At 58.3% G+C, this 113,320-nt stretch carries 106 protein-coding genes, 1 tRNA gene, 1 other RNA gene and 3 pseudogenes (1 of these 111 cut by a window edge); 63 read left to right on the top strand and 48 right to left on the bottom strand.

From position 1 onward, the window contains the following. The 4 genes from folD to AB2L51_RS05955 form a co-directional block, all read right to left on the bottom strand. On the bottom strand, nt 1-288 hold the 5' end (the start) of the coding sequence (gene folD, locus AB2L51_RS05970) for a bifunctional methylenetetrahydrofolate dehydrogenase/methenyltetrahydrofolate cyclohydrolase FolD (RefSeq protein WP_395581704.1). Its footprint begins 624 nt before the window's first position; only the first 288 of its 912 coding nucleotides appear in the window; it begins with the start codon at nt 286-288; its stop codon lies off the left edge, out of view. 133 nt (nt 289-421) lie between these two features. Beyond that, nucleotides 422-1,582, bottom strand: a complete 1,161-nt coding sequence (locus AB2L51_RS05965; protein WP_395581703.1) for a GNAT family N-acetyltransferase — start codon at nt 1,580-1,582, stop codon at nt 422-424. Nucleotides 1,583-1,599: 17 nt separating this feature from the next. Next, complete coding sequence (locus AB2L51_RS05960; RefSeq protein WP_395581702.1) at nt 1,600-2,061, bottom strand: RidA family protein; 462 nt, start codon at nt 2,059-2,061, stop codon at nt 1,600-1,602. Nucleotides 2,062-2,096: 35 nt separating this feature from the next. Beyond that, nucleotides 2,097-3,644: a TSCPD domain-containing protein gene (locus tag AB2L51_RS05955; RefSeq protein WP_395581762.1), complete on the bottom strand. Its 1,548-nt coding sequence runs from the start codon at nt 3,642-3,644 to the stop codon at nt 2,097-2,099. 178 nt (nt 3,645-3,822) lie between these two features. Here AB2L51_RS05955 and AB2L51_RS05950 point away from each other — a divergent pair, with 178 nt between their 5' ends. The 7 genes from AB2L51_RS05950 (at nt 3,823) to AB2L51_RS05920 (ending at nt 8,404) form a co-directional block, all read left to right on the top strand. Next, on the top strand, nt 3,823-4,203 hold the full coding sequence (locus AB2L51_RS05950) for an NADH:ubiquinone oxidoreductase subunit NDUFA12 (RefSeq protein WP_166114527.1): 381 nt from the start codon (nt 3,823-3,825) through the stop codon (nt 4,201-4,203). Nucleotides 4,204-4,259: 56 nt separating this feature from the next. After that, the gene (mlaD, locus tag AB2L51_RS05945; RefSeq protein ID WP_166114524.1) at nt 4,260-4,796 is read left to right on the top strand and encodes an outer membrane lipid asymmetry maintenance protein MlaD; all 537 of its coding nucleotides are present in this window, start codon (nt 4,260-4,262) and stop codon (nt 4,794-4,796) included. 32 nt (nt 4,797-4,828) lie between these two features. Beyond that, a complete protein-coding gene (locus AB2L51_RS05940; protein WP_395581701.1) occupies nt 4,829-5,062 on the top strand; it encodes a hypothetical protein in 234 nt (77 codons plus the stop codon). Continuing rightward, a complete protein-coding gene (locus AB2L51_RS05935) occupies nt 5,059-5,718 on the top strand; it encodes a DUF2155 domain-containing protein (RefSeq protein WP_395581700.1) in 660 nt (219 codons plus the stop codon). The genes AB2L51_RS05940 and AB2L51_RS05935 overlap by 4 nt, the downstream gene beginning before the upstream one ends. Before the next feature lie 92 nt (nt 5,719-5,810). Further along, nucleotides 5,811-6,554, top strand: a complete 744-nt coding sequence (otsB, locus tag AB2L51_RS05930; RefSeq protein ID WP_395581699.1) for a trehalose-phosphatase — start codon at nt 5,811-5,813, stop codon at nt 6,552-6,554. 3 nt (nt 6,555-6,557) lie between these two features. Continuing rightward, complete coding sequence (locus AB2L51_RS05925; RefSeq protein ID WP_395581698.1) at nt 6,558-7,901, top strand: alpha,alpha-trehalose-phosphate synthase (UDP-forming); 1,344 nt, start codon at nt 6,558-6,560, stop codon at nt 7,899-7,901. Beyond that, a complete protein-coding gene (locus tag AB2L51_RS05920; RefSeq protein ID WP_395581697.1) occupies nt 7,898-8,404 on the top strand; it encodes a disulfide bond formation protein B in 507 nt (168 codons plus the stop codon). Before AB2L51_RS05925 ends, AB2L51_RS05920 begins: the two co-directional genes overlap by 4 nt. Nucleotides 8,405-8,527: 123 nt before the next feature. Here the strand turns inward: AB2L51_RS05920 and AB2L51_RS05915 are convergent, their stop codons facing one another. After that, nucleotides 8,528-9,007, bottom strand: a complete 480-nt coding sequence (locus AB2L51_RS05915; RefSeq protein WP_408874555.1) for an NUDIX hydrolase — start codon at nt 9,005-9,007, stop codon at nt 8,528-8,530. A gap of 125 nt (nt 9,008-9,132) precedes the next feature. On the opposite strand from AB2L51_RS05915, the gene AB2L51_RS05910 reads away from it, so the two are divergent. The 4 genes from AB2L51_RS05910 (at nt 9,133) to AB2L51_RS05895 (ending at nt 16,063) form a co-directional block, all read left to right on the top strand. After that, nucleotides 9,133-10,116 carry an aldo/keto reductase gene (locus AB2L51_RS05910; protein WP_395581696.1) on the top strand — a complete coding sequence of 328 codons (984 nt, stop codon included), beginning with the start codon at nt 9,133-9,135 and terminating at the stop codon, nt 10,114-10,116. Between the two features lie 166 nt (nt 10,117-10,282). Further along, entirely contained in the window at nt 10,283-12,541 is a 2,259-nt protein-coding gene (gene uvrB, locus AB2L51_RS05905; RefSeq protein ID WP_395581695.1) for an excinuclease ABC subunit UvrB, read from the top strand. Between the two features lie 78 nt (nt 12,542-12,619). After that, nucleotides 12,620-13,279 carry a 2OG-Fe(II) oxygenase family protein gene (locus tag AB2L51_RS05900; RefSeq protein ID WP_395581694.1) on the top strand — a complete coding sequence of 220 codons (660 nt, stop codon included), beginning with the start codon at nt 12,620-12,622 and terminating at the stop codon, nt 13,277-13,279. A 42-nt stretch (nt 13,280-13,321) separates the two neighbouring features. Beyond that, nucleotides 13,322-16,063, top strand: a complete 2,742-nt coding sequence (locus AB2L51_RS05895) for a M16 family metallopeptidase (RefSeq protein ID WP_395581693.1) — start codon at nt 13,322-13,324, stop codon at nt 16,061-16,063. 365 nt (nt 16,064-16,428) lie between these two features. Here AB2L51_RS05895 and AB2L51_RS05890 read toward each other — a convergent pair whose 3' ends face one another. From AB2L51_RS05890 to AB2L51_RS05880, 3 genes are all read right to left on the bottom strand, one after another. Then, nucleotides 16,429-17,388: a transporter gene (locus AB2L51_RS05890; protein WP_395581760.1), complete on the bottom strand. Its 960-nt coding sequence runs from the start codon at nt 17,386-17,388 to the stop codon at nt 16,429-16,431. Between the two features lie 521 nt (nt 17,389-17,909). After that, nucleotides 17,910-18,989: a DNA polymerase IV gene (dinB, locus tag AB2L51_RS05885; protein ID WP_395581692.1), complete on the bottom strand. Its 1,080-nt coding sequence runs from the start codon at nt 18,987-18,989 to the stop codon at nt 17,910-17,912. 105 nt (nt 18,990-19,094) lie between these two features. Next, nucleotides 19,095-19,694, bottom strand: a complete 600-nt coding sequence (locus AB2L51_RS05880) for a hypothetical protein (protein ID WP_395581691.1) — start codon at nt 19,692-19,694, stop codon at nt 19,095-19,097. 164 nt (nt 19,695-19,858) lie between these two features. Between AB2L51_RS05880 and AB2L51_RS05875 the strand changes: the two genes are divergently transcribed. The 3 genes from AB2L51_RS05875 to AB2L51_RS05865 are packed head-to-tail and all read left to right on the top strand — an operon-like array spanning nt 19,859 to nt 22,211. Then, the gene (locus AB2L51_RS05875) at nt 19,859-20,932 is read left to right on the top strand and encodes a quinone-dependent dihydroorotate dehydrogenase (RefSeq protein WP_395581690.1); all 1,074 of its coding nucleotides are present in this window, start codon (nt 19,859-19,861) and stop codon (nt 20,930-20,932) included. Nucleotides 20,933-20,937: 5 nt separating this feature from the next. Next, nucleotides 20,938-21,804: a TIGR01459 family HAD-type hydrolase gene (locus AB2L51_RS05870; protein ID WP_395581759.1), complete on the top strand. Its 867-nt coding sequence runs from the start codon at nt 20,938-20,940 to the stop codon at nt 21,802-21,804. A 5-nt stretch (nt 21,805-21,809) separates the two neighbouring features. Further along, nucleotides 21,810-22,211 carry an NUDIX hydrolase gene (locus AB2L51_RS05865; RefSeq protein ID WP_395581689.1) on the top strand — a complete coding sequence of 134 codons (402 nt, stop codon included), beginning with the start codon at nt 21,810-21,812 and terminating at the stop codon, nt 22,209-22,211. Between the two features lie 70 nt (nt 22,212-22,281). Here the strand turns inward: AB2L51_RS05865 and AB2L51_RS05860 are convergent, their stop codons facing one another. The 5 genes and pseudogenes from AB2L51_RS05860 to AB2L51_RS05840 all read right to left on the bottom strand — a co-directional run bounded on the left by AB2L51_RS05860 (nt 22,282) and on the right by AB2L51_RS05840 (nt 24,506). Further along, nucleotides 22,282-23,097, bottom strand: a complete 816-nt coding sequence (locus AB2L51_RS05860; protein ID WP_395581688.1) for a TIGR00282 family metallophosphoesterase — start codon at nt 23,095-23,097, stop codon at nt 22,282-22,284. Nucleotides 23,098-23,130: 33 nt separating this feature from the next. Next, nucleotides 23,131-23,715, bottom strand: a complete 585-nt coding sequence (locus tag AB2L51_RS05855; RefSeq protein ID WP_395581687.1) for a 5-formyltetrahydrofolate cyclo-ligase — start codon at nt 23,713-23,715, stop codon at nt 23,131-23,133. Beyond that, a non-coding RNA gene (ssrS, locus tag AB2L51_RS05850) (6S RNA) lies at nt 23,702-23,857 on the bottom strand. The genes AB2L51_RS05855 and ssrS overlap by 14 nt, the downstream gene beginning before the upstream one ends. A gap of 159 nt (nt 23,858-24,016) precedes the next feature. After that, nucleotides 24,017-24,205, bottom strand: a pseudogene (locus AB2L51_RS05845) (cell division protein ZapA); the annotation flags it as partial. Between the two features lie 4 nt (nt 24,206-24,209). Next, on the bottom strand, nt 24,210-24,506 hold the full coding sequence (locus AB2L51_RS05840; RefSeq protein WP_166114487.1) for a hypothetical protein: 297 nt from the start codon (nt 24,504-24,506) through the stop codon (nt 24,210-24,212). 55 nt (nt 24,507-24,561) lie between these two features. Here AB2L51_RS05840 and AB2L51_RS05835 point away from each other — a divergent pair, with 55 nt between their 5' ends. Genes AB2L51_RS05835 through AB2L51_RS05825 form a run of 3 tightly spaced genes read left to right on the top strand, consistent with a single transcriptional unit; the run spans nt 24,562 to nt 26,611 of the window. Beyond that, complete coding sequence (locus tag AB2L51_RS05835) at nt 24,562-25,077, top strand: hypothetical protein (RefSeq protein ID WP_395581686.1); 516 nt, start codon at nt 24,562-24,564, stop codon at nt 25,075-25,077. After that, nucleotides 25,074-25,988, top strand: a complete 915-nt coding sequence (locus tag AB2L51_RS05830) for a class I fructose-bisphosphate aldolase (protein ID WP_166114481.1) — start codon at nt 25,074-25,076, stop codon at nt 25,986-25,988. Before AB2L51_RS05835 ends, AB2L51_RS05830 begins: the two co-directional genes overlap by 4 nt. Before the next feature lie 38 nt (nt 25,989-26,026). Then, nucleotides 26,027-26,611 (top strand): thiamine phosphate synthase, encoded by a 585-nt coding sequence (locus AB2L51_RS05825; protein ID WP_395581685.1) that lies wholly within the window; start codon nt 26,027-26,029, stop codon nt 26,609-26,611. Between the two features lie 51 nt (nt 26,612-26,662). On the opposite strand, the gene AB2L51_RS05820 is transcribed toward AB2L51_RS05825, so the two are convergent. The 3 genes from AB2L51_RS05820 to epmA all read right to left on the bottom strand — a co-directional run bounded on the left by AB2L51_RS05820 (nt 26,663) and on the right by epmA (nt 29,047). After that, nucleotides 26,663-27,541 carry a fasciclin domain-containing protein gene (locus AB2L51_RS05820; RefSeq protein WP_395581684.1) on the bottom strand — a complete coding sequence of 293 codons (879 nt, stop codon included), beginning with the start codon at nt 27,539-27,541 and terminating at the stop codon, nt 26,663-26,665. Further along, nucleotides 27,514-27,927, bottom strand: coding sequence for a hypothetical protein (locus AB2L51_RS05815; protein WP_395581683.1), 414 nt, complete (start codon nt 27,925-27,927; stop codon nt 27,514-27,516). The genes AB2L51_RS05820 and AB2L51_RS05815 overlap by 28 nt, the downstream gene beginning before the upstream one ends. Nucleotides 27,928-28,021: 94 nt before the next feature. After that, nucleotides 28,022-29,047 (bottom strand): EF-P lysine aminoacylase EpmA, encoded by a 1,026-nt coding sequence (epmA, locus tag AB2L51_RS05810; RefSeq protein WP_395581682.1) that lies wholly within the window; start codon nt 29,045-29,047, stop codon nt 28,022-28,024. Between the two features lie 20 nt (nt 29,048-29,067). Here epmA and AB2L51_RS05805 point away from each other — a divergent pair, with 20 nt between their 5' ends. Further along, nucleotides 29,068-30,117 (top strand): lysine-2,3-aminomutase-like protein, encoded by a 1,050-nt coding sequence (locus AB2L51_RS05805; protein ID WP_395581681.1) that lies wholly within the window; start codon nt 29,068-29,070, stop codon nt 30,115-30,117. A gap of 20 nt (nt 30,118-30,137) precedes the next feature. On the opposite strand, the gene ggt is transcribed toward AB2L51_RS05805, so the two are convergent. The 3 genes from ggt to AB2L51_RS05790 form a co-directional block, all read right to left on the bottom strand. Then, nucleotides 30,138-31,937: a gamma-glutamyltransferase gene (gene ggt, locus AB2L51_RS05800; RefSeq protein WP_395581680.1), complete on the bottom strand. Its 1,800-nt coding sequence runs from the start codon at nt 31,935-31,937 to the stop codon at nt 30,138-30,140. Nucleotides 31,938-31,941: 4 nt separating this feature from the next. Continuing rightward, nucleotides 31,942-32,742, bottom strand: coding sequence for a type I methionyl aminopeptidase (gene map / locus AB2L51_RS05795; protein ID WP_395581679.1), 801 nt, complete (start codon nt 32,740-32,742; stop codon nt 31,942-31,944). 115 nt (nt 32,743-32,857) lie between these two features. Continuing rightward, nucleotides 32,858-33,991: a D-alanyl-D-alanine carboxypeptidase family protein gene (locus tag AB2L51_RS05790; protein ID WP_395581758.1), complete on the bottom strand. Its 1,134-nt coding sequence runs from the start codon at nt 33,989-33,991 to the stop codon at nt 32,858-32,860. 318 nt (nt 33,992-34,309) lie between these two features. Here AB2L51_RS05790 and clpS point away from each other — a divergent pair, with 318 nt between their 5' ends. Next, on the top strand, nt 34,310-34,687 hold the full coding sequence (clpS, locus tag AB2L51_RS05785) for an ATP-dependent Clp protease adapter ClpS (RefSeq protein ID WP_166114454.1): 378 nt from the start codon (nt 34,310-34,312) through the stop codon (nt 34,685-34,687). Between the two features lie 347 nt (nt 34,688-35,034). Then, complete coding sequence (gene clpA, locus AB2L51_RS05780; RefSeq protein ID WP_395581678.1) at nt 35,035-37,380, top strand: ATP-dependent Clp protease ATP-binding subunit ClpA; 2,346 nt, start codon at nt 35,035-35,037, stop codon at nt 37,378-37,380. 66 nt (nt 37,381-37,446) lie between these two features. Here the strand turns inward: clpA and AB2L51_RS05775 are convergent, their stop codons facing one another. Further along, complete coding sequence (locus tag AB2L51_RS05775) at nt 37,447-37,947, bottom strand: hypothetical protein (protein WP_395581677.1); 501 nt, start codon at nt 37,945-37,947, stop codon at nt 37,447-37,449. A 228-nt stretch (nt 37,948-38,175) separates the two neighbouring features. Between AB2L51_RS05775 and AB2L51_RS05770 the strand changes: the two genes are divergently transcribed. After that, nucleotides 38,176-39,189 carry a cache domain-containing protein gene (locus AB2L51_RS05770; protein WP_395581676.1) on the top strand — a complete coding sequence of 338 codons (1,014 nt, stop codon included), beginning with the start codon at nt 38,176-38,178 and terminating at the stop codon, nt 39,187-39,189. A 79-nt stretch (nt 39,190-39,268) separates the two neighbouring features. On the opposite strand, the gene AB2L51_RS05765 is transcribed toward AB2L51_RS05770, so the two are convergent. Next, nucleotides 39,269-40,165 carry a polyphosphate kinase 2 family protein gene (locus AB2L51_RS05765; RefSeq protein ID WP_395581675.1) on the bottom strand — a complete coding sequence of 299 codons (897 nt, stop codon included), beginning with the start codon at nt 40,163-40,165 and terminating at the stop codon, nt 39,269-39,271. Nucleotides 40,166-40,274: 109 nt separating this feature from the next. Here AB2L51_RS05765 and AB2L51_RS05760 point away from each other — a divergent pair, with 109 nt between their 5' ends. Next, the gene (locus AB2L51_RS05760) at nt 40,275-40,883 is read left to right on the top strand and encodes a YqgE/AlgH family protein (protein ID WP_395581674.1); all 609 of its coding nucleotides are present in this window, start codon (nt 40,275-40,277) and stop codon (nt 40,881-40,883) included. A gap of 59 nt (nt 40,884-40,942) precedes the next feature. Here the strand turns inward: AB2L51_RS05760 and rapZ are convergent, their stop codons facing one another. After that, the gene (gene rapZ, locus AB2L51_RS05755) at nt 40,943-41,914 is read right to left on the bottom strand and encodes an RNase adapter RapZ (RefSeq protein ID WP_395581673.1); all 972 of its coding nucleotides are present in this window, start codon (nt 41,912-41,914) and stop codon (nt 40,943-40,945) included. Nucleotides 41,915-42,157: 243 nt separating this feature from the next. Between rapZ and AB2L51_RS05750 the strand changes: the two genes are divergently transcribed. Further along, the gene (locus tag AB2L51_RS05750) at nt 42,158-42,556 is read left to right on the top strand and encodes a RidA family protein (protein ID WP_395581672.1); all 399 of its coding nucleotides are present in this window, start codon (nt 42,158-42,160) and stop codon (nt 42,554-42,556) included. 21 nt (nt 42,557-42,577) lie between these two features. On the opposite strand, the gene AB2L51_RS05745 is transcribed toward AB2L51_RS05750, so the two are convergent. Together AB2L51_RS05745 and AB2L51_RS05740 are read right to left on the bottom strand one after the other, a co-directional pair. Continuing rightward, nucleotides 42,578-44,359 carry an ATP-binding protein gene (locus AB2L51_RS05745; protein WP_395581671.1) on the bottom strand — a complete coding sequence of 594 codons (1,782 nt, stop codon included), beginning with the start codon at nt 44,357-44,359 and terminating at the stop codon, nt 42,578-42,580. Between the two features lie 9 nt (nt 44,360-44,368). Further along, a complete protein-coding gene (locus AB2L51_RS05740) occupies nt 44,369-45,085 on the bottom strand; it encodes a response regulator transcription factor (protein WP_086646319.1) in 717 nt (238 codons plus the stop codon). Nucleotides 45,086-45,278: 193 nt separating this feature from the next. On the opposite strand from AB2L51_RS05740, the gene AB2L51_RS05735 reads away from it, so the two are divergent. The 9 genes from AB2L51_RS05735 to AB2L51_RS05695 all read left to right on the top strand — a co-directional run bounded on the left by AB2L51_RS05735 (nt 45,279) and on the right by AB2L51_RS05695 (nt 55,016). Continuing rightward, nucleotides 45,279-45,860, top strand: a complete 582-nt coding sequence (locus tag AB2L51_RS05735; protein WP_395581670.1) for a nucleotide exchange factor GrpE — start codon at nt 45,279-45,281, stop codon at nt 45,858-45,860. 194 nt (nt 45,861-46,054) lie between these two features. Further along, nucleotides 46,055-47,962: a molecular chaperone DnaK gene (dnaK, locus tag AB2L51_RS05730; protein WP_395581669.1), complete on the top strand. Its 1,908-nt coding sequence runs from the start codon at nt 46,055-46,057 to the stop codon at nt 47,960-47,962. Between the two features lie 154 nt (nt 47,963-48,116). Further along, nucleotides 48,117-49,253: a molecular chaperone DnaJ gene (dnaJ, locus tag AB2L51_RS05725; RefSeq protein ID WP_395581668.1), complete on the top strand. Its 1,137-nt coding sequence runs from the start codon at nt 48,117-48,119 to the stop codon at nt 49,251-49,253. A 5-nt stretch (nt 49,254-49,258) separates the two neighbouring features. Next, entirely contained in the window at nt 49,259-50,038 is a 780-nt protein-coding gene (dapB, locus tag AB2L51_RS05720) for a 4-hydroxy-tetrahydrodipicolinate reductase (protein ID WP_395581667.1), read from the top strand. A 188-nt stretch (nt 50,039-50,226) separates the two neighbouring features. Continuing rightward, nucleotides 50,227-51,414, top strand: a complete 1,188-nt coding sequence (gene metK / locus AB2L51_RS05715) for a methionine adenosyltransferase (RefSeq protein WP_395581666.1) — start codon at nt 50,227-50,229, stop codon at nt 51,412-51,414. A gap of 18 nt (nt 51,415-51,432) precedes the next feature. Continuing rightward, the gene (gene trmB / locus AB2L51_RS05710) at nt 51,433-52,170 is read left to right on the top strand and encodes a tRNA (guanine(46)-N(7))-methyltransferase TrmB (protein WP_395581665.1); all 738 of its coding nucleotides are present in this window, start codon (nt 51,433-51,435) and stop codon (nt 52,168-52,170) included. Nucleotides 52,171-52,265: 95 nt separating this feature from the next. Next, a complete protein-coding gene (gene purH, locus AB2L51_RS05705; protein ID WP_395581664.1) occupies nt 52,266-53,843 on the top strand; it encodes a bifunctional phosphoribosylaminoimidazolecarboxamide formyltransferase/IMP cyclohydrolase in 1,578 nt (525 codons plus the stop codon). A 136-nt stretch (nt 53,844-53,979) separates the two neighbouring features. Beyond that, on the top strand, nt 53,980-54,717 hold the full coding sequence (locus AB2L51_RS05700; protein ID WP_395581663.1) for a hypothetical protein: 738 nt from the start codon (nt 53,980-53,982) through the stop codon (nt 54,715-54,717). Between the two features lie 122 nt (nt 54,718-54,839). Then, nucleotides 54,840-55,016: a DUF1328 domain-containing protein gene (locus tag AB2L51_RS05695; protein ID WP_166114410.1), complete on the top strand. Its 177-nt coding sequence runs from the start codon at nt 54,840-54,842 to the stop codon at nt 55,014-55,016. 102 nt (nt 55,017-55,118) lie between these two features. Here AB2L51_RS05695 and glyS read toward each other — a convergent pair whose 3' ends face one another. Continuing rightward, a complete protein-coding gene (gene glyS, locus AB2L51_RS05690) occupies nt 55,119-57,179 on the bottom strand; it encodes a glycine--tRNA ligase subunit beta (RefSeq protein ID WP_395581662.1) in 2,061 nt (686 codons plus the stop codon). Nucleotides 57,180-57,183: 4 nt separating this feature from the next. Then, nucleotides 57,184-58,068, bottom strand: coding sequence for a glycine--tRNA ligase subunit alpha (locus AB2L51_RS05685; protein WP_395581757.1), 885 nt, complete (start codon nt 58,066-58,068; stop codon nt 57,184-57,186). A gap of 233 nt (nt 58,069-58,301) precedes the next feature. Between AB2L51_RS05685 and AB2L51_RS05680 the strand changes: the two genes are divergently transcribed. Beyond that, nucleotides 58,302-59,075 carry a DUF2076 domain-containing protein gene (locus AB2L51_RS05680; RefSeq protein WP_395581661.1) on the top strand — a complete coding sequence of 258 codons (774 nt, stop codon included), beginning with the start codon at nt 58,302-58,304 and terminating at the stop codon, nt 59,073-59,075. A gap of 99 nt (nt 59,076-59,174) precedes the next feature. Here the strand turns inward: AB2L51_RS05680 and AB2L51_RS05675 are convergent, their stop codons facing one another. From AB2L51_RS05675 to AB2L51_RS05660, 4 genes are all read right to left on the bottom strand, one after another. Further along, nucleotides 59,175-59,684, bottom strand: coding sequence for a helix-turn-helix domain-containing protein (locus tag AB2L51_RS05675; protein WP_395581660.1), 510 nt, complete (start codon nt 59,682-59,684; stop codon nt 59,175-59,177). 135 nt (nt 59,685-59,819) lie between these two features. Further along, the gene (gene lnt, locus AB2L51_RS05670) at nt 59,820-61,499 is read right to left on the bottom strand and encodes an apolipoprotein N-acyltransferase (protein ID WP_395581659.1); all 1,680 of its coding nucleotides are present in this window, start codon (nt 61,497-61,499) and stop codon (nt 59,820-59,822) included. A gap of 86 nt (nt 61,500-61,585) precedes the next feature. Then, nucleotides 61,586-62,431, bottom strand: coding sequence for a GNAT family N-acetyltransferase (locus tag AB2L51_RS05665; protein ID WP_395581658.1), 846 nt, complete (start codon nt 62,429-62,431; stop codon nt 61,586-61,588). Then, complete coding sequence (locus AB2L51_RS05660; protein ID WP_395581657.1) at nt 62,428-62,922, bottom strand: Fur family transcriptional regulator; 495 nt, start codon at nt 62,920-62,922, stop codon at nt 62,428-62,430. Before AB2L51_RS05660 ends, AB2L51_RS05665 begins: the two co-directional genes overlap by 4 nt. A gap of 160 nt (nt 62,923-63,082) precedes the next feature. On the opposite strand from AB2L51_RS05660, the gene AB2L51_RS05655 reads away from it, so the two are divergent. After that, nucleotides 63,083-63,367, top strand: coding sequence for a sulfurtransferase TusA family protein (locus AB2L51_RS05655; RefSeq protein ID WP_395581656.1), 285 nt, complete (start codon nt 63,083-63,085; stop codon nt 63,365-63,367). 61 nt (nt 63,368-63,428) lie between these two features. On the opposite strand, the gene rho is transcribed toward AB2L51_RS05655, so the two are convergent. After that, nucleotides 63,429-64,730, bottom strand: a complete 1,302-nt coding sequence (gene rho, locus AB2L51_RS05650) for a transcription termination factor Rho (protein WP_166114389.1) — start codon at nt 64,728-64,730, stop codon at nt 63,429-63,431. A gap of 96 nt (nt 64,731-64,826) precedes the next feature. On the opposite strand from rho, the gene AB2L51_RS05645 reads away from it, so the two are divergent. Next, nucleotides 64,827-64,985, top strand: coding sequence for a hypothetical protein (locus AB2L51_RS05645; protein ID WP_395581655.1), 159 nt, complete (start codon nt 64,827-64,829; stop codon nt 64,983-64,985). On the opposite strand, the gene AB2L51_RS05640 is transcribed toward AB2L51_RS05645, so the two are convergent. Continuing rightward, complete coding sequence (locus AB2L51_RS05640; RefSeq protein WP_395581756.1) at nt 64,978-66,126, bottom strand: magnesium transporter CorA family protein; 1,149 nt, start codon at nt 66,124-66,126, stop codon at nt 64,978-64,980. The genes AB2L51_RS05645 and AB2L51_RS05640 overlap by 8 nt on opposite strands. 268 nt (nt 66,127-66,394) lie before the next feature. Between AB2L51_RS05640 and trpB the strand changes: the two genes are divergently transcribed. The 10 genes from trpB (at nt 66,395) to AB2L51_RS05590 (ending at nt 79,091) form a co-directional block, all read left to right on the top strand. Further along, complete coding sequence (trpB, locus tag AB2L51_RS05635) at nt 66,395-67,639, top strand: tryptophan synthase subunit beta (protein WP_395581654.1); 1,245 nt, start codon at nt 66,395-66,397, stop codon at nt 67,637-67,639. After that, complete coding sequence (gene trpA / locus AB2L51_RS05630) at nt 67,636-68,469, top strand: tryptophan synthase subunit alpha (RefSeq protein WP_395581653.1); 834 nt, start codon at nt 67,636-67,638, stop codon at nt 68,467-68,469. Before trpB ends, trpA begins: the two co-directional genes overlap by 4 nt. Nucleotides 68,470-68,488: 19 nt before the next feature. Then, nucleotides 68,489-69,748, top strand: coding sequence for a TIGR03862 family flavoprotein (locus tag AB2L51_RS05625; RefSeq protein ID WP_395581652.1), 1,260 nt, complete (start codon nt 68,489-68,491; stop codon nt 69,746-69,748). Next, nucleotides 69,745-71,226: a helicase HerA domain-containing protein gene (locus AB2L51_RS05620; protein ID WP_395581755.1), complete on the top strand. Its 1,482-nt coding sequence runs from the start codon at nt 69,745-69,747 to the stop codon at nt 71,224-71,226. The genes AB2L51_RS05625 and AB2L51_RS05620 overlap by 4 nt, the downstream gene beginning before the upstream one ends. Nucleotides 71,227-71,278: 52 nt before the next feature. Continuing rightward, nucleotides 71,279-72,463, top strand: a complete 1,185-nt coding sequence (locus tag AB2L51_RS05615) for an ATP phosphoribosyltransferase regulatory subunit (protein ID WP_395581651.1) — start codon at nt 71,279-71,281, stop codon at nt 72,461-72,463. Between the two features lie 69 nt (nt 72,464-72,532). Further along, on the top strand, nt 72,533-73,822 hold the full coding sequence (locus AB2L51_RS05610; RefSeq protein ID WP_395581650.1) for an adenylosuccinate synthase: 1,290 nt from the start codon (nt 72,533-72,535) through the stop codon (nt 73,820-73,822). 252 nt (nt 73,823-74,074) lie between these two features. Further along, nucleotides 74,075-74,770, top strand: a complete 696-nt coding sequence (gene phoB / locus AB2L51_RS05605) for a phosphate regulon transcriptional regulator PhoB (protein ID WP_395581649.1) — start codon at nt 74,075-74,077, stop codon at nt 74,768-74,770. A 29-nt stretch (nt 74,771-74,799) separates the two neighbouring features. Then, nucleotides 74,800-76,059: a sensor histidine kinase gene (locus tag AB2L51_RS05600; RefSeq protein ID WP_395581648.1), complete on the top strand. Its 1,260-nt coding sequence runs from the start codon at nt 74,800-74,802 to the stop codon at nt 76,057-76,059. A gap of 177 nt (nt 76,060-76,236) precedes the next feature. After that, complete coding sequence (gene pstS, locus AB2L51_RS05595) at nt 76,237-77,223, top strand: phosphate ABC transporter substrate-binding protein PstS (protein ID WP_395581647.1); 987 nt, start codon at nt 76,237-76,239, stop codon at nt 77,221-77,223. Nucleotides 77,224-77,381: 158 nt separating this feature from the next. After that, complete coding sequence (locus AB2L51_RS05590; RefSeq protein ID WP_395581754.1) at nt 77,382-79,091, top strand: OprO/OprP family phosphate-selective porin; 1,710 nt, start codon at nt 77,382-77,384, stop codon at nt 79,089-79,091. A 246-nt stretch (nt 79,092-79,337) separates the two neighbouring features. Here the strand turns inward: AB2L51_RS05590 and AB2L51_RS05585 are convergent, their stop codons facing one another. Together AB2L51_RS05585 and AB2L51_RS05580 are read right to left on the bottom strand one after the other, a co-directional pair. After that, complete coding sequence (locus AB2L51_RS05585) at nt 79,338-79,787, bottom strand: glycine zipper family protein (protein ID WP_395581646.1); 450 nt, start codon at nt 79,785-79,787, stop codon at nt 79,338-79,340. 143 nt (nt 79,788-79,930) lie between these two features. Further along, the gene (locus AB2L51_RS05580; protein ID WP_395581645.1) at nt 79,931-81,253 is read right to left on the bottom strand and encodes a hemolysin family protein; all 1,323 of its coding nucleotides are present in this window, start codon (nt 81,251-81,253) and stop codon (nt 79,931-79,933) included. 202 nt (nt 81,254-81,455) lie between these two features. Between AB2L51_RS05580 and acuI the strand changes: the two genes are divergently transcribed. The 6 genes from acuI (at nt 81,456) to AB2L51_RS05550 (ending at nt 89,250) form a co-directional block, all read left to right on the top strand. After that, nucleotides 81,456-82,430 (top strand): acrylyl-CoA reductase (NADPH), encoded by a 975-nt coding sequence (acuI, locus tag AB2L51_RS05575; protein WP_395581644.1) that lies wholly within the window; start codon nt 81,456-81,458, stop codon nt 82,428-82,430. A 444-nt stretch (nt 82,431-82,874) separates the two neighbouring features. Further along, nucleotides 82,875-84,536: a thiol reductant ABC exporter subunit CydD gene (cydD, locus tag AB2L51_RS05570; RefSeq protein WP_395581643.1), complete on the top strand. Its 1,662-nt coding sequence runs from the start codon at nt 82,875-82,877 to the stop codon at nt 84,534-84,536. Continuing rightward, nucleotides 84,533-86,254, top strand: coding sequence for a thiol reductant ABC exporter subunit CydC (gene cydC / locus AB2L51_RS05565; protein ID WP_395581642.1), 1,722 nt, complete (start codon nt 84,533-84,535; stop codon nt 86,252-86,254). Before cydD ends, cydC begins: the two co-directional genes overlap by 4 nt. A 39-nt stretch (nt 86,255-86,293) precedes the next feature. Next, entirely contained in the window at nt 86,294-87,886 is a 1,593-nt protein-coding gene (locus tag AB2L51_RS05560) for a cytochrome ubiquinol oxidase subunit I (RefSeq protein ID WP_166114352.1), read from the top strand. A gap of 15 nt (nt 87,887-87,901) precedes the next feature. After that, complete coding sequence (gene cydB, locus AB2L51_RS05555; RefSeq protein WP_395581641.1) at nt 87,902-89,038, top strand: cytochrome d ubiquinol oxidase subunit II; 1,137 nt, start codon at nt 87,902-87,904, stop codon at nt 89,036-89,038. Nucleotides 89,039-89,052: 14 nt separating this feature from the next. Then, nucleotides 89,053-89,250, top strand: coding sequence for a hypothetical protein (locus tag AB2L51_RS05550; protein ID WP_395581640.1), 198 nt, complete (start codon nt 89,053-89,055; stop codon nt 89,248-89,250). A 270-nt stretch (nt 89,251-89,520) separates the two neighbouring features. Here AB2L51_RS05550 and AB2L51_RS05545 read toward each other — a convergent pair whose 3' ends face one another. Further along, nucleotides 89,521-90,252 carry an SDR family NAD(P)-dependent oxidoreductase gene (locus AB2L51_RS05545; protein ID WP_395581639.1) on the bottom strand — a complete coding sequence of 244 codons (732 nt, stop codon included), beginning with the start codon at nt 90,250-90,252 and terminating at the stop codon, nt 89,521-89,523. 34 nt (nt 90,253-90,286) lie between these two features. Next, on the bottom strand, nt 90,287-91,207 hold the full coding sequence (argC, locus tag AB2L51_RS05540) for an N-acetyl-gamma-glutamyl-phosphate reductase (protein WP_395581638.1): 921 nt from the start codon (nt 91,205-91,207) through the stop codon (nt 90,287-90,289). Nucleotides 91,208-91,346: 139 nt separating this feature from the next. Here argC and mazG point away from each other — a divergent pair, with 139 nt between their 5' ends. After that, entirely contained in the window at nt 91,347-92,258 is a 912-nt protein-coding gene (mazG, locus tag AB2L51_RS05535; protein ID WP_395581637.1) for a nucleoside triphosphate pyrophosphohydrolase, read from the top strand. Between the two features lie 87 nt (nt 92,259-92,345). On the opposite strand, the gene htpG is transcribed toward mazG, so the two are convergent. Beyond that, complete coding sequence (gene htpG / locus AB2L51_RS05530) at nt 92,346-94,226, bottom strand: molecular chaperone HtpG (protein ID WP_395581636.1); 1,881 nt, start codon at nt 94,224-94,226, stop codon at nt 92,346-92,348. A gap of 137 nt (nt 94,227-94,363) precedes the next feature. Further along, nucleotides 94,364-95,308, bottom strand: a complete 945-nt coding sequence (locus AB2L51_RS05525) for an N-formylglutamate amidohydrolase (protein ID WP_395581635.1) — start codon at nt 95,306-95,308, stop codon at nt 94,364-94,366. 66 nt (nt 95,309-95,374) lie between these two features. Here AB2L51_RS05525 and AB2L51_RS05520 point away from each other — a divergent pair. Beyond that, nucleotides 95,375-95,449 (top strand) — tRNA-Val (locus AB2L51_RS05520). 129 nt (nt 95,450-95,578) lie between these two features. Here AB2L51_RS05520 and AB2L51_RS05515 read toward each other — a convergent pair. The 3 genes and pseudogenes from AB2L51_RS05515 to AB2L51_RS05505 all read right to left on the bottom strand — a co-directional run bounded on the left by AB2L51_RS05515 (nt 95,579) and on the right by AB2L51_RS05505 (nt 97,234). Continuing rightward, complete coding sequence (locus AB2L51_RS05515) at nt 95,579-96,181, bottom strand: tyrosine-type recombinase/integrase (protein ID WP_395581634.1); 603 nt, start codon at nt 96,179-96,181, stop codon at nt 95,579-95,581. Nucleotides 96,182-96,298: 117 nt separating this feature from the next. Then, nucleotides 96,299-96,424: pseudogene (locus AB2L51_RS05510) on the bottom strand (IS5/IS1182 family transposase); the annotation flags it as partial. Nucleotides 96,425-96,697: 273 nt separating this feature from the next. Continuing rightward, nucleotides 96,698-97,234 (bottom strand): DUF4274 domain-containing protein, encoded by a 537-nt coding sequence (locus tag AB2L51_RS05505; RefSeq protein WP_395581633.1) that lies wholly within the window; start codon nt 97,232-97,234, stop codon nt 96,698-96,700. Between the two features lie 59 nt (nt 97,235-97,293). Here AB2L51_RS05505 and AB2L51_RS15375 point away from each other — a divergent pair, with 59 nt between their 5' ends. Then, nucleotides 97,294-97,572, top strand: a complete 279-nt coding sequence (locus tag AB2L51_RS15375) for a helix-turn-helix domain-containing protein (protein ID WP_475557838.1) — start codon at nt 97,294-97,296, stop codon at nt 97,570-97,572. Here AB2L51_RS15375 and AB2L51_RS05495 read toward each other — a convergent pair. The 3 genes from AB2L51_RS05495 to AB2L51_RS05485 all read right to left on the bottom strand — a co-directional run bounded on the left by AB2L51_RS05495 (nt 97,569) and on the right by AB2L51_RS05485 (nt 101,273). Beyond that, complete coding sequence (locus AB2L51_RS05495; RefSeq protein ID WP_400921043.1) at nt 97,569-97,697, bottom strand: hypothetical protein; 129 nt, start codon at nt 97,695-97,697, stop codon at nt 97,569-97,571. The genes AB2L51_RS15375 and AB2L51_RS05495 overlap by 4 nt on opposite strands. 253 nt (nt 97,698-97,950) lie before the next feature. After that, nucleotides 97,951-100,101 (bottom strand): TonB-dependent siderophore receptor, encoded by a 2,151-nt coding sequence (locus AB2L51_RS05490; RefSeq protein ID WP_395581632.1) that lies wholly within the window; start codon nt 100,099-100,101, stop codon nt 97,951-97,953. Nucleotides 100,102-100,145: 44 nt separating this feature from the next. Further along, nucleotides 100,146-101,273 (bottom strand): LLM class flavin-dependent oxidoreductase, encoded by a 1,128-nt coding sequence (locus tag AB2L51_RS05485; protein WP_395581631.1) that lies wholly within the window; start codon nt 101,271-101,273, stop codon nt 100,146-100,148. Between the two features lie 360 nt (nt 101,274-101,633). Here AB2L51_RS05485 and AB2L51_RS05480 point away from each other — a divergent pair, with 360 nt between their 5' ends. Both AB2L51_RS05480 and AB2L51_RS05475 read left to right on the top strand, forming a co-directional pair. Next, complete coding sequence (locus AB2L51_RS05480; RefSeq protein ID WP_395581630.1) at nt 101,634-102,965, top strand: LLM class flavin-dependent oxidoreductase; 1,332 nt, start codon at nt 101,634-101,636, stop codon at nt 102,963-102,965. Between the two features lie 82 nt (nt 102,966-103,047). After that, nucleotides 103,048-103,647, top strand: a complete 600-nt coding sequence (locus tag AB2L51_RS05475; RefSeq protein ID WP_395581629.1) for a nitroreductase family protein — start codon at nt 103,048-103,050, stop codon at nt 103,645-103,647. 41 nt (nt 103,648-103,688) lie between these two features. On the opposite strand, the gene AB2L51_RS05470 is transcribed toward AB2L51_RS05475, so the two are convergent. Then, nucleotides 103,689-104,639, bottom strand: a complete 951-nt coding sequence (locus AB2L51_RS05470) for an ABC transporter substrate-binding protein (protein WP_395581628.1) — start codon at nt 104,637-104,639, stop codon at nt 103,689-103,691. A gap of 139 nt (nt 104,640-104,778) precedes the next feature. Between AB2L51_RS05470 and AB2L51_RS05465 the strand changes: the two genes are divergently transcribed. Both AB2L51_RS05465 and AB2L51_RS05460 read left to right on the top strand, forming a co-directional pair. Next, the gene (locus AB2L51_RS05465) at nt 104,779-105,675 is read left to right on the top strand and encodes an ABC transporter permease (protein WP_395581627.1); all 897 of its coding nucleotides are present in this window, start codon (nt 104,779-104,781) and stop codon (nt 105,673-105,675) included. Further along, nucleotides 105,672-106,412, top strand: a complete 741-nt coding sequence (locus AB2L51_RS05460) for an ABC transporter ATP-binding protein (protein WP_395581626.1) — start codon at nt 105,672-105,674, stop codon at nt 106,410-106,412. The genes AB2L51_RS05465 and AB2L51_RS05460 overlap by 4 nt, the downstream gene beginning before the upstream one ends. Before the next feature lie 83 nt (nt 106,413-106,495). On the opposite strand, the gene AB2L51_RS05455 is transcribed toward AB2L51_RS05460, so the two are convergent. The 3 genes from AB2L51_RS05455 to AB2L51_RS05445 form a co-directional block, all read right to left on the bottom strand. Next, nucleotides 106,496-108,109 (bottom strand): rhodanese-like domain-containing protein, encoded by a 1,614-nt coding sequence (locus tag AB2L51_RS05455; protein ID WP_395581625.1) that lies wholly within the window; start codon nt 108,107-108,109, stop codon nt 106,496-106,498. Continuing rightward, nucleotides 108,106-108,705, bottom strand: coding sequence for a cysteine dioxygenase family protein (locus tag AB2L51_RS05450; protein WP_395581624.1), 600 nt, complete (start codon nt 108,703-108,705; stop codon nt 108,106-108,108). Before AB2L51_RS05450 ends, AB2L51_RS05455 begins: the two co-directional genes overlap by 4 nt. A 62-nt stretch (nt 108,706-108,767) precedes the next feature. Beyond that, nucleotides 108,768-109,859, bottom strand: a complete 1,092-nt coding sequence (locus AB2L51_RS05445; protein WP_395581623.1) for an LLM class flavin-dependent oxidoreductase — start codon at nt 109,857-109,859, stop codon at nt 108,768-108,770. Nucleotides 109,860-110,015: 156 nt separating this feature from the next. Between AB2L51_RS05445 and AB2L51_RS05440 the strand changes: the two genes are divergently transcribed. The 5 genes and pseudogenes from AB2L51_RS05440 to AB2L51_RS05420 form a co-directional block, all read left to right on the top strand. After that, complete coding sequence (locus AB2L51_RS05440; protein WP_395581622.1) at nt 110,016-110,900, top strand: LysR substrate-binding domain-containing protein; 885 nt, start codon at nt 110,016-110,018, stop codon at nt 110,898-110,900. Between the two features lie 96 nt (nt 110,901-110,996). Further along, nucleotides 110,997-111,668, top strand: coding sequence for a peroxiredoxin-like family protein (locus AB2L51_RS05435; RefSeq protein WP_395581621.1), 672 nt, complete (start codon nt 110,997-110,999; stop codon nt 111,666-111,668). A 74-nt stretch (nt 111,669-111,742) separates the two neighbouring features. Next, complete coding sequence (locus AB2L51_RS05430) at nt 111,743-112,390, top strand: peroxiredoxin (RefSeq protein WP_395581620.1); 648 nt, start codon at nt 111,743-111,745, stop codon at nt 112,388-112,390. A gap of 56 nt (nt 112,391-112,446) precedes the next feature. Then, nucleotides 112,447-113,049: an RBBP9/YdeN family alpha/beta hydrolase gene (locus tag AB2L51_RS05425; RefSeq protein ID WP_395581619.1), complete on the top strand. Its 603-nt coding sequence runs from the start codon at nt 112,447-112,449 to the stop codon at nt 113,047-113,049. Next, nucleotides 113,046-113,320 (top strand): annotated as a pseudogene (locus AB2L51_RS05420) (hypothetical protein); the annotation flags it as partial. The gene AB2L51_RS05425 and the pseudogene AB2L51_RS05420, both read left to right, overlap by 4 nt.

Genomic DNA, 113,320 nt, shown 5'->3' with positions numbered 1-113,320 from the left:
CCGCCCGATCAGGGTAAGCAGCTCGGTCTCGGACGTGGTTTCGGGCAGCATGTGCATAAAGGAGCGCATGCCGGCATGGTGTGTCTGGATCGCCTTGTTTTTAACATACACCTCGCTCGCCGGGTCGTTGCCAACCAGAATAACGGCCAGTCCGGGGGTTACACCGTGCTGGTCATGGAAGGCCAGAACATCCTCACGGATCTGCTGGCGCACGGTTGCGGCAAACGCCTTGCCATCAATCAGGCTGGCCTGATGTTCGGGGGGGAGGGTGTGGGATGTGCTGCTCATCAGTTCTGTGCCGGTCCGGTCGCGTAAACAGGTGGGAAAAGAGTCAGGCGGGCATACGCAAAAAAACGCCTGCCGACAATGTCTGCAACCCTTGCCCACCCGCTTTGCCAAGGGGCCGGGAAGGGCCAGAGTGCTAGGGGTTCTGGGGCGGGAGGTCCTGCCTGTAGGGGGTTAACGTGCTCAGGGCTTGTGCTTCGGCCAGCATGGCGGGGCGCTCGGCCTGCAAAAAACGGTCCACCGCATTGCGCAGGCCGGGGCTTTGCAGCCAATGGGCGGAGTGGGTGAGGGTTGGCTCGTAGCCACGCTGGATTTTGTGCTCCCCCTGCGCACCTGCCTCCACCCGTTGCAGGCCGTGGGCAATGGCAAAATCTATGGCGCGGTAATAGCAGAGTTCAAAATGCAGGAAGGGCCAGTTGCCTTCGCACCCCCAGTTGCGGCCATAGAGCGTGTGGGTGCCCATCAGGTTCAGGGCCGCGGCCACGGGGGTTGAGCCATTGCGCGCCAGCATAAGCACGACCCGCTCGCCCAGCCGTTGCGCCATAAGCGGGAAGAACTCGGCACTCAGGTAAGCGCTGCCCCATTTGCGGTCGATCGTATTGCGGTAGAACTGGTAAAACGCCTGCCAGTCCGCCTGCGTTATGCTGGTTCCTTGCAGGGTTTCAAATGTCAGTCCCGCAGCGTTGGCATCCCGCCGTTCGCGTTTGATGCTCTTGCGCTTGCGGGCGGAGAGGGTGGCCAGAAAATCATCAAACGTTGCATAGCCCCTGTTGTGCCAGTGGTATTGCAGGCCAAGGCGGGATAGCCAGCCCTGCTGGTGCAGAGCCGTACTTTCCGCTTCGGTGCAGAAGGTCACATGGGCGGAGGACAGGCCCGTATCCGCACAGATCTGGCGCAGGGCATCAGCCATAACGGCGGTGGTCTGCGGTGGGGCACCGGGGTGGAGGAGCACTCGGGGGCCGGGTACGGGGGTAAAGGGGATGGCAATCTGGAGCTTGGGGTAGTAGCGGCCCCCTGCGGCTTCAAACGCACGGGCCCAGCCCTGGTCAAAGACGTATTCGCCCCATGAATGGCCTTTAAGGTAGGCGGGGCAGACAGCGGCCAGTTGCCCATCGGGGCCATGCAGGCACACATGCCGTGGCACCCACCCACTTTGTTGGCCGGTGGAGCCGCTGTCTTCCAGTGCGCTTAAAAACGCATGACTGACAAAAGGGTTGTCCGGCCCTGCGCATTGCGCCCATTCCGCAGCGGGAATGTCGTGAATGCTGTTGTGCAGGGTAACGGACCAGTCAGCCATGAGTTTTTTCCGCTTGGTCAGGCGATCTCGAACAGGCCTTCCACTTCCACCGGAGCATCCAGCGGCAGGGAGGGTACGCCAACGGTGGAGCGGGCGTGGCGTCCGGCCTCTCCAAAGACGGCAACAGCCAGATCAGACGCCCCGTTCATGACGGAAGCATGGGCTGTAAAATCTGGTGTGCAGGCAATAAAGCCGCCCAGACGCACCACGCGCTTGACGCGGGAGAGGTCACCCACCGCGGCTTTAACCTGTGCGATCACGTTGATCATGCTGTAACGGGCGGCTTCCACCGCTGTTTCCACACTCACGGCGTCCCCCAGCTTGCCGGTGGCGAACAGCTTGCCATTGTGCAACGGCAACTGGCCTGAAACCACAAGGAGCGAGCCTGTCTGCACACAGGCGACGTAATTGGCCACGGGGGCTGCGGGTGTGGGCAGGTCAATACCCAGTTCGGCCAGACGGGATTGGGGAGTGCTCATGGCGTTGTGTTCCGTTCCTTGTAAAAAACCGGGACCTAGCAGACCAGACGCAGGTTGCGCCGTGGGCGTGTGGGTTGCGTATCATCTCCATCCGGCAGGTCCAGCGGGAGCAGCGGGTCCGGTTCGGACGTGCTGTCCTGATGGGGGCCGTCGGGCAGGCGTCTGTCCAGATAGGTGTCGGATAGGGCCCTGAATGCATAGTCCAGCATGGAAGTGGCGTAGGAGGCAACCGGGTCGCCCTCTACCGTGCCAGCCGGGCCAAAGCAGGAATAGGCAAAGTTTTCCACATAGGCTTCCAGCGGAGCGCCGTATTGCAGGCCAATGCTTACGGCATCCCCAAAGCTTTCCATCAGCCCGCGCACCATACCACTTTCACGCGTGGGGGTCAGGGACAGTTCACCCAGCGTGCCGTCTTCATACTCCCCTGTGCGCATGAACAGGCGGTGCCCGCCAATGGTGGTTTTTTGTGTAAAACCACCATGCCGTGCGGGCAGAATCCGCCGCATGCCCCGTTCGAGCCGGAGCTTGACAGGGGTGGGCAGGGTTTCGGGGCGGGCGGGCATGCGGTCCGCAAAGCCGGTAAGCGCGCGGTACATGGCCAGATGCGCCTTGGGGCCGGGCTGGGGCAGTACAGTCTCGCCCGCAAGGGCCGCGGCCAGCGCAGTTTCCACTGTAAAGCCACGTGCATCCAGCCGTTGCCGGGTGCTGCTGGCCAGCCGTCCATCAGGCCGGAGCATGGAAAAAACAGGGGCCAGACCGCACGCTTCCACACCAAGCAGGCCATCTACGGGGTTGGGGGTGGAAAACCCTGTTTCGATCGGGGCCAGAGGGGCATCGGTTTCCACTGCGGCTTCGTTCCAGACCGCGCGCAGGGTCTCGCCCAGTCCGGGCAGGACGGTGCGTACGGGGGGCAGGGGCAGGGACTCCGGGCCACGGCCCGCATGGGCGGTCAGCGTGGCCAGTGCGGTAATGGCGCAGGCGGCGGCTCGGCCATCTTCGCTATCATAATCCAGACCAACACCGGCAAGGCAGGCATCCATGTTGGTCAGCAGGATGTCCCCCGCTGTTGCGGCCTGCATGGGTGGGGTATCCGTGCCAGCGGAGGGGGTGGGTACAAACAGGTCGGGCAGCAGCAGGTCGCCATTGCGCTGGTCGGCCATGTTGCGTGCCGTCTGGCGCAGTACCGCGCAGATCAGCTTGAGTGCGGCAACAAAGGTGCGCGCGGCAAACCCTTCTCCGGGGGAGACAAAGGCCGCCAGATTGACCACAAAGCCCGCAGGGCGGTCGAACGCGCAGTGCCACACGGCTTCCACCGGGGCGGCCTGACGTGTCAGGAGCAGCCATACCAGCGAACGGGCAGAAGCCTCGTCCAGCGCAAGGGCCGTAATCCAGCGTGATGCAAGAGTAGGCAGGTCAAGCGGGCCGTCGCCCGGCATAAGCTGGGCAAGTGCGGACGCGGCATCCACATCCCACTCTGCGGGCAGCGTTACGGAGCGGAGTGGTGCGTCCGGGTCTGCTGCGGCGTCCAGTGTGCTCATCAGCACACCGTTCCAATGGCGTCTGGCTGTTGTCATGAGGGGCATGTTACCGCTGCGCATACACGCTGCGTAACCCGACAAAACACGTCCGGCACGCCGTTATCACCCTGCAAAGTGAGGATATGGGGGATAACTTTTGTCTCTCCCCGCTCGCGCGCGGTTGATCGGAGAATTTGCGATAAAACATGGACCGCGGGGTGCGCGGAGTCCTATCATCATTCCCATGGCAAATTTCGGAACATGGCTGCATACGCGCCGGAAGGGTCGGCTGTTTGGCAAGGATGCCGATGGCCGCTGTTATTACGAATCCACCGGCCCGGCCCGCAAGGGTGGGGGCACGGAGCGCCCTGAGCGCTGGGTCATCTACCTGAAAGGCGAAGATGCTTCTGCCGTGCCGCCGGAATGGTGGGGCTGGCTGCATCATACACTTGACGCCCCGATTGCCGAGGCGGAGCGCAAGCCCTGGCAGCTGCCCCATCAGGCCAACATGACGGGTACCGCACAGGCCTATCACCCGCAGGGCAGCCTGTATGCAACGGGCCAGCACCCGCCCGCAACCGGTGATTATGAGGCATGGACACCCGAGGGTGTTCCCAAGGCGTGATTTACGGCACATTCCCTGCTAGAGTGGTTTGTCTTATCAGGGAGTGTACGTAGTTCATGGCATCGGCAATGGCGGAAAGATCACGGCGCAGTCTGGCGGAGCTTCTGACTGGCGCAGCCGTGCTGGTGGCTCTGGCAGGCATGCTGGCAGCAGCGGTGGTCGGCGAAGGCCGCAAGACAGATACGGTGGGCTACCAGCTTGGGGCCGACTTCTCGCATGTGGACGGGTTGAGTGTTGGCTCGGATGTGCGGCTGGCCGGGGTAACGATTGGCACCGTGCAGAGCGAGAGCGTAAACCCGCAGACTTTCAGGGCGCATGTGGTTTTTACCGTCCGCCCGGATATTCATCTCTCGGCGGATACGGCGGCGATCATTACCAGCGACAGCCTGCTTGGTGGCAAATACATTGCCCTTTCCCCCGGTGGGGATGACAAAACCCTGCCCGCAGGTGGCACCATCAGCCAGACACAGGGTTCGATCAGTCTGGAACAGCTTCTGAGTAAATTCATTTTCTCTGTAACGGATACCCTGACCCGCGCCAACAAGAGTGCCGTAGCCGGGCAGAATGAGGGTAATGGCGCAAATCTGCCCTGAAACAGACATAAAACCGGTTTAGCAAGACGAATATGATTGAGGCGGACACAATGACGGCGCTGCGCATATGGCCGCAAGAAGACGGGCAACCCGTTACGTGCCAGGAAAAACTGCGCATGCTGGAAGAAAACTGGCAGGAAGTGCAGCAGGTTCTGGCCGACGCGTTTGAGGATGCGGTGCTCATGGGGGTCAGTGAGCAGGTTATGCGTGAGCGTCTGGCAGAGCTTGTTACCTCTCTTTCCTCTCCCAAGGTGATGGGAGCATGATGTTGCTACTCCGGGGGCGGTGTGCCCGTATGCTGGCCGCGGGTCTGCTTGGGCTGGCTGGTTATGGCGGTGTGGCCTGTGCCACAGGTACGCCATTGGCTCCCCCAGCCGTATACCCGGCTGGTACATGGCAGGGGAAGGGCACAGCCGTTGTGCGCGTTCTGGACCGGCTGGACGCCCATGTGGAGGTCTTGTCCGTGCCGGTTGGGGGCGAGGCGATACATTACAAAAATCTGGATATTCTGGCCCGCCGCTGCCTCCAGCGCCCGCCAACCCGGGCACCCGATGCCGCCGCATGGCTGGAAATACAGGACACACATCCCGGCGGGGCCTCTTTTAAAGGCTGGATGCTGGCCGCCGAACCGGGGATCGGGGTGCTGGAAAGTTCGGTGTATGATGTGCGGATGGTCAAATGTGCAGGGGATGACATGGCGCCGTTCCTTCCTGCCCTGCCCAAGCCTATTGTCCCCTCTCCTTTGCCAGAGGCGGCTCCGGTTGATGGTGGCGCAGGTACGGGCCAGAATACGCAGACCCTGCCTGCCCAGCCAGTTCCGCCGGGTCTTGTAGCACCTCCTGTGGCACCCCCTGTTGCTCCGCGTCCGGCTACGCCGAATAACGCCAATCCGTTCCAGCCGGATAGTGATGGAGCATATTAAGGCGGCGGACAAAAACCATATTCATTGCGTAGCGCAACACACGGCATGCGGGTTTTGCCCAGCGCTGCGAACAGACAATAAAGAGGTGCGTTGTGTTTGGTTCCTCCTTTGCGCAGGATAGCCGTTTTAAAATTCCCCCTTTGAGCCAGACCGCTTTTTTGCTGGATTTTGATGGTACACTGGTGGACATAGCCCCAACGCCCGAATCTGTGGTGGTGCCTCCCGATCTGCTGGAAACCTTAACCCGCCTGCGGGCGGCCTGTGGGGATGCGCTGGCCGTTATTTCTGGCCGTCCGATTGACCAGATCGACCAGTTTCTGGGCGATGTTCCGTTTGCGGTCGCGGGCGAACATGGTGTGACCATCCGCCACCGCCCCGGTGGTCCTGTTGAACGCGCTGTACTGCCAGGCATGCCGCAGCGCTGGCTTGTACAGGCCTCCGATCTGCTGGCGACCCTGCCGGGCACACGGCTGGAGCATAAGCAGGGTGGCTTTGTGCTGCATTACCGCGCCGCCCCCGAAAAAGCCGAAGTATTGCGCCAGACAGCCGAGCGCTGGGTCAGGGAATCTGATGGAGCCTTTACGCTTCAACCCGCAAAAATGGCATGGGAAATCCGCCCGACCGGGGTGGATAAAGGCTATGCTGTCTCGCTGCTGATGGAAACTGCACCCTTTGCCGGGCGTAAACCTGTTTTTGTGGGGGACGACGTAACGGATGAGGACGGTATGGCCGCAGTCCACCGTATGGGCGGGACCTTCTTCCGTATTCCTGCGGATTTTCCAACACCGGCGGTACTCAGGGCCTGGCTGGCGTCCCTTGTCGCGGGACGGGGGTGAGGCATGCAGAGGCTGGTCATTGTTTCCAACAGGGTACCAGCAGTACGTGACCGCAAACAGCCAGCGGGTGGTCTGGCTGTGGCACTCAGGGCTGCTGTTCAGGACCATCCCTGCCTGTGGTTTGGGTGGTCCGGCCAGCAGATAGGCGGAGACGGTGCGGACAGGGCACTTGGCGTGGATACGGTGGGCCACGTAACCTATGCCACCATAGGGTTGACCCATAAGGAATATAACGGGTTTTATCAGGGATATTCCAACGCTGTCCTGTGGCCTTTGTGCCATTACCGGGCCGGGTTTATGAACTATAATCGGCATGACCAGCAGGTTTATGCCAGTGTGAACACCCTGTTCGCCAGCAGACTGGCCCCCATGCTTAAATCCGACGACATGGTCTGGGTGCATGATTACCACCTGTTCCCGCTTGGCAAGGCCCTGCGTGATGTAAAAGTCAAAGCGCGGATCGGCTTTTTTCTGCATATTCCCTTCCCGCCGTGGAGCCTGATGCGCGCCCTGCCGGAAGCCCCGGCCCTTATGCGCGACTTACGGGCTTATGATGTGATTGGCGTGCAGACCGAGGATGATGCACGGAATATGAATGAGGCTTTCGCGGTTCTGGGGATTCCCGCCAAAGCCCGCGTTTTTCCCATAGGTATTGATCCGGACAGTTTTTCCGCCTGTGCGTGTGAAGGGCAGAATCTGCCACAGGTGCAGCGCCTGCGTCAGGACCTGCGTGGTCTGCCGCTGATTGTTGGCGTGGACCGCATGGACTACTCCAAAGGTCTGCTGGAGCGGCTGCGCGGGTATGATACGTTTCTCAAGCGCTATCCTGAATACAGGGGCAAAGTCACGTATCTTCAGATCACGCCGGTTTCACGCGGGAGTGTGCCTGAATACCAGAGCCTGCGGACCGCACTGGACCAGATTGTGGGGCATATTAACGGCACCTATGGTGCATACGACTGGACCCCCGTGCGCTATTTGACCCACCCGCTCCCGCGTGAACTGCTGGCCGCCTTTTTCCAGCTCTCCAGTGCAGCACTTGTAACCCCTCTGCGCGACGGGATGAACCTTGTGGCCAAGGAATATGTGGCTGCCCAGACCCCGGATGATCCCGGCACGCTCATTTTGTCCTGTTTTGCCGGGGCTGCGGCGGATATGGAGGATGCCCTGCTGGTCAACCCGCATGATTCGGATGAAATCGCGGCCGCCCTGCACAAGGCGTTAAGTCTCTCCGCTTCCGAGCGGCGGGTGCGCTGGGAGCGTCTGCGGGCGGAAGTATGGCGGGTGACGGCGGCAGGCTGGGCACGGTCGTTTATTGCGGCGATGTCAGAGGTAAGAACGACATGAAAAAAAACATGCGGCTGAGTACGGTTGCGTTTTTTGTGATTCTGGCTGGTTTCGCCGCACTTGGCGTGGCCTGGTGGACGCAGCACAGGCTTGGAATCATGCCGTGTGAGCTGTGTCAGTGGGAACGCTGGCCCTGGCGGGTGCTGATTGTGCTGGGGGTTGTGGCCCCGTTGCTGCCAACCCGCATGGGGCGTGGTGCCTTGTGGTTATGTGCGCCAGTCCTGCTTGTGGCGGAAGGGCTTGCAATCTGTCATGCGGGAGTTGAGTGGCGGTGGTGGCCAAGTCCATTCCCTGCCTGCCATGCAGCTCATGTTGTGGGGCATACACTGGCTGAACGCTGGGCCTCCATGCCGCTGGTGCCATCCAAACCGTGCGATGCTCCTACATATCTGATCCCCGGCCTGCCTGTTTCCATGGCGGTTATGGGGGCTGTGTTTGCACTGCTTGTGCTTGCCGGGTTGTGTGTGGGCATGGGACGCATTAAAAAAAGCAACTGGATTTAAGGTTTTTTCAGGTTTTTCCTGAATATTTTCCGCATGATCCATGCGTTATTGAAAAGCCCTGCATTCAAAAGTGGATGTCTGGTTCTGGCGTATGCAGCGCGCGTTGTTCTGGATTCCGGTTTTTCAGGAAGGTGTCTGTGCCTGCATGATGGTTTGGGCAAGTGTGTGCAGGCGCGCGCTGGCTTTTGGTCCAAGCCGGGCGATTTCCTCATAACTGAACCACCGCACCTCCCGCGCATCATCCCCCGCAATGGGGGTAGCCAGGGCAGGTTGTGGCTCGGTGCAGAGCACGGCAAGAATAAGGTAGTGAAAGACAAGCGCGCCATCGGGCGCGTAATGCATGCTATCAAAGACATCCACCAAAGATGTTGCATGTGCCTGTAAGGACGTTTCTTCCAGAAGTTCCCGTTCCGCAGCGTGGAAAAAGGTTTCTCCCCCCTCTACCTTGCCACCGGGAAAGCCCCATAAGCCCGCATCGGGAGCATTGGCGCGCCGGACAAGCAGAAAATTGCAGCCACGGCGTACAATGGCCAGCACACCAGCACGGGGAAACACAGGGACGGGGGCAGCATTCATGGCTCTGTAGTCTATGAGGGTGTGCATGCAGGTCAACCCATCTTTGCTGTAAAACACTGCATCTCTATTCCGATAGGGTGTTTAATGGGGAAAGTGTGGCAATGGTGCCGTAACTGGCCTGTTGGTGCAGAACATAGTCAAGGAGAGTAAACGTGACGGCGGAATTTATAAAAATTGAAGGTATTCCCAAACCGGCCTCGCGTATTGCCCTGGGTACATGGGCCATGGGTGGCTTCATGTGGGGTGGCCCTGATGATGCCAATGCCGCAAAAACAATAGATAAGGCACTCGATGTTGGCATAAACCTGATTGATACGGCACCGGTCTACGGGTTTGGTCATTCGGAGGAAATTCTGGGCAAGGCGCTGGAAGGGCGGCGTGACCGGGTGGTGCTGGCGACCAAGGTGGGCTTGGACTGGCAGGATGGCCACGTATTCCGTGATAGCAGAAAAGCACGGATTGAAGTGGAACTGGACGCATCGCTCAAGCGGTTGCGCACGGACCATATCGACCTTTATCAGGTGCATTGGCCAGACCCTAGAACCCCGTTTGAGGAAACCGCGCGCGCACTGGAAAAAAGCGTGCAGAGCGGTAAGGTTCGCGCCCTCGGGTTAAGTAATTTCTCCCCCGAACAGATGGATGAATTTCGGAAGTTCGCACCGGTTGCGGCCATTCAGCCCCCCTATAATCTGTTTGAGAGGGAGATTGAAAAAGACATTCTTCCTTATGCCGTAAGCAATAATCTGGTTGTTCTGGCCTATGGTCCGCTCTGCCGGGGACTTTTGTCTGGTAAAATGACAGCAGACCACGTGTTTACGGGGGATGATCTGCGCAAGGTGGACCCCAAGTTCCAGCAGCCCCGCTTTGCCCAGTATCTGAAGGCGGTGGAAGGGCTTAAAACCATTGCCGAGCAGCATGGCAAAAGTCTGCTCGCTCTGGCTATTCGCTGGGTTCTGGACCGGGGCCCAACCATTGCCCTGTGGGGAGCCAGAAAGCCCGAGCAGATTACCGGCGTGCAGGACGCCTTTGGCTGGACACTCAGTAAAGATGATATGGCCGCCATTGATGCCATTCTGGACAACGCCATTACCGACCCTGTGGGGCCGGAATTTATGGCGCCACCTGCCCGGGCATAAAACCGGGCCTGTGTCCCTGCCTATGGTGGGGGCACAGGTGCTGCTCTGGCGCAAATGCCGGGAAGGACATCCTCCATACCCTTCCTGCATGCGGGATTGTGTAATTGTGCCGTATCGTCACCGCTGCTCTCTTGCATAGGGGAGCGGAGTTGCCCATCTTGTGGGCATGGGTGCTTCATCTTCTTCCGCCGCGCCGCCCGCGCGTGGCAAAAAACGGGCTTCTCTGAGCGAGCGGGCAGCAAGCCTGCCGCCTGTTACTTTTGTGCCGGAGCAGCAGGCAGCCCGCCCGCGTTTGCGCCGGATGGAGGTTGTCTCCGAATACGAACCGGCAGGGGACCAGCCGCAGGCGATCAAGGAGCTGGTCGCGGGGGTGGAAGGGCAGGAGCGCGATCAGGTTCTGCTCGGGGTTACCGGTTCGGGCAAAACCTTCAGCATGGCCAAGGTGATCGAGGCCACCCAGAAGCCCACCCTCATTCTTGCACCCAACAAAACACTGGCCGCGCAGCTTTATGGGGAAATGAAGCAGTTCTTTCCCAATAATGCCGTGGAGTATTTTGTCAGCTATTACGATTACTATCAGCCCGAAGCCTACGTGCCGCGTTCTGATACGTACATTGAAAAAGACAGCCAGATTAACGAACAGATTGATCGCATGCGGCATGCCGCCACACAGGCGCTGCTTGAGCGGAATGATGTGATTATTGTTGCCTCTGTCTCGTGCATTTACGGTATTGGCTCGGTCGAGACTTACTCCCGCATGGTGGTCAAGCTGGAACTGGGGGGCGAGATTGACCGCGACAAGCTGATCAAAAGTCTGGTGGAACTGCAGTACCGCCGGAATGATGCAGCCTTTGCACGCGGGGCGTTCCGTGTGCGGGGGGAAAGTGTGGATATTTTCCCTGTCCAGAATGAAGACAGGGCTTGGCGCGTCTCTCTTTTTGGCGATGAGGTGGACGGCATCATCGAGTTTGATCCGCTTACAGGTGATAAAACGGCTGATTTGCAGGAAATCACCATTTACGCCAACAGCCATTATGTTACGCCCCGCCCCACGCTTAACCAGGCCATAAAAGGCATAAAGCACGAACTGCGTACCCGGCTGGATGAGTTTACCCATGCAGGTAAACTGCTGGAGGCCGAAAGACTGGACCAGCGCACCACGTTTGATCTGGAAATGCTGGAAACAACAGGTGTGTGCAAGGGGATTGAGAATTACTCACGCTACCTCTCCGGGCGCAAACCGGGTGATCCCCCGCCAACCCTGTTTGAATACCTGCCAGAAGATGCGTTGCTGATTGTGGATGAAAGCCACGTGACCGTGCCCCAGATTGGCGGCATGGAGCGGGGGGACTTTGCCCGTAAATCCATTCTGTCGGAGTTCGGGTTTCGGCTTCCGTCCTGTCTGGATAACCGGCCGCTTAATTTCGCGGAGTGGGACAGGTTTCGCCCCCAGACCATTTTTGTCAGCGCCACACCCGGCCCGTGGGAAATGGAGCGTACGGGCGGTGTATTTGTAGAGCAGGTTATTCGCCCCACGGGCCTGATCGATCCTGTAACGGTCATCCGCCCGGTGGAACATCAGGTGGATGATCTGCTGGCTGAATGTCGCGAGACCATAGCCAAGGGTAGCCGCGTGCTGGTAACCACCCTGACCAAACGCATGGCCGAAGACCTGACTGATTACATGAACGAAGCCGGTATTCGGGTCCGTTACCTCCATTCCGATGTGGATACGCTGGAGCGGATCGAAATTATCCGTGACCTGCGTATGGGTGCGTTTGATGTGCTGATCGGCATTAACCTGCTGCGCGAAGGGCTGGATATTCCCGAATGTGCGCTCGTGGCCATTCTGGATGCGGATAAGGAAGGCTTTTTGCGCTCGCGCACATCGCTCATCCAGACCATAGGCCGCGCTGCGCGTAACGTGGACGGACGCGTGCTGCTATATGCCGATAAAATGACCGACTCCCTGACGTATGCGGTGGAGGAAACCGCGCGCCGCAGGGAAAAGCAGATGGCCTGGAACACAGAGCACGGCATTACACCCCAGAGTGTGCGCAAGCATATTGGTGATATTGTAGGCTCCGTGTTCGAGCAGGATTACGTGACCATCGCTCCTGATAAAGAAACCGGGGTGGCCGAGTTTGTGGGGCAGGACCTGAGTGCGACCATTGCCGGGCTGGAAAAGCGGATGCGCGATGCCGCGGCCGAACTGGAGTTTGAAACGGCAGGCCGCCTGCGTGATGAAATCAAAAGGCTGGAAGCCCTGCAACTCGGGCTGGACGTGCCTCCTGCCTCCCCGGCTGCCAAAGCCGGGATGGGGCGCAAGGGGGCAGGTAAAGAGCCGGTCCCGCGTCCCCTGGGGCCGGGTGGCGGGGGGTATGAGCCAAAACCCGGAAAGGGCCGCAGTAAACGACGCTCGTAACCGCTGGCTCTTGTTTATGCCGCGCAACCCTTCTACCGTTTCGGCGGTTAACAGGTTCACTTTTGCGGACAACAGGGTATGACCACGTCAGAATCCACCATCCGGCCCGATTATGCGGCATTAACGCAGGCTCCTGTCTGCGCAGAGCCGTTTACGCATATTATGGTGCCACACTTTATTCGTCAGGATGACTTGCCCAGACTGTTTGCCAGTCTGCCTGCCATTCATTCGGGCGGGTCTTTTCCTCCGCAATCGCTCGGGCTTACCCCGCTGATGCAGGCGCTGGTGCGGGAGATGGAAGGCCCGGAGATGCGGCAGATCATTGCCCGCAAGCTGAACCTTGATCTGGATACAGCCCCTTCCATGCTGACCATTCGTGGCCGCACGCGTGAGAAGGATGGCCGCATCCATACGGACTCTCTGGCCAAGCGTGTGACCATTCTGCTCTACCTGAATCCCGCAGGTCCCCATTGGGAAAAGCAGGAAGGCTGCCTGCGCCTGCTGCGTGGCCCGCATGATATCGAGGACTATGCAAAGGAAGTGCAGCCTGTAGATGGCACACTGCTCATATTCCCCAACGGGCCAACCACATGGCACGGGCACAAGCAGTTTGTGGGACAACGTTATACCGTGCAGCTCAATTACATGACCGAGGATGCCAAGGCCCGTTCCGAACTGCGGCGGCACAAGCTGTCGGCCTTTGCCAAAAAGCTGCACTTGCCTGCCATGGGGTATTAGGCATTTTTCCTTTGCCGTTTTCCACAGGACACAGGATTTTTCATGACTTTCCGTAAAACGACCATCTCCCGTGCGCGTGGTGTCGCTTTGGTTGCCGGGCTGGCTCTGTGTGGCAGTGCGCTCTCGCCCGTTGGTGCGTTTGCACAGGCGGCACCTCCGTCCATGCCATCGGAACTGGTGCCACCATCGCTCAGCAGTGCTCAGGTCGTGCGGGCGACCCTGCCCAATGGCTTGCGGGTTGTGATCGTGCCCAACAAGCTCGCACCGGTGGTTACGACGGAAATCAACTATCTGGTTGGGTCAGCCGAGGTGCCAAAGGGTTTTCCCGGCACGGCGCATGCGCTGGAACATATGATGTTCCGTGGCAGCAAGGGGCTGGACAAGGACCAGCTCGCTGCCGTGGGCACACGCCTTGGCGGCAGCTATAATGCGGATACGACCGAGGATGTTACCCAGTATTTTTACACCGCTCAGGCGCGTGATCTGCCTGTGCTGCTCAAGATTGAAGCCCTGCGCATGAACGGGCTGACCCTGTCAGATGCAGACTGGAGCAAGGAGCGGGGTGCCATTGAGCAGGAAGTCTCGCGCGATCTGTCCAGCCCTGCCTACCGTTATCTTGAGCAGTTGCAGGCCATTTTGTTCGCGGGCACACCGTACGAGCATGATGCGCTGGGCACGCGCCCGTCGTTTGATAAAACAAAAGCCGCTGACCTGCGTGCATTTTACGAAAAATGGTACGCGCCCAACAACGCCATTCTGGTTATTGTAGGGGATGTAAACCCGGTTACCGCCTTACAACAGGTGGAAGATGCTTTTGACGATGTTCCACGTAAAACATTGCCTGCACGGCACAAGGTTTCTCCGGTGCCGCCGCCAGCCAAAACGCTTGCGCTGGCAACGGACTACCCCGTAGGGTTTGCAACCCTTGCCTTTCCCATGCCCGGCTCTTCCGCCGCGGATTACGCCACGGTGGATATTCTGTCCGATGTGCTGGCCAGCCAGCGTGGGGCATTGTACGACCTTGTGCCACAGGGCAAGGCGCTGTTTGCCGGGTTTGAATACGCCCCCAAAAAGGAAGCAGGGTTTGGGCTGGCTCTGGCGGCGTTCCCCAAGGGAGGGGATGCGACAAAGGCCATGGCAGATATAAGGGGAGTGCTGGAGGCTATTCGCAAGAATGGTGTTCCGGCTGATCTGGTGGAAGCGGCCAAACGGCGCGAGATTGCACAAATGCAGTTTGCCGCCAATTCGGTCAGCGGGCTGGCCTCTACCTGGTCCACGGCACTGGCTTTTCAGGGGCTGGATGCACCGGGGGATCTGGTTGCTGCGTATCAGGCCGTAACACCAGAAGCGGTGAACAAACTGGCAGCGACCCTGCTTAACCCGACCCATGCGGTTTCTGCCGTGCTCACACCGGAAAGTTCGGGTAATCCTGTGTCGGGCAAAGGGTTTGGCGGGGCTGAGTCTTTTGCGTCCTCCCCCGATAAACCGGTCAAACTGCCGGACTGGGCAGAAAAAGCCCTGCTCACGCTGGACAAGCCTGAACCCACTCCCCAGCCTTATGTGAGCACTCTGACTAACGGGATCAGGCTGATCGTCTGGCCTGCCCATGTCAGCCATACCATTCAGTTAAGCGGGCAGGTCCGGCAGACACCTTCCCTCCAGCAGCCCGCAGGGCAGGACGGGGTGAATGATATCACCGAAGCCCTGTTCTCCTACGGGACCACGCAGTATGACCGGCTGGCCTTCCAGAAAGCGCTGGACGATATTCCTGCATGGGAAAGTGCGGGGAGCAGCTTCTCCCTTCAGGTTCTGACACCCGATTTTGCAAAAGGTGTTGCCCTGCTGGCCGATAACGAGCTGCACCCGGCTTTTGCGGACAGGGATTTTCAGGTTGTACGCCAGCAGACGGCACAGGCACAGGCTGGGGAACTGCTCTCGCCAGACCATCTGTTCAGCCGGGCCATAAAAATGGCTGTGCTACCCGCCAAAGACTCCACTTTGCGCGAGGCCACACCGCAATCCATCATGAGCGTGACGCGGGATGATGTGCAGACCTATTACAAAAAAGTCTGGCGGCCAGACAGAACAACCATTGTTGTGACCGGGGACGTAACCCCGGAAAAAGCACAGGCTGTGCTGGAGCAGGCGTTTGGGGGCTGGAAAGCCGATGGCCCCGCACCCGATATTGACCTGCCCGCAGTGCCCCTAAGCAAAACGTCCCACGCACAGGTGCCTGATAAGAGCAGTGTGCAGGATGAAGTGGTTCTGGCCGAAACATTGGGGCTGACTGCGGCCCAGCCCGACCACTTCATGCTCCAGTTGGGGAATGAGGTGCTGGGGGGTGGTCTGTTCTCCTCCCGCCTGTACCGCGACCTGCGGGTTAAAACCGGTTACGTTTACACAGTGGGGAGCGCGTTTGAGTGGGGGCGCACCCGTGGCCTGTACACGGTTAATTATGGCGCGGACCCCGATAAGGTCGGCAAGGCACAGGCCGCGGCGGTACGGGACATCAAGGCCATGCAGTCAGCCCCTCCTTCGGATGATGAACTGGCTCTGGCCAAGGCGTCTCTTCTGCGGAGTATTCCTCTGGCCCGCGCCAGTCTGGACCGGATTGCAGCCCAGTACCTGCATCTGACCGATCTGGGTCTGCCGCTGGATAATGCGGATCGCGGGGCATTGGCCTATTACAATGCAACCGGTGCGGATGTGCAGGCCGCATTCCGTCAGTGGATCCGCCCGGATGATCTGGCATCCATTGTCAAGGGGCCTGCTCCGTCTTTGTAAAAGACGTAGAATATAAAGGTATTTTATGCAGGCGGCGGAAAGTTTTCTTTCCGCCGTTCTGCACTGCACTGCACTGAATTGAATTGAATTGAATTGAATTGAACTGAACTGAACGCCTGCACTCCAGTTGCATTTTACAATGCGAGTGCCTGCCTCAGTGATCCCGACCAAAAGCCCCGGTCTCACGCTGAATGTCATGAACGACAGCCTGATTTCTGGTGTGTCGTGAACAAAAATTCTGATGCAATCATGGAAGTCAGGTTCAAGACTTCCTCAGAAGGGGGGCGAAAACCGGCTTGTCGTGACGTCATGATGCAGGTTGTCGAAATCCTTGATTACGCCAATGATGTCTCACAACCTGACAGCTAGAAGACGCTGTTAAACGCAATCTGGGGCGAGACGTTAAAACCCGTGTTGTGGCCAGCAAAGTAAGTGGATACACCCGCAATAATCCCAAAGCGGGGGGACCAGCTATACTCAATGGCAGGAGCAATCAGCCAGTCGCCGGAGGGGGAGGTTACGGTATCAACCTTTTTGCCCGTGGCGGTTGTGCCCCGTAAATGGGAGCCGTTGGACCAGTCCCGTGCAAGATCAAGGGCCAGAACCCACTTCTGATTCATGCCGAATTCGAGCGAAAAACCACTCTCGCCATACATGCCTGGCTGTGCCCGGCCTTTAAAACCTGCTGATGTACCATAGCTGGTTACGTCGTGCAGGTGTGCGGTTGTGACCGCACGCCGGAAGGTGCTCCATACCCGCAACCGCAGCTCATGCTGGCCGGGCAGGGTGTAGGTGGATTGTTCTGTCAAAGCCAGACGAAAGGTATAGGTCCCAGCACCCACACCATCCTGCGCGCGACCAAGCCTGTTATAATCCCCCGTAGGCATGGCCATGCCCGCAAAAACGCTCAGGGCGGGTATATAGTGTTTGGGGTCTGCATCCACATAACGCCACATCAGGTCCACGGGCAGGTCACCAAACTTTAAACCGCTGCTGGTGTTGTTACCCTTTTTCCAGCGGTACTCGATAACGGGTGTCAACTGGATACTGATGGCATCCGTGATCGCGTATTTATACAGCGTGAAGTTACTGACCGTCTTTTGCCTTGGGTGCAGCGGCTGGCTGACACCATTGCTGTTAAACTGCCCCACCGGCTGGCTGTAGGTCATGTAAGGTTCCCACGCAATCATGCCCTTTTGGGTCATGGCCCCCGAAGGGGAGACGAGAGATCCAGTGTACCACTGGGGTTTTGCCACCTGCACGCTCTGGTCGCGTGTGGCTGTGGTGCTGTTTGCATCCGCAGCCCAGGTCGGTGTGGCGGCCATGGCAAGGGCTGGCACGCCAAGGGTGGCAGGTAAACGCCAGTGTATGGAGCCGTACAGGCAGGTGCGGGCAAAAAGCCGCTTTGCCTGCTGCATCAGGGATACCCTCATGGGGGCGTATGTCGTCCTGTCCCTACGCGGCAAGTCTGCCAGTACTGGTCCGGCCTTGTGCCCGCATGCGCGCTTGTGTGCGGCTTTGACTGCGCCAGCGGGTACGATGTTGGAAAACGGGGAGGGGGGCGCAGTCATTCAGCTAACCTTGCAGGAACACTGTTTTGTAATGGAACTGTGTCGGTTGCCCTGAATTGTCGCAGGTGTAAAGATGCTTGCGGGATCAAAATTAGTGTATAGGCAGGGTATCAGGTTTTGTTGTTTACCCTGTAGTCGTCACTTGTCCGCAATTTTTGAGGGTTTTTCCTCGTGGTATGGTAATTGTGACTTTTAATACATTTTGAAATCAAAACATTTTATGTGTTGTACTTGTTATGGTCAATCTAGCAGCGGATTATGCTGCGCATGCTGTCTTATGGCAGCAGGGAAAGCTGACGGTCTGCCGCAGGCAGCCCCGCTACACTCAGCCCGGCAAGCGATATGCCCAAAAGCCGGACGGGCTTGGCAAGGGGGAGCAGGGGGGCCAGCAGCCGGCTCCCGGCGTCTCGCAAGGCGGCTTCGTTCTGGATGGGTTGGGGGAAGGACTGGCTGCGCGTCAGTTGTGTAAAATCCGAATGGCGGAGTTTGAGTGTGACCGTGCGCCCGTTGATCTCGCGCTTAAGGCAGCCTGCCCAGACCAGCGTTACAAGTTTGTCCATGGCCTGTTCCAGCTCGGGGACGGCGTGCAGGTCCTGTAAAAAAGTTGTTTCTTTTCCAAGGGATTTTCTTGGTCTGTTTGGTTCAACAGGTCGGTTGTCTATGCCGCGGGCAATGCCGTGGTAAAACGTGGCGGCCTTGCCGAAGTGGTGTTTGAGAATATCCAGGGCACAGGCGCGCAGGTCTGCCCCGGTATGAATGCCCAGACTGTTCATGCGTCGGGCCGTGGCCGGACCTACGCCGTGGAAGGTGCCAACCGGCAGGGGCGCTACAAAAGCCTCCCCCATGCCCGGTGGAATAACAAACAGGCCATTGGGTTTGCGGTAGTCCGATGCCAGCTTGGCCAGAAACTTGTTGTAGGAGACTCCGGCCGAGGCGGTCAGCCCGGTCTGTTCAAAAATGCTGGCCCGGATTTCCTCCGCAATGGCGGTGGCGGAGGCACGGCGGAGCAAGGGCTGGGTAATGTCCAGATAAGCCTCATCAAGCGAGAGCGGCTGAACAAGGGACGTATAGCGCGAAAAAATGGCGTGAATCTGGGCCGATACAGCCCTGTAGGCCTCAAACCGTGGGGGAACAAAAACCAGTTCGGGGCATTTGCGCCGTGCAATGAGGGAGGGCATGGCGGAACGCACGCCAAATTTGCGGGCTTCGTAACTGGCGGCGGCCACAACGCCGCGTTCCTGGCAATGGCCTACGGCAACCGGTCGCCCTTTAAGGGCCGGGTTGTCGCGTTGTTCGACCGATGCATAAAATGCATCCATGTCGATGTGGATGATGCGGCGTATGGGCGTAGGCATGACCCGGCCACTATGGCATGAACCGCATTGGAATGGAACAGAAAGAGAACAATTCTTGCGGACTCACTCCCGCATAGTTCTCTGGCTATGGCGTGCCCGGCAGGCTTAACCCGGGTTGTGTTGCGCAAAATTGCGGCGTGGGGGCGCATAACGCCACGAATGGGCGATGCTCATATCCAGATCATGCCACCGCGCGACGGAAAGAGCTGCGGTTGCCGGGTAGGCGGCACGGCTCATGCGCGGCATGGTTACGGGCTGCTGCAAAGGGCGCGCCGCATGGTGGGAGAGCCAGTAGCCTGCCCCCGCAAGGCATGCGCCCAGAGTAGTCAGGGCTGCCACCATGCGCTGGCGCAGGCGCGCAAAGGGGAGCAGGGGGCTCAGCAGGGCCTGCATGTCCGTTTCCCGCTCATTCTGTGCGGCTTCGGTGGCGAGGAGCAGATTATACTCGGTGTCGGTTACGGCCAGTGTGCTGCCGGCGCAAATATCCAGTGCGGGCATTTCATGCGCGGCCATGTCGGTGAGCGCATCCTGAAAAGCTTGGGAGACAGCCATGAACTCCTGCCGGAAGCAGGGCAGGAACAGGCTGCCCGATGCACCCGGAGCAGCCCCACAGGGGGGAGGGGCTCCAGCAAGGCGGCGGATGGTCCACAGAGTCAGCCGTTCACTTGCGGCAAGGTCGGTAAGATACACAGGTGTATGCTGCATGGCGTGATCCGGAGGCAACGCCTCCCTCCCTAGCTATCGGTCATGGAGGATTATTAAATGAGAATCACTCTTAGTTGCAAGTAAAACTTTAGGCAATAATCGTGTGCTTGCAGGGCTGGTTTTTTCTCTTTCCTTAGGGGGCGGCTTGGGGCAGTACAAAAGGTATGTCAGTGCTAGCATCCCTCTCCCTGCCGCTTGTGCGCAAACTTGACCCCGAAAAAGCGCATGAGCTTGCCATAGATGCCCTTACGCTGGGCATTTCCGTCCCTTTCAAGCGCCCCGAGGACGACCCGGCCCTTGCCACGCGCGCGCTGGGTATGCGTTTTTCCAACCCCATTGGCATAGCCGCCGGGTTTGACAAGAACGCCCGCGTACTGCGTCCGCTCGCCCGTTTGGGCTTCGGGTTTGTCGAGGCCGGGACCGTGACCCCCCGCCCGCAGCCGGGCAACCCTAAGCCGCGCCTGTTCCGGCTGGAGGAGGACCGGGCGGTTATCAACCGCATGGGGTTCAATAATCAGGGGATAGATCGTTTTGCCGTGCGCCTTGCGCGCCTGACCCGGCCGCTGCCATCTGGCAGGGCAGGGGGGGCCGGTGTGCCGGTGGGGGCCAATATTGGCATCAACAAAACCGGTGCGGACCCCGAGCGGGACTACCCGGCCCTTGTGGCGCGGGTCAAACCGTATGTGAATTACATTGTGCTCAATGTCTCTTCCCCCAATACGCCGGGTCTGCGCGGGTTGCAGGATGCGGCAAGGCTCAAGGGGATTCTGGACGCCATTGCAGCGCGTCACCCCGAACGCCCGCCCCTGCTGGTCAAGCTGGCCCCGGATCTGGAAGACGATGCCATTGCCCCTATTGTGGATGCTGCAATTCAGGGTGGTGTGCAGGGGTTGATCATCAACAACACCACACTGGCCCGCCCCGATAGCCTGCGTAGCGCGCACAAGGGCGAATCCGGTGGGCTTTCTGGCCGTCCGCTGGCTGCCCGCTCGGCCCAGATGCTGCGACTTGTCGCCAAGATTGCCGCAGGCCGTCTGGCTCTTGTTTCCTGCGGGGGGATCGAGAGCGGGCAGGATATTCTGGACCGTATCCGCCTTGGGGCTGATCTGGTGCAGGTTTACACGGCCTTTGCTTATGAAGGGCCAGCCCTTATTGCCCGCCTCAAGCGGGAGATGCTTCAGATCATGCGCGCGCAAGGCATAGAAGCGCTTGATGATGTGCGTGGGGTGGACCTGTGAGCACCATAACAGACTGGTCACTCCCCCAGATTGCCGGGCTGGAAGCGCTGGCTGATCGGTATGATGGCTACATCATAGACCTGTGGGGCACCGTGCATGATGGTGTAAACCCTTATCCCGGCGCTCTGGAATGCCTGCGTGCACTCCGCAATGCAGGCAAACGGGTTGTCATGCTCTCCAACGCGCCCCGGCCCGCTGCGGTGATCGCCACCCAGCTGGAAGGGTTTGGCGTGGACCGCGCCCTTTATAACGGGGTCATGACCAGCGGGCAGGAAACCCATCGTCAGATGAGGGAGAAGGCAGACCCGTGGTTTGCCAGCCTTGGTCACAAGGTGCTCCATATTGGCGGTGTGCATGATCTGGGTCTGTACGAGGGACTGAACATCCGGCGCGTAACAGAGTTGGAACGGGCTGATTTTGTGATGAACACAGGGCCGGATCTGGAGCGGGGTGTTGCAACGCTGGACCCCTACCTGCCCGAACTGCGCGCCTGCCTTGCCCGTAACTTGCCCATGATCTGCGCCAACCCCGACAAGGTGGTGGTCAAAGGGGGTAACCGGCAGATATGTGCAGGCGCTCTGGCTGCGTTTTATGCCGAACAGGGTGGGGATGTCCGCTGGATTGGCAAGCCCTATCCCGGTGTGTACCAGCCCGTGTTTGATATGCTGGACGTGCCCCGCACACGTATTCTGGCCATTGGGGACGCGCTGGGGACAGACATCAGGGGGGCTGCCTCGGTAGGGGTGGATAGTCTGTGGATTCTGGGGGGCATTCATCAGGAAATGGTCGAGAATGACATGGCTCTGGCTACGGCCGAGGCTCAGGCGGCTGGTCTGCGGCCAACGGCTGCGGTGCACAGGCTGGTGTGGTAACACCCGTGCAGCCCGCGGTTGGGTGTGGCGCGTTCATTCTGCGTGATGGCTGCCTGCTGCTGATCCGGCGGGTCAAGGCACCAGAGGCCGGGTGCTGGGGTTTACCCGGTGGCAAGGTGGACCTGTTCGAAACCGCAGCGCAGGCCGCCATGCGTGAAGTGCGCGAAGAAGTGGGGCTGGACCTGCAACCCGGTCCCCTCCTGTGCGTGGTGGACCAGATTGACCGTGCCGCAGGCACGCATTGGGTGGCCCCGGTTTACAGGACAGGCCCCGTACGGGGCGAACCCCGGCTGTGCGAGCCACATAAACACGATGGTCTGGGGTGGTTTGCCCTGAACGCCCTGCCACACCCGTTAACCACAGCCACACAGGTTGCCGTGCAGGCATTTAACGCGCAGGTGGAATAGGCTTTGCCACCAGCCCGCCGCAGGACGCGGTGAGCTGGTGGGTTTGCCTGTGGCGGATGTGCTTGCCGGCTCAGAAATCCGGTAGAGTCTGGGCCAGTAATCCCCCCTGCCGCAAGGGAGCAAGGCGGCGGGCCAGACCGGTGGCATCGTCCGTTTCCACCATAATGCCGCAGATAGTGGCCTCACCTTCGGAGGGCTGGAGCCGCTCGCCGGGCATTTTGCGCACAAAGCGGGCAACGGCGGGTTCCTTGGTCATGCCGATCACGCTGTTATAGTCCCCGCACATGCCGGCATCGGTCTGGAAGGCAGTGCCTGCGGCCAGAATACGGTGGTCTGCGGTGGGGGTGTGGGTATGGGTGCCCACAACAAGGGACACCCTGCCATCAAGCATATGGCCAAAAGCCCATTTTTCGCTGGTGGCTTCGGCATGAATATCCACCACAATGGCATGCACCGTGGCACCCATGCGGTGCTTGCCCAGCAATTCGTTGGTGCAGCGGAAGGGGTCGTCCAGCGGGTCCATGAACAGTCGCCCCATCACATTGACCACCAGCGCCTTGCGGCCATCGGGCAGAGCCACCACCACACTCCCCTGCCCCGGCGTTGCCGGCGGATAGTTGAGCGGGCGGATAATGCGGGGTTCGCCATCAATATGGCCGATCAGGTCGCGGCGGTCCCATGCGTGGTTGCCAAGAGTAATCACATCCACGCCGCTTTGCAGCAGGGTTGTGGCAATGGCGGGGGACAGGCCAAAGCCATGGCTTGCGTTTTCCGCATTGACCACCACAAGGTCCAGCCCCAGTTGCGTGCGTAGGCCACTCAGGCGGGAAAGAACGCCATCACGCCCGGTGCGGCCGACAATATCGCCCAAAAACAGAATTCTCACGCGTGGGTCTTTCGCACTGTGCAGGGGGGTGGGTTAGCCAAAACGAATAACCTCCTTTTCGGTTACAATACAGTTCAGGGGCTGGTCATGGGGGCCACGGGGGAGGTGTGCCACCTCCTGTGTGGAGGGAGCATAGCCTATGCTGGCGGCATGGGGCAGGGCGGCCAGTGTGCGGTCGTAATAACCACCGCCGTAACCAAGCCGGTTGCCCCTGCGGTCAAACCCCAGCAGGGGGACCAGCACAAGAGCTGGCTCCATAATCGGGCCATCGGGGTGGTGTGTGCCAAAACGGCCTGCCAGCATGGTGGATTCGGGCTGCCACTGGCGAAAAACCAGCGGGGAGCCCCGCGCTGGTGTCTGGGGGAGCACAACGGTTTTGCCCGCTTGCGCCAGAGTGTGGCAGAGCGGGCGCAGGTCCACCTCGTGCGGGAGTGGCCACACGCAGGCAATGGGGCCAGTGCTTGCGCGCAGTAAAGGCTCCAGCCGGTGGATAATCCCCCAATCCCGCGCATAATCCCGCATACGCATGGCTGCAAGGCATTCAACCCGCAGGTTTTTTTTGCGCTGCGCAATGTCAGGCGGGTCATTACAGGGGAGGGGAGTGTGCGGAGCCACCATGGACCGTGGGTCTTTCAACCTCCAGGACCTGCTAGTGCAGGTGGGCGCCGGGTAATGTGACCAGGGCCACAACAGAGCCAGCTCCCTAGGAAGTGCTTATCGGCCCAGGGGATGACTTGCCTCACGCGTCGGGCAGCCCCGCATCTTCTATGTAGGCGCGCTCCATCTCCGCTGCAAGAGATTCCGCAGTATCGGCCAGATCGGCCAGCCGGGTGTTGGTCAGGGCCAGTTCCGCCCGCAGGCGTTCTGCGTCCAGAGCCGCCAGTGCCGTGCTCTCTGGCACACGGCTGCCCGAGAGGTCCTGAATTTCGTCCGCCATCAGCAGTGCGGCCAGAACCAGCACGCGGCTTTCACCGCTGAATCCCAGATTGCGGACCTGCTGCACGCGGCGCTCAACCTGATGCGCCATGGCCTGAACGTGGCGTTCCTGCCCGTTTTCGCACCCGACCGTATAGCTGTGACCGTTGATATTGACTGAAACAAGCGCCATGGGTTCAGTTCCCTTCCTCATGCCGGGGCAGGAGCGGGTCGTGGCCGGGTGTGGCCTGGCCTGTCTGGTCCAGAATGTCGCGCACGCGCATGATCAGCGCATCTATGTTGGCCAGCAGTTCCTCCCGGTTGGTTTCCGGACGGTTCCGTTTTGTCTGCTGCTGCTTATCAAGAGCAAAGGAAATACGCTGCAACGCACGGTCCAGCCGGGTAATGGCCTCTTCCGCAGGTCTTGCGCGGGTGTGCATGCTGGCATAGCTGTTGCCTTGGGGTGAGTGCGGCTCCACGTCTTGATCCTGCATTCTTTTTCCCTTCTCTTGGGGTAAGGAATCACCTGCAAAAGCGATTGCGTCAAGCATGCTCACGGAAAACAGGCCACTTTTCTCATCTTCTGCCACGGGTATCCGCTATGTGTGCGTCCATGACCGTGCTGGTGTGCATGTGGCTTTGCGTGCGGCGGGGCTGGCGGAGTATGGGGGCTGCATTGGCCTGCTCTCCCCCCCTGGTGCGGTGGCATACATGGGTGTTGGCTGGTGGCATGCCCTGATGAACGATGCCGCAGAATCGGCCCGGCAGGCTTTTGTGCATGTGCTCGATTGTGACAGTAGTCCTGCAGGTGCGCTCATGGCGTTGCGTTGTGGCCAGCAAACTGCCATTCTTTGCCCGCAAAACCCACAATATGAGACAATCCGGGCCTTGTATGCACAGGAAAAAGCGACACTTCTGCCACAACGCCCGCCATCATTTAACCTTATCATGCCGTTAAGTGTCATATCGTCTCTTGTCGGGTATTTCGCCCACGGTTATTGCCAACACCAGCATCCGGAAAATAATGCGCCGGACACAAGGCAAAAGAAGGACTGTTCCCCATGACGCTTACCCCGCAGGTTAAGGCTATTCTCAACCAGTATGAGAGCGATAACCCCGGTACAAAGACGAATCTGGCCCGCCTGCTCAATGCTGGCAAGCTGGGTGGAACCGGCAAAATGGTCATTCTGCCGGTGGATCAGGGGTTTGAGCATGGTCCTGCCCGCTCTTTCGCAGCCAATCCGGCCGCCTATGACCCGCACTACCACTTCCAGCTTGCGATCGAAGCCGGGCTGAATGGCTATGCCGCTCCTCTTGGCATGCTCGAATGTGGAGCCGCGACCTTTGCGGGTGAAATTCCGCTTATTCTCAAGTGCAACAGTTCCAACAGCCTTGCGACCGAAAAAGATCAGGCCGTTACCGGCACCGTGGCGGATGCGCTGCGTCTGGGTTGTGCGGGCATCGGCTTTACCATTTATCCCGGCTCCGAATACTGCTTCGACCAGATGGAAGAACTGCGTGAACTGGCGGCTGAAGCCAAGTCCGTGGGTCTGGCCGTGATCGTATGGAGCTACCCGCGTGGTCCGGCGCTGGACAAGAAGGCCGAGACAGCGGTAGACGTATGCGCCTATGCCGCCCATATGGCCGCCCTGTGTGGTGCCCACATCATCAAGGTCAAACCCCCGACCGACGTTGTGGCACTGGATGCCTGCAAGCCGGTGTACGAAAAGAACAAGGTTGATGTGGCAACGCTTGCCGCGCGCATCAACCATGTTGTGCAGTCCAGCTTTGCCGGCCGTCGGATTGTCATCTTCTCCGGTGGTGAACACACCGGCACGGACAACCTGCTGGCCACCATTCAGGGTATCCATGATGGTGGTGGCTTTGGCTCCATTATCGGTCGTAACGTGTTCCAGCGCCCCAAGGCAGAAGCGCTGGCCCTGCTCGACCAGATTATCACCATCTTCAAGAACTGAGCCCCGTAAATGCGCATCGTGCGGAAAGGATAGTCGCAGTGTCGGACCTTTATCTTGTGACGCCTGCGCTCTTGTATGCCGATGCGTTTTTGCCTGTGCTGGAGCAGCGTCTGGCCAACCACCAGCCAGCAGCATTGCTGCTGCGTCTGGTGGAGGGCATGGACCCTGCCGCAGCCATAGCCCTGATCGGGGCTATTCGCCCGCTTGTGCAGCATAAGGGTATTGCCCTTATGCTGGAAAACGCACCCGAACTGGCTGCGCAGACCGGGTGTGACGGGGTTCATCTCTCCCAGTCCTATACTGCGGCCAGTGTGCGCGATGTACGACGCCAGATTGGTGATGAACTGCAACTTGGTGTGGCCGTAGGCAGCAGCCGCGACGGTGCCATGCGCGCGGGGGAGGAAGGGGCGGATTACGTCTGCTTTGCCCCGGATGCTGCACAGAATGCGGAGGACACGCAGGCTGTTCTGGCTCTGGCCCAGTGGTGGTGCATGATGATGGAACTGCCCGCCGTAGCCTGCGCCGCAACACCCGAAGATGCCCGTGCGCTGGCCGGGTGTGATACGGATTTTGTCATGCCCGATACCAGTTGGTGGGATGACCCCGCCCCGTGGACTTTTTAAGCCCAGCCAGTAGCCCTGCGCCGTATGGCGGCGGTATGGGGGCAAAGCCTTTCAAGGGGGGCTGGGGTGCGGAGTGGCCTGTTCCGCTGGTGGCAGAACCAGCGTGCGCGTAAAATACAGCACACCGTTGGATTGCGGAATTCCCATGACCCAGAGCGGGCTGCTTTGCCCGTGAGGTGGGCCGACCATGACCTGCTCTGTTTGTGTGTCCAGCCAGACAGGCAGCGCCTGTCCGTTCAGGGTGGGGAGTGACAGGCTATGGCCCGGTGCGGCAGCAAGGGCTGCGCGTAGGGCCTTGTGGGGCCATTTTCCGGTAACAATCGTATAGCTGAGCAGGTTGCGTACCCTGCTGGTGCTGGCCGGGTCCAGAAGCTGGCCACCATTTTGCGTGTTATAGGTTTCCAGCGCCGCATTGGGCAGGGCGAATACGGTAAAAGGCCCTGCCTGCTGCAAGGTGGGGAACAGGCCGGTCCTGTCCAGCAGATGCGTATAGTCGGCCAGTTCGATGGAGCTGCGCAGGGTGTCCGACAGGGGGCGGTCGCAGAATGCGGGCGTTTGCGGGTTGCCGTAGGCAACGGCGCTATCAATCGGATTGCTCTGTCCGGACGTCGGAGAACCGGATGCGCCACGGAGCCCCTGTGTATATGTGCGCGTGCCAGAGACTGTTGGCATCATATACGCACAGGTAGAGACTGGCGTTGTGTATGTGTCCTGCCGGGCGGGGCTCTGCGCGCATCCGCCCGGCAGGACCATGCCTGCCAGCATAAGTACCGGGGCAGCCAGACGCCCATGCCAGCCGTATGGTGCATGGCGTGGAGTGTGGGTACGCAAAGGGGCTTCCCGGACCGTCATGGCGTTAAAGGGTACAGGCAGGTCGGCAGGCACGGCAGGGTGTATGCGGCCTAGCAGCCATCGCCCCGCATTGTCCAACTGATGACAAGGCCCTTTACGAGTTCAAAATTGGTCTGGCAGCTATAGGTGTATGCGGTGCCCATGCCGCCGCCCCAGCCACCGCCATATCCCCAGCCACCGTATCCCCAGCCACCATAACCGCCCCAGCCGTCTCCCCATCCGGGACCATACCCCCAGCCACCGCCCATGGGCATGGTGGTGTAGTCGGTCTCCTGCGTGATGTAGGCAAGAAAAGTGTGGTCCCCCGTGGTGAACTGGCGCGTAGGTACACCAAAGGTGCGGATAACATCCACGGTTGGTCGCCCGATCATGGAATCGAGCTTGCGCCGCTGCTCCGGACTGGGAACCTGGCAGGCGGCAAGGGCTAGAAGCCCGATCAGTAAAATTCTGTTTGCGTATGTCATGGCACCGACTTGCCCCTTGGTGGAATACGCCTGCGGTATGCGTCGTACGAGTGGAAGATAAGCAAAAACACCTGTTAAGGCCAAATGTTGCAGACTAATCCTGTATCCACAAGACATCCTGTATCTGGCGTGCGCCACTGGCCAGCATGACCAGCCGGTCAAACCCCAGCGCAATGCCCGAACACGGGGGCATGTGGGGCAGGGCGTGGAGCAGTTTTTCGTCCATTGGCCATGTGGGGCGGGTGGGGTAAAGCTGCTGGCGTTCGGCCCTGTCGTGGGTAAAACGCTGCCGCTGTTCTACAGGGTCTGTCAGTTCCTCAAAGGCATTGGCCAGTTCCATGCCTGCGGCATAAAGTTCAAACCGCAGGGCCACACGCGGGTCTGTGGGGTCCCTGCGCGCCAGTGCAGCCTGACTTGCTGGCCAGTGTGTTAAAAATGTGGGGCGGGTCTGGCCAATGGCGGGTTCGATTCGCTCCAGCAACAAGCGGAAAAACAGGTCTTCCCATTGCTCACCGTCGCGCAGGGTGCAGCCTGCCGCATGGGCCAGTGCCTGTGCATTGCCTTGGGTTGGAAGCAGGTCAACGCCAGCATGGTGGCGGAATGCGTCTTCCATGCTCAGCCGTTCAAAAGGCTGGCTCAGGTCCAGCGTGCAGGCGTTGCGGTGTACAACAGGGGGCAGAACGGCCTTGAGCAGGGCTTCTGTCTCGTCCATCAGGCTGCTCAGCGGCATGCGGGGCTGGTACCATTCCAGCATGGTAAACTCGGGGGCATGGGTGCCGCTGGCCTCACCATTGCGCCAGACACGGGCAAACTGGAACAGCGGCAGCCCGGTGGCGGCGATAATCCGCTTCATGGCGAATTCGGGGCTGGTGTGCAAAAACAGGGTCTGGCGCTGGCCGTCGGGTGTTTCCCGCTCGGTCTGGAAGGGGAGCAGGTGCACCTCCTCCCCCGGCACGGGCACGGCGCAGGGGGTTTCCACCTCCACGCAGCCGCGGGATTCCAAAAATGCGCGCACACCCCGCATGGTCAGGTTGCGGCGGATTAAAAATGGCAGCCGGTCGCGAATGCGTTCGGGGTCCGGACCACCAAAGGACAGATGAGATGTTGCAGACACAGACATGGGCAGAGTAGAGCCGGTACATGTCTTCCCCGGTCAAGCCCCCTTTTGCGACCAGCCGAACGCTGCGCACCCCAGATGACCTGATTGCCGCCGGTATGGCCACACCCGCGCAGAAAGCGGACCTGCAAGCCATAGCCCGGCAGTATGCCACGGCCATACCGCCCGCTTTTGCGGAGCTGATGCACAGTCTGGACGACCCGATTGGCGTGCAGGTTGTGCCCACCACGCGCGAACTGGTGGTTACGCCGGAGGAGCGCTCCGACCCTATTGGAGATGACGCGCTCTCCCCCGTGCCCGGTATTGTGCACCGCTACGCGGACCGCGCCTTGCTTAAACCCTTGCTGGTATGTCCGTTATACTGCCGGTTCTGCTTCCGGCGGGAGCATGTGGGGCCCGATGGTGGCGTGCTGGATGATCAGGCCCTGAGCCGCGCGCTGGACTGGCTCCGTACGCATGAGCAGATCCGTGAGGTTATTCTGACCGGGGGGGACCCGCTCATGCTCTCGCCCCGGCGGCTGGGGGAGATTGTGCAGGCCCTTTCCGGCATGGCGCATGTGACCACCATCCGGGTGCATACGCGCGTGCCGGTGGCAGCACCCGAGCGTGTGACAGACGCATTGCTGGATGCGCTGGAAACGGACAAAGCCATGTGGATGGCCGTACACATCAACCATGCGCGGGAAATGGCTCCCCCCGCACGGAGCAGCCTGCGCCGCATTGCCCGGCGGGGCATACCGCTGCTGGGGCAGTCGGTCCTGCTGCGGGGTGTGAATGATAGCGAGGAAGCGCTGGAAGACCTGTTCCGTACCATGGTGGAAAACCGTATGCGGCCGTACTACCTGCACCAGCTCGACCCTGCGCCGGGTACGGCCCATTTTCATGTGCCGGTCGCACAGGGCCAGCGCCTGCTGGCAGGTCTGCGGGGGCGCGTTACGGGGCTTGCCTGGCCCATTTACGTGCTGGATATTCCCGGAGGCTACGGCAAGGTTCCTCTGGGGCCGGAGTATATTACGGGCGAGCGGCAGGTGCGTGACCCACAGGGTGGCACCCATACTCTGGACCGCCTGTAAGTATTGTGGGGGAGGGGAGCTTACTCCCCTATAGCCGCCCCGCCGGGGTGACGGTGGTCGGCCCCTCCATAAAAACGGGCAGGCCCGTGGCTGTTCAGGCTGGGGCCACCCACCAGAATCCCTTCAGGAATACCCCACGGCGCATGTAGGACAAAACTGTACCCTTCCTGTTCCAGCGTTTGCTTGACCTGCGGGGTCAGGGCGTTTGCCTCAACCTCCACACTCTGTGGCATCCACTGTTCGTGCAGGCGGGGCAGGTCTATGGCCTGCTGGATGTTCAGCCCGTAATCCACAACGCCCAGAATAACAGAGAGTATAATGGTGGGAATGCGCGACCCGCCGGGGCTGCCAATGACCATGACCGGCCTGTCATCGCGCGAGATAATGGTCGGCGCCATGGAGGAAAGAGGCGTTTTGCCCGGTGCAATGGCGTTGGCCGCACTGCCGGGAATGCCAAACATGTTCAGCGCTCCGGGTTTGATGGAAAAATCATCCATTTCATCATTCATGATGATCCCGGTGTCCCCCCCCATGACCTTGGCGCCAAACCAGCCGTTAAGCGTATAGGTGGTGGAAATGGCAAATCCGTTGTGGTCGATAACCGAAAACTGGGTGGTTTCGGGTTTTTCGGGCGAGGCCACACCTGCACGCAGGTCAGCGGAGGGAATAGCCCTGTCAGGGGGAATATGCGTGCGTATGCTGGCAATATAGGCCGGGTCCAGCAGGCTGCTGACCGGGTTATGGACAAAAGCCGGGTCGCCCAGATCCCGCCGGTCGGAATAGGCATGGCGCATGGCCTCGATCTCACGCTGGAGAGCGGGGGCTGAGTGCAGGCCAAGGGCGTGCATGTCATACCCGGCCAGAATTTCCAGCATTTCGCACAGGGCTATACCGCCTGCACTGGGGGGCGGGGCTGTTTCCACCAGCAATCCGCGGTAGGTGCAGCTTACGGGGGCCAGTGCGCGGGGCTGGTAGTGCTCAAAATCCATGGCCTGCAAAATGCCGCCGTGGGCTTTGGACTGCTCCAGAATACTGGCGGCAATGGGCCCTTTGTAGAATGCGTCCGCCCCGTTCTGTGCGATCAGTTCGAGCGAGTGTGCCAGATTTTTCTGCACCAGCCTGTCGCCGGGCTGGAAGGGAGAGCCATCGGGGCGCAGGAAAATCTTGCGGGCATAGGGGTCCTGCGCCAGCGCCGCGGTGGAGGTGTTCAGGAGTTCCACATCCCCTTCCTCCAGCACAAATCCATCGCGGGCGAGTTGAATGGCAGGGGCCATGACCACTTTTCGGGGCAGGTGGCCCCAGCGTTCATGCACAGCATCCAGCCCGGCCACAGTGCCGGGCACGGCTACGGCCTTCCAGCCCAGAAGGGACAGGTCGGGAATAACATTACCCTTACTGTCCAAAAACATATCCGGCGTGGCGGCCAGTGGTGCCTTTTCCCGAAAATCGAAAAAAATCGCAGGCTTGCCCGGTGGGCGCAGCATCATGAACCCGCCACCTCCCAGATTGCCCGCGGCCGGGTACACAACAGCCAGAGCATATCCCATGGCTACGGCGGCATCGGCTGCATTGCCGCCTTTGGCCAGAATGTGGGCCCCCACTTCCGAGGCCAGTTTCTGGGCGGAAACCACCATGCCATGCTGCCCGGCCACAGGGGAGGCAACGGACGCAGCGGCCGACAGTGCAGTGCCATAGGCCAGCGGGTCAGCCACTGGTGCCGCGTGGGCTGGCAGGACTATAAGGCCTGTGCTCAGGCAACAGGCCACCCGTCCCACATAACGCGCAACACGGGAGAACAGCGTGGTGGGGGCGGCCAGCATGAGCTTATCCTTTCATCGGGTAGGGGGGGCAGTCATACCCGGCGGGAGAGCGGGTAAAAATTTCATACCCTGTCTGGGTGACTGCCAGCATATGTTCAAACTGCGCGGACAGGGAGCGGTCACGCGTCACGGCGGTCCATCCGTCTTCAAGAATTTTTACTTCGGGTTTGCCAATGTTGAGCATGGGTTCAATGGTAAACACCATACCGGCCTTCAGTTTCATGCCCTCGCCGGGGCGACCGTAATGCAGGACGTTGGGTTCGGCATGGAAAACCTGCCCGATCCCGTGTCCGCAAAAATCTTCCACAATGGAGTAGCGGTGTTTTTCGGCATGGCTCTGAATGGCGTAGCCAATGTCACCCAGAGTGGCACCGGGACGTACAACCTCAACACCGCGCATCAGGCATTCGTAAGTGGTGGTGATCAGCTTGGCGGCCTTGATGGACACCTTGCCCACGGCATACATGCGACTGGTATCTCCAAACCAGCCGTTCAGCTTGGGGGTGACGTCGATATTGACGATATCGCCCTCAATCAGCGGCCGGTCACCCGGAATGCCGTGGCACACAACATGATTGACCGAAATACAGCACGACTTGGGGTAGCCTCGGTAGTTCAGCGGGCCGGGGGTAGCGCCATGTTCAAGCGTGTAGGCGTGAATAATGCTGTCCAGCTCGCCCGTGGTTACGCCGGGTTTGACGTAAGGCGTGATCATGTCCAGCGTAGCCGCAGCCAACTGGCCAGCCGCACGCAGGTATTTGAAGTCTTCTTCGGTATGGAGAACGATACCGCCTCTGCCCGCCATTCTGCACTTCCTCATCGTTGTTGATACTTTTTAGTAAAGCAGCAAGATGAAGAGTGCAGACCACAAAGGCAACCCGCTTTGGTGACAACGGGTGGCCTAAATGGTCAGAAAATATTCAGGTCCGGTTGTGGGCGATCGTGTGGCGGACCATGCTGCGGGAGATGGCGGGGGTGGCAATGGTGTGAACCTTGGCGCCAATAACCGTAGTATGACGGCCATGGCTGACATTGGTAATCGCTGCATGACGGCGGTGTGTCGTAGGGGCTTCCGCTACTTCAAGTGGCGTGTGCCTGTGGCTGGCATCCGCCATGATCAGCGTACCACGGTGGTTGCGGTGGCGCTGGCTGCTGGTGGCCTGCGCTACAATAAGCGGGCGGGCGACGGGGGCTACGCCTTCGGCGTCAAAACCGTGATCAAGCTGGTTGGCCATAACCAGCGAGCGCTGGGTGTTGCTGGAGGCACCCATGACAACGCCAACCAGCCGCACATTGTCACGCAGGGCGGAGGTGACAAGGTTGCGCCCGGCCTCCTGCGTGTATCCCGTCTTCATGCCATCTGCCCCGGCATAGACTTTCAGCATGGGGTTATGGTTGGGAATGTAGCGGCCATGGAAACGGAATGCCGGGGTGGCGAAATAGTGATAGTATTCCGGGAAATCGGCAATCAGGCGGCGGCCAAGAGTGGCCAGGTCCCGCGCGGTCGTCATCTGGTCCGGGTCCGGCAGGCCGGAGGCGTTGCGGAACTGGGTTCTGGACATGCCCATGGCGTGGGCCTGCTGGGTCATCATGGCGGCAAACTGGGGTTCGCTCCCACCCCCGATCAACTCGCCCAGAGCACAGGCGGCATCGTTGGCGGATTTGGTGACCAGCGCAAGCACGGCCTGTTCAACAGTCAGGTGAGTGCCGGGAACCAGCCCGAGCTTGGAAGGCTCCATGGTAGACGCATGAATGGAGACCGGCACGGACTGGGTAAGGGATATGGTCCCTGCGCGCAGCGCGTTGAAGGCCATGTACAGCGTCATCAGTTTTGTCAGGCTGGCCGGGTAGCGCCGCAGGTCCGGATCGGTCTGGGAGAGGACAGCACCAGTTTTGGCGTCCATGACAATGGAACTGATCTGCCCGGCATACTGGGCGCGGGCCTGACTGGCCGTAGTGAACGCCGCCAGAGTTACGCCAGCAAGCAGGCCTGCCCATTTGCGCAGGCGCAGGGGTTTTGCATTGCCGGATGTTAGCCTGCTCTGTTCTGTCATCTGCCGTAACGCCGGTTTGTCTGCCACTGCTACCCCCACCTGTGCCGTCTGGAGCACTATTCCGCCTACTGTCAGGAATCGCAAGAGCATGGCGGCAAAAAACTGGAACTCTGGCGCACGGAATCCAGATAAGCAGCTCCGGCACCCATCCTGCCATGTGGTGTTCATGTGTGGCATAAATATGGCGCGCTGGTTCCATATTGGGCACGCGCACCAGCTATTCTGTCACTCCGCTCTCTTTTATTGTACTTTGGCTTTGCCAATATGGTGGTAAGGAACACCACTCGTTTTTCACCCTGCCTCGGGAGTTTGGTTGCCATGGCCTCGTTTCATCTTCCTGTTCTGCATACAGGCAACGGGCCGTCGCGGCGTGACGGAGGCATGGATTCGGACCGGGATGATGCGGAAATCGGCGTGGTTGTGCGAGCCAAGCCCAAAACCCGCAAACCCGCCATGTACAAGGTGCTCATGCTCAACGATGACTACACCCCCATGGAGTTTGTAGTGTACGTCCTTGAGCGCTTTTTCCAGAAGAATCGTGAAGAAGCGACAGACATCATGCTCAACGTCCACCGCAAGGGGGTGGGTGTTTGTGGTGTGTTTACGTATGAGGTGGCGGAGACCAAGGTGTCTCAGGTCATGGATCTTGCCCGTCAGAACCAGCACCCTTTGCAGTGCACCATAGAAAAAGACTGATACCAGCACCTCTGCCGTTTTCCTGAACACAGTCCGGCTGCCAGCAGCGCTCTGCGGCGCGTGCGCGAGCCCGTGGTCGGTGGGGTGTCGGCCCCGTTTCTGGTCTGCAAATGCGGTTATGCAGGGAGGGCACGCATATTTCTGCGATTGGTCGGGTTTGGTAAAAAGCGCGGAAAACCAGCATTTTTATCAGAGATGCTAACGAAAAATGCGTGAACATGTGTTTTTTGCGTGGTTATGACTCGCATTTCCTGCCGAAGCAGCCAAATATGATTGCAGGGCACCCGATCATGGTCCCGTGGTTGTTTTACCGTGGTCGGAAAGTCCGGGGAAAGGAGCGTCTCGTCATGTTGTCACGCAATCTTGAGCAGACGCTGCATCGGGCGCTTATTCTGGCCGGAGAACGGCATCACGAATATGCCACGCTAGAGCATCTGCTTCTTGCCCTGGTTGATGATGCGGATGCCGTAACGGTGTTCCGCGCCTGTGGGGTTGATCTGGACCGGTTGCGGACAGACCTGACAGGCTTTCTCGACAAGGACCTTGCCGGTCTGGCGTCTGAGCGCCCGACCGAACCCAAACCAACCGCCGCGTTCCAGCGCGTTATCCAGCGTGCAGCCATTCATGTGCAGTCCACCGGCCGCGATGAGGTGACAGGCGCTAACGTACTGGTCGCCCTGTTTGCCGAGCGTGAAAGCCACGCCGTGTATTTCCTGCAACTGCAGGACATGACGCGTCTGGACGCCGTGAACTTTCTCTCCCACGGAATTGCCAAAGCCCCCGATCGCGCCACCCGCCGCCCGGTTGCAGGCAGCAATACCGGTGCGGAAAAAGGGGAAGAACCCGAACGGGCCGAAACCAAGGCGCAGAAAAGTCAGGATGCGCTGTCCACCTACTGCGTCAATCTGAACGACAAGGCGCTGGCAGGTAAGGTTGACCCGCTGATCGGGCGTGATACCGAAATTGAACGCACGATCCAGATTCTGTGCCGCCGTACCAAAAACAACCCGTTGTATGTAGGCGATCCCGGCGTAGGCAAAACCGCCATCGCGGAAGGGCTTGCCCGCCGGATTGTGGAAGGCAGCGTGCCCGAAGTGCTGCTTAAATCCACCATCTATTCGCTGGATATGGGTGCATTGCTGGCTGGCACCCGCTACCGCGGCGATTTTGAGGAACGCCTCAAAGCCGTTGTAACGGAGCTGGATCAGGACCCGCACGCCATTCTGTTTATTGATGAAATCCATACCGTTATCGGTGCGGGTGCAACATCGGGCGGGGCCATGGATGCGTCCAACCTGCTCAAACCCGCTCTGGCGGCTGGCACGCTGCGGTGCATTGGCTCGACCACCTACAAGGAGTTCCGTCAGCACTTTGAAAAAGATCGTGCGCTTGTCAGGCGGTTCCAGAAGATTGATGTGCCCGAACCCAGCATTGATGATGCGGTCAAGATCCTGCGCGGCCTGAAGGGCAGCTACGAAAAGCACCACAAGGTCCGCTACACGGAAGAAGCTATTCGTGGGGCTGTGGAACTTTCCGCCCGCTATATTCATGACCGTAAATTGCCCGATAAGGCGATTGACGTGATTGATGAGGTCGGGGCTTCGCGCATGCTCCAGCCTGAAGGTCGCCGCCGCAAGACGGTCAACCTGAAGGATGTGGAAGATATTATCGCCCGCATTGCCCGCATTCCGCCCAAAAGCATTTCTGCTGATGACAAGGAAGTGCTGCGTTCTCTGGAGCGTGACCTCAAGGGCATGGTGTTTGGGCAGGATCAGGCGATTGACGCACTTTCCGCCGCCATCAAACTGGCGCGTGCTGGCCTGCGTGATCCTGAAAAGCCGATTGGTAACTATCTGTTCTCCGGCCCCACTGGGGTTGGTAAAACGGAAGTGGCCCGCCAGCTTGCCAACGCGCTGGGTATTGAGCTGATCCGCTTTGATATGTCCGAATATATGGAGCGGCATTCCATCTCCCGCCTGCTGGGTGCGCCTCCGGGGTATGTCGGGTTTGATCAGGGTGGTCTGCTGACCGATTCCATCGACCAGCATCCTCATGCCGTGCTGCTGCTGGATGAGATCGAAAAGGCCCATCCCGACCTGTACAACGTGCTGCTACAGGTTATGGATAACGGCCGCCTGACGGACCATAACGGCAAAACGGTCGATTTCAGGAATGTTATCCTGATCATGACCACCAATGCCGGTGCGTCCGATATGAGTAAGGAAGCCGTAGGCTTTGGCCGCAAGGTGCGTGAAGGCGAGGATGAAGAGGCCATCAAGCGCCTGTTTACCCCCGAGTTCCGTAACCGGCTGGATGCGGTTATTCCCTTCGCACATCTGACGCAGGAAATTGTCGGGCAGGTTGTTGAAAAGTTCGTGCTGCAACTTGAAGCACAACTGGCTGACCGGCACGTGACCATTGAACTGTCTTCGGCGGCCAAGGAGTGGCTGGCAGAAAAGGGGTATGACCGCCTGTATGGTGCCCGTCCGCTGGGTCGGGTTATTCAGGAATCCATCAAAAAACCTCTGGCCGAGGAACTGCTGTTCGGGCGTCTGGCCAAGGGGGGAGCCGTTAAGATAGGCCTCAAGAATGGTGAACTGGCGTTTGATATTGTGGAGAGCAATGCCAACGCTGCCTCCAACTCAGGCGAGGATGAGCGCGGGAGCGAAAAGGAAGAGGAAGCCGCAGACTAGTTTTTGCACGCACTCCGTAAAACACATGTGGCTGGCCAGTTTTTTCTGGCCAGCCATTTTTTTTGTTCAGTCGTATTTTGTGCCGTTGACAATAACGTAGCCCGGAATGCCCCATGAGCGGCCAGTGCCACGGTGTGTCCAGTCCACGCCCTGCTGGCGTGCTGAATCATAATAATACCGTCCCACGACTTCGACCTTGTCGCCCTTGGTGACCCACGGCCAGGCGGGGGTATGCATTTCGTCCAGATTGGTCACAATGCGGATGGAAATATTGGGCGCAACCGTTATGTAAAAATAACCATGTCGACCGCTACGGGTCTGTCTGGCTGTTCTGGAAAAAGCCAGAACAGTTCCACAAATATGCACAGCAGCATCGGCTTTTGGACCACCGTTTTCAAACGCCTGCTGCTTGTTCAGAAAATCCTGATTATCGCATGAGGCAGATACGGAAGTCGGCTGGTCTGTATCCGTATGTCTGTGCCGGGCCTGTGCCGGGGTGTTCAGGGTGGGCAGGGCCAATCCGGCGCATAAGGCCAGCAAGGGCATGCGGCGTGTCAAATGGAGCATGGGAATCCTTGTGAGCGGTCAAAGGGTTTGTCTGTTCATGACCGGACGGTTACATCGTGTCAAATGCACGTGATGGGGGTGGAATAGGTTCATAATCAGGAGTTTACAGGTTCTGATAATTTCGGCAAAACAGAAGGACACAGTATGTTCTGCTGTTGTTATGGCGAGATGGTTATGTGTCCCATTACGTCATATTGTTTCGATTCCGGATTGAAAGACATATCCCGCATGCAAGATGATATCCTGAAACTTGCTTACGAAGTCTCTCAGATGACGCGGGAGAAAATTCATCTGATTGCCTCAGTCATGAACGAAGCCAAGTTCCTTGCCATCAACACACGCATCGAAGCGGCGCGGGTTGGGCAGGCGGGTGCGGCTTTTGGTCTGCTGGCAGATGAAATGGGCCGTATCTCCACCCGCATTGTTGGTATTGCCTCCGAATTGCGTGCTGCAACGGACAACAGTACCGAGCGTCTGTTAAAAGCAGGGAATGATCTGCTGTTGCGTGGCAGGGGGGAACGCCTGACCGATCTGGCGCTGAATGTTGTGGACCTGATCGACCGCAATCTGTACGAGCGTTCGTGCGACGTAAGGTGGTGGGCAACCGATAGTGCCGTTGTGCAGGCGTTGGAGAACCGCACTCCTCAAGCCTACCAGTATGCCGCAGGGCGTCTGGCCACAATTTTAAAATCCTACACTGTTTACCTTGATCTTTTTATTGTGGACCTTTCCGGCAAGGTCGTGGCTTGTGGTCGCCCGCAGACACACCGCGCTCTGGAAGGGAGTGATATGTCGGGCGAGGCATGGTTTACAAAAGCCATGCGCACGCAAAGTGGGGAGGAATATGCTGTAGCAGACGTCAGTCGTGTGCCAGCGCTTAATAATGAACAGGCTGCCATTTACAGCACCGCCATTCGCGCAGGGGGGGAAGCGCGCGGGCAGGTACTGGGTGTTCTGGGCATAGCGTTTGACTGGGCACCGCAGGCCGAAGCCATAGTCAAGGGCGTGCGCCTGTCCAATGCGGAACGGGAGCAGACGCGTGTTATGTTGGTGGATGCCCAGAAGCGTATTATTGCATCATCTGATGGTAATGGCGCGTCTGACGAGTATTGCAAATTCACACCACAGGCGGAGCGTGGCTACTACGTGAACGGGGAGACGCTGATTGCTTATGCCCATACTCCGGGGTACGAAACCTACAAAGGTCTGGGCTGGTACGGGGTGTTGGAAACAACCTTGTAAAACATAGGAGTTTATACAGGTTCGCTCATTTTTCAGCACGTTCCCCCATTGGGGTCTATGGTCCCGATGGGGGAGTGTCTCAGGGTTTTTCTTGCAACAGGCGTGTGCGATAGTCATCAAGCTGATGCATCACGTCGGGGCTGGGCTGAGGGGTAACCTGCCGCAAATTGTGCAACGCCCGGATAATGGTGCCAATCACGACAAGGCGCGCATACCATTTATGATTGGCAGGCACGATAATCCATGGGGCATGTGCGCGCGCAGTCTGGGCAATGGCGTCCTGGTAAGCGGTTGCGTAATCATTCCAGTATTCCCGCTCATGCAGGTCCGAAGGTGAGAACTTCCAGCGTTTTTCAGGAATGTCCAGTCTGGCCAGCAGGCGTTCGCGCTGCTCCTCGCGCGAGATGTTCAGGAAGAATTTGAGCACGACGGTGCCCTGTCTGCTCAGGTAGTGTTCAAGGTGGCGGATATCGCTATAGCGGCCCTCCCAGAATTCGGGGGTGTTGAGTGCTCCGGGAACATGCCCGTTTTTAAGCAGGTCAGGGTGGACACGGCTGACCAGAACATCCTCATACTGGCTGCGGTTGAAAATAACGATGCGTCCGGCCTGCGGTGCCGCGGCATGGATGCGCCACAGAAAACCATGCAGCAGATCAGTAGGGCCGGGCTGCTTGAACGAGGTCACTGCAACGCCTTGCGGGTTCACGCCGGACATGACGTGCTTGATCGTGCCATCCTTGCCCGCGGCATCCATCCCCTGCAGAATGATCAGGAGCGAGTGGGTCTGGTTGGCGTACAGAAGTTCCTGAAGGTCCTGCAACAGACCCTTGACCTGCCTGAGCAGGTTTTTGCCCATGTCCTTGTCCAGTCCCAGTTGCCCATCATCACCGGGGTTGTGGTCGGCAAGCCGGAACTGGCTGCCGTCCGAGATCTTGTAACTGTCGAGTGCATTCAGAAAACGGGAGAGGGTGTTCATGGACATGTGTCCTGAAAATTGAGCAATATGTGTCGGATGCATAGAATTACAGACAACAGTTGTGCTGGCAATCTTGCCAAAAAAGGAAGTGTTTCTCATATCTTGGGAGATGGCATCCGCAAACACTCCCCAACTCGCCCCCGCTGTTATGGATAACGGCCTTTCACTGGCAGGTATGCTGCTGGTGGCAACGCCCATGCTTGGGGGTACCCTGTTCGGGCAATCCCTTATTTACATGTGCAGCCACACGCCAGATGGAGGAGCTATGGGGCTTGTGATCAACAAGCGCCTGCCCCGCCCCGATTTTGATGACCTGCTGGAGCAGTTGCATATTACTCCTGTGCCCCCGGTACGGCGGATTGGCCTGTGTGCTGGTGGCCCGGTGGAGGAAGGGCACGGCCTTGTCCTGCATTCTGCGGAGTGGAGTGGTCAGGACAGCCTGCGCATTACCGAGAATGTTACACTCACCTCCAGTATGGATGTGTTGCAGGACATAGCTAAGGGAGGCGGCCCGCAGGACGCCCTGCTGGCTATGGGGTACGCGGGCTGGTCTGCGGGGCAGCTTGAGCAGGAAATTTTCCAGCATGATGCATGGCTGGTCGTGCCTGCCACGCGCGAGCTTATTTTTGGTATGGATCATACCGTCAAATGGCGGCGGGCTCTGGCTTCCATCAATATTGATCCCGCCCGTCTGAGCGGGCAGGCAGGCCATGCCTGAGCGTATGGGGATGGGCTAAAACGCCATGCCAGATTAAGGCACGGTTACAGGCGGGTCGCTCAGTACTGTTCGACCCGTGTGGTTTCGGTTGGTTTTCTGGCCCAGCGCCAGGCACTTATGCCCTGCCGGGCCAGTTCGCGGTGCATGATCATGATCGGCCATTGGCCAGACCCCTTGTAATGGCCCATGCCATCGGGAGCAGACAGGCGCTTGGCCAGCGCCTCCACCAGTGTAACCGAGCGGTGCCGACCGCCGGAGCAGCCAATGGCGATGGTGGCGTATTTTTTGCCTTCCTGCACAAAGCGCGGCAGCACAAGCTGGAGCATGGCGTGGATCTGGTTCAGAAAAGGCAGGTAATCCGGGTCGTGGGTTACGTAGGCCGCGACATCCTCATCCAGCCCGGTTTTGGGGGCCAGTTCAGCCACGTAGTGCGGGTTACGCAGGAAGCGTGCGTCAAACACAATATCCGCCTCCCGTGGCAGGCCCGCAGGGTAGGCGAAAGACATAAGGGTTACAGTTAGCCCTTCGCTCGCGCCCCCAACCCATGGGCTAAACCGGCTTTCCACAAACTGCCGCAGGTCTGGTGGGGGCATATCGGTGGTGTCGATCACCAGATCGGCTGCGGCGCGCAGGGGGGCGGTCAGGGCTACTTCGGCCTCTATGCCTTCTTTTATGCTGCTGTGGGGGGCAAGCGGGTGCCGCCGCCGGGTGGCGGTATAGCGGCGGAGGAGCACACTTTCGTCCGCTGTGGCATAAATCAGTTCCACGCGCAGGTGGGGGTTAACCCGCAGGCGGGCCAGAGCAGCCAGCACGGCGGAGGCATCAAACCCTCTTGTGCGGGAATCGACCCCTATGGCCACGGGCCGTTCTGCGCGGGCTACAATGTCGTCCAGCATGCCAAGTGGCGGGTTGTCGATCACCTCATGGTCAAGGTCTTCCAGAATCCGCAGGATGGAAGACTTGCCTGCCCCGGACAGACCAGACACCAGCAGAATGCGGCGCGGAACAGACGTATCATCCGCCATGTGCATGGCCGACTCTTCCTTTTTATTGTCCGAACAGAGACGCGCCCCTATCGGGCTGTTGGTGGCCTCCGGCGCGCAATTCGGATGCCGGGCGAGTTTAAAGCAGTTTCATGCGGAAAGAGAAGGCATTCTGCTCAGACCAGCTATACCGGATGCTAAGGAATGAGGCCAACAGGCTCAAGGTCGTGCATTTGTTACGAAAGGGAAAATTGCGGTTCCTGTTCCGCTACCTTACATCATCAGTCCGTGATGAAAGATAAAACCCTGACACGGCCTCCACGTTCCATCGCCAGTCGTCCGCATGTCGTGCAAACGGCGGGGGGCTTTGAGCTTGCCGGGCTGCATGCCCCCCAGTTCCGGGGGGTGGACCTTGCCGACCAGTGCCGGGCTGCCTTTGAAGAGGCAATAACCTTGCTGGAGCCGCATGACCTGACACTGCGCGATGTCAGCCGCATTGTCTGCCATATTGCGGATGCGGATGAATTTCCTGCCAGTTTTCCGGTTTTTCGCCAGTTTTTTCCCGCCACATCACCGGGCATGACCATGATGTGGCTTAAGGATGCCTCCTCTTCGGCGCCCAAGATCATGGTTGATCTGATCATCAGCCTGCCGGAAGAGGAAGGCGTGGGTGTGGCAGTCGGGTTCTGACCTTGCAGGACCTGTCCTCGTCTAGCGTGGCGGCAGGCTGAGCACGCGGGGAAGTTCAATAATGAACCGGGCTCCGCTTATGCCCCCCTTGCGGTCATGCAGGTTTTCTACCGCAATGCTGCCGTGCAATGCCTCTATGATCTGACGGCTGATGGACAGGCCAAGGCCGGAATGCTGGCCAAAATTCTCACTTTTGGGGCGTTCTGAATAAAAGCGGTCAAAAATGGAATCCAGCTTGGCCTGGGGAATCCCCGGCCCCTGGTCCGAGACGGAAATGCGGACCATTTTACCATTGGCCGCGGCATGCAGGGTAATCTGCCCATCGGGTGGAGAAAACGATATGGCATTGCCGATCAGGTTACGCAGCACCTGCACCAGACGATCCTCCACCGCCAGAGCGGTCAGCGGGTGTTCGGGGGTGTCATCGTGCACATCGGTCACCATGACCGGCTGCCCATCCTGACGGGTGGCCTGATGAATTTCCGTTAGAACAGCCAGCAGCGGGCCAACCGCCACGGGGCGGGTCTTGGCGCGCGACATTTCCGCATCCAGTCGGCTGGCGTCGGAAATATCGGTAATCAGCCGGTCCAGCCTGCGCACGTCGTCGTTGATAATGGTCAGCAGGCGGCGCTGCTGGTTCAGGTCCTCTATGCGCAGCAGGGTTTCGATCGCGGAGCGGATGGAGGTCAGCGGATTTTTGATCTCGTGGCTGACATCAGCCGCAAAGCGTTCAATGGCGTCCATGCGCTTCCACAACGCCTGTGCGCTGGCCTGCAGGGCGCGGGCGACATCACCAATTTCGTCCCGTCGGGCCAGCAGGCGTGCGGGCACCGTGCCGGTGCGCCCGGTTGTGTCCCGCATGACCTGTGCCGAGGCCGCCAGCCGCAGCAATGGCCGCGCAATGGTGAGCGACAGATACCACGACAGCAGGACCGTCAGCACCAGCGCCAGAAAGAAGAGCGAGAGAATGGTCGAGCGGATGGCAAACAGCGAGCGATCGACCTGCGAGGCCACTCGCGTCAACTGGATCACGCCAACCGTCCAGCCATCGCGCATAACGGGTTCGGCCACCGTAATAATCAGCCTGCCGCGGGACGTGCGGCGGATATAGGGCGGGGCTTCGGGCGGTGGGTGGTCCGTGCCGTCAAGGCGCTGTGGGCGGTCCGGGCGGTCGGGAATATCTTCCTCATCGGTATTGAGGGTGACAATGCTCGGATTATGGCCAGACCACAGCCACGTTAAAAACCGCTCGTAAATGCCGGGCTGGAACGCGGGAGGGAAGGGAATGGTATGGGAGTGGAAGTGGTGTGGTTCCGGTGGCGTATCCAGCGTGTCGGCCACATCAATCAGATTGTCCGCGACCAGCCGCCCATCGGGGCCAAACAGGCGGGCATGCGCGTTGGGGCTTGGTTCTGTCAGGCGCTGGAGGAGGGGGCGGGCCAGTGCGGCTTCCAGTTCATATCCACGGTCCTGTAGCTGGGCGGCGTGGGGGTGGATGGCGCGCACCGCACTCTGCCCCAGCGCTCCGGCGTAAATGCGGGCCTGCTCGCGCAGGGCGGTGACCTCGGTCGTCAGCAGGCTGTTGCGGAACTGGTTGAGAAACAGCACCGTAAGCCCCAGCAAGGCCAGTGGCAGGATATTGACCAGCAGCACACGGCGCATGAGGGGAGAAATCAGCCGGGTGCGGGACGCCTGATAGGCCGCCGTGGCTTCCACCCCGCCATTATGCGGACGCTGGCCGGGTATGCGCAGGCTGCGGGCCTGAGCAAACAGATGCGCCAGCAGGGGGGGGCGGTTGGTCATGCCCTTGGGTCAGTCTTCCTTATAGCGGTAGCCAATGCCGTACAGGGTTTCGATCTGGTTGAAATCATCATCCACCTGCCGGAATTTTTTGCGGACCCGTTTGATGTGGCTGTCAATGGTGCGGTCATCCACATACACGGTGTCACCATAGGCCGCATCAATCAGCTGGTCGCGGGATTTGACCAGACCGGGGCGCTGCGCAAGGGTCTTGACCAGCAGGAACTCGGTTACGGTCAGGGGGACATCCTCCCCTTTCCATGTGCATTTGTGGCGCAGTTCATCAAGCGAGAGGTTGCCGCGTGTGAGTGCGCCCCCCCCTGTGGGCGCGCCGTTGGCTTCCGCCCGGCTGACCTCGTTGCGGCGCAGCAGGGCGCGAATGCGCTCCAGCAGCAGGCGCTGGGAGAAGGGCTTGGTAATATAGTCATCCGCCCCCAGCCGCAGGCCCATAAGCTGGTCCACCTCCTCATTCTTGGAGGACAGGAAAATGACAGGCAGGTTGGAGCGCGTGCGCAGGCGCTGCAACAGCTCCATGCCGTCCATACGGGGCATTTTAATGTCCAGAATAGCCAGATCGACCGGGTAGGCCGTCAGCCCCTGCAATGCCGATTCGCCATCCGTATAGGTCCGGACGTTAAAACCCTCGGCTTCCAGGGTCATCTGAACCGATGTCAGAATATTGCGATCATCATCAACCAGCGCAATTGTCTGCTTGGTGCGCTCTGTCATCGTTTGTATGTTCCTTTATCCCTTGCCATCAGCGCAAGCTGTTTAGCTTAGGCGCCGCAGGCTTCCAATGCCAAGAGGGGGAATGGCATGATGCGCGCTTTTTTCCGGCCAATGGCTGCCGTGCATAAAATCCTGCATTGCAGGGGGGCAACGGGTCTTGTCGGCTGGAGCGGTGTTGCCTACTTCTTGCTACATGACCCAAGATACAGAACCCACACAGGTCGAGACCCCGGTAGATCCGGCTCCGGCCGAACAGGCAGCCCCCCAGCAGGCAGGCGCTGCCGAAAATACCGCCGATGCACACGTGCAGGACCTTGAACGCTCGGTTACGGAGTTCAAGGAAAAATGGCTGCGTGCTGAAGCCGAAAACCAGAACCTGATGGCCCGCGCCAAGCGCGACGTGGAAGATGCCCGCCAGTACGCGGTGCAGAAATTCGCGCGTGATGTGGTGGAAGCCGCCGAAAACCTGCGCCGCGCGCTGGACAGCCTGCCTGCCCGGACCGAAGGCGAGGATACGGTTGTGACCAAGATGCGCGAGGGGATTGAAAGTACGGAACGCTCCTTCCTGTCCATTCTGGAGCGGCACGGGATCAGGAACGACAACCCCGCGGGCAAGGCGTTTGACGCCAATCTGCATCAGGCCATGGCTGAACAGCCCAGCACCGAGCATACACCCGGTACGGTCATGCAGGCATGGACGCCAACATGGACGCTGCACGGCCGTCTGCTCAAGCCCGCCATGGTGGTTGTGGCCAAGGCTGGCGACGCACAGTAACACTGCGTGGGAGGGAAGATAAAAAACCTTCCCGCAGAGTGGTTTTTCCTCCTTGAAAAAGGGAAAAACGCACCATACATCAGGTTGGTCATTCTGATTGCGCCCCGACTTTGGTCCGGGCTCACTCGGTAGCGATGGAACAGGGCTTTGTCTGATGCTTCGGGTCGGATGAAGTCGCTAGAAGGAGCACGAAATTGAGCAAAGTCATTGGTATCGACCTCGGCACCACCAACTCCTGCGTGGCCGTGCGCGAAGGTAACGAAACAAAAGTCATCGAAAACAGCGAAGGCGCACGCACGACGCCGTCCATGGTCGCTTTCACCGAAGGGGGTGAAATGCTGGTCGGGCAGGCCGCCAAGCGTCAGGCTGTGACCAACCCCACCAACACCCTGTATGCCGTAAAGCGCCTGATCGGCCGCCGCTTTGATGATGCGACCGTCCAGAAGGACAAGGGCATGGTCCCTTACACCATTGTCAAAGGCGACAATGGGGACGCCTGGGTTGAAGCGCGCGGTACAAACTACGCACCATCCCAGATTTCCGCCTTTATTCTGGGCAAGATGAAGGAAACGGCTGAAGCATATCTGGGCGAAAAAGTATCGCAGGCCGTTATTACGGTTCCCGCATACTTCAACGACGCCCAGCGTCAGGCAACCAAGGACGCAGGCCGCATTGCCGGTCTGGAAGTGCTGCGCATCATCAACGAACCTACCGCAGCGGCTCTGGCTTACGGGCTGGAAAAGAAGAGCGGCGGCACCGTGGCCGTGTATGACCTTGGTGGCGGCACGTTCGACGTTTCCGTGCTGGAAATTTCTGATGGCGTGATCGAAGTGAAATCCACCAACGGGGATACGTTCCTGGGTGGCGAAGACTTTGATAACCGTATCATCGGGTTTCTGGCCGACGAGTTCAAGCGCGAACAGGGCATTGACCTGCGCTCCGACAAGCTGGCTCTGCAGCGTCTGAAGGAAGCGGCGGAAAAAGCCAAGATCGAGCTGTCCTCCTCCAAGGAAACCGAAATTAACCTGCCGTTCATCACGGCTGATGCCTCTGGCCCCAAACACCTTGTGGTCAAGCTGACCCGCGCCAAGCTGGAAAGCCTTGTGGATGACCTGATCAGCCGCACGCTTGAACCTTGCAAAGCCGCGCTGAAGGATGCCGGTCTGTCTGCTTCGGGGATTGATGAAGTCATTCTGGTCGGCGGTATGACCCGCATGCCCAAGGTGATCGAAACGGTTAAGGAATTCTTTGGCAAGGACCCCGCCCGTAACGTGAACCCCGATGAAGTGGTTGCCATTGGTGCTGCCATTCAGGGCGCCGTGCTCAAGGGTGATGTCAAGGATGTTCTGCTGCTCGACGTAACCCCGCTGTCTCTGGGGATTGAAACGCTGGGTGGTGTGTTCACCCGCCTGATCGACCGCAACACGACCATCCCGACCAAAAAGAGTCAGGTGTTCTCCACGGCGGAAGACAATCAGGGCGCTGTGACCATCAAGGTCTATCAGGGCGAACGTGAAATGGCGGCTGACAACAAGCTGCTTGGCAACTTCGACCTGACCGGTATTCCCGCGGCACCGCGTGGCGTGCCCCAGATTGAAGTGACCTTTGACATTGACGCTAACGGCATTGTGTCCGTTTCCGCCAAGGACAAGGCCACTGGCAAGGAACAGCAGATCAAGATCCAGGCTTCTGGTGGTCTGTCTGACAGCGACATCGAAAAGATGGTCAAGGATGCGGAAGCCAACGCAGCAGCCGACAAGGCCAAGCGTGAGCAGGTGGAAGCCCGCAACAGTGCGGAATCCCTTGTGCATCAGGTCGAAAAGTCCCTGTCCGAAGTGGGTGACAAGGTTCCTGCCGCAGACAAGACCGAAGCCGAAGGTGCCATTGCTGCCGTTAAGTCTGCTCTGGAAGGCACGGATGTTGAAGCCCTCAAGAGTGCAACGGAACGGCTGACACAGGCTGCTATGAAGGTGGGTGAAGCCGCCTACAAGGCTGGTCAGGAAGCCGAGGGCGCTGAAGCCGGTGCCGCTGGTACCAAGGCAGACGAAAAAGATATCGTTGACGCCGATTTTGAAGACGTGAACGAAAACAAGAAGTCCTGATCGGACGCATGCAACCCCAAGGCCATGTGACAGGCATGGCCTTGGTGTATTATTTTTCCGGCGTCCGTGCTTTTTATAAGGCGGACGCCGTTTTACGTTTTACATTCTGGACAGATGCTGTGCTCATGCAAGAGGCAGCCCCAAGAGGACTTTCATGGCTACTCAGCTTGATTACTACGAAATTCTTGAGGTAACCCGCACGGCCTCTGCCGAGGAAATTAAAAAATCCTACCGCAGGATGGCCATGCAGTTTCATCCTGACCGGAATCCGGGGGATGATGCGGCGGAAGCCAAATTCAAGGAAATCAATCAGGCTTACGATGTGCTCAAGGATGAGCAGAAGCGCGCCGCCTATGACCGCTTCGGCCATGCGGCGTTTGAAGGGGGTGGGGCAGGCCCCGGCGGGTTCGACTTTAACGGATTTGGCGGCGGCGGTCTGGGCGATATTTTTGAGCAGATGTTCGGGGACATGATGGGCCGCCGTGGTGGGCAGGCCCGGAGTGGGAACGACATCCAGACCCATGTTGAAATCACGCTCGAAGAAGCATTTGCAGGCGTTGAAAAGGATGTGCGGGTTATTACCCGTGTTGCCTGTGACTCCTGCCATGGCACTGGCTCCAACAGTGGTGCAGCCGGTGTGGAAACCTGCCCGAGTTGCCACGGGGCGGGTAAGGTGCGTGCGCAGCAGGGATTTTTTGTGGTGGAACGGGCCTGCCCGACCTGCCACGGCGCGGGCCGTGTGGTCAAGGACCCCTGCAAGGCCTGCCGTGGGGAAGGGACCGTGGAGCAGGAACGCACCATAAAGGTGCAGATCCCCGCAGGTGTTGAGGACGGAACCCGCATCCGCCTGACAGGTGAGGGCGAGGCCGGTGGCAATGGCGTGCCATCAGGTGATCTGTATGTGCATGTCTCCGTTTCCGAACACTCCATTTTCCAGCGTGATGGCGCCAACGTATATTGCCGCGTGCCCCTGCGCATGGCGCAGGCCGCTCTGGGGACTGAAATAGAAGTGCCGGTTATTGATGGTAGCCGCACCAGTGTTAAAATTCCGGCGGGCACGCAGACCGGCGCGCATTTCCGCCTGCGGGGCAAGGGCTTCTCGGTCCTGCGGTCCAGTGCGCGGGGGGATATGTATATTCAGGTCACGGTGGAAACACCGCAGGTGCTGACCAAGCGCCAGCGTGAACTGCTTGAAGAATTTGAGAAAGAAGCGGGCGAGGACATCAAGCACAGCCCCGAGCACACAGGCTTCTTCCGCCGCGTGCGTGATTTTTTTGAAGGATCGGAATAACATATATGCGCATTGGTATTGCAGGGATTACAGGCCGCGTGGGGCGCTTGCTGGTTGAGGAAGTGCTGGCAGCCGGTGCGACCGTAGCTGGTGGCACGACCCGTTCGCCCGAGCAGGCCGCAGGCCTGCCTGGGAGTATTCCGCTGTTTACAACCATGTCCGCGCTGGCGGAAGAATGCGAGGCGGTGATCGACTTCACGCATGCCGACACGGTTGCGTCGAGTGCGAAGTCTCTGGTTGGTACAGGGGTTGCGTGGGTGCTGGGCACAACGGGCCTGTCCGCACAGCAGAACCAGATGCTGCGGGAAGCCGCAGATTATATGACCATCGTTCATGCCGCCAACTTTTCACCCGGCGTAACACTGGTGCGCCGCCTTGCCCAGATGATGGGGCAGGTCTTGCCAGCAGAGTCCTATGATGCGGAAATTGTGGAAATGCATCACAGGCAGAAGGTGGATGCGCCCTCTGGCACAGCACTTGCTATTGGTCAGGCCGTGGCTCTTGGCCGTGGTGTGGCGCTGGAAGATGTGCGCGAAAGCGGGCGTGATGGCCTGACTGGCCCCCGCAAGCCGGGAGCCATCGGCTTTGCCGCCCTGCGCGGTGGGCAGATTGTGGGGGAACATGACGTTCTTTTCACATCCGCGGATGAGCAGATTACCCTGTCGCACCGGGCCTTTGACCGGCGTATTTTTGCCACGGGGGCAGTACGCGCCGCATTGTGGACAAAAGGGCGGGAAGCAGGGCTTTACGGCATGGAAGACGTGCTGGGCCTGCCCCCGCTGTAAGGGGTAAACCGGGCAGCATGGGGCGTGCCCCGCGTCTGGCGCAGGGCTGAAAACCGGGGCTTGTCTTTTGCGCCGGTGCCGTATGGCTCTTGACCATTACTTTCTATGCCGCCATAGGATGCCGTCCCCTTTTTTGGGGATGGTTACCTGTTTTCTTTTTTCACTGGCGTGGGGCGAACGGCACCATCATGCGTAAAGACGGCGATTTTCTGTTTACTTCGGAATCAGTTTCCGAAGGTCATCCCGATAAAGTTGCTGACCGGATCAGCGATACCGTTCTGGACGCGTATCTGGCGGCAGACCCTGAAGCGCGCGTGGCGTGTGAAACGCTGGTAACGACCAACCGTATCGTTCTGGCTGGTGAAGTGCGCGGTCCCGAGTCCGTAACCTCCGAGCAGCTGATCCATCTGGCGCGCGAAGCTGTTAAGGATATTGGCTACGACCAGACCGGCTTCTCCTGGCGCCATGCCGAAGCTTCCAACTACCTGCATGCTCAGTCCGCTGACATTGCCGTTGGTGTGGACAGCACATCGGACAAGGACGAAGGTGCAGGCGATCAGGGCATCATGTTCGGTTATGCCTCTAACGAGACAGACACCCTCATGCCTGCGCCGCTGTATTATGCGCACCGTATCCTGCACACCATCCGCGACCTGCGTCGCGCTGGTGATGAGCGCGTTGCCGGCCTCCAGCCCGATGCCAAAAGCCAGGTGACCCTGCGTTACGTCAACGGTCGTCCGGTTGGTGCCACCTCTGTTGTGATTTCCACACAGCATGATGAAGGTGCGGACCAGAAGGTTCTGCGTGACCGTCTGCTGGACGTCACCCGCAGCGTGCTGCCCGAAGGCTGGATGCCGCCTGAAAGCGAATTCTACGCCAACCCGACCGGCGTGTTCGTTATCGGTGGCCCTGACGGGGACTGCGGTCTGACGGGTCGCAAGATCATTGTGGACACCTACGGCGGTGCAGCTCCCCATGGTGGTGGCGCATTCTCCGGCAAGGACCCGACCAAGGTTGACCGTTCCGCAGCCTATGCCTGCCGTTACCTTGCCAAGAACGTTGTGGCTGCTGGTCTGGCAGACCGCTGCACCATCCAGCTTTCCTACGCTATTGGCGTGTCTCACCCACTGTCCGTTTACGTGGACCTGGATGAAAGCGGCAAGGATGTGGATGAAGCCCGTCTGGGTGAAATCCTGCGTGAAGTCATGGACCTGACGCCGCGCGGTATTCGCAGGCATCTGCGCCTGAACCGTCCGATCTATGCGACCACATCGGCTTATGGTCACTTTGGCCGTACGCCGGATGACAAGCTGGATACCTTTACATGGGAACGCACCGATCTGGTGGACGCCCTGCGCAGCGCACTGAAGCGCTGATATAAAGGTAGCGAGTTCATGACGGAGGCAAAAGGTCAGGCCATTACTGGCCAGCCCGAAGCAGTGGATGTAAAGCCCCCGCCGGAAAGGCTGTATGGCCGCCAGCGCGGGCATCCGCTCCGCCCCCGTCAGGAACGCCTGCTGGACGAAACGCTGCCACGCCTGCGGTTTCCGCTGGATAAGGCAGCGGACCCGGCTTCTGTTTTTGGCCATGCGCCACAACAGATCTGGTTCGAGGTCGGCTTTGGTGGGGGCGAGCATGTGCTGGCCCAGACCAAAGCACACCCCGAAGTTGGCTATATAGCCTCCGAAGTTTTTCATAACGGTCTGTGTTCGCTGCTGAACAAGCTTGTGCCTGTTGAGCAGGAAGCCACCGCCCCGCTGCCGGATATGCTCCGCCTGTGGGATGATGATGCGCGTCTGGTGCTGCGGGCCCTGCCCGATGCCAGTCTGGACCGGCTGTTCCTGATGTTCCCCGACCCGTGGCCCAAAGCCCGGCATGCCAAACGCCGGTTTGTGCATCCGCAGAATGTGGAACTCTGTGCCCGTGTGCTCAAACCTGGTGCCGTCTGGCGCGTTGCCAGTGACGACCCGACCTATCAGGCCTGGGTGCAGGAGGTCATGTCCGCGCAACCGTATTTTGAGGCGCCACCCCCGGCGACCATCCGCCCCGATGGCTGGTTCCCCACCCGGTATGAGGCCAAGGCCATAGCCGCAGGTCGTCAGCCATTGTACTGGACGTTTACCCGCCGCTAGACGGTGTCCATCTTCTTTGTTCCGGCTGGTTGCCTCTGCGCGGCATGTTGGCTAATCAGCCGCATTACGTTTTTTGCCGTGCGAAAGGTCCACCCATGAGCCAGACGACGCTTCCTATCCGTCGCGCCCTTATTTCCGTATCCGACAAAGCCGGACTGCTTGATCTGGCCCGTGCCCTTGTGGCGCAGGGGGCGGAAATCCTGTCCACGGGCGGTTCCGCCAAAGCCCTGCGTGATGCTGGCGTGCCTGTTACGGAAGTGTCGGATTATACGGGTTTCCCCGAAATTCTGGATGGCCGCGTTAAAACGCTGGTACCTAAAATCCATGGCGGTATCCTTGGCCGCCGTGACCTGCCCTCGCATGTCGAGCAGATGAAAGAGCATGGCATTGGCCCGATTGATCTGGTTGCCGTGAACCTCTACCCGTTTGAAAAAACGGTTGCGTCTGGTGCAGATGCCGAAACCTGTATTGAAAATATTGATATTGGTGGCCCGGCCCTGATCCGTGCAGCCGCCAAAAACCACGCGCACGTGGTGGTGCTGACCGACCCGGCCCAGTACGAAGGGCTGATTGATGCGCTGGGCGATGGTGGCACCACGCTGGAGATACGCCGTTTTTATGCTGGTGCAGCCTATGCCCGCACGGCTGCGTATGATGCGGCTATTGCAGCGTGGTTTGCCGCACAGGCGCAGGATGCGTTCCCCGAACGGTTTGCTCTGGCTGGCCAGCGGGCCGAAATCCTGCGTTATGGTGAAAACCCCCACCAGCAGGCTGCTTTTTACCGCGATGGCAGCACCCGCCCCGGTGTGGCCACGGCTGTTCAGGTGCAGGGCAAGGCGCTGTCTTACAACAATATCAATGATACAGATGCCGCGTTTGAAGCTGTTGCCGAGTTTGATGCTCCGGCTGTGGTTATTGTCAAACACGCCAATCCCTGCGGTGTTGCCGTTGCAGACACGCTGACCTCGGCGTGGGATCAGGCCCTGCGGTGTGACCCGGTTTCTGCCTTTGGGGGTATTGTCGCCCTGAACCGTCCGCTGGATGCGGTAACGGCGGAAAAAATTTCCACCATCTTTACTGAAGTCATTGTGGCCCCCGATGCAGCGGACGATGCAAAAGCCCTGCTGGCGCGCAAAAAGAACCTGCGCCTGCTGCTGACCGGTGGCCTGCCTGACCCCACTGCCGCGGGTACGGTTGTGCGCTCGGTTGCTGGGGGCTTTCTGGCCCAGACGCGCGATAACGGACGGATTGCTCCCGAAGCGCTCAAGGTTGTCACCAAGCGCGTTCCCACGGAACAGGAAATGCAGGATCTGATCTTTGCCTTCCGGGTGGCAAAGCATGTCAAGTCCAATGCCATTGTATATGCCAAGGATTGCGCCACAGTGGGTATTGGCGCAGGGCAGATGAGCCGCGTGGACTCCGCCCGCATTGCGGCCAGCAAAAGCGGGGAAGCCGCCAGAGCCGCAGGCCAGTCCACTCCCCTGACGCAGGGCTCTGTTGCTGCCTCCGATGCGTTCTTTCCCTTTGCGGATGGGCTGGAAACCATTGTGGCCGCAGGTGCGACAGCCGTTATACAGCCCGGCGGGTCCATCCGTGATGAGGAAGTGATTGCCGCAGCCGATGCCGCAGGCATTGCCATGGTGTTCACCGGTATGCGTCATTTCCGCCACTGACACGCTTTTCCCGCTCTTGCGGGAATGGTCCTTCATGGCAGAGTATGCAGACGAGTCTCACGCATTGCCGTATTCTGTCCCGGTGGGGCAGAACGTGCCTGTCCTTAGTGGTTGTTTCATGCGCTCTTTGCTTAGTTTGTCTGGTTTGATTCTGGCGTCTTCTGTTGCGGTGGCAGCCCCTGCGCATAAGGTGGCGTCATCCGGCACGACCTTTGCCTCCAGGCAGACCGTAACGGAAAAGCAGGCGACAGGCGTGTATGACCTGTCCACGCTGCCGGTGTTTACGGGGAGCGTGGTCCAGTTTCTGCCAGCGCCCCACGGGGGCATTGTCGGTTTTGTGCTTGAGGATGGCACGCAGGTTTTTGTCTCATCCGAACAGGCTCATACCTTCGCAGGCCTGATCAAGGTCGGGGACAAGGTGGACATCCGCGGCATCAAAGGGCAGGTCCTGCCGATTATCCGCGCCTTTAGCGTGACTAGTCCGCGTGGGCGCACGGTGCAGGACAGCTTTATTGAAATGCCGTTGCACTCCCCCGAAATGATCACCGGGCCCGACCTTGTGCTGCATGGCGAGGTCTGGATGCCGCTTTATGATGCAGGCGGTCATCTGAGCGGTGCCGTACTCAAGGATCATTCGGTTATCTATCTGTCTCCGCGCGAGGCCGCACGGGTTTCTGGCCTGCTTAAGGCCGGGCAGACGCTCTACGCCGTGGGGGGGGGCAGCAGTGGTGATCTGGGCATTGCCATTGATGCGCGTGAAATTGGGCCAGAGGCGGATAAGCTGATCGGTATTGCCGTGGGCAATGTCCCCCCGCCCGGTCCTGCTCCGGGGTCTCCGGGTTATGATCTTATTCCCGGGGCGGATGAGCACTAGGCTTTCGGATACAAAGTGTCATGCTGGAATGGCGACCACAGAACCGTGGTCGCCATTTTGCGTTAAACATCTACGGAAGCATGGCGCATACAGGGCATGAACAGGGATGATGGGAGGCCAGAATGGCGTTGATACGGTGGATTATTGTTTTTCTTATTTTTGCTCTGCTGGCATCCCTGTTCGGATTTAATGGTGCGGCCTCGGGGTTCTCGGAAATTGCCAAGGTTCTGCTGTTCATTTTTGTGGTGCTGCTGATCATCAGCCTGTTTTTTGGTGGTCGTTCGCGTTCGGGGCCATAAAAACAGGCAGGGCCTGCACGATCCACTCATGCAGGCCCTGTAAAAGGCGGAATACCCGTTTGTGTATGCCCCCACCTTCGGGAATGGAAGGTGGGGTGTTTTTTAGCCTTCGATCTGGCTGAAGTCGGCAATCAGGCGCATCATGCGTACAAGGCGGGACAGGAGTTTAAGCCTGTTCTGGCGGAGTGCGGCCTCTGGCGCGTTGACGGTGACATCTTCAAAAAAACGGTCAAGGGGCTGGCGCAGGCTGGCTGCGGCCCGCATGGCATCGGCAAAGTACTCGGCGGCAAAAGCCTGTTCCACGGCGGGTTCAACTATTTGCAACGTTGCATAAAGGGTGCGTTCCTCGTCCTGCTCAAACAGGGCGGGGGCGGGCATGCCTTCATGCGGGCCGTCTTTTTTATCCTCAATCCGCAGGATATTGGCGGCACGGCGGGTGGCGGCCAGCAGGTTCTGGCCGTCCTCGGTTTCCAGCATGGTCTGCAATGCCTGTGCGCGGGCGAGCAGACGCACGATGTCCGTGTCTTCATTATCGACCGAAATCGCGGCAAGGCAATCATGCCGTGCCCCTTCGGTGCGGACCTGTACGCGCAGGCGCTCGGCAATAAACTGGGGCAGCAGGGCCAGATCCGGTGCATTGCGCAGGGGTTCGGGCAGGGCTTCTGCCGCCAGCGTGAACAGTTTGACCAGATCCAGCCGCAACCCGTTCTCACGGATCAGGCGGATAATGCCAAGGGCTGCGCGGCGCAGGCCAAACGGGTCACCCGAGCCGGATGGTTTTTCGCCAGCGGCAAAAAAGGCCGTCAGCATGTCAAACCGGTCCGCCAGTCCCAGCACGACGGAAACCGGGGCTACCGGCACCTCGTCCCCCGGGCCGCGCGGTGTGTAGTGCTCGCTGATGGCCTGCGCCACTTCGGGCTGTTCGCCATCATGGCGGGCATAATAACCACCCATGACCCCCTGAAGTTCGGGGAACTCCCCAACCATGCCAGTTGTCAGGTCGGTTTTGCTCAATGCGGCTGCGCGTTCGCACAATGCGACAGGGGCGCCCACCATGTCGGCCAGAATGGCCGCAAGGCGCACCATGCGGCGGGTGCGTTCGCCCTGCGAGCCCAGTCTGGCATGGAAGGTGATGGTGTTCAGCCCTTCCACGCGGGAGGCAAGGCTTTGCCTGCGGTCGAGGTTCCAGAAGTGGCGGGCATCGGCAAAGCGGGCGCGCAGCACGCGCTCGTTCCCGCTGACAACCAGAGAGCCATCATCTGTCGGAATGATGTTGGCGACAAAGGCAAAGCGCGGTGCTGCCGAACCATCGCTGTTGCGCAGGGCAAAATAGCGCTGGTTGACGCGCATGGACACCTGCATGACCTCGGGGGGGAGGTCCATGAAGATGGGGTCGATCTGCCCTATGAAGGGAACAGGCCATTCGACCAGCCCTGCGACCTCATCTACCAGCCCGGCATCGGGCACAATGCTCAACCCTTCGGCCTGTGCCAGTGTATTCAGTCCCTTGGTAATGGCCTCACGACGCTCGGCGGCATGCACCATCACATGGCGTTCATGCAGGCCCTGCTGCCATTGTGCGGCACTGGTCACGTCCATGACACCGGGGTTGAGGAAGCGATGCCCCTCGGTCTGGTTGGAAGCGCTCAGGTTGTGGCCGTTATCGTCTGCCGCAGCCATGGAAAATGGTACGATCTGGCCATCCAGCAGGCAGACAATCCGCCGCAGGGGGCGGACCCATGTCATGGTGCTGCCAGCACCCCAGCGCATGGATTTGGGCCAGGGGAAGCGGCGCAGCAGGTCGGGCATCATGGCGGCAATATGTGCCGCGGCCCCGATAGGAGCTTCCTCACGCTCAAGCACCCAGAACCCGTTTTGCAGGGTCAGGGCGTCCTTGCTCACGCCATGTTTGCGGGTAAAGCCTTCCAGTGCCTTTTCTGGCGCGTTCTCACGCGGGCCCCGTTCGGAAACAGTGCGGCCGGGCACCATGGCGTCCAGATTAAGGGAGGCGGCAATCCGGCGGGGGCCGGTATAGCTTCTGGCATCCACGGGGTTGAGTGGGGCCAGAGCCTCGCCCAGCAGGCGGAGCAGGGTTTCGCCTGCCTGCTGCTGCATGCGGGCGGGGATTTCTTCTGAAAAAAGTTCAATCAGCAATTCGGGCATGGTCTTATTTGTCCTCGCCTGCCAGCCAGGTTTCGCAACACAGTTTTGCCAGTGTGCGCACCCGGCCAATATAGGCCGCGCGTTCGCTTACGCTGATGACGCCGCGCGCATCAAGCAGGTTGAACAGATGGCTGGCCTTAAGGCACTGGTCATAGGCCGGCTGGGCAACGCCTGCCTCGGCCAGTGCAACACTTTCCTTTTCCGCATCGCTAAAGTGCTGGAAAAGACGTTCCGTGTTGGCCAGTTCAAAATTATGGCGTGAGTAATCCTGCTCGGCCCGCAGGAATACATCGCCATAGGTCAGGCCCGCGCCGTTGTAGTCGAGGTCGTACACGTTTTCCACGCCCTGCACATACATGGCCAGACGTTCCAGCCCGTATGTCAACTCCGTGGAGGGCAGGGTTACGGGAATACCGCCAACCTGCTGGAAGTAGGTGAACTGCGTGACTTCCATGCCATCGCACCACACTTCCCAGCCCAGACCCCATGCGCCAATGGTCGGGTTTTCCCAGTCATCTTCCACAAAGCGGATATCGTGCCTGTCGGGGTCAATACCGATGGCACGGTAGCTGTCCAGCAGCAGTTTCTGGCTTTCTTCGGGGGTGGGTTTGAGCAGAACCTGATACTGATAGTAATGCTGGAGACGGTTGGGATTTTCCCCGTACCGGCCATCGGAGGGACGGCGGCAGGGCTGCACGTAGGCGGCCTTCCAGGGTTTGTTTCCCAGAGCCCGCAGGGTTGTGTGGGGGGAGAGTGTGCCTGCGCCTACTTCCTGATCATAGGGCTGGAGAATGGCGCACCCCTGTCTTGACCAGAACTGGTGCAGGGTCAGGATAAGGTCCTGAAAGGAGAGGGGCCGCTCTGTGGGGCGGGGAGACGCCGGGTCCATGGTATGGATGAAACTCCGCAATATGACGGTCAGGTTGAATGTGCGCAGGGCACGCGTGGCGATACCATACAGCCCCATGCGCCAGACCGGAAGAGAAGGCAGGCCTTATGGCAGGGTTTCCTTTGTGGGGGTCTCTCTTGTAACAGGCTTGTGGGCGCGCCACATCTTGGCCAGAGTGTTCTGGCACAAAGCTCTGGTGCTGTAATTGGCCCGTCAGGGTGGGAAGGTATGGAATGACAAACGAAGAACGCGACCTTATTGAAAAATTTATGGCCCGTGTTGGCAGGGCGGCCCAGAGCGGTTTTGGCAGCGTACCGGCAAGCCAGCCCAACCTGCCTGCGATTGACCCACAGGCAGACCAGTTTATTGCACAGGAATTCCAGAAATATCCGGAAGCCCGCTACCGCGTGACCCAGATGGCCGTGGTGCAGGAAGCTGCATTGGTGCAGGCACAGAATCGGATTCAGCAGCTCCAGTTCCAGCTTCAGCAGGCGGAGCAGGCCTTGCAGGCCGCACAGCAGCAGAGCAATGCCGGGCAGCAGAAATCTGGTGGATTTTTTGGTGGCCTGTTTGGTGGTGGGCAGTCTGCCCAGCCGCAGTCCGCACAGCCACAGTCTGCGCCGCCTCCGGGCTGGGGTGGGCGTCCGGCCATGCCACCGCAGTATCAGCCGCAGCCTATGCCTTATGGCATGCAGCCTTCCGCATTCTCGGGCGGGTCGGGCTTTCTGGGGAGTGCGCTGACAACAGCTACGGGTGTTGCAGGTGGTATGCTGGCGGCCAATGCGCTGACCAGCCTGTTTAGCGGCCATCATGATGGCGGCATGGGGGAAGGTGGCGCGGCAGGTGCAACCACGAACGAAACCATTGTAAACAATTACGGCGATACAGGAGCCGACCCCTTTGCAGGTGCTGGCGTACAGGCCGATCAGGGCTTTGATGCCGGTGGTGGCGACTGGGGCGGAGATGCCGGCGGGGACTGGGGTGGTGGTGACGATCAGAGCTTCTGATCCCCGGTTTTTCTCACCATAGAAATCAGAAAAGGGTGGCGTGCAGGTGTCACTCTTTTCTGCGCATAAGTATGAGTAGGCTGCTGGTAATCTGTGCTGTCAGCCCGAAGTATTGGGCCGGCCCATGGACTGGATAAGGTCCAGCATTTTCTGCCGCAGGGTTTTGTCCGGAATCTGGTAATAGGCGCGCACCAGATCGAGTGTTTCTTTTCTGGCCAGCAGGTCCTGTTCTTCCGCCATGGCCTGTGTGGTGGGGGTAAGTGGAGCAGGCGCGGGTAAGGGAGAGCCAAAGGGTTTGCGTGTTTCGGCAAGTCCTGTGGGGGGCGTGCCGGGTATTGGCGGGCTGGCCATATCATCAAAAAAGAAGCTGATTGGCACGTCCAGCGCTGTTGCAATATCGTATAACCGGGAAGCCCCTACCCTGTTGGTGCCCCGTTCATATTTCTGAATCTGCTGGAAAGTAACCCCAAGTGCTTCGCCCAGCTTTTCCTGTGATAACCCCAGTAATGTCCTGCGTAGCCGAATACGTTTGCCAACATGGGCATCTATTGTTTCGGCATGGCTGGATATCGTGGAGGCTGGATCCGTCAAAGGCTCGGTTTTGCTCACGACTGGATTTTTTCCCGCGGCTATAAAGGCTGGAACAAGATGACGGATAACATGTAATCTTAACGTTTCATAAAGGAAAATTGGAAACGTTCGAGAAAAACATGAAATAATGCCGCCATAACTGGGCCTGCCTTTTCAAAACTGTGTTGTAATGTTAGGGGGACTAGTCGCTTGCTGGCGATTGCAACGGGGCAGACAGGCCAATACTAGCACCATAACACAGAGTGACAGTGGAATGGATTGTCCCATCCTGCTAAACAGTGTTGGCGGAAGTGAGGCAGGGAGTGCTACGACCAGCACACCTGTTTTGCCCCATCCCAGATGGTCCAGCATACGGCCCATACCATCATAAGCGGTGGAAATACCGGTATTGGCGGCACGGGCCACAGGAAGTCCTTCCTCCACAGCCCGCAATCGCACGGAGGAAAGGTGCTGGCGTGGGCCTGCGCTGTTCCCGAACCATGCATCGTTCGTCACGTTCGCCAGCCACCGGGGGCGATCGTGGGCGTTAACCACGTCGCCCGAAAAAATAACCTCGTAGCACACAAGGGGACCAACTGCGGGAATATCGGGCAGGTGCCATGTCTGCGGGCCGGGCCCTGCGGCCATACCGCCTTGTGGAACAATCTGGAGAGGGATGAAAGGAGGCTGATATTCACCAAACGGTACAAGCCGGGCCTTATCATAGACGGCCTGTATGCTGCCATCTGGGGCCAGCGCCATAACGGAGTTGCGATAATGCCCTCCATCATCCATGCGGAGCGCGCCAATAATGCCTGCATCGGCCCCGACCGCCCATTCCATAATGGCCTGTCGCGCACGGGGGCTGTCCTGCATCAGGTCGTAGCCGGGAAAAGCGGTTTCAGGCCAGAGAAATACAATGGGGCGGAACCGCTCATCCGGCTTGCGTAGTGCCCCCTGCAAGGTCTGTGCGTCCTGCACACCCTGAGCGGTCAGGTGCAGGTAGCGTGTAAAAACATCACGCGGGCTTTGTCGGCCGATCTTTTCGGATTCAGGCACATTCCCCTGCACAATGACAGCAATGGGACCGGGTGCGCTGGTTGGGTGAACAGTGTAAAGCCGTACAGTGCCTGCGATGCACCACAGCAGCATGCCAGCGATGGAGGCCGCAAAAACACGTCTGCGCACGGCCGGTGGCAGAGGGGCAGGGGCATGATGGGGGCCAGACAGCCGGTCCGCCCAGCGGGTGAGTGGCGTCTGGTCCAGCAGGGATGCCCCGCAGAGCAGGGCAGGCAGAACCAGAGCCAGAGTCAGGCCGTCCTCTCCCACCCATGCGGCTGGCTGGATCAGCAGGGTGCCCACAGGGCCGGGTATGGCAAGGCAACTCCCCAATGCGTTCCATGTAAAACCGCTGAAGATGAAGGTGCGGCCCATATCAAACAGGGTCCACAGGGCGGCAAAGGCGCTCAGGCGGCGCAGGCCGGGGGGAAGCAGGGTGCATAATGCAGCCGGAACCGCCACTGTGGGGGCCAGAATGAGCGCGCAGCCAAGGGAGGGGAATGGAACAAACCACCAGAATTCATTTGCCCGGATCAGCACGGCATTGACCAGCCAGTACAGACCGGCGGCATAAAAGCCAAATCCGAACAGAGCACCCGTCCATGCCGCGTGCCGCCAGTTCCGGGTTGTGTTGAGTTTTTGCCCAAGCAGACCAAAGCTCAGGAGAAGCACTGGCAGAATATGGAGCGGTGGCAGCGCCAGTGTGGATATACCACCAAGCCCCAGCATAAAGATAACAAAACAAAGAGTTTCCCGTTTTGGACAAAAGCGGGAAAACACGTTTTCTGAAGGCATGGGAGCGCTCATGGCACAGGCAGGCGGCCTGCCTGTCTGATGAATCCGTGAAAGATCAGGATGACGGGCAACCTGTCATATACGACCTAGTCCAGCGCATCGCGCAGGCGGCGTTCGTAATGACGGTAATATTTGTCTGCCAGCAGTTCGCTTTTGACCAGAATGGCAACATCGGTGGTGTTGAACTGCGGGTCAATGACGGCGCCATCCCCAACATAACCGCCAAGGCGCAGATACCCTTTGATAAGGGGCGGCAACCCCACCAGACAGCGGCGTACATTCAGCGTGTGCGGGTCTGTGCGCAGCATTTCCACCCGGCGGTTTTCCAGCGCACGGACGCGCAGGGCAGGGGGAGCCAGATGATTGTGGTACAGATAGGTCAGTTCATCTGCAATCTGGTCCGGGTCCGTGCAGGGCAGACTGGCGCAACCAAAAAGCAGGTCTATGCGGTGCAGAAAGATGTAGGATGCAATGCCGCGCCACAAAAGCTGCATGGCCGCCCGGCCACGGTAGTTCTTGTCCACGCAGGAGCGCCCGACTTCCAGCAGACGACCGGGGAATTCCTTAAGCGGGGTAATGTCGTATTCGTTGGAGGAATAGAAGCGCCCGATCTTCTGGGCGGCATCCCCCTGCACAAGGCGGTAGGTCCCCACAACACCGCGTGCGTCCGAGGCGATGGCGTTGTCGATGACCAGAAGATGGTCGGCAACGCTGTCAAACTCGTCAATATCACGCTTCAGGCGCAGGGTTTCCGGGCTTGGGTGAGCGCCCATTTCCTCATAAAAAACGCGGTAGCGCAGGGCCTGTGCTGCGTCGCGTTCGTCATCGGTTTCAGCAATGCGGACACTCAGGCTGCCGCCATGCAGTTCGGGAAAGCGCGAGCGGTCAAGATCAAGCGTGGAGAGCCCGCCACTGGTTTGTGTGGAATTCATGTCTGCTCTCCCTTGCGGCGTGAGCGGGGCGTTGTTTTGCCCGGGGAAGCGCTGGCTGCGGGCTGGCGTTTTTTACCAAACAGTTCCAGCCGCATGGAGACAAACTCGAATCCAAGCCGGTTTGCCACCGTCTTCATGAAAGCCTCATGTTCGGGGTCTTCAAACTCGATCACTTTCCCGTTATCCACGTCGATCAGGTGGTAATGGTGCCGACCATGTTCCGTTGCTTCGTACCGAGCACGTCCACCGCCAAAGTCCCGGCGTTCCAGAATGCCTTTTTCCTCCAGCAGCCGCACCGTGCGATACACGGTGGCCACCGAAATGCGGGAGTCCAGCACAGCCGCGCGGCGGTACAGTTCCTCCACATCCGGGTGGTCATCTGCTTCGGAAAGAACACGGGCGATAACGCGCCGTTGTCCGGTCATTTTCAGGCCGTGTTCGATACACAGCTGCTCAATCCGTGATTCTGCCGCTTGTACCTTCAAGGTCACAAACCCTGCCTCATGCTATCATCTCTGCGTTCGACATTCAGGTAGCCGAAGTCAGAGGTGTTTGTCCAATTTTACACGATCATACAGTTTTTTTATGGTGTGTATGCCTGCCTGTATGATGCTGGCGTGTCATTTTTCCCTTTGAAGAAGGAAAATCCGCATGAATGAGACCCTGCCCCCGGGACAGGACGAGGCTGCCAGCACGGCGGTGCTGGATATTACAGGGGAAAAATGCCCCATGACCTTTGTGCGCACCCGGCTGGCGCTGGATGGTCTGCCCCCCGGTGGTCTGCTGGCGGTGCGGCTTATGGGGGAGGAACCACACCGTAATGTCAGCCGCTCCGTGCGGGCGTTAGGGCATATTATTCTGGCAGACGCCCCCCAGCCTGACGGGAGTGTGGTGCTGACAATCCGCAAAAAAGAGGCCGCATCCGCTTCGGCCTGAAAAAACAGACACTCAGCAGATGCGGCCCGCCTGATCCACAGGGCCGGGCCCTGTGGCTGGCCTAGTTGTTCATGGCTTCAAAGAAGTCATTGTTGGTTTTGCTGTATTTCAGCTTGTCGAGCAGGAAGTCCATGGCATCCATGGTGCCCATGGGGGCCAGAATCCGGCGCAGAACCCACATTTTGGACAGGGTGGCCCGGTCAACCAGCAGTTCTTCCTTACGTGTGCCGCTCTTGGTGATGTCAATGGCGGGGAAGGTGCGCTTGTCGGCCAGCTTGCGGTCGAGGATGAGTTCGGAGTTACCCGTACCCTTGAACTCTTCAAAGATGACTTCGTCCATGCGGCTGCCGGTATCAATCAGGGCGGTGGCGATAATGGTCAGGGAGCCACCTTCCTCAATATTACGGGCTGCACCAAAAAAGCGCTTGGGCCGCTGCAGGGCATTGGCGTCCACACCACCGGTCAGAACCTTGCCCGATGAGGGTACAACCGTATTGTAGGCGCGTGCCAGACGGGTGATGGAGTCCAGCAGGATCACCACATCGCGCTTGTGCTCGACCAGCCGCTTGGCTTTTTCCAGCACCATTTCCGTTACCTGCACATGGCGATGCGCCGGTTCATCGAAGGTGGAGGAAATGACTTCGCCGCGCACGGAGCGGGCCATGTCGGTCACTTCCTCGGGCCGTTCGTCAATGAGCAGCACGATCAGGAACACTTCGGGGTGGTTGGCACTGATGGAGGAGGCAATGCTCTGGAGCATGACCGTTTTGCCCGTGCGCGGCGGTGCCACGATCAGGGCGCGCTGGCCCATGCCAATGGGGGATACCAGATCGATCACCCGTGGGGTGAAGTCCTTCTGGGAGCCCTTTTTGTTGTTTTTATCGCCCTTGGGTTCGGGGGCGGTGGCCTGATTTTCCACTTCCATCTGCAGGCGGCGCTCGGGGTAGAGCGGGGTCAGGTTATCAAAATTGATCCGGTGACGAACGGCATCGGGGGACTCAAAATTGATCGTGTTGATCTTGAGCATGGAGAAGTAGCGTTCGCCATCACGCGGGGCGCGAATCTGCCCTTCAACCGTGTCACCCGTGCGCAGGCCAAAACGGCGGACCTGTGTGGGGGAGATGTAGATATCATCCGGGCCGGGAAGGTAGTTGGATTCGGGCGCACGCAGGTATCCAAACCCGTCATGCATGATCTCAAGCGTGCCTTCGCCATAAATGGCCTGATCATTATCCGCCAGCGTTTTGAGGATGGCGAACATCATGTCCTGCTTGCGCAGGGAGGACGCGTTTTCGATATTCAGGTCTTCAGCACAGGCCAGAAGGTCGGCTGGGGACTTGGCCTTGAGTTCCGCAAGATGCATCTAATAAATGCCCTGACTGGCAAGAGAAGTTCAAAAGGGGAAGGTCCGGATCGTTCCATGCTGCGGCAGAGCCGGTCGGGGAGACCGGAGGCAGGCATGCCTGATAAGGCACGGCCGAGCCAGAAGGAACCTGACGGGAAGGAATACCGCTGGGCAGGTGAAGTCAGCCAGCGTCTGGAAGCGGATACTACGCGCGGCGGGCCTGATCGTCAACACAGGAATGAGGCTGGCGCGCCGGAGGTCAAGGCTACTTGATGCCGCCCAGCCAGCCTTTTTTCCAGAACCACAGCAGGGGCAGTACAATGGTGGCCGCCATGAGCCCGAGCGAGTACCAGTAGCCGAAAGACCAGCTCAGTTCCGGCATGTCTTTGAAGTTCATACCGTAAATACCAGCAATCAGGGTCGGGGCGACCCCAATGAAGCTGACAACGGTCAGCACCTTCATCACCCCGTTCTGTTCGATGTTGATGAACCCCAGAGTGGCGTCAAGCAGGAACTCCACCTTGTCCTGAGACTGGGAGACATACGCATCGAGCGAGGACAGGTCACGGCTGACTGATGTAATGCGCGCGCGCAGAATGCCCGATAGCGCATAGGCCGCCGTTGTCTTGCTCTCTTCTCCCGGTGCTGCTGTGGCAAGTGGGGTGGGCGGTGCGGTGCGAGGTGTGCACAGGGCAAACCCCGTGACAGGAATGGTGGATGCGGTTTTGCGGCTTTCGCCCAGAAACAGGGCAATGCGCTCCATGCCCAGCAGTGTGTCCCGCATGCGTGAGCACAGATTGCCCGCCTCGCCAACACGCTGGAGCAGGTTGCGCTGCCATACGGCCACGTTACGGATGGGGGGCTGCTGTGTGCGGGCACGAAAAATATCGTGCGAGAGCGTATCCAGCAGGTTGCCCATGCTTTCCAGAATATCGGCCAGCCGGTCCACAATGGCTTCGATCAGGGCGACCAGTATCTCGCTCGGGTGGAGCTGGGTGTCGTGCTGGGGCGGGATCTCGGTGGGTGGGGGGGATGTGCTCGGGCGTTCAGGTGCGGCGTGTGGTGGGGGCATGGCGGAGGTCATACACCCCGCTACAAGCTGGGCTACGCTCTCGAACGCCAGATAGAACTGGAAACGGATGGTAAAAAGCCGCTTTTCGGTCAGGATAAAACCCACAGGCATGGTCTGGAAATCCGACCCGCTCTTGCGCAGCAGGGGGGAAGACAGAAAAGCCGCGCCATTGCGGACACTGATGCGTGATGAACTTTCGATCGCACTCAGGTCTTCCAGTGAGGGAATGGGCTGGCCACAGAGTTTTTCCGCCAGAGCCAGTTCATGGGAAGTGGGGTTGAGGAGATCCAGCCAGACAGCATTTCTGGCATCGTCTTCCGTTTCAACGGCGCGAGCAGGCATACCGGGCCTGTGGGCCAGAAACATGCGATTCTCCCAGTTCGTGCCCTGTGGGCCTGTATAGCTTGCTATTGTCCGGTTCTGGCGCTTGCCTGCCGGAGCACGTGCATGTTCAAGTATGACGCGTTTGTCGGGTTTGTGGCAAGATGACCACGCGGGACCGTGCAATGCGGTGGCGCATCTGGTAAGCCATTTTGCCAGTTGAAAAGAGTAGAATACGGGGTGCCCCAGCAGGGCGCGCCATGGGGTTAAAGGAGCGGCAGAACGAGTAATGGCGAACCCGATCGAACACGGCGGCGCAGCGGCGCAGAGCAATTCCTTCAGGCAGCAGCCTGACGAGCACGGGCATTTTGGTGGCCGGTACGGTGGCCGCTTTGTGGCCGAAACGCTCATGCCGCTTATTCTGGAACTGAATGAGGCGTACGAGGCCGCAAAGGCCGACCCCGCTTTTCATAAGGAACTGGCATATTACCAGACCGATTATATCGGTCGGCCCAGCCCGCTATGGTTCGCCCGGCGTATGACCGAAGCGTTTGGGGGAGCAAAAATCTACCTCAAGCGTGAGGAACTCAATCACACCGGTTCGCACAAGCTCAATAATGTCATGGGGCAGATCCTGCTTGCCCGCCGCATGGGCCGCACCCGCATTGTGGCAGAAACCGGGGCCGGCCAGCACGGCGTGGCGACCGCAACCGTATGCGCCCTGTTTGGCATGAAATGCGTGATCTACATGGGTGCTACCGATGTGGAGCGGCAGAAGCCAAACGTGTTCCGTATGCGCCTGCTGGGGGCGGAGGTTGTGCCCGTAACTGCTGGTGCCGGCACGCTCAAGGACGCCATGAACGAAGCCATGCGGGACTGGGTGGCCAATGTGGCCGACACCTACATGCTGATCGGCACTGTGGCTGGCCCGCACCCGTACCCCGCCATGGTACGTGATTTCCAGAGCGTGATCGGTGAGGAAACCAAAGCGCAGATGCAGGCCGCCGAAGGCCGTCTGCCCGATGTAGTGGTAGCCGCCATTGGGGGTGGCTCCAACGCCATGGGGATTTTTTACCCGTTTCTCGATGATGTGTCCGTGCGCCTGATTGGCGTGGAAGCCGCGGGTCACGGGCTGGATAGCGGCAAAACCGCCGCCTCCATCGAGCGTGGTCGCCCCGGTGTGCTGCACGGCAACCGCACTTACCTGCTGCAGAACGCGGATGGCCAGATTGACGAGGCCCATTCCATCAGCGCCGGGCTGGACTACCCCGGTGTCGGCCCCGAACATTCCTGGCTGAACGATATCGGGCGCGCAGAATACGTGGGTGCGACCGATACCGAGGCGCTGGAAGCCTTCCAGCTCTGCACAAAGCTGGAAGGGATTATTCCCGCTCTCGAATCGGCGCATGCCGTTGCCTATGCGGCCAGAATTGCCCCCACCTTGTCCAAGGACACATTGCTGGTGGTGAACCTGTCCGGCCGGGGGGACAAGGATATCTTCACTGTTGCCGAACATCTGGGAGTCACGCTGTGAGCCGTATTGCCGCCCGTTTTAAAGCCCTTGCTGCCCAAGGCCGTGGTGCGCTCATCCCCTATCTGGAGGCGTATGACCCGGACCGGGAGACTTCTCTGGAACTGTTCCGCGCCATGCCAGCGGCTGGTGCCGACCTGATCGAGGTTGGCATGCCTTTTTCCGATCCATCGGCCGATGGTCCGGTTATTCAGGCCGCCGCCCTACGCGGGCTCAAGGCCGGTGCCACGCTGGTTGGCGTGCTGGATATGGTGGCCGAATTCCGTAAGGGGGATGATGAAACCCCGGTGATTCTGATGGGGTACGTCAACCCGGTTGAATCCTATGGTTACGAACGTTTCTGCAAGGATGCCGCCGCCGCAGGGGTGGATGGGCTTATTCTGGTTGATCTCCCCCCCGAGGAAGGGGCAGTTATCGCCGCTCCCGCACAGGCTGCGGGGCTGGACATTATTCGTCTGGTCGCCCCCACCACGCCGGATGCCCGTCTGGAGTACGTGCTGGGGCATGCATCGGGCTTTGTGTATTATGTGAGCATTGTGGGCATTACGGGCACCCGCTCGGCCAGTGCGCATGACCTTGCTGGCGCCATTCCCCGCATACGTGCGGCCACAGACCTGCCCATAGCCATTGGTTTTGGCGTTCGCACGCCCGAACAGGCCGCGCAGGCGGCCAGCATTGCCGATGGGGCCGTTGTGGCCTCGGCCCTGCTGGCCACACTGGCGCAAACGCTGGATGAACAGGGGCGCGCCACACCCCAGACCCTGCCGCGTGTGCTGGAGCAGATCCGTGGTCTGGCACAGGCAGTCCGTGCTGCGGGCCAGTTGCCGGAATGACAGGCGGTCGTGACTGCCCATGACCAATAAGCCGCGTAGTGTTGTCGTGGGCGGTGGCCCGGCCGGGCTTGCCGCAGCCGAGTATCTGGCCGAGCGCGGGTTTGGCGTGCAGGTTATGGAGCGCATGCCAAGCCTTGGCCGCAAGTTTCTGATGGCTGGGCGGGGTGGGCTGAACATTGCCCATTCCGAAGCGCATGGGACGGTGCTGGAGCGCTATGGTCCCGCCAACTCCTGGCTGCGTCCCGCGCTGGACGCATGGACCATGCAGAACATCCGGGACTGGATGGCAGGGCTGGGGCAGGAGAGTTTTATTGGCTCCTCTGGCCGGGTCTTTCCCGTGGGGATGAAGGCATCCCCCCTGCTGCGGGCATGGCTTGCCCGCCTGAACGCTGCTGGCGTGACTTTCCAGACCCGTGCGGACTGGCAGGGGTGGGGGGCGCATGAACAGCTCGTGTTTAACCTGCAACAGGCAGGGGATGGAGCGCCCCATAAGGTTGAACTGGCGGCAGATGCCGTAGTGCTGGCCCTTGGTGGGGCAAGCTGGCCACGGCTGGGCAGTTCCGGTGGCTGGGTGCCCCTGCTGCAACAGCGTGGGGTGGACGTGGCCCCTCTGGAGCCTGCCAATTGCGGGTTTTGCACCCCATGGTCCACCTCTTTTGCCGAGCGTTTTGCCGGAACCCCCCTAAAACCTGTAGCCCTCACATTTGAAGGCAGGCGTGTGCGGGGTGAAATTGTGCTGACCCGTACAGGCATGGAAGGGGGCGCGCTCTATGCGCTCTCCCGCGCCGTGCGGCAGGTCATAACAGCGCAGGGGCAGGCAACCGTGCTGTGTGACCTGCGCCCCGACCTGAGTGGGCAGGACCTGCTGGACAGGCTACGCGCCACCCGAATGCGGGAGAGCCTGAGCAACCGCTTGCGCAAGGCTATAAAGCTGGCTCCCGCAGCCGTGGCGCTGCTGCGGGAGGCGAGGGACGTGCTGCCAGCAGACCCGCGTGCCTTGGCCGCCCTGATCAAGGCTGTTCCTGTCACTTTTTACGCGCCAGAGCCGTTGGCCCGCGCCATTTCCACCGCCGGAGGGATTACACAGGCAGCGTGTGACGAATCCTTTATGCTCAGGGCGCTGCCCGGTGTGTTTGTTGCAGGCGAGATGCTGGACTGGGAGGCCCCGACCGGGGGCTACCTGCTCCATGCCTGCCTTGCCACCGGCCGTGCGGCGGCAAAGGGGGCAGAGGCATGGTTGCGCAAGGGTGGGGCAAAGCGGTATCCCCTCCAGCCATGAACAGCATGATTACAATGGGGGAGGTGCCGGGTGGCGGTCCGGCACAGATGGACCTTGGCGAACTTCTGGCTACGCGTCTGCTGGTTCAGGGGAACTCCGGATCGGGCAAGTCGCATCTTCTGCGGCGGCTGCTGGAGCAGTCTGCCCGTATGGTGCAGCAGGCCATTATTGACCCCGAAGGCGATTTTGTCAGTCTGGCTGAAAAATTCGGCCATCTGGTCATAGAGGGTGCCGATCATTCAGAAATGGCCCTGCACGCCGCAGGTGAGCGCATGCGCATGCACCGCGCGTCCGTTGTGCTTAATCTGGAAGGGCTGGATGCGGACCAGCAGATGCGCTGGGCGGCGGCTTTTCTGGGCGGTATGTTCGAGGTGCCGCGTCAGCACTGGTACCCTGTGCTGGTGGTGGTGGACGAAGCCCAGCTGTTTGCGCCAGCCGCAGCGGGCGAAGTATCGGACGAGGCCCGCCGGGCCTCCCTTGGCGCCATGACCAACCTGATGTGCCGTGGGCGCAAACGTGGCCTTGCCGGTATTATTGCAACCCAGCGTCTGGCCAAGCTGGCCAAGAACGTGGCGGCGGAAGCCTCCAATTTTCTGATGGGCCGCACGTTTCTGGATATCGACATGGCACGTGCGGCCGACCTGCTGGGTATGGAGCGCAGGCAGGCCGAAGCGTTCCGGGACCTCGCCCGTGGTACGTTTGTCGCCCTTGGTCCGGCCCTTAGCCGCAGGCCACTTTCGGTCCGTATTGGCGCGGTGGAAACCGAAAGCCGCTCGGCCGGGCCGGTGCTTGCCCCCTTTGAACCGCCAACCGCGCCGGTGCACGAGCTTATTCTGGCTCCCGTGCCGGTGCATGACCTGCCTGCCCGCCAGCGCAAGGCCCCTGCTCCTTCCGCCCCCGACCTGCTGACGCAGCTTGCTGCCCACGGGGAGGCTCAGGCCAGTGTGCAGGCCGAGCAGGAGCAGGAGGAAGACACGGCAGAAACCCAGGCCGAGCGCGAAGCCCGTATGACCGCCGTCCTGCGTGACATGATGGAGGATGAGGAGTCGTCCTTCAGGCCCGTGCCAGTTCTGTATCAGGACTTTCTGGTGCGTTGCCGCATTGCCGGGCTGGGGCGCAATGCGCTGGACCTGCGGCGCTTCAACCGTGCGCTGGCCACAGCACGTAGCGGGGTAAGCGAAGATACCTCCTCCTCCACGCAGTGGCAGGAGGCCGAACTGCGCGCATCATCCCTGCCGGAAGATCTGCAGGCGGTCTTTCTGTTTCTGGCCCGTGCGGCCATTGAGCGCACGCCATGCCCGTCCGATGCCCAGATTGCCAAGGTGTATGGCACGGTTTCGACCGGGCGTGCACGCCGCCTGCTGGCATGGCTGGAGGACCAGAATCTGCTCGTATTGCGGGCCGATGGCATGGGGCGGCGGGTGCTGACCTTTATAGGAACAGGGTGGGAAACACTGCCCGGTATGGCCGATAGCTGACCAGCCCGCCCGTTTTGTGTGGCAAAAGGCGCAAAAGAACACGCCCGCGGGCATGACGGGCGGAACGGGGAGTGCTATAGGCCGAGGCATGACGGACGACCCGCCCTTTAGCCCGGCCCTGCTGCCTGCTGGCTTTGTAGATCTGCTCACCCCCGATGCCCGAACGGAAGCGCGGGGTGTGGCTACTCTTATGGATGTGTTTGCCTCCCACGGCTACGACAGCGTCCGCCCGCCTCTTATGGAGTTTGAGGAGACCTATCTTGCCGGTGCGGGGGTGGCTCTGGCGGAGCAGTGCTTCCGGGTCATGGACCCTGATACGCGGCGCATGATGGTCTTGCGCCCCGACATTACCCCCCAGATCGCGCGTATGGCCGCGACTCGCGTTGCAGGGTCGCCGCGCCCGCTTCGTGTCTCTTACGCCGGGCCGTGTGTTGTGGTGGCCCCTGTGGCGGCGGAGGAAAGCAGCCGCCAGATCATGCAGACCGGCATAGAACTGATCGGCCCGGATTCCCCCGAAGCAGATGCCGAGGTCATGTCCATCGGGGCAGAAGCACTCAAGCGTCTGGGGGTGAAGGATGTCTCCTTCGACCTGACCATGCCGCCCTTTATTCCCGCCCTGCTGGAAGAGGCCGGTGTGCCCGCCGCCCAGCGCCCGGCACTTATGCGCGCACTTGACCGCAAGGATGCCGCCGCCGTGGCCCAGCATGGGGGTGCATTGGCCGCCACGCTTATTGCCCTGCTGGATGCCACCGGGGCTGCCGAACATACTGTGGCGCAACTGGCAGAACTGACCCTGCCTCCAAAGGCCCGCATTGTTCTGGACCGGCTGATTGATACGGTCGCAGCCGTGCGCGAAATCTGCCCGGACCTGCGCATGACCGCGGACCCGGTGGAGTTCCGGGGCTGGAAGTACCATACCGGCGTATGCGTAACCCTGTTTGCCGTTGGCCGCTCGGAAGAACTGGGGCGTGGCGGGCGTTATCTTTGCAATGATAACGAACCGGCCTGTGGGTTAACCCTGCGCCCCGATGTGCTGTTCCGCATGATCCCCCCCACACCAGCCCGTGCGCGTGTGTATCTGGCAGCAGATGCCAGCAGGCAGGAAGCAGCCGCTTTGCGTTCGCAGGGATACGCCACGGTGCGGGGTTTTGCTTCCGGTGCGCAGGCCGAGGCCGAGGCACGGCATTTGGGTTGTGGCATCATTCTTTCAGGCACTCAGCGGGTGGATCTGGCCTGAGGGCTTGCCCTTGGGTGCGATTGTTTTCTTTTTGACCAGCAGGCAGTTTTTTTCAGGAGCAGACCGTCTATGTCCAACGTAACCGTGATCGGTGCCCAGTGGGGCGATGAAGGCAAAGGCAAAATTGTTGACTGGCTCGCCAGCCGGGCCGACGTGGTGGTGCGTTTTCAGGGTGGTCACAATGCCGGCCATACGCTGGTGGTTGGCAATCAGGTTTACAAACTGTCGCTCCTGCCTTCAGGCGTTGTGAGTGGTAAGCTGGGCATTATCGGCAATGGCGTTGTGGTGGACCCGCAGGCTCTGCTGGCCGAAATTGCCCGCATTGGCGAACAGGGGCTGAAGGTTACGCCCGAAACCCTGAAAATTGCTGAAAACGTGCCCCTGATCCTGCCCGTGCATGGTGCGCTCGACCGCGCGCGTGAGGCCGCCCGTGGTGACCGCAAGATCGGCACCACAGGCCGTGGCATTGGCCCTGCGTATGAAGACAAGGTGGCCCGCCGTGCCATCCGCCTGTGCGATCTGGCAGAGCCTGAAACGCTGGACTGGAAGCTGGACGAACTGCTCCTGCACCATAACACCCTGCTGGCAGGCCTTGGCGCGCAGACTTTCTCCAAGGAAGAACTGCTTGCCTTCCTGAGCGATGTTGCCCCCAAGGTGCTGCCATACATGGCTGCAACATGGGACATTCTGGACGATGCCCGCCGTAATGGCCGCCGTATCCTGTTTGAAGGTGCGCAGGCCGTTATGCTGGACGTGGACCACGGGACGTACCCGTTTGTGACCAGTTCCAACACGGTTGCCTCCAATGCGGGTACGGGGGCTGGCATGGGACCGTCGGCTGCCGGGTTTGTGCTGGGTATTGCCAAGGCATACTGCACCCGCGTGGGTGAAGGGCCGTTCCCGACCGAACTGCATGACGGCATTGGCCGCCGCCTTGGTGAGCGCGGCCATGAATTCGGCACGGTTACGGGGCGTCCGCGCCGTTGTGGCTGGTTTGATGCGGTTCTGGTCCGTCATGCTGTGCGGGTTGGTGGCATCAACGGGCTGGCCCTGACCAAGCTGGACGTGCTGGATGGTCTGGACGAGATCAACATCTGCATCGGTTATGAACTGGATGGCCAGAAGATAGAGCGCTTCCCGTCCGGTTCAGCCGCACAGCAGCGTGTGCGCCCGATGTATGAAACGATGGAAGGCTGGAAAGAAACCACACAGGGTGCCCGTCGCTGGGCAGACCTGCCCGCGCAGGCCATCAAGTATGTCCGCCGGGTGGAAGAACTGGTGGGGGCACCTGTAACCCTGCTGTCCACCAGCCCGGACCGGGATGACACCATTCTGGTGCGTGACCCGTTTGAAGACTGAATTTATGATGGCTTTACGACAAGCCCCTTAAAGCCCCGGCCTTTGCGCCGGGGCTTTTTTGTTGGGGGTCTGCTGCTTTCGGGGGTGAGTCATAAAACATTCATAAAGTGGTTTTTCCCGTGTGAATGGCGGCTTTTATGGGGGTGCAGAGGGGCATAATGCGGCCAGCCCGGGGTTTGGGGCAGAGGGGCGGTTGTTTTTTGTCATCTGCGCGTCATATCCTAGGTGCAGGTTTTTAAAAGGCATTCTGGTATGCATAAGGCAGATCTTCTGGTTGTTGAGGATGATCCGGCACTCGCCCGGCTTGTTAGCTACAATCTGGAAAAACAGGGTTACATGGTTCGCCACGCGGCGGACGGAGAGGCGGCCCTGGATTACGTTCGGCAACGTCGGCCGGACCTGATCCTGCTGGACTGGATGCTGCCAGGTATTTCCGGGCTGGAAGTTTGCCGCCGCTTGCGCGAGCAGGCCAGAACGGCAGCCTTGCCCATTATCATGTTCAGTGCCCGTGGCGAGGAAGCAGACACCATTCGTGGGCTGGATACAGGGGCGGATGATTATCTGGTCAAGCCCTTCAGCATGGATGCGCTGTTTGCCCGGGTTAAAGCCATTCTGCGCCGGGCCCCCCCGGCGGATAAAACCCTGCGGTTTGATACGTTGGTCATGGACCGAGTGAGCCACAAGGTTGAGCGTGATGGTCGTCTGCTGTCTCTGGGGCCAACGGAATACCGGCTTTTAGAGTTCCTTATGCTGCACCCGGCACAGGTTTTCTCGCGTGAGGAACTGCTTAAACATGCATGGGAGCGCAGCTCCTTCGTGGAACTGCGCACAGTGGATGTGCATATCCGCCGCCTGCGGCAAACCTTGAACGAAGGGGGCGGGGTGGACCTGATCCGTACCGTGCGGGCCCGTGGCTATGCGCTGGATAAAGTGCAGGACCCGGACTAAGCAACAACCGCAAAAAGGGGCGGCTGATCATGCATGCTTGGCTGGCGGCACTCTGCGGTATGGCAGGGGGCGGTGCGTTGGCGGCTCTGTCGCTGTCTATCGCCCGCTCGAGCCGCTTTGAACCCTTGCCGGGAAATACGGAACGGCAGAAAACCCGGATCGGGCGCGATGCCGCTTCCGCAGTAACGCTGGATGAGGTTATGGCCTGCCTGCCTGCGGCAACACTGGTGCTGAATGACACACGCCTGCCATGTGTGATTTCGGCCGAGGCCAGACGGCAGTTTACAAACAGCCTTGGCAGCATTATCCGCCATCCGGCTTTTCAAAGTTCGGTGGACAGGCTTCTGGCGCAAAAAAAGGAAGACCAGCAACCGGCGGAAGCGCTGATCGTGCTGGATATTCCCCATTACCGCGTTGTGCGGGCGTGGCTGCAGAAGAAAACGGTGCCAGATGCCTTTCTGCCTGAAGGCTACCGCAAGGGCGGTGGAGCGTTTTCGTCCAGAATAACGCTGGTCTTTGTTGCCTTGCATGATGAGACCGAGGCCGTTCTGGCCGAGCGGCAGCACACGGATTTTGTGGCCTTTGCCAGCCATGAACTGCGCACGCCGCTGGCTTCTCTGCTGGGGTTCATAGAAACCCTGCAAGGTCCTGCGGCGGATGATCCGGTTATTCAAAAAGAGTTTTTAGGTATTATGTCCGAGCAGGCCAGACGTATGCAGCGTCTGCTTGACGGGCTGCTTTATCTGTCCCGTGTGCAGATGCAGGAACATCATAGACCCAGAGAAACAATAGGCATTGCCGAACTGCTCAGGCGTTTGTCGGATGAGGCAGCGGGGTTGATTGCGGGTAAACCTGTCCATTTTCAGGTGCAGGCGGATGATGCGCAGGAACTCTGCGTGCAGGGGGATGAGGCCCAGCTTTTGCAGGTGCTGATGAACCTTGTGGAAAATGCGCTCAAATACGGCCTGTTTGATCGGGGTAAACGCAATGAAGACCCGTTGGACATTACGGTTTCCTGCACGCGGGCTGCCAGAAATTCTGGCTGGCCTGCCGAACCGGGGCTGGTGCTGAGTGTTACGGATACGGGGCCGGGTATTCCCGCGCGGCACCTTAACCGCTTGACCGAACGGTTCTACCGCGTGGCCAAAACGGCCGCCAGTGTGCAGGGCAGTGGGCTGGGTCTGGCCATTGTGCAGCAGATTCTGGCTCGTCATGATGGGCGTTTTGTTGTGGAAAGCACGGTGGGTGAAGGAACAGCCTGCCGGATATGGCTGCCGCTGCTTAACTAGGTCTGCCGTGTCATAAAACCGTCATTCAATTGTCCCGAAAGCATAACACCATTCTGTTCTGATTTACTTTAACCCGGAACGGCACGGCACGTTTTTGTAGCCGTAAACTTTTGCAATTGGCTCAGGGAAAAAACCAACATGCGTTTTTCAGTCAGGTCTGGAATGTGTCTGGCCGTTATGACCACCTTCCTTACGGCACTTCCAGCAGCATCTCGGGCCGAGAGCGTGACCGGCGCAGGTTCTAGCTTTGCCGCTCCGATCTATGAGGCATGGGGTGCGGTTGCAAAGTCCGCTACTGGCGTGACCGTCAACTACCAGAGCGTGGGTTCCAGCGCAGGCCAGAACCAGATCGTGGCTGGCACGGTTGATTTTGGCGCATCCGATGCGCCGATGGATGCCCAGAAGCTTGAAACCAACCACCTCTTCCAGTTTCCCACGGTTATGGGTGGCATTGTTCCGGTTGTGAACATCCCCGGCGGGATCAAGCCCGATACGATCACGCTGAGTGGTGATGTGCTGGCCGCAATCTATGCAGGCACCATTACCTCATGGAACGATCCCAAGATCGTTGCGCTCAATCCCGGTGTCAAGCTGCCAGAAGTGGCCATTGCACCTGTTCATCGTGCGGATGGTTCGGGCACGACCTTTGTGTTCACGTCCTACCTTGCCGGTTCTTCCTCCTCATGGAAGGAAAACTACGGTGCAAGCACATCCATCAGCTGGCCCGGTGGTCTGGGTGCGCGTGGGAATGACGGCGTTGCCGCAACCGTGCAGAACACCGAAGGTGGCATTGGTTATGTGGAATACGCTTATGCAAGCCGTAACCACCTGACGACCGTTCGCCTGCGCAACCATGCAGGGGCCAGCGTTGCAGCGGGCATGACCAGCTTCTCCCACGCAGCACAGGCAGCAGACTGGAGCCATGCTTCCCACTTTGCCATTAACCTGCTGGACACGGATGGTCAGGAAGCCTGGCCGATCATGTCTGCAACTTACGTGCTGGTTCCCGTGCCTGCCCGTAACGCCGGGCGTGATCAGGCCGTGCAGAAGTTCTTTGGCTGGAGCTTCAATAACGGTGATAGCGTTGCGACCAAGCTGGATTACGTTCCGCTGCCCAAAACCGTTAAGGACAGCATTATGTCCGCATGGAAAAGCGGCAAATAATCAGCTGTCTATAATTTTTACTGCGTATTTGAGCTTATTTGAAAGCGGCCCTGAAACGGGCCGCTTTTTTTCATAATTCCGTAACAAAACCATCACCGAAGCATCACGCACAAGAAAGTTATGGCGGGTTATTCACTCCTCATCGTTCTTATCATGGAATGGCCACAATGCGCTGTAACTCGCTTTTTTCTTCTGTTGCTCTAACGTCTTTTATGTTGGCTGGAATCGCTCCTGTGGCCGAGGCAGCTTCCACTGAGGATTCCGAAATCCGTTTGCTGCGTGCGGAAATGTCCCAGATGCGTCGGGATATGCAGCAGCAGATCGTCATCCTTAAGCATCAGCTGGCCAAAAGCGATGCAACCACAAACAAAGGCCGCATGGGTCAGGCAGCTGGCCACGGCCGCCATACCACGCATGTTGCTGATGGGAACTATGATCCGAACGTGCAGTTTGGCGAGCAGGAACCCATGAAAAAGGTTGCGCCCCTGTCCGGCGTGGGCACTCCCCCGTCTGACCGTGGTGACACTATGTCCTGGAAAGACTTCAAGGCTGCCACGGCTTCTGATGAAGAAGTACGCGTTGGCGGCATGATTGTCGGCTTCCCCAAAGGTCGCTTTACGGTCTCTTCCGAAGACGGTGTTTACGGCTTCTCGGTCGGTCTGGCATTTCATGAAGACTTTGGTGGCTTCCTTGATGCTGGTCCGCGTGGCAACGAAGCTCATGGCGATTTCAATGGCTTTACCGAAAATGCCCGTCGTCTCCGTATTCCTTTCACCTTCCGGTATAAAGACTGGGTTGCTAACGTAACACCTGATTTTGGTGCTGGCGGTCCTGATGGTAACTCTACGGATCAGGGTTTGTATGAAGCTAACCTGAACTATACAGGTCTGCACAACACGATCCTGACGGTTGGTTACTTCCAGCCACGCGTGACGGAAGAAGACTCCGAAAGCTCGAACGACTTCGAAATGATGGAACGTCCTGCTATTACCGATGCCGTACGTAAAATTGCCGCAGGGGACGCCCGCTTCAGCTTCGGTGGCCTGCATTACGAAAAACGCTGGTGGATTGCTTCTTACTTTACAGGGCAGACCTACGGCGACCGTAAGGGTAACTCCGGTACTGCGAGCGCAACCAACCAGTACAATATGAATAGCCAGACGGGTGCTACGTTCCGTGCTGCTGGTCGTCCATATGTGTCAAAAGATATTGACGTGCACGTGGGTATTTCTGCCATTAGTGCCTTCAAGGTCGCGGAATACTGCAATAATTTTCAGAATACTGCCAATAATTGCAGTCGTACCGCTAGATTCGGCCAGTCGCCGGAAGTTAACTTGACCAGCACTAATCTGGTTAGCGCGGCAATCAGCAACGCATCATCAATCTGGTCCGCAGGGCCGGAACTTGGTTTCCGTTGGAAAAAGTTGTTACTTAAAGGCGAATACTACAACATTGGTGTAGAGCGTGGTAATCAGGCAACCACTGCTGCAGCACAGAAAACTGTTCATCTTCAGGGTTATTATGGCGCTGCCAACTACACCCTGTTTGGTAAAGGCCGCCAATATAACATCAAAGAAGGTGCGTTCAGCACTCCAAGTGTTGAACACGAATTTGACCCCTCACGTGGCTACTGGGGTGCGCTGGAAGTTACGGGTCGTTACAGCGTAACCGACTTCAGCGATGTTTCGGCCAATGTGAATGGTGGACGTCAGACCGTATGGTCCGGTGGTCTTAACTGGTATCCTAACCGTCACTTTCGCTTCATGCTTGACTTTAATCACTTCATTGTTTCCCAGAATGGCTCTGCGTGGAACAGTGCTGGTCGTAACGGGAACTCTCTTGCCGCCCGTGTGCAGGCTGCGTTCTGAAGCAGTCTGTCGCTGGCTTTGGTCAGAGATCAGTATGGGAAAGGGTCATTCGCAAGAATGGCCCTTTTTTTTGTCAAACCGTAAAAACAGGAGAATAAAAAACCATGCCTTCTGGCATGGTTTTTTATTTGAATCAGCACTCGTGGGCAGCTGTAGGGAAGCTTGTCATGTGCAGTGGCCGCCGCCGCACAGCTTGCTTGCAAAACCTGTATGGCCCAGATATTATGTGGATATCCGGGCCTAAGGTTAGCGTGAGTACCCATATCCGTAAGCGGGCTGGGGAGCGGGCAGGACGTTCTTGTAAGCAATCATGCAGGCCACATAGGCATTGTTATACTGTGTTTGAATGCCGCCCTGCTGGCTGTTGGAATAGAGACTTCCGCCCAGACCGCCACCCATGGCCCCTGCGGCGGCCCCAATGCCCGCACCGGCGCCACCGCCTGCGGCGGCCCCAAGTCCCGCACCCAGAGCAGTTGCAGCCAGGCCGCCGTAAATGGCCTTATGATTCTGGCGTTCGGCCTGCCCCTGCACGGCGGCGGCTGCCTGAGAGCGGCAGAAATTCTGTTCCTGCAGGAATTGTCCATACTCCTTGCCCGGACCGGGGAGGACCTGCGCGGTCGGCCCCATTGGAGTTTCCGCACAGCCAGCCAGCAAAAGAACGGGCAAAAAAACAATAGGAAGTGCTATAAACTTCATTTCACTTACTCCAGATTATATTGGACGATGTTCGTGTGAGGGAAGTATGTCATTTTTTTTCTAGTATAGGAATAATAGAAAATGTGGGGAGCAGGGCCGCCAGACCTGAGCGGCCCCTGTTTGTCTTAATCTGACGTGTAAGCCTAGAGGGCTGTGTTAAGCCGCGTGACCAGCAACTGGTTGATGCGGAAGCCTTCCACGTCCACCACCTCAAACCGGAATCCCGCTGCATCGACCCTGTCGGTCTTGCGGGCCATACGGCGCAGGCGGTGCATGATAAAGCCGCTGATTGTATCAAACTGTTCATGGTCGGGCAGGTTTGCAATATCCAGCTCACGCATGACTTCCCCAATGGGGGCCGCGCCATCCACCAGCCAGGAATTGGCGTCACGCTGGACAATGGCCTGTTCCTCAAACGGGCTGGCCAGTCCATCCATGAGCACACCCATGATGTCCTTGAAGGTGATCAGTCCCACAACCAGTCCGTATTCGTTGACCACCAGTGCAAAACCTACGCCAGATGTATCAAACTGGGCCAATGTATCCCACAGGTTCAGTGTTTCGGGCACGGAGGATACGTCCCGTCGCATACGGGCGATGGGGTTGGAGTGCGGGCGGCCCGATGGGGCGGTGGAGGGGTCCACGACCGAGGCCAGAACGTCTTCCGCACGGATGGAGCCTATCACCTTATCCAGCCCGCCATTACAAAGCGGGTAGCGTGAATAGGGTTCCATGCGCACTTTTTCGTGGTTGTGTTCTGGCGTGTCCTGAATATCGAGAAAAATGATCTCGTCCCGGGGTGTCATGGCGGATGTAACGGACCGGTCCTGAAGTCCCAGCACGTTCTCGATCATCTGGTGTTCCTGCTGGAGCAGGGCGCCAGAGGCGGTGCCTGCAGCCAGAATGGCGTGCAGGTCCTCAGGCGTTACGGGTTCCACCGCAGAGGCTGCCGGAATTTTGAGCGCTTTGAGTACCACATCGGAAATTTTGGAAAAAACCCAGACAACAGGGTAAAGAATCCGTAACGCCAGCCGTGGGAACCAGCCTACGGCAAGGGCCACCTTATCCGGGTTGTTCATGGCGACCCGTTTGGGCAACAGGTCGGCAAACAGCACGAACATGCCGGTGACAAAAATAAAGCTGAGGGTGGAGGCCAGATTTTGTGCCCACCAGTTGGAAAGCTTCCACTGGGTGAAAAAATCAGCCAGCGGGGGAGACAGCATTTCGGAGCTGACAATACCGCCCATAATCCCCACGCCGTTCAGGCAGATCTGGATGACGGTTATAACCTGTCCGCTGTTGCGGCGGAGTGCCAGAAAAGCCTGGGCACGCGGGTCTCCTGCTTCTGCGCGGCTGCGGAGCCTGACTTCCCGGGCGGCGGCAAAGGAGATTTCGGAAAGCGCGATCAGGATGCTGATCACGATAAGCAGAACAAGGGTCAGCAGACCCATTATAAACAAAAGCAAGAGAACGTCCGCTATACGGTTAGAATGTCGCAGTATGACCAAAAAGTGTGCCGCTGACCAGCGTGATTCCCGATTGTATTTTTTATGTCACGCATGACATGCGAAAGACTTCAAAATTCTGTCAGCACGGGACGCAGAGGCTTTGCGTGCGTTGGTGAAGAACTAGTGTGCCTTGTTGTTCTCTTCGGCCGGATAAAAATTGATGTTTGATGCGCTCTATCTTGAACAGGCAGGTCAGACGGCCACCCTGCAGAAACTGCCCGAAAATACCTTGCCGGACGAGGAGGTAACAGTCCGGGTTCACTGGTCGGGCCTGAATTACAAGGATGCGCTGGCCATTACCGGGCGCGGTCCTGTGGTGCGGGCATGGCCAATGGTGCCGGGGATTGATTTTGCTGGCGTGGTCGAGCGTTCCTCCAGCCCCGATTTTACAGTCGGGCAGCAGGTTATGCTGAATGGCTGGGGTGTGGGCGAAAAGCACTGGGGCGGCCTTGCGCAAAAAGCCAGCGTTCCCGGGGCATGGTTGCTGCCCTTGCCGCAGGGTTTGAATGCCCGGCAGGTTCTGGCGCTGGGCACGGCGGGTTTTACGGCCATGCTGTGCGTACAGGCACTGGTGCGTGAAGGTGTTGAACCCGGCTCCGGCCCGGTTCTGGTCACAGGTGCGACGGGTGGGGTTGGCAGTGTGGCAGTCATGCTTCTGGCCCGACTGGGATATGAAGTTGTGGCGGTAACTGGCCGTCTGGAGGAACAACCCTACCTGCAAAGGCTTGGTGCCTCCGAGGTGCTTGCGCGTTCACATTTTGAAATGCCCTCCCGCCCATTGGAAAAAGCGCGCTGGGCGGGGGCGGTGGATGTGGTGGGCGGGCAGGTTCTGGCTTCTGTCTGCGCATCCATGAAGCCGCAGGGCGTGGTAACGGCCTGCGGTCTGGCGGGGGGGATGGCGTTCCCTGCGACTGTCGCTCCCTTTATCCTGCGCGGCGTAACACTGGTGGGCATAGATAGTGTGATGTGCCCCAAGGAGGTCCGGCAGGACATGTGGGATCGTCTGGCGCTCTTGGTGGACAGGGACCTGCTGGCGGAAATGACACGGGTTATTCCTTTGTCAGGCGCCGTAGCTGCGGCCACGGATCTGCTGGATGGCAAAATAAAAGGCCGCATTGTGGTTGAGGTGCCATGAGTCGCGGTGTTTTTTTGCAAAATCTGACGCGGATGATCATTATTTTAGGCATATGATAATTTATTGGTTAATGTAACTATTTTGGTTTTTGTGCGGTTGTGTGAAAATTTTGGAAGGCTAATGGACTGCAAAAGCGTATAAAAACCAATAAAATAGTGATTTGTTTACAACAAAAAAACAAAACTCGCGGTTAAGATAAATGAATATCCATATTTATTTGTCTGTATGGAAGATATTAACCAGATTTAAATTCTAACGTGGGATTTGTTCAAAATATCTTTCTGGGTTGGGGAAAGAGTAGCTCTTTCTTGTAGTTGAGAAAATTCTCAACTCCGTATCGCTCTTGACTAAAGTTACAGATAAATGTAACTAACAGAATTGTTAAGAAAATTATGTAAGTATTGAGCCATGGACGCCACACCCGCCCGATCAGACGGCGCAGATATGACAAAGGGACTGGCCCGTCAGGTGCGTGGCTGGTTGCTTGGTTCTGTTGTGTGCGGTGGTGTGTCGGCTGTTCTGCTGGTGTGCCAGTTTATCCTGCTGGCCCATCTTGTGGATGATCTGGCGTTCCATGGTCGTGGTCCGGGAACGGAAATTTCTGTGTTCGGGCTGATTCTGGCCTGTCTTGTGGGGCAGGTGGGGGCACGTTTTGCGTCTGATATCCTGGGAACGCAGGCGGGTCTGCGGGTGGCGGGCCATGTTCGGGGGCGGCTGCTGACGCACCTGCTTGCGGCGGGGCCCGTGGTGTGCGCTGGTGTGCCCGCAGGGGAGATCGTGACCACGTTTACAGAGGGCGCGCGCGCGCTGGTCCCCTATTTTGCCCGGTATGTGCCTTCTGCCGCCATGATGGTGGTGTTGCCACTCCTTATTCTGGCGGTGGTGGCGGGGGTGGACGGGTGGAGCTTGGTCGTGCTTGCCTGCACTGGTCCGCTTGTGCCGGTTTTTATGGTGTTTGTGGGCTATGGCGCGCAAACCATCATGGACCGGCGGTGGCGGGAACTGTCCCTGCTTGGGGGGAGTTTTCTGGACGCGTTGCGGGGGTTGAAAACCCTGCGTCTGTTTGGTCGCACGCAGGACAGTCTGGACCGGATTACCAGACTGGCGGAGGCGCACGGACGCACAACTTTGTCTGTCATGAAGGTGGCGTTCCTGACATCGGCCGCACTGGAGTTTTTCTCAAGCCTGTCCATTGCACTGGTTGCCGTTGTTTTTGGCACACGCCTGCTGGCTGGCACGGCGGATTTTCGGTCTGCTTTTCTGGTTCTCTTGCTGGCTCCGGAATATTTTATGCCTCTGCGGACATTTTCTGCCAGTTACCACGCACGGCAGAACGCCCGGGCGGCCATGGAGCATATGGGTAAACTGTTTGCCCTGCCAGCGCAGGCAGGGCGTTACGGTATGCAGACACCGCAGCCGGTTGGGAGTGTTGGTACTCTGGCATGCACCGGGCTTGAGGTGCATGCTCCCGATGGCGCAACTGTTTTGCAGCATGTCACCTGCCATTTTGCACGTAACCGCCTGACTGTTTTAACGGGGGTAAGTGGTGCGGGCAAAACCACGTTGCTCAATACCCTTTTAGGTTTTTTGCAGCCCGCTGCCGGACGTCTGGAAGCTTATGATACATCCGGACGGCCCATGGCGCTTGATGGTGTGCGCATGGCCTGGGTCCCGCAGCACCCGCTTATGATTTTTGGCACTGTGGCCGACAACCTGCGTCTGGGTGCGCCGGGTGTGGATATGCAGCAGTTGCGGCAGGCAGCAGATCTGGCGGATGCGCTGGGATTTATAGAAGCCCTGCCCGATGGGTTTGAAACGCATATAGGCGAACGGGGCAGCCGTCTGTCAGGTGGTCAGGTCCGCCGTCTGGCTCTGGCGCGGGCATTGCTGCAAAATCCGGATGTTCTGGTGCTGGACGAACCCACAGCAGGGTTGGACGTAGCGAGCGCATTGCATGTGGCCAATGCCCTGCGCCGGTGTGTGGCCGGACGCATTGTGGTGGTTGCAACGCACCGGCAGGCGCTGGCTGACCGGGCAGATGTGCTGCTGCATGTGGCTGGCGGCACAGTAGAGAGTCTTCCCGTGCAGAAGGAGACTGTTGCATGAACATGCCACAAGACTCTCTGGCCGGTGGGGCGCAAGGTTTTTTCCGTCTTTCGGTCGCGCTGCGCTGGCGTCTTGCTCTGGGTGTCGCGTTCGCCTGTGCTGCGGCCCTGGCCAGTTTTGGGCTGCTTTTCCTGTCAGGCTGGCTGCTGGCGGGGGCTGCGGTTGCAGGGCTGGGTGGGCAAGCCGTGGCGCGGGCCTTCAATATTGTGCTGCCAGCAACCGGTGTGCGGTTTTTTGCCATGGTCCGCATTCTGGCCCGCTATCTGGAGCGGGTTGTGGCGCATGATGGCGCACTCCGTCTGGGCGGGCAGTTGCGTGCATGGGTTTACGCACGCCTTGCTCCGCTTGCCCCTGCCGGGTTGGTGGACCAGCAGGGTGGTGATCTGCTGGGGCGCTTTGTCTCTGATACGGACAAAGTGGCAGCATATTACACGGATGTCGCATTGCCCTTTTTGCGGGCGTTGCTGTGTGGTGTTGTGTTTGTAGGCGTATTCGCCTGCTTTACGCTCTCTGCGGCAGCGCTTCTGGCCGCAGGGCTGTTGCTTGGCGGCGTTCTGGTACCCTTGCTGGCTGGCCCTGCAATGGACCGGCTGGTGCGGGTAGAAGCCGAAAAGCAGAGCCACATCCAGGCGGAACTGGCGCAAACACTCCAGAATATGGGGGAATATCTGCTTTTGGATGCCGCCAGTGGCCGGGCCAGACTGTGGCAGGTGCAGCAGGCCGGAATGGACAAGGCATGCTGGAAGCTGGATGTGCTGGAAAGTGCCGCGCGGGGGCTGATAACCCTTATCACCTTTGCTACGGCGCTGGGGGTTCTGGTTCTGGCTGTGAATGCCTGTCGGGTGGGGCAACTGAGTGTTGCGGAAGTTCCCATGCTGGTGCTGGGGGTTCTGGCTGCTTTTGATGTGGCGGCTCCTTTGCCTCTGGCGCGTCAGGCCGCAGCGCAGGCAAAGCTTGCCACCATGCGGCTGGATGCTGCCTGCCCTTCCAGCGCGCCACGACCCGTGGTGCAGGGGGCAGATCTCCCGCACGCACCATATGATCTGGTGGTGCGTGACCTGAGCTTTGCATACCCGAAAACCGTAAGCCCTGTTTTGCAGAATGCTAACCTGATCATCCGCCAAGGTGAGCATGTAGGGCTGATCGGACCTTCCGGTATTGGCAAAAGCAGCCTGATCAACCTGCTCTTTGGCTTTTACGTGCCTGATAGCGGCAGTATCAGCTTTGGCGGGGTGGATGTGAGCACACTGTGCGCAGAAGATATGGCTGCTTTTGTAAGTGTGGCCGCACAGGACTTCCACCTGTTTGCAGGTACACTCAGGGACAATCTTCTGCTTGCCGCCCCACATGCCACGGAGCAGGAGTTGGCAGATGTGCTGGAAACAGCGCAACTTACACAGTTTATTCAGTCTTTACCACAAGGTTTGCAAACCTGGGTTGGTAATGATGGCCTGCGCCTTTCCGGTGGGCAAGCGCGCAGGGTAGCGGTGGCTCAGGCCCTGTTACGCGGCACACCATGGCTTGTTCTGGACGAGCCAACAGAAGGGCTGGATGCTCCTCTGGAGCAGGCCCTCATGGCCGCGCTGGTGCAGCGGTGTGAGCGGACAACCATTGTATGCATGACCCACCGGCAGGCGGTGCTTCCGTTCATGCACAGGGTTATCAGGGTGGAGGACGCGTGTTTTCGCCCCGGAGGAGGGAGCGACATGAAGAGCTGAAAGTGAAAAACGCTTTTATTCAGTAATAAGGTTAAAAAAATGGACTTAATTAATCCTACGGTCGTTGACCTTTCGCGTTTTCAGTTTGCGTTAACGGCCCTTTATCACTTCATGTTTGTCCCTCTGACATTGGGACTGACCTTTATGCTGGCTGCCATGGAGACGGTGTACGTCGTAACCGGCAAGCAGGTGTACAAGGATATGACCCTGTTCTGGGGTAAGCTGTTTGGCATCAACTTTGCTCTGGGCGTGGCAACCGGCCTGACCATGGAGTTTGAGTTCGGCACCAACTGGTCCATGTATTCCCGCTTTTTTGGCGATATGTTCGGAACACCACTGGCCATTGAAGGGCTGATGGCCTTCTTCATGGAATCCACGTTTATCGGGCTGATGTTTTTTGGCTGGGACCGGCTGAGCAAGCCTGGGCATCTGGCCGTTACCTATCTGGTGGCGCTGGGCTCCAACCTGTCCGCATTGTGGATTCTGGTCGCCAATGCCAGCATGAACATGCCCAACGGTGCGCATTTCGACCCCGAAACCTTGCGGATGACATTTGACAGCTTTGTTGGTGTTGTCTTCAACCCCGATGCACAGGCCAAGTTCGTGCATACTTCGGTTGCGGGTTATGTGGCGGCATCCCTGTTTGTCATGGGGATCAGTGCGTTCTACCTGTTGCGCAAGCAGCACCGGGATTTTGCCGCGCGGTCTTTCCGTATGGCGGCTCTGTTCGGTATTTTTTCCACCGTTGCCGTTATTACGCTGGGGGATGTGCTGGGGCGTCTGGATTACGAACACCAGCCCACCAAGATCGCGGCTATGGAAGGGCTGTGGCATACCAGCAAGCCTCCCTATGAGCCCTGGATCATCGCGGCCCTGCCCAATGATGCAAAGCAGGAAAGTTCTTTTGAGATCGGTGTGCCTTTTGTGCTCACACCCCTGATCACGCACAGCTTCAGCATGCCCATTACAGGCATGATCGAACTGGAAGATGCTGCTGCTCCGCGCATTGCGTCTGGCATTACAGCCGTAAGTGCCCTGCGTCGGTATGAAGAAAACCATCAGGCGGCTGATCTGGAAGAGTTCCGTGCCCATCAGGACGACATGGGGTATGGTCTGCTTGCCTCCCGCCATGCGCCGGGTCAGGACGTCACCGCCATTGCACCCGAACAGCTCCAGAGCGTTATTGAACAGACAAAGCCCGATATTCTGCCCAATGTTTTTGTAACCTTCTGGTCGTTCCGCCTGATGGTGTTCCTGGGCGTGTTCTTTTTCGTGCTGTTTGCCATGGCGTCTTACCTGAGCCTGAAAAACCAGCTTGAGCGTAACCCGCTGTTCCTCAAACTGTGCATGTGGTCCATTCCCCTGCCAGTTCTGGCAACCGAGTTCGGCTGGATTACGGCTGAGGCCGGTCGGCAGCCCTGGACCGTGTTTGACCGTCTGCCCACCTTTATGTCCGCATCCACACACAGCGTGTCCTACATGCTGTTCTCGCTGGCCGGATTTACTGTGCTTTACAGCATATTTATCGCGGTTGAGCTTTACCTGATGTTCAAGTTCGCCCGGCTGGGGCCAGAAGCGCATGGTCCGCATGAAGATGCAGATCCCGCACACCTGTCCGTTGTGGCGCATTAAGGAAGGTCCTGCATCATGGATGTTTATGTTGTTCTCAAGCTTATATGGGCTGGCCTTTTATGTGTGCTGCTGATCGGGCTTGGCCTGATGGTGGGCATGGACATGGGGGTAGGCACCCTGCTGCGCTTTGTGGGGCGCACGGACGGGGAGCGCCGCACCGCGCTCAACATCATTGGTCCGCACTGGGATGGTAACCAGGTCTGGTTCATTCTGGGTGGTGGCGCCATTTTTGCGGCGTTCCCCACGCTGTATGCCACGTCCTTTTCGGTGTTCTATGTGGTCATGATCCTGCTGCTGTTCAGCATGATCCTGCGACCCGTAGCCTTTGAATACCGTTCCAAGGTGGAAGCCCGCCTGTGGCGTGCAAGCTGGGACTGGGTTTTTCTGATTTCCGGCTTTCTGCCCATGTTTGTCTATGGCGCAGCCTTTGGCAATATTCTGCAAGGTGTCGGCTACCACTTTAACTGGACCGGGCAGTACTTTCAGGATGGGTCCTTTCTGGCGTATCTGCTTAATCCCTTTGCCATTCTGTGTGGCCTTATGGCTGTCTGCCTGAGTGTCATGCAAGGTGGCATCATGCTGATGATCCGCTCGGAAAACCCCATTCATGACCGGGCACGGTTCTATGCCATTCGTGCGGGGCTTGCGGCGGTTGTTCTGTTCGTTGCCGGTGGCGTATGGATCCGCAGCATATCGGGTTTTGTGCTTGAGCAGGGCGACCCTGGCATGGCGGCAAATCCCATGCAGGGGCAGCATGTGAGCATGCAGGTGGGCGGGTGGTTGCATAACTATGCAGCACATCCCATTTTGTGGCTGGTGCCTGTGCTTGGTGTGTTCAGCATGCTGGCAGGTGTTGCTCTTGTGCGGGCTAACCGGTCTCATATGGCCTGGTGGATGGGCCTTGGTTCCTGGGTGGGTACAATTGGTACGGTTGCGGCCGCCATGTTCCCGTTCTTCATGCCCTCCACCACACGTCCCGATCAGAGCCTGACAATCTGGAACAGCTCAGCCAGCCAGTATGGTCTGGCCTGTATGCTGGCCGTGGCCCTGATCTTTGTGCCGATTATCCTGTGTTACACATCCTGGTGTTATTACGTGATGCGGGGGAAAGTCCGCACCGCAGATATCATCAAAGATACGCATAGTTACTGAAAAGGAGAGAGCGCATGATCACATTGCTGCGTTTTGCGGGGCTGGGTCTGGCTCTGGTGGTGGCTCTTCTGTTTGCCGTTTTTGTGGGTGATCAGGGGCCTTGGTATTTTGCATGGGCCGTTGGTACGGTCATGATCATTCTGGTCGCAGCCGCAGGTGGCGTCCTGTTTGATGCACAGGCCGAAGATGCCCTATCGGAAGGGGAGTTCTGACCATGATGGGAGATCTGGAAGCTATTATATTTTTTGTACCGTTTTTGTATTTATCGTTTTATATAATAGCATTTTCTGTTATAAAGAAGATGTTTCCCTAGCCTGCGATTCTAGCATCAGGGAAGCCTCACAAAGGGATAGCCTGCATACCTATGGTATGCAGGCTATTTTGTTTTGTGGGTACAAAAAACCCGCCCCCATGAACTGATTATGAGAGCGGGTTATAAAAACCATTATTTATTATAAAAGTTTAGGAAGTTCTGGGTGGCTTCAGGCTTCTAGCCCACCATCAACAGGCAGGGCGGCGCCTGTAATGTAGGATGCTTTGGGGCTGGCCAGAAAAGCAGCCATGGCGGCAATGTCATCCACTTTGCCATAAGTGCCAGTTGCGACAAAACTGCTGATAAGGGCTGCATTTTCCCCATCTTCAGGGTTCAGGTCGGTGTGGATCGGCCCGGGTTCGATGACATTGGCTGTAATGCCACGGCTTCCCAGATCCCGCGCTACGCCCTTGGCAAAGCCACGCAGGGCAGCCTTTGTGGCGGCATAAAGCGAAATACCGGGGAAAGGTGCGCGCGCACCAAAAGCGGAGCCGATGTAAATAATCCGCCCACCTTCCTTCATGTGTTTTACGGCTTCCATGGTTTCCACCATGACGGCACGGACATTCAGATTCAGGATGTTTTCAATCTGTGCAACCGTCATTTCATCAATCGGGCCGTAGGGATACGTGCCAGCATTGCAGACAAGTACGTCAATACGGCCAAGGGCAATAATGGTTTCGGCAATGACTTCACGGTTGCCTTCAATTCTGGCACCGTTGGCTTTGATGGTTAGTGCCTTGCGGCCCATGGCACGAATTTTTTCCGCAACCTTTTCCGCAGCAGCCGAACTGCTGGAATAGGAAATGGCAATATCATACCCGTCTTTTGCCAGAGCTTCTGCAATGGCGGCACCAATGCCCCGGCTCCCGCCGGTTACAATAGCAACTCGATTGCTCATGATTGTTAAAACCTTTCAAAATTCAAGCCAGTTTTCAACCGTCTTTCAAACCCAGCATCAGGCTGATGTTCTGCAATGCAGCCCCGGACGCACCTTTGCCCAGATTATCCAGACGGGCAGTCAGCAGGGCCTGTCTGTTCTGGGTGCTGGCATGCACACGCAGTTCCATGTTGTCGCTCCCTGCAAGGGCTTCGGCCGAGAGATCGGGTTCGTGTGGCATAACCCGCACATGGGCCTGTCCGGCGTAGTGTTCGTGCAGAATGGTGTGCAGATCACTCCCGGTGATATGGCCTTTCAGGTCATCCAGATGCAAGGGGATGGAGACAATCATCCCCCGTGCAAAATGCCCGACCGAAGGAACAAAAACCGGACGCCGCGCAAGGTTGGCGTGCTGGTGGATTTCGGGCACATGCTTGTGTTCCAGACTGAGCCCATACAGCTCAAACGCCGGCCCGCCTTCATGCTCGTGCGCCTCAATCATGCTGCGTCCACCCCCGCTGTACCCACTGACCGCGTTAATGCACACCGGATAGTGGGCATCCAGCACCCCGGCGTCCACCAGCGGGCGGAGCAAGGCAATGGCTCCCGTGGGGTAACAGCCGGGGTTGGACACGCGCAGCGCGCTGGCAATGGCCCGGTCCTGACCTTTTGCCAGCTCGGGAAAGCCGTAAACCCATGCGGGGTCCGTACGGTAGGCGGTGCTGGCATCCAGCAGGCGAGGGGCGGCATCACCCAGAGTTGCGGCCATATGCACCGCCTCGCGCGAGGCATCGTCCGGCAGGCACAGAACAACCAGGTCGGCTGCGGCCATGGCGTCCTTGCGGGCAGCAGGGTCCTTGCGCCGGGCGGGGTCGATTGAAAACAGCGTAACAGGCAGGGCCGAGAGGCGCTCGCGTATTTCCAGCCCTGTTGTGCCTGCCTCGCCATCAATGAAGATAACGGGTTTCTGTGTCATGCCTTTGTCTCCTGTTTCTGGCGGTAGATTAGGCTTTCTGCCTGCAAGCGCATAGACGCGGCACAGGATTATGGCACAATGTTTAACACATAAAGTCCCGCGCTGCCCGCGAGGCAGGCCACCAGAACAGGCAGAGATCATGACCCGTAGCGCACAATCCCCCGCAACGTCCCCTGTGGATGCCGTGCAGAACCGGCACAAGGCTGCGCAGAATATTGAGCGGCTGCTCGCTCTTATGGCGCGTCTGCGCGACCCGGAGGAAGGTTGCCCGTGGGACCGCGAGCAGACACACCTGACCATAGCGCCCTATGCCATTGAAGAGGCTTATGAGGTGCTCGACGCTATTCAGCGGCAGGACTGGCAGGCTTTTCCCGATGAGCTGGGGGACCTTCTGTTACAGGTTGTCTATCAGGCGCAGCTGGCGGAAGAGGAGGGGAAATTCGCTTTTGCTGATGTGGCGCAAATTGTTACGGAAAAAATGATCCGTCGGCACCCGCAGGTCACCTTTGGCAAGGATGTGCTGGGGAGTGCCGCTCTGTCCCAGCCCGTAGCGGCTGAACTGTCCGCACGCGCCATGCCGGGGCAGTGGGAGGCGATCAAGGAGCAGGAGCGCAGACGTCTGGCGCAATCCGGGGGGGAGGCAACGCGGCGCTCTGGTGCGCTGGCGGGTGTGCCGCCTGTTCTGCCTGCCCTGCTTCGGGCTTCCAAACTGGCATCCCGCGCGGCCCGTGTTGGGTTTGACTGGCCCGATATTTCTGGTGTGCTGGACAAGGTGCATGAGGAAATAAACGAGTTTGCGGTAGAAATGCAGAAGAATGACCGGGAAAAAATGCAGGATGAACTGGGCGATGTCCTGTTTTCTGTCGCCAGCCTTGCACGCCGCCTGAAGCTGGACCCGGAAGCCTGTCTGCGTCAGGCCTGTGACAAGTTTACCCGCCGGTTCGAGGCGGTGGAAGCCCGTCTGGCGCAGGATGGCCTGAGCATGCAGGACCAGAGTGTGGAGATGCTGGATGCCGTATGGAATGCGGTCAAGCAGACTGAAAAGCCCTGAAAAACAGAACGGCTGGAGCCTTTGCTCCAGCCGTTCTGTTTTGCGGGCGTAAGGGAGCGCGCTCCCTTACGGTTAGCCAGCACGACGTTACTGTGCATTGGCGTCCTGCGTGCCACCAGCCAGATAATCCATGATCCGGCGGGAAAAGGCGTTAACATCCTTTGGTGTTTCACCATTCTGGATGCTGGCAACATCAAGCAGGATATGGGCCAACGTATCAATTTTATCCCCTGCCTGCACCTTTTGGGCCAGAGAATGGATCATGGGGTGTGCAGGGTTAAGTTCCAGCACAGGGGTAACGTCCGGAATGTCCTGCCCACTCCGCTGCATGAGCTTGCGCAGTTGCAGGTCCGGCCCGCCTTCTGGCGCACTGAGCACCATGGCGCTGGAAACCAGACGATCCGTTGCGCGGATGTCGGATACAGCATCCCCCAGAGCGGTTTTCAGGGCTGGCAGCAGGGTCTCCATATCCGCTTTTTCAGCGGTACTGGCTTCTGGTGCGCCAAATTTTTCAAGGTCATTCAGGCCCTGTGCTACATTGCGCAGGCTTTTACCCTCATATGTGCCAAGCCGTTCCGGCCAGAAGGAATCCACCGGGTCGGATAGCAGCAGCACTTCCACCCCACGGGCCTTGAAGCCTTCAATCTGGGGGGAGGCATTCAGCACGTCTGCATTGTCGCCTGTTACGTAGTAAATGGCATCCTGCTCGGGCTTCATGCGGCTTATGTAATCGTCCAGCGAGGTCAGGGTATCCACCGCACTGGAGCGGAAGCGGCTAAGGGCTGCCACATCGGTTTTATAGGTGGGGTCGTCCCACATGCCTTCCTTGAGCACGGGGCCAAAGTTGTCCCAGAACGTTGCATAGGCCTGCGCATCCTTGGCGCGGGTTTTCAGCTCGTTCACAACCTTGGTGGTCACGGCCTTGCGGATACGGGCCAGAACGGGGGTTGCCTGCAACATCTCGCGCGAGACATTGAGCGGCAGGTCCTCCGTATCCACCACACCTTGCACAAAGCGCAGCCATGGGGGCAGGATTTCGGCATCATCGGTAATGAACATCCGGCGCACATGCAGGCGCACCTTGCTCTCACGCGTCTGTTCGCCAAACTCGAACGGACGGGTGGAAGGGATGAACAGGAGGGCGGAAAACTCCATCGTGCCCTCTGCACGCCAGTGCAGGGTATCCCATGGCTTGTCAAAGTTGTGGGAAATATGACGGTAGAACTCTTCGAGCTGTTCTTCCGTCACATCATTGCGGGACTTGCGCCACAGGGCCGTGCCTTCGTTGGCGGCTTCCTCCTTGCCATCACGCATGATGGTCACGGGCCATGCAATATGGTCCGACCATTTGCGAATAATGGCCTGCAGGCGCCATGGGTCCAGAAATTCATCCGCATCGGATTTAATGTGGAGTGTAATGTCTGTTCCCGCTTTTTCGCGTGTTGCGGGTTCAAGCGTGTAGGCCCCCTTGCCATCGGACGACCAGCGCCATGCCTCATCCGACCCGGCCCGGCGGGACACAACATCCACCTTGTCCGCCACCATGAAGGCCGCGTAAAAACCAACGCCAAACTGGCCAATCAGGCTTGGGCGGTCTTCGGGTTTGGCGGTTTCAAGCTTCTGGCCAAAAGCGCGGGTGCCGGAGCGGGCAATGGTGCCAAGGTTGGCGACCAGTTCATCCCGGCTCATACCCGACCCGTCATCGCTGATCGTCAGCAGGCGGGCGTCCTTGTCGGGGTTGATGCTGATCTTGGCGTTTTCGGGCAGGGCCTGTGCGGCATCGGTCAGGGCTTCAAAGCGGCGGCGATCGGTGGCGTCCGCTGAGTTGGCGACCAGTTCACGCAGGAAGATTTCGCGCTCGGAATACAGTGAGTGCACAACCAGATCGAGCAGCCGCCCCACTTCGGCGCTGAACTCGCGTGTTTCACTTCCCTGATGTGTCGTGGCGTTGGGGGGTGTTTCTGTCATGCTACTGGCCCTGTTATTTCTTATAAACTCTGTACGTGGGCAGTGTATGCCACGCCTGATTGGTCGTGCATCCCTGCCTGTTCCGGTTGCACAGATGTGGTGGGGCGGGCCTGTTTTCAATATCTGGCGGGGGCATGTCAGCCAGAATTGTGCGCTGGTTTTTCCTGCGCGGGAAAATGCGCCAGAACCTGAGCGACCAGAATGGTCAGGGCTTCTGCCAAGGCGGCAAAACCTTCATGCGGTGTGTGTGTGGTTTCATCCATATACAGGCCGCGTCGTATTTCTATTTGCAGGGCGTGCATGTTCCGGGTGGGGCGGCCGTAATGGCGCGTAATATACCCCCCTGCGTATGGCGCGTTCCGGGCGGTTTTAAACCCCAGTCCCTGCAAGGTCTGCTCCGCCAGATCTGTCAGGCGTTGCGTGCAGGATGTGCCATAGCGATCCCCCAGCACAAAGTCGGGCGAGCCTGCCTGTGGCGCATCGGGCATGGAATGCAGGTCCAGCAGCAGGCAGAAGCCGTACCGCGTATGGGCGGCCTGTAGCAGATCAGCCAGAGCTGCGTGGTAGGGCATCCAGTAATGGCGGATACGTAAGGCGGCCTCCATAAAGGGGAGGCGATGCCGGTAAATGGGGCGGCGGTCTGCAACAATTCGGGGTATGGAACCCAGCCCAGCCCGCCCCTGCTCAGAGGGTGCGACAAAGGAAGGAATGGCGCCATGGAACATTCGGCTGTCCAGGTCCCATGCCGCGCGGTTTACATCGCAAAACACACGGGGGAACGTGGCGCTCAGCAGCGGTGGCCCCAGATTATGGGCGCCTAGGGCCAGTTCATCCACAAAGCTGTCTTCACCACTTCGCAGGATGTCGAGGGGCTGGCGGGCAATACGTATAAACGTCTCCGGATAAAAATATCCCGAATGAGGGGAGGCCAGCACCACGGGGCTGGTTGCGGGTGTGCCGCAGACCAGAACCGGATTGGGAGACGCCTGTCTGTTGGCTGTGCTCTCTTCCTGCATATCCTGCTGAGGCTGAAACAACCGCTTCAGGCTGGGTGGGAATAAAGAAGACGCAAAATTTTTCATATTCCCACTATTGTGGGCTTGCGCTTGCAAGGCAAGGAGGATAAAAGGCCCACACACATCAGGAATGGGCGCATAGCTCAGCGGTAGAGCACTACCTTGACATGGTAGGGGTCACAGGTTCAATCCCTGTTGCGCCCACCATTCCTGAGCCGCAGAATACTGCGGTTTATACCATGTCTCCCGCTGAAATTTTCCACTCGTTTAAATCTATTTCAGTCCACCATTGTCTATGGTTTCAGACTGGTATCTGTGGAAAATCCGTGGAGCATTTTAGTCCGCATTCCCCACGTGCGGCCCTCCCCTCCACCACCTCTCTATCTGGTCCTTATATGCCTCTGGCATCAGCTTGGCGTATATTGTCACCGTGTTGATGTTGCTCCACGCGCCGTCCGCTTGGAGCCGGAGAAGGTCTCGGTGTGCGCAGTAGTGCCAAGAGGCCCACGTGTGCCGAAGATCGTGTGGCGTGAAGTCGGGCACAAAGCACGATTGCAAAGAAGTTTGGCCCACAGGAATCCATTCACGCAATCTTCCTGGCAGACCCGCACGTCTGCAAGCCCCAGCCCAACCGTTTTTTATCTGGCCCCCATATTGTCTTGCAGAGTTGTGGTAGCGCTCACCGATAACGGAGCCTTTTCGGGTTTGCGTGACGGGTCGGAATACGTGACCTTCCCGCCATTCTATGCGCTTCAGCCAGTCAATTACGCATGGCGGCATATCAACGTGCCTCTGGTTCCCCTGCTTCTGCCAGACGACAGCGCGCGCGCCCCACAAATCAACATCACTCCATTCCAGATCGAGAGCTTCAGACAGTCGGCAGCCGGTCCCGATCAGAAAGACGAATAGGGGCTGCAGGTGTGGGGCGGCATGAGCCACAAGCTGCGTTGCCTCGTCTGGGCGCAGGAATTTCTTTGGCTTGGATTGTATAGAGATAGGGGCAAATGCTGGTCGGTCGCACCAGCCCTGTATTGCCCCAAACTCTAGGCTCAGGACTTATTCTTTAAGATAGAAGATGACGCTTGCTGCGGTGTGGATTGCGGACATGAAGGTATGAGCGCACCGGTCATATCGGGTCGCAACACGTCGCCAGTCCTTCAGCTTTGCGAACATGTTTTCGATGAGGTGGTGCTAGAGGCGTTCGAGGGGCTTGGGAGACGGGCGCGGCTGGCGGTCGGGCTGGCTCGGAAGCTCGGGGAGCGGGCCGAGAAGGAGCGCGAGGCCGAGCGCCGGAGGAAGGAGCTGGCCCGTCAGGCCGAGGTCAAGCGCCAGCAGGAGGAACGCGATCGGCAGCGCCATCTCGCGCGGGAGATCGAGGAACCGACCTTCCGGCGGTCACGGGGAATGAGCCGAGGGCCGGATATGGGGTTTTGAATTCTATAAAATACTCGGCGATCAGATACAATGTACCGGCTCCACGTCGAATCGGTTCCATGCGAGGGTCCGACCTGGAAGGGATTGGCGCATGAGCGGCGGAATGACCGCGTCAAGTGCCTCGGCTGGAGGGTTCTCCGGCGCGTAGGATTCTTTCTTCAAGAAATGGTCTGCATCGAACGCGATCGTCGACCGTGTGTAGAAACCACTCATGAAGCGAGTCCTGATTTCGGACACCAAATGAAAGGTGTTCTGCTGGAATCCAGGTACTCGTGAGAAGTCATTCCCGTAGTCGAGCATCTCGCCGGGTCTCGCCATATAGAAGGCCCGCAACGCCGTCGCCTTGTCGCAACGTGCTTGGCGGATGATCCAGACGAACGGCTCTACGCCGAAACCCCAGTTAAGATCCGATACGGCCCGGTACCAATCGTCCGTGGTGGCTTTGTTCCGAAGCCAATCCGCAGTGCCACGAATCGCTTCTTCATCGATCTCTCCCGCGTATTCTGCGACCCACGGGACCAGAACATCCTGATCCTCTCTTTCCCACCATTCACTCATCGGCTGCTCCAAGATACATCATCGTTTCAGAATATCACACGATCGATGGTCCTGCCATCATGAAATGCGCGATGAACTACCCCCTATGGGGGGCGCGGCGACCTCTATGCGGTAGCATATCCGATCATCTAGGGGTCACAGCACGAAAGTGCGTTTTACGTACGCTTGGGTATTCTCGCACGCTTATCAGAGAGGCAAGGAAGGTTCGTCAGAGGCGGGGGGTCGAGTTGGCCAAGAAGCTGCTGGCCAGCGGTGTCCCTCCCAAAGACGTGGCCAAGAACCTCGGCGTGTCTATTCCGACGCTCTACCGCTGGGTGCGAGTCTCATCGCACGCTTAGCGTACGATTTTTTCCGTTTTCTGAGACGACCCCTTGATCTGTACACGACAGGTTGTGCTGCCACGCTGGTGGTCAAGCGGCACATCAAGTTTAACAGTCTCGTCGAACTCTACGATGTAACCCATTCCCGTATGCGCTCTGACAACCCTGCACGAGAACAGGCCCCGGTCCATCCATTTTTTATTTGGCCGCCATATTGTCTGCCAGAATCATGACACCGGTCACCCAATATAGTCCCATTTCGGGTTTTTATAGGGGACCGGAATACATACCTATCTGTATAGGCAATGCGAGCAAGCCATTTAATAACGGCGGAGCGGTTTTTGTAGTTGGCTGTGCAATTGCTCCACGCCAGAAGATATTCCAAAGAATGAGGAGTTATAGATCCAGTCGGGCGCTCAGGGTGATTGTACGTGGAGCACCGGGGAAGATATTATAGTTGCCACGACTCATCCAATAACGGACATTACCAATATTTTCGACATTGGCACGGATTGTTACAGCATGTGTGTCCACATGCGTTATATAGGCTGCACCAATTTCTCCTACGATATAGGATGGAAGGTGGACTGTGTTCGCCGCATCAAGCCAACTGCGGGAGACATAATTGAAGCCACCATTAACACTTAAACCTCTGACGGCAGGAATGCGGTAATCGGCGTTTAAAGCAGCCTGCAGGGGGGCTACCGCTTCAAGCTGATGCCCGACATAGCTTGCGGCTGCGCGAATATAATGGGCATCCAGATAGGCAAGACTTGCATTCAGGTTGAGGCTTTTTGTAATCAGCCATGATGCGGAGGCCTCAACACCCTGATAGCGTGATATGCCATTCTGGATATAATAATTCTGGGCGTTTGTGTAGGCCGCTCCCGTGTCCATACGGAAAAGAGCGAGTGTGCCGCTGAATGTCCGGCGCTGCACTTTGACACCCAGTTCGTACTGGTCACTACGGATAGGACTGAAAACCTGTGAATAATTTTTGGTGCCTTGTGGTGCCTGCCCGCCAGTCTGCACAGCCTGTACCCAACTAAAATAGGTGTTGATCCACGGTGCAGCCTTGTAGGTAAGCGAGACAATGGGTGTGACGGGGTTGTTGCGATGAGAGCCGTTGGACGCACCAGTTTTGGTAAAATCATCTTCTGTGTATGCTGTGTAGCGGGCGCCAGCCATGAGCGACCATTTGCCCAGTGTTACGGTATCGTTCCAGTAGGGTGCGAGCTGCTGGTAGTTGATATAGCGGTACATCTGGGGTGAAAAATCCGGACCATTGCTTATAACGGGTCGGTTAGTATTGATGTTGCCGTATTCAAAAGGCAGCTTGGCCCCCACATTGGCGTCCCAGTCAAACATCTGGCGCAGATACGTCATGCCAATCAGCACGTCGTGGCGCAGTGCGCCGGTATTGAAGTGGCCTTGTGTGGTAAAATCAACCTGATGGTAGGTCAGTACCCGCATCTGTTCATAGGCCTGACTTTTATAGTCACCATTTGTTCCGATAAAAGTTAACTGGTTGGAGGGGAACTGCTCATTCAGGTGTGTGTAGGCGTATGTCAGGTTTGCGGTCCAGTTTTTGGCGAAATTCCAGTCAAAACCAGTACTGAAACGTCTGAGGTCATTTGTTTTCCAGGAATTTTCCGCACCAAAGGCCGTGCGTCCGCTGACAGGTGTTACTGCGCCCAGTCCGGGAGTTGTCAGGATGGTGTTGACCATGCCCTTTTGCAGGGTATTCATGTAAAAACTGTTGAAATGCCAATGTAGCGCATCGGTAATGCGTACGTCGGTCGTGAACGACATGGAAAGATTGCGTTCAAAGCTGGAGTTATACTGCTCGCCCACTTCGCTCCCAAAAGACAGGCGTGTCTGGACACGGTGGGCGGAATCCAGTGATCCGCCAACGTCGAGCATCTGGCGGAATACGGCATCGGAACGGTAGCCTGCCTCAAGCGTGATCTTGCGCTGCTCCACAGGGGCTTTGAGCCGGTAGTCCAGTACACCGCCGGGAGAGCCAAATCCATACATAAAGGCGGAAGCCCCTTTGTAAACCTGAATGGTGTCAAAATTGGCAACAGGCAGATCTATGTACCAAAATGGAATGGCCAGTCCGTCGATCTTATAACCATTCGTCCAGTCCAGATTCAGTCCCCGCACGCGCACACTGGAGCCAGACGCTGTGGAACCTCCATTGGACGTAGCCTGTACCCCGGGTTCGTAACGCATGACATCGTTAATATCATTGGCCTGCATGGCCTCCATGCGGGCTGCCGAGATTGAACTGACAGAAAAAGGCGTATCAAATTCGGAGCGATTACCTAACGCGCCCAGTGTCACCTTGCGGGCTAGGTGAGGTGTGTTGCGGATGGTGCGAACGGTTATGGCTTCTGCGTTACCCTGTAAAGGATTGGATGTTTTTTTGTGTGTTTTGGATGTTGCCGCAGGGGGAGTAGGGGAGGCGTGCAGACTGGCGGCCTGCGCCGCCGTAAAACCCGGAAGCGAGGCAAATAGAAGAACACGGAACCCGGTGCGGATCATGATGATGACATCTCCAGTGAAAAAATAAGTGATTTTGACTGGCTCTACGCCGCGTGACTGTTTTTGGCTTCTTCCTGTGCGACCAGTTCCCGCACGCGTGGGATCAGTTCGCGGCCGAATACAAGCGCATCTGGTAGTGGATCAAACCCCCTGATCAGGAAAGTATGAATGCCAAGACGATAGTAATGCAGAAGACTCTGTGCGACCTGTTCTGGAGTTCCAACGAGCGAGGTTGAGTTCCAGCGCCCTCCCGTTGCCTGGGCAACTCCTGTCCACAGCCGTTCATCATGGCGTGGGCCACGGGCTGCAATAGCCTGCAGGCGACGCGAGCCTTCGTTGGTGGGGAGTGTTTCGGCTGTTGGTTTTCCGCCTGCCGTGTCCAGAGCTATGTCTGCCGCATGTTGTGCCTGATTCTGGCGTGCGGTCAGTGTGGCTTCTATGGCGGCAGCCCGCTCCCAGGCTTCTTCTTCCGTTTTGGCCAGAATAGGGCGGAAGGAAATGGAAAAACGTAGGGATCGTCCATGGTTTGCGGCGGCGGCTTTGACGCGCCCTACCAGTTCCGCAGCCTGCTCCAGAGGTTCGCCCCACAGGGCGTAGCCATCTGCCTGCTCTGCGGTAACGGTAATGGCTTCATCCGATGCTCCGCCAAAATAGACAGGAATGCCCCTCGCCTGTTGGGGCAGAATGGCTGAGTGCGCGCCTCGGATGTGGTAAAAGGCCCCATCATGATCAAATGCGTCTCCGCCCTGCCATTCCCGGCGTACAATGCGGATATATTCCGCAGCACGCGCATAGCGTTCGGCTTTGGTCAGGTGGTCTCCATCGGCCTGGAGTTCAAGATCATTGCCGCCGGTAATGACATGTATGGCAACACGTCCGCCGGTCAGGGCATCGAGTGTTGCAAACTGCCGGGCAGCCAGCGTTGGGGCAACAAAACCTGGCCTGTGTGCGACCAGAAGCCCCAGTCTGGATGTGGCGGAAGCGGCATGTTGAGCTATGAGAATACTGTCTGGCGAATGGGAGTGAAACGCCACCAGAATACGGTCAAACCCACCGCGTTCGTGCAGGAGTGCGGCATTGGCGATATAGGCAGGATCAACCTGTGGGCCGTAGGGGCCGACCACTTCGGTCTGCTCACGAGCACTGACATAGCCAATAAATTCTACAGACATTCTGTGTTACCCTAAGTTCAGTTCATTAGAAGAATTTTGCAAAATTTTTCTTTGAAAATCATGCAAGAAATCAAAAAGGATAACTTTTTGAATTATCGCCCTCTGAGGCGCGGGAATATGGCCAAAAAAAAGATATGAAGTTTGAGGAATATCTATGAAATCAAAGGTATAATTAAAAATTCTGCATAATCGCTCTCGGTCACGCACCATGGGTGGATGCCATGGATTCTTTTGTTATTGATGAATATTCCATTAGTATTTCTTGTTATTCACAACAAAATACACACGCCATACTCATTACGGTTTCTTTAATCGGCACAGCATACTGAACAGATTTTATAAAATAAGGATACCGATGACATGACACAGGATCGCAAACTTAAACTGGGGTTTATCCTGCACGGCGTAGGCCGGACATGGGATGACTGGCGTCATCCAGAGCGAACTGTACGGGACAGTACGAATTTTTCTTTTTATCGCAAACAGGCCAGGCTGGCGGAAAAAGGAAAATTCGATTTTCTTTTCGTAGCCGATAGTCTTTCCATCAACGATAAATCCAGCCCGCATTATCTCAACCGTTTTGAACCGCTGACAATTCTATCTGCCCTTGCCGGGGCGACTGAGCATATTGGTCTGGTTGGCACCGTGAGCATTGCCTATACGGAACCGTTCAATGTTGCGCGGCAGTTTGCATCGCTTGATCATATCAGTCACGGTCGCGCGGGATGGAATGTTGTAACTTCGTGGTTGGCCGATACTGCGGCAAATTTTAGCCGGGACAGACATCCGGGGCATGAGGAGCGTTACCATATTGCCGCAGAACATCTTTCGGTCGTCCAGGGGTTATGGGACAGTTGGGAAGATGATGCGCTGGTTGGCGATAGAGAAAAAAATGTGTTTGTTAACTCGGCAAAGCTGCATCGTCTGGAGCATACGGGCAAGTATTTTCAGGTCAGGGGACCATTGAATATTGATCGCTCCCCACAGGGACAGCCGGTTATTTTTCAGGCCGGTGCTTCCGAAGATGGCAAGGATTTTGCGGCCCGGCACGCTGAAGCCGTGTTCTGCCTACCCCAGAATCTGGCCGAAGCCCAAACCTATTATGCCGACCTTAAATCCCGTGCGGCCCGTTTGGGCCGTCCTGCTGGGCTGCCTTTTATCTTACCCGGAGCAAGTCCTATTGTTGGGCTGAGTGAAAAAGATGCTGATGCCCGTTATCAGGAACTGGCTGCTCTGACCTCCATAGAAACCGGGCTGGGTTATCTTGCTCGTGCTTTTAATGACCACGATTTTCATCTTTATGATCTGGATGGACCTTTTCCTGATGTGGAAGCAATTGGCCTTGAAAGCAACCAGAGTGCATCATTGCGCATTCTGGAGCGCGTGCGCGCCAAAAATCTGACAATCCGCCAGATTGCTCAGGAACTGGCGACCCCGCGTGGCGACTTTGTTGGCACACCCCAACAGGTTGCTGATGCCTTGCAAAAATGGTTTGAGCAGGGAGGGGCGGACGGGTTCAATATTTTTGAATCCCTTCCCGGACAGCTCGATCTGTTTGTTGAACATGTTGTGCCTATTTTGCAAGAACGTGGCCTGTTCCGCCAAGATTATGAGCATGACACATTCCGTGAAAATTTTGGCCTGACGTTTCCCGTCAACCGTTATGCCCTTATTCAAGCCAGTGTTGGCTGAATTCCCGGTTTTTCTCTATTACTCCCAGCCGCATCCAAGCCGGGTGCGGTTAGGGGGGGGCTCGCAACTGGATACAAAGAGCATGACTGTTTTTGCAAAAAGAGAGGCGCGTCCTGCCGTGGCGCAGTTCATTCTCAACCGTTGGTCTGCCCGGGCTTTTACACCTGTGGACATCACACAGGATGCTCTGTTCGACCTGCTGGATGCCGGACGTTGGGCGCCTTCGGCCTATAACAGTCAGCCATGGCGTTTTATTTATGCCCGGCGGAATACACCAGACTGGGAGCGTTTTCTGGGGCTGCTGATTCCGTTCAATCGCTCATGGGCGGAAAATGCTTCAGCTATTGTCTACATAGCCTCTAGCACAACCATACCGGACAGCAAAACAGGCGAACCTGTTCCGGCTCCAAGCCATGCGTTTGATGCGGGTGCGGCGAGTGTACTTATTCAGTTGCAGGCCAGTCAGAATGGCTGGACTGCTCATCCAGTCAGTGGTTTTGAAAGTGAACTGGCCAGAGCCAGCCTGAAAATTCCTGAAGGCTACGCTTTGCACGCGGCTCTTGTTATTGGCAGGCGTGGAGATGGCGACAGCCTACCTGAAAGTCTACGTGCGCGTGAGTATCCATCGGGGCGTAACCCGTTATCCGCATACGCATTTGAAGGGCGTTATCAAACCAGATGATTTTCTCATCTAGTTTGCATATTTCCTCCTCCATACAGCCGTTATGGAGGGGGGAAATTCAGCTCAAATGCTTCGGTAATCGGTTGGGTGGGGGTCAGCAGATGGGCTGCGTGATAGGTTTCCAGCACATCGGCTTCAGCCTGTACAACATCGGGTGTTACGGAGGAGGGAATACCAATCAGTTTTTGGGCGACAGCTCCGGCAACATTGGGCGGAATGCCTGTCTGTTGTGAGAGTATTCCTGCATAATCGGTTGGGTGTTTTATGCCCCAGCTATAAGCCTGGGTCATACGATGGTAAAAATCAGCCAGCAGTTGTGGTTTTTTGCTCAGGGCATCGGTGTTGGCGATAAAAAAATCATTATTGGGCATGATCCCGCTGGCATCGCCCAGAATGTGCCCATGGTTTCCAATTGCCTCAAGGGAGACATAGGGCTCCCATGTGGACCATGCGTCAACCCGGCCTGTATCCAGTGCGGCTTTTGCCTGCACGGGGGAGAGGAAGCTGATTTCGGGTGCTGGCGCTGGTATGGCGTGATTTGCCAGCAGGCGCAGTAGCAGAAGGTGGCCAATGGAGCCCTTGCCCGTTGCAATCCGCCGTCCTGAAAGTTGGGCAAGAGATGTTATGGCAGACCCTTCGGGCACAACCACGGCCGTTGCACTGCCACCTCCTTTTGGTGGCAGCATATAGGCCGCTTTTATGGGCAGTCCCGCCCCCCATGCAAACAGGAACGGACCATCACCTGCTATGCCGGTATCTACCGCACCGGCTCCAAGGGCCTGAAGCAGGGGGGCAGCTGCGGCAAATTCCACCCAGTGAATATGGTAGTGTAGATCTTTGTCTGCCCCTGCGGCTTCCATAAGGGCTTTTTGTTGCCCCTTCTGGTCTGCGACAATCAGTTCTTCTTCGGCGCTGGCCGCGTGCGGCAATGTAGCAAGCCCAAGGACAACCAGCAGAATGCCAGACAGATGGTATTTTAGGGTTCGGTTCATAACAGAATAAAACCATCTTGCGCGGTGATATACAACATATATGTATAAATTAATCGCATTAATTTTTTTAATACACAATTTTATCGTGTTTATGGGAGAATGCACATCACAGGCACGCCATCTGGAGGGACTCCCGCTTATGTCCGAAACAACCCTGCACACCACCGCGCAGCACCCCCCGCATACCGCGCGTGTCCGTGGTCGTGCATTTGCAAATAGATCCGGTATTTTGAAAAAATTCCTGTCTTTGTCCGTGAGAGGGCATTGGGCACGCGTCCTTTCCCGCTTTCTCTCTCCTCTTTTTCTGCTTCTGGCGTGGCAGGTGGCCTGCTCAACCGGTCTGCTCTCGGTCCGGTTGGTGGCCTCTCCCCTTCAGATCGTCAGCACGGCGCGTGTGCTGATTGAAGATGGGACTCTGCTTGGCAATCTGGAGGCCTCGCTGGGCCGTGCGGCGTCTGGTTTTTGCCTTGCTCTTGTGGTTGGCATCCTTCTGGCTCTGGTTTCCGGTCTTTCCCGCCTTGGGGAAAATATTGTGGATGCTCCTTTGCAGATCCTGCGCACTCTCCCTGTTCTGGCGCTTGTTCCGCTTTTCATTCTCTGGTTCGGCATTGGCGAGAGCCCGAAAATTCTGCTTGTCATGCTTGGCTCCCTGTTTCCCATCTATCTTAATCTGCATAAGGGTATCCGCTCGATTGACCCGAAACTGCTGGAGATGGCCCGGACGCTGCGTCTGTCGCGTTGGCAGACGATCAGGGATATCATTCTGCCGGGCAGCCTGCCTGACCTGCTGGTTGGGGTGCGCTTTGCTGTTGGCCTGTCCTGGCTGATGCTGGTGGTGGCCGAGCAGGTCAATGCCCAAAACGGGATCGGGCATATGATGATGGACGCACAGGATTTTCTGAGAACCGATATTATTTTCGTGGGTCTGGCAGTTTATGGTCTTCTGGGTCTTATATCGGACCAGTTCGTGCGTTTTCTTGAGTACCATGCCCTTGTGTGGCGCAGCACCACTCAGGGGGGAGGGGTTGCCCGATGAACGCTTCTTTTACCCCGCCACCTGCGCATCTTGCAGGGCAAACCAGCGCTATTCATATCCGCGGGTTGAGCCGCCGCTTTGGTCATGGCCCTGCTGTCCTGGACCGGTTGGACCTTGATATCGCGCAGGGCGAATTTGTTGCCCTGCTGGGGCATAGCGGGTCTGGCAAGTCCACACTCCTGCGGACTCTTGCCGGGTTGGACCTTGTGCAGGAAGGCCATGTTTCCTGCCCCAGTGAAATTTCCGTGGTGTTTCAGGAAAGTCGTCTGCTGCCGTGGAAACGTGTCTGGCAGAATGTGGTGCTTGGGCAGGAGGGTAAAACGCGTGATCAGGCAAGGGAGGTGCTGGAAAAGGTCAATCTTGGCCACCGGCTTGACGCCTGGCCTCTAACCCTGTCTGGCGGGGAGGCGCAACGGGTCGCACTGGCCCGCTCCTTGATCCACGAACCACGTTTTTTGATGCTGGATGAACCGTTTGCCGCTCTTGATGCTCTGACCCGCCTGCAAATGCAGGATCTGGTGGCGCGTCTGTGGCAACATCATCGCAGCGCGGTGCTTTTGGTCACGCATGACGTGGATGAGGCTCTTTTGCTGGCGGACAGGGCGGTTGTGCTGGAAAAAGGGCGGATCAGCCTTACGCTGCCAATCTCTTTGGCAGGCCCGAACCGACATGCCGACCCCGGATTTGAGGCATTGAGAACAACATTGCTCAATGCGCTCGGTGTGTATCAGCACTAAAACACACGGTATAAAAAATGGGGCGCGAGATAACGCCCCATTTTTTGTATGTATTATGGCTCGAACAGTCCGGTCGTTACGGTTTATTCCAGAACCTGAAAGCCATGAGTGCCATCCCGTTCCAGTTGAGCCACAAGACCGAACTCCCAGTCCAGATAGGCCTGCATGGCGGCCCCGGCATTATCCGTGCCTTCGTACGGGCGTTTGTAGACATCCACGGGTTCGGACAGGGCATTGGTGTTTGAAAATCCGCTTACCAGCGGATAACCCGCCGCCTGCCACGCAGCGGTGCCGCCCGCAAGCACATGGATTGTACCCGGATGTGTGGTGGATAAGCGTACAGCCGCGCTGTGTGCTGCTACACCATCGGAGGATGTCAGCACAATCTGCTCTGCTTTATGCACCTGCGGAGAGGAGAAGATGTCTGTCGGGATAATGAAAAATGACCCGTCTATATGATTTTTTTTAAAGTTCGGGCTGATATCCAGATCAAGGAGCAGCGGAGGAGAATCCGATGCCAGAGCCACAGCCAGATCTGCGGGGGAGAGTGTGGCTGTTTCGGGGAGGGGGGCTGCCAAGCGGGGGGGAGGGAAGCCCGTTGCATGGTCCAGCCCTGTCCAGTCATCCAGCACGTAGGTTTCCTGCCATCCAAGCTGGCGTAACCAGTGGGCTGTCATGCGGGCACGGACCCCATCCGTATCGGTCAGGATAAGTGTGGCATGGCGCACACCGACCCATTCGTCCGTTGCCTGCACAAGCTGCCCACCAGGGGCAGAGCGAAAGTCGCTCAGGTGGTCGGCTGCATATTCCTCCGGGGAGCGGACATCCAGCAGGTAGGTTGTGTGTTCGTCCCTGTTGATCAGGGTAGTAAGCTGCTGTGTGGTAACCGTGCGCACCCCGGCCCGTTCTGCCAGATGCTGTGCCCGTTCACGAGCAAGGGCATGATGTGTGGCAGAACTTTCGGGCGGGGTGCGTGTTGCCCCGTGTTCAAGGTCAAACCCGGCAAGTGTCCAGCCGATTGTGCCGTTGCGCAAGGCATAGACCGGGTTGGGAATATTGGCGTTGATCAGGGATTGTGTGCCAATGATCGAGCGCGTACGGCCTGCGCAGTTGACAATAACGGTGGTTGACGGTGATGGCGCAATATCCTGCACCCGCAGCGCCAGTTCGGCCCCCGGTACCGAGCGTCCCTGCGGTATGGACATGACAGTATATTCAACAAACCGTCTGGCATCGAGAATAACAAGGTCATCCCCCCGTTCAAGCCGGGCATGAACCTCCTGCGCGGGAAGGGAGGGCGTGTGGCGGACATGCTCCACCAGTTCGCCAAATGCCTTGGAGGGAACATTCACGTCAATAAAGATCTCCCCTCCCGAAGCAATCCAGCCTTCCAGCCCCCCGCTCAGAAGTGTGACCTGTGTATAGCCAAGCCGTTGTAGTGTGCTGAGTGCGGCTGCCACACGGTTTTCACCATTGTCATACAGTACAATGGGCGTGGTCTTGCGCGGGATAAGGTCTGCAATCCGCTCCTCAATCCGACCAAGCGGCAGATTAACGGCAAACAGGGGGTGCCCTGTGGCAAATGCCCCTTCCTCGCGGAGGTCCAGCAAAGCAGTTTCGGTTCCGCTACGCAGGGCATGGCGTATCTGTTCTGGCGTTGTCTGCGGTAAGGGACCGTGCTGGGGTTGAGCGTTCATGCGGCTTTCCTTTCGCGCGAGCGGTCCCACAGATTGGGGGTTTCGATCCGGGAATAACCGGAGATGAAAGTTTTTTCTTCGCCGGTCTGGGGGTTGTAGGTTGCGCGGGAGACCCCGCCAATGTTGTCGCCATAGACATGGATGGAAATGGAGGTTGCCTCCGGCAGGGCATTGGCGACCAGATGGTAGTCGTTGGCATCCGGCGTCAGGGATGCGACTTCGCCCGGCTCAAGCAGGGTGGTGGCACCTTCATGGAAGTTTCCGCGGGCGTCGCGCGTATATTGCGTTTCGCTTTCTTGGCCACGCAGCATCCCGATCAGCCCCCACACACGGTGGTCGTGCAGAGGGGTTTTCTGCCCCGGCCCCCAGACAAAACTGACAACCGAAAAACGCTCCAGAGGGTCGCAATGCAAAAGGTACTGGCTGTAACGTTCCGGGCTGGGTCTGGCAAAATCCTCGGGCAGCCAGTCATCGCGGGAAACAAGGGTGCGCAGCAGCTCTGCCGCATGGGACTGTATGGCGCTGGGGTCTTGTGTGCTGTCATACAGGCGGGTCAGATCAACCACAAAATTGCGCAGGGGCGTGATGTCAGTCATGGGTTTCTTTCAGATGTCGCTCTAGGCTGTTTAGCTGGGGCGTATCGGCCCTACGCGTCTGCTCAGGCGGCGACCCCCGTGGTGCGCGCATCTTCCTGGGTCACCAGTTCGCGCACACGGGGCAACAGGTCGCGGCCATAGGCGTAAGCATCGCCCAACGGGTCAAAACCACGAATCAGAAATGTGGAAATGCCAAGCCGGTAGTAGTCAAGCAGGGCTTCGGCAACCTGATCGGGCGTTCCTACAAGGGATGTGGAGTTTCCCCGCGCCCCCGTCAGCGCGGCCATTGCGGTCCATAGGCGCTTGTCCAGACGGCTCCCTTTCTCTGCTGCGGCCAGCAGGCGGCGGGAGCCCTCGTTGGGAATGGTCGCCGGGCGGGCAAAGCCGGTCTGTCCCTGAAGTGCGCGGGCAGTCTCAAGAATATGGTCAGCGCGCTTCCAGGCCGCGTCCTCCGTTTCAGCAAGGATCGGACGGAGGGAGAGGGAAAAACGCGGGTTACGCCCATGTCGGGCTGCGGCAGCACGAACCTGTGCAATAGTCTGGGCGACCTGCTCATAGGTTTCGCCCCAGAGGGCGTAAACATCGGCATGTTCGCCAGCAACCTCAATTGCCTCGGCGGAAGATCCGCCAAAATAAACCGGAATACCCCCTTTCTGGTAGGGGTGGACGGCGGAGTTGGCCCCTCGCACGTCGTAGAATTTTCCCTTGTAGTCAAAGGGGGTTTGGGCTGCCCATTCCTTGCGGACAATATCCAGATACTCTTTTGTGCGGGCGTAGCGTGTGGCTTTTGTGGTGTGGTCGCCATCAGCCTGGAGTTCCGTATCACTCCCACCCGTAATGATATGTACGGCAATGCGCCCTTTGGTCAGGTGGTCAAGCGTTGCCAACTGGCGTGCCGCTATGGTCGGCGCGTTAAAACCGGGGCGGTGTGCGATCAGCAGCTTGAGGTCGCGCGTAAAGGATGCGGCATGTTGCGCGATGAGAATACTCTCCGGCGAGTCGGAGTGGAAGGCGATCAGAGCACGGTCAAAGCCTGCATTTTCATGAATTTTGGCTGATGTTTCAATGTAGGTGGGGTTCACTGTTGGCCCTGTGGGCACAATGGTTTCGGACTGGTTTCGGCTGCCGATAAAGCCAATAAATTCCACGGGCATGTTTTTGGCTCCTCCATATTAAACGTATATTAATAGTGCATTCCATAATTAACTATTGAAAAATGAGTGAAATCAAGAAAGAAATAATCATAGCGCACTTTGTGGGCGTTAATATGGCCTCTCGCTACGGGTAGGGCCGCAGTTGGAGAACCCGCCATGTCCCATTCCGTCGTGTTGCCACAACGCATGGTCCGCAATGTACCAACGGAACTGCTCCGGTCGTTTCTGGCCATTGTGGAGGCAGGGTCCATGGCGTTGGCGACCGAAACCATTTTTCTGACCCAGTCTGCCCTCAGCCTGCAAATGAAAAGGCTGGAAGATGTTTTGCAGCAGAAGCTTTTCAGGCGGGATGGCCGTCGGCTAGTTCTAACCCCGATTGGCGAGGAACTGGTTGGGTACGCGCGCCAGCTTTTATCCCTTAATGATCGGATCATGATCACTCTGGGGCAGGATTTGGAACCCGAACCTATTGCTGTGGGCATGGTGCAGGATTTTGCCGATACACTCCTCCCCGAAGTGCTGGGGCGCTTCCGTCTGGCGCACCCGCGCGCACGGCTTGTTGTGCGTGTGGGCGGCTCGGCGGAACTGCTCGAAATGTTCGATCATTTCCGGCTCAACATTGTTCTCTGTCTTGGGCAGCACGGAGACCGCTCAGGAGCTACATCGGCAGTGGTTGGGCATGACCGTATGACGTGGATTGGCAACCCAGAAATTGCAGAGCGTTCAGAAGTTCCTCTTGTACTGCTGGAACCTCCCTGCCGTTTTCGGGATGCGGCACTCCAGGCATTAATGCAAAGCCGCAGAGATTACCGCCTTGTGCTGGAAACGCCCAACCTGCCCGCTTTGCGTGCGGGGGTGCAGGGCGGGATGGGGATGAGCTGCCGTACCCGCCGTTTTGCCACGGTGGAAGGTTTGCCTACCATCACAGGGGATGCGCTTCCCGCTCTGCCCGAAATTGAAAGTGTTCTGGTGCGGCGTAATCACCTTTCCGATGCAGCGGCCGATCTGGCCGATCTGCTGGCGTCCTCTGCGGGGGCATGAGTATTGCTCAAGAAAAGGATAAGAAAAAATCCTTATGAATGGACAGGAATTTTGCGGCAGTATCAGCATGAATCCGTTTCTGTTTCGAGGCTTTTCATGACATCATCTGCATTAAATCTGCCATTGAGGGCAAAATTCAGGGTTCTGGAAGAGGAGCGGGAACGTACCTGGAAGCCAGAGGCGCTGGCGGTCAATGTTGAGCAGCGTAAGACGCTGGTGGATCAGCATAATATCTCCTCTCCTTTTGTTAAAACAGGTGATGTATTTCCACATGCCGTGTTGCCCACAGTCGGTGGCGGCAGCATAGATCTTGATGAATTTGTTCAAAAAAGAGGGGGGGTAATAATATTTTTCCGTTTTTCAACATGCCCTGCCTGCAACATCGCGTTGCCCCACTACCGGGACACCTTGTGGCCGCTCCTGTCGGCTGCGGGTATTCCCCTTGTGGCCATTTCACCCCAACCTGTGCAGGCGTTGAGTGAAATTGTGGTCAAACATGCCCTGCCTTTCACGGTTGCATCGGATACAGGTCTGGCCCTCTCGCGCAAACTGGGCATTACCTATACGTTTGATGACGCGTCCCGCAGTGCGGCCCTATCCGGTGGTGGAAAAAGCTCCAGCCTGAACGGGCTTGATAACGTATGGGAACTTCCAAAACCAGCCATTTTTGCCGTAGGGGCTGATCATATCATCCATTTTGTGGATGTCTCGCCAGACTGGATGGACCGTACGGAAACGGAGCAGGTTCTGGCAGCTCTTGAATTGTAAAAGTCTTTGTTCGTAAAATAAGGAGGTATTTTTTAAATATAGTAATTTTCGGTTATAAAGTGGAGATAAATGCAATGAGTATTCAGCTTGGTCAGATCGCGCCGGATTTTGTGCAGAACAGCACGCAAGGTCCTATCAGTTTTCATACATGGCTGGGTGAGTCATGGGGTGTTCTGTTCAGCCACCCCAAGGATTTTACCCCGGTCTGCACGACAGAACTCGGCACTGTTGCGCGGCTGGCCCCTGAGTGGGAAAAGCGGAATGTAAAAGTTCTGGCTCTTTCAGTCGATGGTTTGCAAGAGCATGAGCTGTGGCAGAATGATATTGAAAAAACACAGAATGTAAAAGTGTCCTATCCGGTTCTGGCCGATACGGACAGAAAGGTTGCAAACCTGTACGGAATGATCCACCCGGACACGGACCCGGGCATTACCGTGCGCAGCGTCTTTATTATTGATCCGGAGCATAAGGTAAGGTTGACACTCACATACCCGCCTTCAACTGGCAGGAATTTTTCTGAAATTCTGCGTGTCATTGACAGTCTGCAACTCACGGATCGCTTCAAGGTTGCAACGCCTTCTGACTGGCAGAGTGGTCAGGACGTTATTATTGTACCTTCCGTAAGCGAGGCACAGGCAAAAATTCTTTTCCCGCAGGGCTGGAAAAGCATCACGCCATATCTGCGCTATGTGTCTTCTCCCACAACCATACCGCCATCATAGGCGGGTCTCTGGGCAAACGCATGGCTGCAATTTTTGGGGCAGGTATGGAGAGCTATATGATTCCGTGGGCTGAAGCCGTCCGACCGTTCCACATTGTAACGGTGCCCGGGCTGGATGGGTCTAATGCCAGCCATTGGCAGACACAATGGGAAAGCACTTTGCTGCGTAAGAACATTCTGTGTAACCGTGTCGAGCAGGAAGATTGGTCAAGACCGTATTACGCGCAGTGGAAGCAGGCGCTGGAGCGCACGCTGCTGGCTTGCGCACATCCTGTCCTGCTGGCAGGCCATAGTCTGGGTGCATTGCTGGTGGCCCGTTGGGGTGGAGAAAATCCGTCATTAGCGCGCCGGGTTGCCGGGGCGTTACTTGTTGCTCCTGCCGATGTTGAGCAGCATACAGGGGCCGATCGCGAGCGGGTTGCGGATTTCCGTCCTATTCCTCGTATCAAGTTGCCATTTCCTGCCATTGTCGTGGGGAGCAGTAATGACCCATGGCTGTCCATGACCCGTGGCTCTTGTCTGGCGCAAAGCTGGGGTGCAACCTTTGTGTCCACCGGGCGCAATGGGCACATGGGCAATGATAGCAATCTGCAGCAATGGCCTGCTGGACTTGCCCTGTTGGGGCAGGTTGCAAAGCGCAGTCGATGGTCTTTGAAATGACTGAAATACAAAAAGAGAAGCAGAAAAAACCTTTGTCCGGTTATGGTGCAACAGTGCCCGCCGCGCGGGAGGACAAGAGAATATTTGGCAGCAACTCCACCATTGTCCTTGCGGTTTTGGTGGCAGGGCTCGTTCTTTTCCTGCACATTCTTGGCATATGGGGACTGATCTACGGGATGGGCAAAGGCGACAGCCCGCCCCCACCTGCCAGGCCGCCCATTCAGACGCGCGTTCTGCCGCCGCCCCCTCCTCCTCCTCCGCCCCCTCCGCC

Origin of the sequence: Acetobacter fabarum (assembly GCF_040702925.2) — a bacterium.
Classification (GTDB): Bacteria; Pseudomonadota; Alphaproteobacteria; order Acetobacterales; family Acetobacteraceae; genus Acetobacter; species Acetobacter fabarum_B.
Note: the sequence above shows the minus strand (reverse complement) of the source record. Positions and strands in the feature narration are given on the sequence as shown.

Bases quoted from the DNA above. Each gene is read 5' to 3' on its own strand.
- AB2L51_RS05745 (WP_395581671.1), bottom strand. From the start codon at position 44,359: ATGACCAACCGCCCCCCCCTGCTGGCGCATCTGTTTGCTCAGGCCCGC.
- glyS (WP_395581662.1), bottom strand. From the start codon at position 57,179: ATGCCCGAATTGCTGATTGAACTTTTTTCAGAAGAAATCCCCGCCCGC.
- map (WP_395581679.1), bottom strand. From the start codon at position 32,742: ATGGCGGGCAGAGGCGGTATCGTTCTCCATACCGAAGAAGACTTCAAA.
- AB2L51_RS05955 (WP_395581762.1), bottom strand. From the start codon at position 3,644: ATGCCCCTCATGACAACAGCCAGACGCCATTGGAACGGTGTGCTGATG.
- AB2L51_RS05545 (WP_395581639.1), bottom strand. From the start codon at position 90,252: ATGAGCAATCGAGTTGCTATTGTAACCGGCGGGAGCCGGGGCATTGGT.
- AB2L51_RS05590 (WP_395581754.1), top strand. From the start codon at position 77,382: ATGGCCACAATGCGCTGTAACTCGCTTTTTTCTTCTGTTGCTCTAACG.
- purH (WP_395581664.1), top strand. From the start codon at position 52,266: ATGAGCCAGACGACGCTTCCTATCCGTCGCGCCCTTATTTCCGTATCC.
- AB2L51_RS05610 (WP_395581650.1), top strand. From the start codon at position 72,533: ATGTCCAACGTAACCGTGATCGGTGCCCAGTGGGGCGATGAAGGCAAA.
- AB2L51_RS05480 (WP_395581630.1), top strand. From the start codon at position 101,634: ATGACACAGGATCGCAAACTTAAACTGGGGTTTATCCTGCACGGCGTA.
- AB2L51_RS05775 (WP_395581677.1), bottom strand. From the start codon at position 37,947: ATGCTCCATTTGACACGCCGCATGCCCTTGCTGGCCTTATGCGCCGGA.
- AB2L51_RS05740 (WP_086646319.1), bottom strand. From the start codon at position 45,085: ATGACAGAGCGCACCAAGCAGACAATTGCGCTGGTTGATGATGATCGC.
- dinB (WP_395581692.1), bottom strand. From the start codon at position 18,989: ATGCCTACGCCCATACGCCGCATCATCCACATCGACATGGATGCATTT.
- AB2L51_RS05830 (WP_166114481.1), top strand. From the start codon at position 25,074: ATGACGCTTACCCCGCAGGTTAAGGCTATTCTCAACCAGTATGAGAGC.
- AB2L51_RS05455 (WP_395581625.1), bottom strand. From the start codon at position 108,109: ATGAACGCTCAACCCCAGCACGGTCCCTTACCGCAGACAACGCCAGAA.
- AB2L51_RS05430 (WP_395581620.1), top strand. From the start codon at position 111,743: ATGAGTATTCAGCTTGGTCAGATCGCGCCGGATTTTGTGCAGAACAGC.
- AB2L51_RS05920 (WP_395581697.1), top strand. From the start codon at position 7,898: ATGAAAAAAAACATGCGGCTGAGTACGGTTGCGTTTTTTGTGATTCTG.
- mlaD (WP_166114524.1), top strand. From the start codon at position 4,260: ATGGCATCGGCAATGGCGGAAAGATCACGGCGCAGTCTGGCGGAGCTT.
- clpS (WP_166114454.1), top strand. From the start codon at position 34,310: ATGGCCTCGTTTCATCTTCCTGTTCTGCATACAGGCAACGGGCCGTCG.
- AB2L51_RS05965 (WP_395581703.1), bottom strand. From the start codon at position 1,582: ATGGCTGACTGGTCCGTTACCCTGCACAACAGCATTCACGACATTCCC.
- epmA (WP_395581682.1), bottom strand. From the start codon at position 29,047: ATGTCTGTGTCTGCAACATCTCATCTGTCCTTTGGTGGTCCGGACCCC.
- AB2L51_RS05525 (WP_395581635.1), bottom strand. From the start codon at position 95,308: ATGAAAAATTTTGCGTCTTCTTTATTCCCACCCAGCCTGAAGCGGTTG.
- AB2L51_RS05640 (WP_395581756.1), bottom strand. From the start codon at position 66,126: ATGCCTGCTCGCGCCGTTGAAACGGAAGACGATGCCAGAAATGCTGTC.
- AB2L51_RS05490 (WP_395581632.1), bottom strand. From the start codon at position 100,101: ATGATCCGCACCGGGTTCCGTGTTCTTCTATTTGCCTCGCTTCCGGGT.
- AB2L51_RS05950 (WP_166114527.1), top strand. From the start codon at position 3,823: ATGGCAAATTTCGGAACATGGCTGCATACGCGCCGGAAGGGTCGGCTG.
- AB2L51_RS05895 (WP_395581693.1), top strand. From the start codon at position 13,322: ATGACTTTCCGTAAAACGACCATCTCCCGTGCGCGTGGTGTCGCTTTG.
- dapB (WP_395581667.1), top strand. From the start codon at position 49,259: ATGCGCATTGGTATTGCAGGGATTACAGGCCGCGTGGGGCGCTTGCTG.
- AB2L51_RS05655 (WP_395581656.1), top strand. From the start codon at position 63,083: ATGAATGAGACCCTGCCCCCGGGACAGGACGAGGCTGCCAGCACGGCG.
- AB2L51_RS05445 (WP_395581623.1), bottom strand. From the start codon at position 109,859: ATGCCCGTGGAATTTATTGGCTTTATCGGCAGCCGAAACCAGTCCGAA.
- AB2L51_RS05915 (WP_408874555.1), bottom strand. From the start codon at position 9,007: ATGCACACCCTCATAGACTACAGAGCCATGAATGCTGCCCCCGTCCCT.
- rapZ (WP_395581673.1), bottom strand. From the start codon at position 41,914: ATGCACATGGCGGATGATACGTCTGTTCCGCGCCGCATTCTGCTGGTG.
- metK (WP_395581666.1), top strand. From the start codon at position 50,227: ATGCGTAAAGACGGCGATTTTCTGTTTACTTCGGAATCAGTTTCCGAA.
- AB2L51_RS05875 (WP_395581690.1), top strand. From the start codon at position 19,859: ATGTCAGTGCTAGCATCCCTCTCCCTGCCGCTTGTGCGCAAACTTGAC.
- AB2L51_RS05925 (WP_395581698.1), top strand. From the start codon at position 6,558: ATGCAGAGGCTGGTCATTGTTTCCAACAGGGTACCAGCAGTACGTGAC.
- AB2L51_RS05680 (WP_395581661.1), top strand. From the start codon at position 58,302: ATGACAAACGAAGAACGCGACCTTATTGAAAAATTTATGGCCCGTGTT.
- lnt (WP_395581659.1), bottom strand. From the start codon at position 61,499: ATGCCTTCAGAAAACGTGTTTTCCCGCTTTTGTCCAAAACGGGAAACT.
- argC (WP_395581638.1), bottom strand. From the start codon at position 91,207: ATGACACAGAAACCCGTTATCTTCATTGATGGCGAGGCAGGCACAACA.
- AB2L51_RS05470 (WP_395581628.1), bottom strand. From the start codon at position 104,639: ATGAACCGAACCCTAAAATACCATCTGTCTGGCATTCTGCTGGTTGTC.
- pstS (WP_395581647.1), top strand. From the start codon at position 76,237: ATGACCACCTTCCTTACGGCACTTCCAGCAGCATCTCGGGCCGAGAGC.
- AB2L51_RS05695 (WP_166114410.1), top strand. From the start codon at position 54,840: ATGGCGTTGATACGGTGGATTATTGTTTTTCTTATTTTTGCTCTGCTG.
- AB2L51_RS05960 (WP_395581702.1), bottom strand. From the start codon at position 2,061: ATGAGCACTCCCCAATCCCGTCTGGCCGAACTGGGTATTGACCTGCCC.
- AB2L51_RS05835 (WP_395581686.1), top strand. From the start codon at position 24,562: ATGCTCACGGAAAACAGGCCACTTTTCTCATCTTCTGCCACGGGTATC.
- AB2L51_RS05900 (WP_395581694.1), top strand. From the start codon at position 12,620: ATGACCACGTCAGAATCCACCATCCGGCCCGATTATGCGGCATTAACG.
- cydB (WP_395581641.1), top strand. From the start codon at position 87,902: ATGGATGTTTATGTTGTTCTCAAGCTTATATGGGCTGGCCTTTTATGT.
- AB2L51_RS05615 (WP_395581651.1), top strand. From the start codon at position 71,279: ATGACGGGCGGAACGGGGAGTGCTATAGGCCGAGGCATGACGGACGAC.
- AB2L51_RS05855 (WP_395581687.1), bottom strand. From the start codon at position 23,715: ATGGTGGCTCCGCACACTCCCCTCCCCTGTAATGACCCGCCTGACATT.
- AB2L51_RS05450 (WP_395581624.1), bottom strand. From the start codon at position 108,705: ATGACTGACATCACGCCCCTGCGCAATTTTGTGGTTGATCTGACCCGC.
- AB2L51_RS05475 (WP_395581629.1), top strand. From the start codon at position 103,048: ATGACTGTTTTTGCAAAAAGAGAGGCGCGTCCTGCCGTGGCGCAGTTC.
- trpB (WP_395581654.1), top strand. From the start codon at position 66,395: ATGGCGAACCCGATCGAACACGGCGGCGCAGCGGCGCAGAGCAATTCC.
- AB2L51_RS05790 (WP_395581758.1), bottom strand. From the start codon at position 33,991: ATGACAGAACAGAGCAGGCTAACATCCGGCAATGCAAAACCCCTGCGC.
- AB2L51_RS05935 (WP_395581700.1), top strand. From the start codon at position 5,059: ATGATGTTGCTACTCCGGGGGCGGTGTGCCCGTATGCTGGCCGCGGGT.
- ggt (WP_395581680.1), bottom strand. From the start codon at position 31,937: ATGCTGGCCGCCCCCACCACGCTGTTCTCCCGTGTTGCGCGTTATGTG.
- rho (WP_166114389.1), bottom strand. From the start codon at position 64,730: ATGCATCTTGCGGAACTCAAGGCCAAGTCCCCAGCCGACCTTCTGGCC.
- AB2L51_RS05645 (WP_395581655.1), top strand. From the start codon at position 64,827: ATGCCTGATAAGGCACGGCCGAGCCAGAAGGAACCTGACGGGAAGGAA.
- AB2L51_RS05890 (WP_395581760.1), bottom strand. From the start codon at position 17,388: ATGGCCGCCACACCGACCTGGGCTGCGGATGCAAACAGCACCACAGCC.
- AB2L51_RS05485 (WP_395581631.1), bottom strand. From the start codon at position 101,273: ATGTCTGTAGAATTTATTGGCTATGTCAGTGCTCGTGAGCAGACCGAA.
- AB2L51_RS05435 (WP_395581621.1), top strand. From the start codon at position 110,997: ATGACATCATCTGCATTAAATCTGCCATTGAGGGCAAAATTCAGGGTT.
- cydC (WP_395581642.1), top strand. From the start codon at position 84,533: ATGAACATGCCACAAGACTCTCTGGCCGGTGGGGCGCAAGGTTTTTTC.
- AB2L51_RS05625 (WP_395581652.1), top strand. From the start codon at position 68,489: ATGACCAATAAGCCGCGTAGTGTTGTCGTGGGCGGTGGCCCGGCCGGG.
- AB2L51_RS05440 (WP_395581622.1), top strand. From the start codon at position 110,016: ATGTCCCATTCCGTCGTGTTGCCACAACGCATGGTCCGCAATGTACCA.
- AB2L51_RS05760 (WP_395581674.1), top strand. From the start codon at position 40,275: ATGGCATCCGCAAACACTCCCCAACTCGCCCCCGCTGTTATGGATAAC.
- AB2L51_RS05805 (WP_395581681.1), top strand. From the start codon at position 29,068: ATGTCTTCCCCGGTCAAGCCCCCTTTTGCGACCAGCCGAACGCTGCGC.
- trmB (WP_395581665.1), top strand. From the start codon at position 51,433: ATGACGGAGGCAAAAGGTCAGGCCATTACTGGCCAGCCCGAAGCAGTG.
- AB2L51_RS15375 (WP_475557838.1), top strand. From the start codon at position 97,294: ATGAAATGCGCGATGAACTACCCCCTATGGGGGGCGCGGCGACCTCTA.
- AB2L51_RS05505 (WP_395581633.1), bottom strand. From the start codon at position 97,234: ATGAGTGAATGGTGGGAAAGAGAGGATCAGGATGTTCTGGTCCCGTGG.
- AB2L51_RS05815 (WP_395581683.1), bottom strand. From the start codon at position 27,927: ATGACATACGCAAACAGAATTTTACTGATCGGGCTTCTAGCCCTTGCC.
- AB2L51_RS05665 (WP_395581658.1), bottom strand. From the start codon at position 62,431: ATGAATTCCACACAAACCAGTGGCGGGCTCTCCACGCTTGATCTTGAC.
- cydD (WP_395581643.1), top strand. From the start codon at position 82,875: ATGACAAAGGGACTGGCCCGTCAGGTGCGTGGCTGGTTGCTTGGTTCT.
- phoB (WP_395581649.1), top strand. From the start codon at position 74,075: ATGCATAAGGCAGATCTTCTGGTTGTTGAGGATGATCCGGCACTCGCC.
- AB2L51_RS05765 (WP_395581675.1), bottom strand. From the start codon at position 40,165: ATGAACACCCTCTCCCGTTTTCTGAATGCACTCGACAGTTACAAGATC.
- AB2L51_RS05735 (WP_395581670.1), top strand. From the start codon at position 45,279: ATGACCCAAGATACAGAACCCACACAGGTCGAGACCCCGGTAGATCCG.
- AB2L51_RS05620 (WP_395581755.1), top strand. From the start codon at position 69,745: ATGAACAGCATGATTACAATGGGGGAGGTGCCGGGTGGCGGTCCGGCA.
- dnaJ (WP_395581668.1), top strand. From the start codon at position 48,117: ATGGCTACTCAGCTTGATTACTACGAAATTCTTGAGGTAACCCGCACG.
- AB2L51_RS05585 (WP_395581646.1), bottom strand. From the start codon at position 79,787: ATGAAGTTTATAGCACTTCCTATTGTTTTTTTGCCCGTTCTTTTGCTG.
- AB2L51_RS05685 (WP_395581757.1), bottom strand. From the start codon at position 58,068: ATGGACCCGGCGTCTCCCCGCCCCACAGAGCGGCCCCTCTCCTTTCAG.
- htpG (WP_395581636.1), bottom strand. From the start codon at position 94,226: ATGACAGAAACACCCCCCAACGCCACGACACATCAGGGAAGTGAAACA.
- uvrB (WP_395581695.1), top strand. From the start codon at position 10,283: ATGGGTGCTTCATCTTCTTCCGCCGCGCCGCCCGCGCGTGGCAAAAAA.
- AB2L51_RS05840 (WP_166114487.1), bottom strand. From the start codon at position 24,506: ATGCAGGATCAAGACGTGGAGCCGCACTCACCCCAAGGCAACAGCTAT.
- AB2L51_RS05560 (WP_166114352.1), top strand. From the start codon at position 86,294: ATGGACTTAATTAATCCTACGGTCGTTGACCTTTCGCGTTTTCAGTTT.
- AB2L51_RS05460 (WP_395581626.1), top strand. From the start codon at position 105,672: ATGAACGCTTCTTTTACCCCGCCACCTGCGCATCTTGCAGGGCAAACC.
- AB2L51_RS05600 (WP_395581648.1), top strand. From the start codon at position 74,800: ATGCATGCTTGGCTGGCGGCACTCTGCGGTATGGCAGGGGGCGGTGCG.
- acuI (WP_395581644.1), top strand. From the start codon at position 81,456: ATGTTTGATGCGCTCTATCTTGAACAGGCAGGTCAGACGGCCACCCTG.
- AB2L51_RS05495 (WP_400921043.1), bottom strand. From the start codon at position 97,697: ATGGGTTACATCGTAGAGTTCGACGAGACTGTTAAACTTGATGTGCCG.
- AB2L51_RS05940 (WP_395581701.1), top strand. From the start codon at position 4,829: ATGATTGAGGCGGACACAATGACGGCGCTGCGCATATGGCCGCAAGAA.
- mazG (WP_395581637.1), top strand. From the start codon at position 91,347: ATGACCCGTAGCGCACAATCCCCCGCAACGTCCCCTGTGGATGCCGTG.
- AB2L51_RS05425 (WP_395581619.1), top strand. From the start codon at position 112,447: ATGATTCCGTGGGCTGAAGCCGTCCGACCGTTCCACATTGTAACGGTG.
- AB2L51_RS05880 (WP_395581691.1), bottom strand. From the start codon at position 19,694: ATGCAGCATACACCTGTGTATCTTACCGACCTTGCCGCAAGTGAACGG.
- clpA (WP_395581678.1), top strand. From the start codon at position 35,035: ATGTTGTCACGCAATCTTGAGCAGACGCTGCATCGGGCGCTTATTCTG.
- AB2L51_RS05770 (WP_395581676.1), top strand. From the start codon at position 38,176: ATGCAAGATGATATCCTGAAACTTGCTTACGAAGTCTCTCAGATGACG.
- AB2L51_RS05550 (WP_395581640.1), top strand. From the start codon at position 89,053: ATGATCACATTGCTGCGTTTTGCGGGGCTGGGTCTGGCTCTGGTGGTG.
- AB2L51_RS05750 (WP_395581672.1), top strand. From the start codon at position 42,158: ATGAAAGATAAAACCCTGACACGGCCTCCACGTTCCATCGCCAGTCGT.
- AB2L51_RS05465 (WP_395581627.1), top strand. From the start codon at position 104,779: ATGTCCGAAACAACCCTGCACACCACCGCGCAGCACCCCCCGCATACC.